Annotated in this window: 97 protein-coding genes, 1 tRNA gene and 1 pseudogene (1 of these 99 only partly in view); 58 read left to right on the top strand and 41 right to left on the bottom strand. The window is 68.2% G+C overall.

Features of this window, described 5'->3' with window-relative positions; translation table 11 throughout:
• Window positions 1-344 precede the first annotated feature (344 nt).
• Window positions 345-1604 carry a DUF6986 family protein gene (locus J2S53_RS12490; protein ID WP_456241112.1) on the top strand — a complete coding sequence of 420 codons (1260 nt, stop codon included), beginning with the start codon at window positions 345-347 and terminating at the stop codon, window positions 1602-1604.
• Window positions 1605-1896: 292 nt separating this feature from the next.
• On the opposite strand, the gene J2S53_RS12485 is transcribed toward J2S53_RS12490, so the two are convergent.
• The 9 genes from J2S53_RS12485 to J2S53_RS12445 all read right to left on the bottom strand — a co-directional run bounded on the left by J2S53_RS12485 (window position 1897) and on the right by J2S53_RS12445 (window position 9451).
• A complete protein-coding gene (locus J2S53_RS12485; RefSeq protein WP_456241111.1) occupies window positions 1897-2394 on the bottom strand; it encodes a DUF3995 domain-containing protein in 498 nt (165 codons plus the stop codon).
• Between the two features lie 154 nt (window positions 2395-2548).
• Complete coding sequence (locus J2S53_RS12480; RefSeq protein WP_456241110.1) at window positions 2549-3292, bottom strand: D-Ala-D-Ala carboxypeptidase family metallohydrolase; 744 nt, start codon at window positions 3290-3292, stop codon at window positions 2549-2551.
• A gap of 81 nt (window positions 3293-3373) precedes the next feature.
• On the bottom strand, window positions 3374-4450 hold the full coding sequence (locus J2S53_RS12475; protein WP_456241109.1) for a peptidoglycan recognition protein family protein: 1077 nt from the start codon (window positions 4448-4450) through the stop codon (window positions 3374-3376).
• Between the two features lie 502 nt (window positions 4451-4952).
• On the bottom strand, window positions 4953-6476 hold the full coding sequence (locus tag J2S53_RS12470; RefSeq protein WP_456241108.1) for a nucleobase:cation symporter-2 family protein: 1524 nt from the start codon (window positions 6474-6476) through the stop codon (window positions 4953-4955).
• 165 nt (window positions 6477-6641) lie between these two features.
• Window positions 6642-7532 carry a factor-independent urate hydroxylase gene (pucL, locus tag J2S53_RS12465; RefSeq protein WP_092979452.1) on the bottom strand — a complete coding sequence of 297 codons (891 nt, stop codon included), beginning with the start codon at window positions 7530-7532 and terminating at the stop codon, window positions 6642-6644.
• A 7-nt stretch (window positions 7533-7539) separates the two neighbouring features.
• Window positions 7540-7890: a hydroxyisourate hydrolase gene (gene uraH / locus J2S53_RS12460; protein ID WP_092979453.1), complete on the bottom strand. Its 351-nt coding sequence runs from the start codon at window positions 7888-7890 to the stop codon at window positions 7540-7542.
• A complete protein-coding gene (gene uraD, locus J2S53_RS12455) occupies window positions 7887-8414 on the bottom strand; it encodes a 2-oxo-4-hydroxy-4-carboxy-5-ureidoimidazoline decarboxylase (RefSeq protein WP_456241107.1) in 528 nt (175 codons plus the stop codon). Before uraD ends, uraH begins: the two co-directional genes overlap by 4 nt.
• Before the next feature lie 417 nt (window positions 8415-8831).
• Window positions 8832-9188: a helix-turn-helix domain-containing protein gene (locus tag J2S53_RS12450; protein ID WP_130468297.1), complete on the bottom strand. Its 357-nt coding sequence runs from the start codon at window positions 9186-9188 to the stop codon at window positions 8832-8834.
• Window positions 9189-9196: 8 nt separating this feature from the next.
• Window positions 9197-9451: a thiamine-binding protein gene (locus J2S53_RS12445; protein ID WP_456241106.1), complete on the bottom strand. Its 255-nt coding sequence runs from the start codon at window positions 9449-9451 to the stop codon at window positions 9197-9199.
• Window positions 9452-9609: 158 nt separating this feature from the next.
• Between J2S53_RS12445 and J2S53_RS12440 the strand changes: the two genes are divergently transcribed.
• The 10 genes from J2S53_RS12440 to tsaD all read left to right on the top strand — a co-directional run bounded on the left by J2S53_RS12440 (window position 9610) and on the right by tsaD (window position 24681).
• The gene (locus J2S53_RS12440; protein WP_456241105.1) at window positions 9610-10407 is read left to right on the top strand and encodes a hydroxypyruvate isomerase family protein; all 798 of its coding nucleotides are present in this window, start codon (window positions 9610-9612) and stop codon (window positions 10405-10407) included.
• A 552-nt stretch (window positions 10408-10959) separates the two neighbouring features.
• Entirely contained in the window at window positions 10960-11838 is an 879-nt protein-coding gene (locus J2S53_RS12435; protein WP_456241104.1) for a 2-hydroxy-3-oxopropionate reductase, read from the top strand.
• Between the two features lie 316 nt (window positions 11839-12154).
• Window positions 12155-13831, top strand: coding sequence for a glyoxylate carboligase (gene gcl, locus J2S53_RS12430; RefSeq protein ID WP_456241103.1), 1677 nt, complete (start codon window positions 12155-12157; stop codon window positions 13829-13831).
• A gap of 211 nt (window positions 13832-14042) precedes the next feature.
• Complete coding sequence (locus tag J2S53_RS12425) at window positions 14043-15167, top strand: glycerate kinase (protein ID WP_456241102.1); 1125 nt, start codon at window positions 14043-14045, stop codon at window positions 15165-15167.
• 434 nt (window positions 15168-15601) lie between these two features.
• Window positions 15602-16975: an allantoinase AllB gene (gene allB, locus J2S53_RS12420; RefSeq protein WP_456241101.1), complete on the top strand. Its 1374-nt coding sequence runs from the start codon at window positions 15602-15604 to the stop codon at window positions 16973-16975.
• Window positions 16972-18141, top strand: coding sequence for an allantoicase (gene alc / locus J2S53_RS12415; protein WP_456241100.1), 1170 nt, complete (start codon window positions 16972-16974; stop codon window positions 18139-18141). The genes allB and alc overlap by 4 nt, the downstream gene beginning before the upstream one ends.
• A 250-nt stretch (window positions 18142-18391) precedes the next feature.
• Window positions 18392-22225, top strand: a complete 3834-nt coding sequence (locus J2S53_RS12410; RefSeq protein WP_456241099.1) for a glycoside hydrolase family 2 TIM barrel-domain containing protein — start codon at window positions 18392-18394, stop codon at window positions 22223-22225.
• A 142-nt stretch (window positions 22226-22367) separates the two neighbouring features.
• Entirely contained in the window at window positions 22368-23072 is a 705-nt protein-coding gene (gene tsaB / locus J2S53_RS12405) for a tRNA (adenosine(37)-N6)-threonylcarbamoyltransferase complex dimerization subunit type 1 TsaB (protein ID WP_456241098.1), read from the top strand.
• Window positions 23069-23617, top strand: coding sequence for a ribosomal protein S18-alanine N-acetyltransferase (gene rimI / locus J2S53_RS12400; RefSeq protein WP_456241097.1), 549 nt, complete (start codon window positions 23069-23071; stop codon window positions 23615-23617). The genes tsaB and rimI overlap by 4 nt, the downstream gene beginning before the upstream one ends.
• Window positions 23614-24681: a tRNA (adenosine(37)-N6)-threonylcarbamoyltransferase complex transferase subunit TsaD gene (gene tsaD, locus J2S53_RS12395; protein ID WP_456241096.1), complete on the top strand. Its 1068-nt coding sequence runs from the start codon at window positions 23614-23616 to the stop codon at window positions 24679-24681. The genes rimI and tsaD overlap by 4 nt, the downstream gene beginning before the upstream one ends.
• Before the next feature lie 153 nt (window positions 24682-24834).
• Here the strand turns inward: tsaD and J2S53_RS12390 are convergent, their stop codons facing one another.
• A complete protein-coding gene (locus J2S53_RS12390; protein WP_456241095.1) occupies window positions 24835-26427 on the bottom strand; it encodes an alkaline phosphatase D family protein in 1593 nt (530 codons plus the stop codon).
• A gap of 699 nt (window positions 26428-27126) precedes the next feature.
• Window positions 27127-28704, bottom strand: coding sequence for an alkaline phosphatase D family protein (locus J2S53_RS12385; protein WP_456241094.1), 1578 nt, complete (start codon window positions 28702-28704; stop codon window positions 27127-27129).
• A 316-nt stretch (window positions 28705-29020) separates the two neighbouring features.
• Here J2S53_RS12385 and groES point away from each other — a divergent pair, with 316 nt between their 5' ends.
• A complete protein-coding gene (gene groES, locus J2S53_RS12380; protein ID WP_092625188.1) occupies window positions 29021-29311 on the top strand; it encodes a co-chaperone GroES in 291 nt (96 codons plus the stop codon).
• 240 nt (window positions 29312-29551) lie between these two features.
• Complete coding sequence (groL, locus tag J2S53_RS12375; RefSeq protein WP_092979468.1) at window positions 29552-31159, top strand: chaperonin GroEL; 1608 nt, start codon at window positions 29552-29554, stop codon at window positions 31157-31159.
• Between the two features lie 567 nt (window positions 31160-31726).
• Here groL and J2S53_RS12370 read toward each other — a convergent pair.
• Window positions 31727-32029 carry a WhiB family transcriptional regulator gene (locus J2S53_RS12370; protein WP_092625944.1) on the bottom strand — a complete coding sequence of 101 codons (303 nt, stop codon included), beginning with the start codon at window positions 32027-32029 and terminating at the stop codon, window positions 31727-31729.
• A 341-nt stretch (window positions 32030-32370) separates the two neighbouring features.
• On the opposite strand from J2S53_RS12370, the gene J2S53_RS12365 reads away from it, so the two are divergent.
• The 4 genes from J2S53_RS12365 (at window position 32371) to J2S53_RS12350 (ending at window position 36930) form a co-directional block, all read left to right on the top strand.
• Entirely contained in the window at window positions 32371-33441 is a 1071-nt protein-coding gene (locus J2S53_RS12365) for a MerR family transcriptional regulator (RefSeq protein ID WP_456242782.1), read from the top strand.
• 291 nt (window positions 33442-33732) lie between these two features.
• On the top strand, window positions 33733-34329 hold the full coding sequence (locus tag J2S53_RS12360) for a response regulator transcription factor (protein WP_026152733.1): 597 nt from the start codon (window positions 33733-33735) through the stop codon (window positions 34327-34329).
• Between the two features lie 720 nt (window positions 34330-35049).
• Window positions 35050-35622 (top strand): sigma-70 family RNA polymerase sigma factor, encoded by a 573-nt coding sequence (locus J2S53_RS12355; protein ID WP_043570589.1) that lies wholly within the window; start codon window positions 35050-35052, stop codon window positions 35620-35622.
• On the top strand, window positions 35623-36930 hold the full coding sequence (locus tag J2S53_RS12350; RefSeq protein ID WP_456241093.1) for an anti-sigma-D factor RsdA: 1308 nt from the start codon (window positions 35623-35625) through the stop codon (window positions 36928-36930).
• Between the two features lie 107 nt (window positions 36931-37037).
• Here J2S53_RS12350 and J2S53_RS12345 read toward each other — a convergent pair whose 3' ends face one another.
• Window positions 37038-37439, bottom strand: a complete 402-nt coding sequence (locus tag J2S53_RS12345; RefSeq protein WP_092625948.1) for a DUF5319 family protein — start codon at window positions 37437-37439, stop codon at window positions 37038-37040.
• 362 nt (window positions 37440-37801) lie between these two features.
• Here J2S53_RS12345 and guaB point away from each other — a divergent pair, with 362 nt between their 5' ends.
• Together guaB and J2S53_RS12335 are read left to right on the top strand one after the other, a co-directional pair.
• Window positions 37802-39313, top strand: coding sequence for an IMP dehydrogenase (guaB, locus tag J2S53_RS12340; RefSeq protein ID WP_456241092.1), 1512 nt, complete (start codon window positions 37802-37804; stop codon window positions 39311-39313).
• A 75-nt stretch (window positions 39314-39388) separates the two neighbouring features.
• Window positions 39389-40519 carry a GuaB3 family IMP dehydrogenase-related protein gene (locus J2S53_RS12335; RefSeq protein WP_092922962.1) on the top strand — a complete coding sequence of 377 codons (1131 nt, stop codon included), beginning with the start codon at window positions 39389-39391 and terminating at the stop codon, window positions 40517-40519.
• Between the two features lie 254 nt (window positions 40520-40773).
• On the opposite strand, the gene J2S53_RS12330 is transcribed toward J2S53_RS12335, so the two are convergent.
• Window positions 40774-41184: an SgcJ/EcaC family oxidoreductase gene (locus J2S53_RS12330; protein WP_456241091.1), complete on the bottom strand. Its 411-nt coding sequence runs from the start codon at window positions 41182-41184 to the stop codon at window positions 40774-40776.
• 429 nt (window positions 41185-41613) lie between these two features.
• Here J2S53_RS12330 and J2S53_RS12325 point away from each other — a divergent pair, with 429 nt between their 5' ends.
• Together J2S53_RS12325 and guaA are read left to right on the top strand one after the other, a co-directional pair.
• Window positions 41614-43329, top strand: coding sequence for an FAD-dependent oxidoreductase (locus J2S53_RS12325; protein ID WP_456241090.1), 1716 nt, complete (start codon window positions 41614-41616; stop codon window positions 43327-43329).
• Window positions 43330-43488: 159 nt separating this feature from the next.
• On the top strand, window positions 43489-45090 hold the full coding sequence (guaA, locus tag J2S53_RS12320; protein ID WP_456242781.1) for a glutamine-hydrolyzing GMP synthase: 1602 nt from the start codon (window positions 43489-43491) through the stop codon (window positions 45088-45090).
• A gap of 123 nt (window positions 45091-45213) precedes the next feature.
• Here the strand turns inward: guaA and J2S53_RS12315 are convergent, their stop codons facing one another.
• Window positions 45214-45441, bottom strand: a complete 228-nt coding sequence (locus tag J2S53_RS12315; RefSeq protein ID WP_456241089.1) for a hypothetical protein — start codon at window positions 45439-45441, stop codon at window positions 45214-45216.
• Window positions 45431-47041: a PspC domain-containing protein gene (locus J2S53_RS12310; protein WP_456241088.1), complete on the bottom strand. Its 1611-nt coding sequence runs from the start codon at window positions 47039-47041 to the stop codon at window positions 45431-45433. Before J2S53_RS12310 ends, J2S53_RS12315 begins: the two co-directional genes overlap by 11 nt.
• A 180-nt stretch (window positions 47042-47221) precedes the next feature.
• On the opposite strand from J2S53_RS12310, the gene J2S53_RS12305 reads away from it, so the two are divergent.
• The 4 genes from J2S53_RS12305 (at window position 47222) to J2S53_RS12290 (ending at window position 50747) form a co-directional block, all read left to right on the top strand.
• Window positions 47222-48538, top strand: coding sequence for an ATP-binding protein (locus J2S53_RS12305; RefSeq protein WP_456241087.1), 1317 nt, complete (start codon window positions 47222-47224; stop codon window positions 48536-48538).
• A 21-nt stretch (window positions 48539-48559) separates the two neighbouring features.
• Window positions 48560-49372 carry a response regulator gene (locus J2S53_RS12300; protein ID WP_456241086.1) on the top strand — a complete coding sequence of 271 codons (813 nt, stop codon included), beginning with the start codon at window positions 48560-48562 and terminating at the stop codon, window positions 49370-49372.
• A gap of 156 nt (window positions 49373-49528) precedes the next feature.
• Complete coding sequence (locus J2S53_RS12295; RefSeq protein ID WP_456241085.1) at window positions 49529-49918, top strand: DUF2267 domain-containing protein; 390 nt, start codon at window positions 49529-49531, stop codon at window positions 49916-49918.
• Window positions 49919-49994: 76 nt separating this feature from the next.
• Window positions 49995-50747: a DUF2267 domain-containing protein gene (locus tag J2S53_RS12290; RefSeq protein ID WP_456241084.1), complete on the top strand. Its 753-nt coding sequence runs from the start codon at window positions 49995-49997 to the stop codon at window positions 50745-50747.
• An 84-nt stretch (window positions 50748-50831) separates the two neighbouring features.
• Here J2S53_RS12290 and J2S53_RS12285 read toward each other — a convergent pair whose 3' ends face one another.
• Window positions 50832-51794 (bottom strand): DMT family transporter, encoded by a 963-nt coding sequence (locus J2S53_RS12285; RefSeq protein ID WP_456242780.1) that lies wholly within the window; start codon window positions 51792-51794, stop codon window positions 50832-50834.
• Between the two features lie 128 nt (window positions 51795-51922).
• Between J2S53_RS12285 and J2S53_RS12280 the strand changes: the two genes are divergently transcribed.
• Complete coding sequence (locus tag J2S53_RS12280; protein WP_456241083.1) at window positions 51923-52816, top strand: LysR family transcriptional regulator; 894 nt, start codon at window positions 51923-51925, stop codon at window positions 52814-52816.
• A 25-nt stretch (window positions 52817-52841) separates the two neighbouring features.
• Here the strand turns inward: J2S53_RS12280 and J2S53_RS12275 are convergent, their stop codons facing one another.
• From J2S53_RS12275 to J2S53_RS12250, 6 genes are all read right to left on the bottom strand, one after another.
• Window positions 52842-54515 carry a serine/threonine-protein kinase gene (locus J2S53_RS12275; protein WP_456241082.1) on the bottom strand — a complete coding sequence of 558 codons (1674 nt, stop codon included), beginning with the start codon at window positions 54513-54515 and terminating at the stop codon, window positions 52842-52844.
• 221 nt (window positions 54516-54736) lie between these two features.
• Window positions 54737-56284 (bottom strand): protein kinase domain-containing protein, encoded by a 1548-nt coding sequence (locus J2S53_RS12270; protein WP_456241081.1) that lies wholly within the window; start codon window positions 56282-56284, stop codon window positions 54737-54739.
• 411 nt (window positions 56285-56695) lie between these two features.
• Complete coding sequence (locus J2S53_RS12265) at window positions 56696-57475, bottom strand: hypothetical protein (protein WP_456241080.1); 780 nt, start codon at window positions 57473-57475, stop codon at window positions 56696-56698.
• Window positions 57476-57493: 18 nt separating this feature from the next.
• Window positions 57494-58660: a hypothetical protein gene (locus J2S53_RS12260; RefSeq protein WP_456241079.1), complete on the bottom strand. Its 1167-nt coding sequence runs from the start codon at window positions 58658-58660 to the stop codon at window positions 57494-57496.
• Window positions 58661-58706: 46 nt separating this feature from the next.
• Complete coding sequence (locus J2S53_RS12255) at window positions 58707-59444, bottom strand: PIG-L deacetylase family protein (RefSeq protein WP_456241078.1); 738 nt, start codon at window positions 59442-59444, stop codon at window positions 58707-58709.
• A 171-nt stretch (window positions 59445-59615) separates the two neighbouring features.
• Complete coding sequence (locus J2S53_RS12250) at window positions 59616-59933, bottom strand: hypothetical protein (RefSeq protein WP_092979484.1); 318 nt, start codon at window positions 59931-59933, stop codon at window positions 59616-59618.
• 168 nt (window positions 59934-60101) lie between these two features.
• Between J2S53_RS12250 and J2S53_RS12245 the strand changes: the two genes are divergently transcribed.
• A complete protein-coding gene (locus J2S53_RS12245; protein WP_092979485.1) occupies window positions 60102-60893 on the top strand; it encodes a 3-hydroxybutyrate dehydrogenase in 792 nt (263 codons plus the stop codon).
• Between the two features lie 76 nt (window positions 60894-60969).
• Here the strand turns inward: J2S53_RS12245 and J2S53_RS12240 are convergent, their stop codons facing one another.
• Window positions 60970-61278, bottom strand: a complete 309-nt coding sequence (locus J2S53_RS12240; protein WP_092625234.1) for a chorismate mutase — start codon at window positions 61276-61278, stop codon at window positions 60970-60972.
• 288 nt (window positions 61279-61566) lie between these two features.
• Here J2S53_RS12240 and J2S53_RS12235 point away from each other — a divergent pair, with 288 nt between their 5' ends.
• Entirely contained in the window at window positions 61567-64068 is a 2502-nt protein-coding gene (locus J2S53_RS12235; RefSeq protein WP_456241077.1) for a UvrD-helicase domain-containing protein, read from the top strand.
• 48 nt (window positions 64069-64116) lie between these two features.
• On the opposite strand, the gene J2S53_RS12230 is transcribed toward J2S53_RS12235, so the two are convergent.
• Together J2S53_RS12230 and J2S53_RS12225 are read right to left on the bottom strand one after the other, a co-directional pair.
• Window positions 64117-65712 carry an ABC transporter permease gene (locus tag J2S53_RS12230; RefSeq protein ID WP_456241076.1) on the bottom strand — a complete coding sequence of 532 codons (1596 nt, stop codon included), beginning with the start codon at window positions 65710-65712 and terminating at the stop codon, window positions 64117-64119.
• Window positions 65709-66635, bottom strand: a complete 927-nt coding sequence (locus J2S53_RS12225; RefSeq protein ID WP_456241075.1) for an ABC transporter ATP-binding protein — start codon at window positions 66633-66635, stop codon at window positions 65709-65711. The genes J2S53_RS12230 and J2S53_RS12225 overlap by 4 nt, the downstream gene beginning before the upstream one ends.
• Before the next feature lie 459 nt (window positions 66636-67094).
• Here J2S53_RS12225 and J2S53_RS12220 point away from each other — a divergent pair, with 459 nt between their 5' ends.
• Window positions 67095-67616 carry a GbsR/MarR family transcriptional regulator gene (locus tag J2S53_RS12220; RefSeq protein WP_456241074.1) on the top strand — a complete coding sequence of 174 codons (522 nt, stop codon included), beginning with the start codon at window positions 67095-67097 and terminating at the stop codon, window positions 67614-67616.
• 154 nt (window positions 67617-67770) lie between these two features.
• Here the strand turns inward: J2S53_RS12220 and J2S53_RS12215 are convergent, their stop codons facing one another.
• Window positions 67771-68637 carry a M23 family metallopeptidase gene (locus tag J2S53_RS12215; RefSeq protein ID WP_456241073.1) on the bottom strand — a complete coding sequence of 289 codons (867 nt, stop codon included), beginning with the start codon at window positions 68635-68637 and terminating at the stop codon, window positions 67771-67773.
• A gap of 569 nt (window positions 68638-69206) precedes the next feature.
• On the opposite strand from J2S53_RS12215, the gene J2S53_RS12210 reads away from it, so the two are divergent.
• The 7 genes and pseudogenes from J2S53_RS12210 (at window position 69207) to purH (ending at window position 78620) form a co-directional block, all read left to right on the top strand.
• Window positions 69207-70982: a hypothetical protein gene (locus tag J2S53_RS12210; protein WP_456241072.1), complete on the top strand. Its 1776-nt coding sequence runs from the start codon at window positions 69207-69209 to the stop codon at window positions 70980-70982.
• Window positions 70983-71146: 164 nt separating this feature from the next.
• Window positions 71147-72313 carry an ADP-forming succinate--CoA ligase subunit beta gene (sucC, locus tag J2S53_RS12205; protein ID WP_456241071.1) on the top strand — a complete coding sequence of 389 codons (1167 nt, stop codon included), beginning with the start codon at window positions 71147-71149 and terminating at the stop codon, window positions 72311-72313.
• A 13-nt stretch (window positions 72314-72326) separates the two neighbouring features.
• Entirely contained in the window at window positions 72327-73211 is an 885-nt protein-coding gene (sucD, locus tag J2S53_RS12200) for a succinate--CoA ligase subunit alpha (RefSeq protein ID WP_456241070.1), read from the top strand.
• Between the two features lie 221 nt (window positions 73212-73432).
• Entirely contained in the window at window positions 73433-74413 is a 981-nt protein-coding gene (locus J2S53_RS12195; protein WP_456241069.1) for a DUF5336 domain-containing protein, read from the top strand.
• A gap of 147 nt (window positions 74414-74560) precedes the next feature.
• Entirely contained in the window at window positions 74561-76120 is a 1560-nt protein-coding gene (locus J2S53_RS12190) for a cell division protein PerM (RefSeq protein ID WP_456241068.1), read from the top strand.
• A gap of 328 nt (window positions 76121-76448) precedes the next feature.
• Window positions 76449-76997: pseudogene (gene purN / locus J2S53_RS12185) on the top strand (phosphoribosylglycinamide formyltransferase); the annotation flags it as partial.
• Between the two features lie 48 nt (window positions 76998-77045).
• Window positions 77046-78620, top strand: a complete 1575-nt coding sequence (gene purH / locus J2S53_RS12180) for a bifunctional phosphoribosylaminoimidazolecarboxamide formyltransferase/IMP cyclohydrolase (RefSeq protein WP_456242779.1) — start codon at window positions 77046-77048, stop codon at window positions 78618-78620.
• Between the two features lie 198 nt (window positions 78621-78818).
• On the opposite strand, the gene J2S53_RS12175 is transcribed toward purH, so the two are convergent.
• Complete coding sequence (locus tag J2S53_RS12175) at window positions 78819-79736, bottom strand: SDR family oxidoreductase (protein ID WP_456241067.1); 918 nt, start codon at window positions 79734-79736, stop codon at window positions 78819-78821.
• A 940-nt stretch (window positions 79737-80676) separates the two neighbouring features.
• On the opposite strand from J2S53_RS12175, the gene J2S53_RS12170 reads away from it, so the two are divergent.
• A complete protein-coding gene (locus J2S53_RS12170) occupies window positions 80677-81147 on the top strand; it encodes a universal stress protein (protein ID WP_245755197.1) in 471 nt (156 codons plus the stop codon).
• Window positions 81148-81308: 161 nt separating this feature from the next.
• Here J2S53_RS12170 and J2S53_RS12165 read toward each other — a convergent pair whose 3' ends face one another.
• The gene (locus J2S53_RS12165) at window positions 81309-84227 is read right to left on the bottom strand and encodes a glycohydrolase toxin TNT-related protein (protein WP_456241066.1); all 2919 of its coding nucleotides are present in this window, start codon (window positions 84225-84227) and stop codon (window positions 81309-81311) included.
• Window positions 84228-84604: 377 nt separating this feature from the next.
• Between J2S53_RS12165 and J2S53_RS12160 the strand changes: the two genes are divergently transcribed.
• Genes J2S53_RS12160 through J2S53_RS12150 form a run of 3 tightly spaced genes read left to right on the top strand, consistent with a single transcriptional unit; the run spans window position 84605 to window position 86779 of the window.
• Window positions 84605-85624 (top strand): DMT family transporter, encoded by a 1020-nt coding sequence (locus J2S53_RS12160; RefSeq protein ID WP_456241065.1) that lies wholly within the window; start codon window positions 84605-84607, stop codon window positions 85622-85624.
• Window positions 85621-86472 (top strand): bifunctional methylenetetrahydrofolate dehydrogenase/methenyltetrahydrofolate cyclohydrolase, encoded by an 852-nt coding sequence (locus tag J2S53_RS12155; protein WP_456241064.1) that lies wholly within the window; start codon window positions 85621-85623, stop codon window positions 86470-86472. The genes J2S53_RS12160 and J2S53_RS12155 overlap by 4 nt, the downstream gene beginning before the upstream one ends.
• Window positions 86473-86485: 13 nt before the next feature.
• Entirely contained in the window at window positions 86486-86779 is a 294-nt protein-coding gene (locus J2S53_RS12150; RefSeq protein ID WP_456242778.1) for a DUF3017 domain-containing protein, read from the top strand.
• A 141-nt stretch (window positions 86780-86920) separates the two neighbouring features.
• On the opposite strand, the gene J2S53_RS12145 is transcribed toward J2S53_RS12150, so the two are convergent.
• The 4 genes from J2S53_RS12145 to J2S53_RS12130 all read right to left on the bottom strand — a co-directional run bounded on the left by J2S53_RS12145 (window position 86921) and on the right by J2S53_RS12130 (window position 89594).
• Window positions 86921-87766 carry a DUF4253 domain-containing protein gene (locus J2S53_RS12145; RefSeq protein ID WP_456241063.1) on the bottom strand — a complete coding sequence of 282 codons (846 nt, stop codon included), beginning with the start codon at window positions 87764-87766 and terminating at the stop codon, window positions 86921-86923.
• Window positions 87767-87933: 167 nt separating this feature from the next.
• On the bottom strand, window positions 87934-88128 hold the full coding sequence (locus tag J2S53_RS12140) for a DUF1918 domain-containing protein (protein WP_456241062.1): 195 nt from the start codon (window positions 88126-88128) through the stop codon (window positions 87934-87936).
• A 99-nt stretch (window positions 88129-88227) separates the two neighbouring features.
• Window positions 88228-88656, bottom strand: a complete 429-nt coding sequence (locus tag J2S53_RS12135; RefSeq protein WP_456241061.1) for a hypothetical protein — start codon at window positions 88654-88656, stop codon at window positions 88228-88230.
• A gap of 107 nt (window positions 88657-88763) precedes the next feature.
• On the bottom strand, window positions 88764-89594 hold the full coding sequence (locus J2S53_RS12130; RefSeq protein ID WP_092979502.1) for a metal-dependent hydrolase: 831 nt from the start codon (window positions 89592-89594) through the stop codon (window positions 88764-88766).
• A 290-nt stretch (window positions 89595-89884) separates the two neighbouring features.
• On the opposite strand from J2S53_RS12130, the gene J2S53_RS12125 reads away from it, so the two are divergent.
• From J2S53_RS12125 to J2S53_RS12110, 4 genes are all read left to right on the top strand, one after another.
• Window positions 89885-91105, top strand: a complete 1221-nt coding sequence (locus J2S53_RS12125; protein ID WP_092979503.1) for an NADP-dependent isocitrate dehydrogenase — start codon at window positions 89885-89887, stop codon at window positions 91103-91105.
• 591 nt (window positions 91106-91696) lie between these two features.
• A complete protein-coding gene (locus tag J2S53_RS12120) occupies window positions 91697-92290 on the top strand; it encodes a TetR/AcrR family transcriptional regulator (protein WP_456241060.1) in 594 nt (197 codons plus the stop codon).
• Between the two features lie 7 nt (window positions 92291-92297).
• A complete protein-coding gene (locus tag J2S53_RS12115; protein ID WP_456241059.1) occupies window positions 92298-94487 on the top strand; it encodes an MMPL family transporter in 2190 nt (729 codons plus the stop codon).
• A gap of 357 nt (window positions 94488-94844) precedes the next feature.
• Entirely contained in the window at window positions 94845-95621 is a 777-nt protein-coding gene (locus tag J2S53_RS12110; RefSeq protein WP_456241058.1) for a hypothetical protein, read from the top strand.
• Window positions 95622-95936: 315 nt separating this feature from the next.
• Here the strand turns inward: J2S53_RS12110 and J2S53_RS12105 are convergent, their stop codons facing one another.
• Both J2S53_RS12105 and J2S53_RS12100 read right to left on the bottom strand, forming a co-directional pair.
• A complete protein-coding gene (locus J2S53_RS12105) occupies window positions 95937-96140 on the bottom strand; it encodes a DUF397 domain-containing protein (protein WP_456241057.1) in 204 nt (67 codons plus the stop codon).
• 9 nt (window positions 96141-96149) lie between these two features.
• Window positions 96150-96989 carry a helix-turn-helix domain-containing protein gene (locus J2S53_RS12100; protein WP_456241056.1) on the bottom strand — a complete coding sequence of 280 codons (840 nt, stop codon included), beginning with the start codon at window positions 96987-96989 and terminating at the stop codon, window positions 96150-96152.
• Between the two features lie 145 nt (window positions 96990-97134).
• Between J2S53_RS12100 and J2S53_RS12095 the strand changes: the two genes are divergently transcribed.
• Window positions 97135-97554 carry a hypothetical protein gene (locus J2S53_RS12095; RefSeq protein ID WP_456241055.1) on the top strand — a complete coding sequence of 140 codons (420 nt, stop codon included), beginning with the start codon at window positions 97135-97137 and terminating at the stop codon, window positions 97552-97554.
• Window positions 97555-97590: 36 nt separating this feature from the next.
• On the opposite strand, the gene J2S53_RS12090 is transcribed toward J2S53_RS12095, so the two are convergent.
• Window positions 97591-98025: an acyl-CoA thioesterase gene (locus J2S53_RS12090; RefSeq protein ID WP_043570668.1), complete on the bottom strand. Its 435-nt coding sequence runs from the start codon at window positions 98023-98025 to the stop codon at window positions 97591-97593.
• 132 nt (window positions 98026-98157) lie between these two features.
• Between J2S53_RS12090 and J2S53_RS12085 the strand changes: the two genes are divergently transcribed.
• Window positions 98158-98232: transfer RNA gene (locus J2S53_RS12085), tRNA-Val, on the top strand.
• 53 nt (window positions 98233-98285) lie between these two features.
• Here the strand turns inward: J2S53_RS12085 and J2S53_RS12080 are convergent.
• The gene (locus tag J2S53_RS12080; RefSeq protein ID WP_456241054.1) at window positions 98286-98765 is read right to left on the bottom strand and encodes a CGNR zinc finger domain-containing protein; all 480 of its coding nucleotides are present in this window, start codon (window positions 98763-98765) and stop codon (window positions 98286-98288) included.
• A gap of 102 nt (window positions 98766-98867) precedes the next feature.
• On the opposite strand from J2S53_RS12080, the gene J2S53_RS12075 reads away from it, so the two are divergent.
• Window positions 98868-99734, top strand: coding sequence for an alpha/beta fold hydrolase (locus J2S53_RS12075; protein ID WP_456241053.1), 867 nt, complete (start codon window positions 98868-98870; stop codon window positions 99732-99734).
• A gap of 425 nt (window positions 99735-100159) precedes the next feature.
• Here J2S53_RS12075 and J2S53_RS12070 read toward each other — a convergent pair whose 3' ends face one another.
• On the bottom strand, window positions 100160-100348 hold the full coding sequence (locus tag J2S53_RS12070; RefSeq protein ID WP_207227427.1) for a hypothetical protein: 189 nt from the start codon (window positions 100346-100348) through the stop codon (window positions 100160-100162).
• A complete protein-coding gene (locus J2S53_RS12065) occupies window positions 100345-100680 on the bottom strand; it encodes a hypothetical protein (RefSeq protein ID WP_456241052.1) in 336 nt (111 codons plus the stop codon). Before J2S53_RS12065 ends, J2S53_RS12070 begins: the two co-directional genes overlap by 4 nt.
• Before the next feature lie 1369 nt (window positions 100681-102049).
• Here J2S53_RS12065 and J2S53_RS12060 point away from each other — a divergent pair.
• The 10 genes from J2S53_RS12060 (at window position 102050) to J2S53_RS12015 (ending at window position 113516) form a co-directional block, all read left to right on the top strand.
• Window positions 102050-102583, top strand: a complete 534-nt coding sequence (locus tag J2S53_RS12060) for a cupin domain-containing protein (protein WP_456241051.1) — start codon at window positions 102050-102052, stop codon at window positions 102581-102583.
• A 35-nt stretch (window positions 102584-102618) separates the two neighbouring features.
• A complete protein-coding gene (locus J2S53_RS12055) occupies window positions 102619-103773 on the top strand; it encodes a DegT/DnrJ/EryC1/StrS family aminotransferase (protein ID WP_456241050.1) in 1155 nt (384 codons plus the stop codon).
• Window positions 103774-103929: 156 nt separating this feature from the next.
• On the top strand, window positions 103930-104829 hold the full coding sequence (locus J2S53_RS12050; protein WP_456241049.1) for an aromatic prenyltransferase: 900 nt from the start codon (window positions 103930-103932) through the stop codon (window positions 104827-104829).
• A 205-nt stretch (window positions 104830-105034) separates the two neighbouring features.
• Entirely contained in the window at window positions 105035-105583 is a 549-nt protein-coding gene (gene idi / locus J2S53_RS12045; protein ID WP_456241048.1) for an isopentenyl-diphosphate Delta-isomerase, read from the top strand.
• Between the two features lie 75 nt (window positions 105584-105658).
• Window positions 105659-107248, top strand: coding sequence for a class I adenylate-forming enzyme family protein (locus tag J2S53_RS12040; RefSeq protein ID WP_456241047.1), 1590 nt, complete (start codon window positions 105659-105661; stop codon window positions 107246-107248).
• Window positions 107249-107293: 45 nt separating this feature from the next.
• Window positions 107294-108364 carry a methyltransferase gene (locus J2S53_RS12035; protein WP_456241046.1) on the top strand — a complete coding sequence of 357 codons (1071 nt, stop codon included), beginning with the start codon at window positions 107294-107296 and terminating at the stop codon, window positions 108362-108364.
• Window positions 108365-108510: 146 nt separating this feature from the next.
• The gene (locus J2S53_RS12030) at window positions 108511-109437 is read left to right on the top strand and encodes an aromatic prenyltransferase (RefSeq protein WP_456241045.1); all 927 of its coding nucleotides are present in this window, start codon (window positions 108511-108513) and stop codon (window positions 109435-109437) included.
• Between the two features lie 246 nt (window positions 109438-109683).
• Complete coding sequence (locus J2S53_RS12025) at window positions 109684-110067, top strand: DoxX family protein (RefSeq protein WP_130468243.1); 384 nt, start codon at window positions 109684-109686, stop codon at window positions 110065-110067.
• Between the two features lie 651 nt (window positions 110068-110718).
• Window positions 110719-111786 (top strand): type III polyketide synthase, encoded by a 1068-nt coding sequence (locus tag J2S53_RS12020; protein WP_456241044.1) that lies wholly within the window; start codon window positions 110719-110721, stop codon window positions 111784-111786.
• Between the two features lie 182 nt (window positions 111787-111968).
• Window positions 111969-113516, top strand: a complete 1548-nt coding sequence (locus J2S53_RS12015; RefSeq protein WP_456241043.1) for a DUF6851 domain-containing protein — start codon at window positions 111969-111971, stop codon at window positions 113514-113516.
• Window positions 113517-113675: 159 nt separating this feature from the next.
• Here J2S53_RS12015 and J2S53_RS12010 read toward each other — a convergent pair whose 3' ends face one another.
• Together J2S53_RS12010 and J2S53_RS12005 are read right to left on the bottom strand one after the other, a co-directional pair.
• A complete protein-coding gene (locus tag J2S53_RS12010; protein ID WP_456241042.1) occupies window positions 113676-114680 on the bottom strand; it encodes a DMT family transporter in 1005 nt (334 codons plus the stop codon).
• Between the two features lie 76 nt (window positions 114681-114756).
• Entirely contained in the window at window positions 114757-115239 is a 483-nt protein-coding gene (locus J2S53_RS12005; RefSeq protein WP_456241041.1) for a DUF2000 family protein, read from the bottom strand.
• Between J2S53_RS12005 and J2S53_RS12000 the strand changes: the two genes are divergently transcribed.
• Window positions 115238-115343, top strand: partial view of a helix-turn-helix domain-containing protein gene (locus tag J2S53_RS12000; RefSeq protein ID WP_456241040.1) — the 5' portion only. Its footprint extends 698 nt past the window's final position; the window shows 106 of its 804 coding nt (coding positions 1-106); its start codon is at window positions 115238-115240; the stop codon falls past the right edge of the window. The two genes, J2S53_RS12005 and J2S53_RS12000, sit on opposite strands and share 2 nt — an antisense overlap.

The following is a 115343-nucleotide window of genomic DNA, read 5'->3' as shown; positions in this document are numbered from 1 at the left end:
GTGCCTGTTCGAGGCCGGGCCGCCGCGAACGGGAGTCGGAGGGAGTGCCGACCGATCACCTGCGAACAGCCCGAACAGAGAACACAGTGCCCGCATGGATTGGGGTGAGTGCTCGTTCAGCTGGGCCGATTATCGGGTAAGCGGCGCCAGCCGCTTGTCACCTCCCGAGTAGTCGGCACCGCCGCGGGTTCTCTCGTGGTGCTCTCGCGAGGACGGTCCCGACGTTGTGTAGAACCGCTACCCGATGTCGGGGCACCCGCAGCGAGAGCCCGCGAGAGGTTCCGCCAAGCAACCGCCCACGCGAACCGAGTCGCGGACGCTCCAAAAAATTCGGAGGAGGACAAGTGCCCAGAACCTCGTTGAACCGGGCCGATGTGGACGTTCGGCTGGCACCGCTGGCCGATGTCGACGCGCGGATCGCCGCCAGGTTCCGCAGGACCGCGACCGCGCGTCAGCCGGTGCACACCTGCTACGTCCCGGCGGGCAGGGTGGACGCCGGGACCGTTCGGAACTGGGGAGACGAGGCCCTGGCGGCGCTCGACGAGCACGCCCCGAGCGCGGCGGATCTCGCCGGGATCGTCGATGTTTCCGAACGCCGCGCCACCGAGATCCTGCCGCGAGTGCGGGCCAAGCTCCAGCGGTCACCCGTGGAGGACCTGCGCATCGACTTCGAGGACGGTTACGGCGCGCCCGGCGACGAGGTGGAGGACGCCGACGCCGAGCGTACCGCGGGTGTGGTGGCCGAGTGGCTGCGACAGGGGACGGCCCCCGGCAACTTCGGGCTGCGCGTGAAGTCCTTCGACGATCCCGAGCTGCGTGCCCGTTCGGTGCGCACGCTGGACGTCTTCCTCACCGAGCTGCTCGCCAGGCACGGTGAGCTGCCCGAAGGGTTCCTGCTGACCTTCCCGAAGGTCGTCGACGTGCGGCAGGTCGAGGCGTTCGTCGAGGTGCTGGAGCTGGTGGAACGCACCCTGGGGCTCGCCTCCGGTTCGCTGCGGTTCGAGATCCAGGTGGAAACCACCCAGTCCATCGTGGACGCCGAGGGCAGGTTGGCGCTGCCGAGGTTCATCGGAGCCGGGCGCGACCGGATCAGCGGGCTGCACTTCGGCACCTACGACTACACGGCCGGCTGCGGACTCACCGCCGCGCACCAGCACCTGGCGCACCGGGCCTGCGACTTCGCCAGGCACGTCATGCAGGTGTCGGCGGCGGGGACCGGGATCTTCCTGTCCGACGGCTCGACCAACGTCCTGCCGGTGGGCGAGGCCGAGCAGGTGCGGCGCGGTTGGCGGACCCACTACGGGCTGGTGCGGCGTTCGCTGGAGCACGGTTTCTACCAGGGGTGGGACCTGCACCCCGCACAGCTGGTCACGCGCTACGCGGCGGTGTTCGCCGAGTTCCGCGAGTCCGCCGAGCCCGAGGCGGCACGACTGGCCGCCTACGTCTCCGCCACCGGCGGAGCGGTACTGGACGAGCCCGCCACAGCCAGGGCGCTTGCGGCGTCGTTCGTGCGGGCGCTGGACAACGGCGCCACCGACGCCGAGGAGGTCGCCCGGATGACCGGGATCTCCGAGTCCGAGCTCCGCGAGCTCGGGCGGGTGTAGTTTTCTCCGGAACCGTCGCATCAGGGCGGGAGCGGCGATTCCGCGAGAAATCGACGGCCCTTCCGGAGTTTTCGTGGTTCTCCGGAAGGGCCGTCGTCGATCCGAGGTTTCGTCGTACGGGCATCAGGATGTTTCGGGAGCGGCGCGGGCGGTATCCAGTTGCCCGGTTTCCACGGTGCTCCGGGCCGGCGTCGATTTCTCGCGAAATCGCCGGGCGGGTGATGCGACGTCGAAGCGGCGAGGCACCGCTCCGGGCGCGGATCGCTCGGGGCGGCCCTCGGGACATCCGTCCTCAGAACATTCGTCCCCCGGTATCCGAAGTCCGGGGATCGCGGGGATCGCCGGAGCGCAGCGCCGTGGCCAGCAGCAGCACTCCGCCCAGCAGCCAGTAGGGATCCCAGAGCAGCACGTAGTACCAGTACCAGTGGCTGACGCCGCCCTCGACCGGTACGACTCCGGCCAGCACCAGGCTGTTGCCCACCACTCCGAACAGGCCGTAGACCGCGCAGACCACCCCGGAGGTCCAGAGCACCAGCGCGAGCAGGCCGCGCACCGCCCGGCGTCGCCACTGCCGCGTGGCCAGCCAGGCGGCGAGGCCGATACCGGCCTTGAGCAGGGCCGCCCCGAGGTTCAGCAGCGTGAACAGCGGCGTCGGATCGTCGGTTTCCAGCGGATGCGCGCCGGTGCGGCCGCCGAACGCCCAGAACACGCTCAGAGCGGCGAACAGCAGCGCCCACACGACGCTCGCGTAGTGCGGCAGGTACCGGCCGTGCCGTTCGGTGCGCGTCACGTCCCGGACACTATCGGTGCTCGGCCGAAGCGACGACCGTGCCGTACCGGTCGCCCGGTACGGCACTGCCTACCCGATGTCGGGCACCCGGAGCGAGAGCCCGCGAGAGGTTCCGCCACGCGATCACCTGATCAACCTGAACGGGAACCCTCAGTCAGAAGCAGTTCGGAGCGTTCCAGTACCTGCCCGAGCGGGTGTCGAGGTGGGTGTGGTCGTTGTGCCCGGCCGCTCCCGGGCCGATGATGCCGTTGAAGCCGGAGCTCCTGGCCGCGCGGGCGAGGTCGCACAGCGAGTGAGCACCGGTCAGGTCCGCCGCCTGGCCGTAGGTGTGCTTGCTGTTCGGGGCTCCGCCCACGGCGTCGTTGTGCGAGACGCTGCGGAACCCGGAGCTGACGTAGAGCGGGCTGTCGCCCAGCTTGTGCCGCATCGCCTCCAGCTTCCACATGTTGCGCAGCACGTTGGTGCGCACGTTCGAGGTGCTGGTGTTCCCTCCGGAGAAGCCGCTGCCGTCACCGGAGGTGAACTCGGAGTACGCGAAGTGCGCCGGGGTGCAGTCGGCGTCCTGCAGGTCGTAGATCTGTCCGTAGGTCTCCGGCCCGGCGATCCCGTCCACGGTCAGCCCGTAGCCGCTCTGGAACCGCTCCACCGCGTTGGCGGTCTCCGGGCCGTAGACACCGTCGATGTTGACCGGGTCGCCGTAGGCCGCCCAGCCCGCCACGCGAACCTGCAGCTTGCGGACATCGCTCCCGCTGTCACCCTGGGACAGCGTTTCTCCCCAGGTGTAGCAGGAGTCCGCGGCGGCGGGCGCCGGATCGAGCACGCTCGCCCCGCCCAGCAGGCCGAGACTCAGCGTGAACGCGCCGAGCAGACCCAGCATCGAACGGCCTGTTCGTTTCATTTCCTACCTCCCTTGTAGGGGTTCGGACGGCGCGCTCGGGTTGTGCGCACCGCCGTGGGGAAAACCGGTGTGCTCGAAGGATCAGCCGACCAGCTCGTCCCAGGTGCGGGCGTCGACCACGCCGTCGACACGCAGTCCCCGCGCTTGCTGGAAGTTCCGCACCGCCGACTCGGTGACCGGGCCGAAGATGCCGTCCACCGTCGTGCCGAGCCGCTGCTGCACCGCCCGCACCGCCGGTCCGCTGTCGCCGTTCGCGCGGTCGCGGACCGCCTGGTTCCAGGTCTGGTTGCCCGCCAGACCGTCCACTATGGCGCCGGTGGAGCGCTGGAAGTCGCCCACCGCACTCTCGGTGGCGGGGCCGTAGATCCCGTCGGTGGTCAACGCCGCGCCGTGCTCGTTGAGCAGGTGCTGCAGCATCCGCACCCGCTCGCCCTCGTCCCCGGGGCGCAGCAGCGGCCAGCTCACCCCGGTGGGGTCACCGCCGACCGAGGCGGCCACGTCCGCGCGCAGCTGCCCCAGCAGGGCGTAGAGCCGGTCGCCGGGGCAGTCGGTGGCGTTGAAGTCGCGGTGCCCGTAGATCTCGTAGGGCTCGATGCCGTAGGACGAGCACAGCGCCACGCAGAGTTCCACCAGCTTGTCGTACTGGGTGCTCGGGAACGCCACGCTGTTGTAGGTGCCCTCGTTCTCGATCCCCACGGCCAACCTGTTCTGGCCACGGGTGTGCGCGCTGACCACGTGGCTGCCACCACCGTCGAAGGCGGTGAGGCTGTGGTGCCTGCCCTCGGTGACGTGGCCGCCCCGGCTGAGGGTGAAGTGCTGGCCGGTGTCGATCCAGCCGTTGTGGTCCATGTGGTAGTCCTGGATGGACCGTGCCAGCTCGAAGGCGTGCGCACGGGAGTAATCCGTGCTGTTGGGGGTGGCGGTGTGGTGCACGATGATCTTGCGGGCCGGGCGTGCCAGTACCACCGGCTCGCTCCGGGGTGGGCGCGCTCCCCATGCGTCGGTACCCGCGATGGTCAGCGCGCGTGTGCTCGGGGGTGAGGTCGCGGCCGCCGCGGTGCCGCCCAACAACAGGCCGGTGGTTCCCAGCAGCGTGCCACCGAGCAGCGCTCGCCGGGTGGTCTCGTTCGGTTTCGCGTCCCGCCGTCTGTAGGGCATCTGCTCGCTCCCGCCGTGGGAATCGGTGGACGATGATTTTCGGTTCGCGAACGGGCGGAGCGAATTTTTCCCACCGACGGGGGAGGTGACAAGAAGCTGTTCGGAGTTTCGGCCGGATTGCCGCCGTCCGGTCGAGTTTCCTGCTCCGGACGGGTGAAAATGATTCGCCGAAACGGCCGTATTCCGCGTGTCTTCCTTTTTTGGCAGCATTCACGCGACATTCACATTTTTCCCCGCTCGTTCACTCGGTTCGGCGTCGGGAAAACCTGATCAGCGCGCGGGTAGAAAACAGAAACGAGAAGAGCGGTTATTCCATGGACTGCTCTGGGCGTCACGATGAGTTCCGCGGCTGAGACACGCGAAGCGGGGATCCGGTCGTGCGGACCGGATCCCCGCTTTTCGGGAGAGTCGTTCTTCGGAGGCCCTCGGGGCGGCGGTGCTTCGCAGCGGCACCGATCATCCGGCCGTCGGGGTCATCTCGTCGAGCGCTCGCGAACCGCTGTCAGCCGCCGCGTTCGGAGTCCTGCGCGACGCTGTTCGGTCTGGGGGTCGGAACCGGCCCCGCCTGCGTTCCACCCGCACCCACCTCCTCGGGCTCCGCGGTGTCGGCCGAGACCACCGCTGCCGCGCCTTCCGGGGCCTCGTCCGCTCCGGAAGCCGGGTGCTCGTCCTGTTCGGAGCCTCGCGTCCCGTTGAACAGCAGGTTCAGCGCCAGCGCGGCCAGGCAGCCGGTGCTGATGCCGGAGTCCAGCACGGTACGCAGCGCGGCGGGGAAGTGCTCGTAGAAGTCCGGCGACACGATCGGGATCATGCCGACCCCCACCGCCCCCGCGACCACCAGCGAGTTCAGCGGGTTACCGAGATCAGCCTTGCCCAGCGTGCGCATCCCGCTGGAGGCGACCGAGCCGAACAGCACCAGCGCCGCACCGCCCAGCACTGGCTGCGGTACCAGCGAGACCACGGCGCCGACGATCGGGAACAACCCGAGCATGATCAGCACGCCACCCGCGGCCGCCACGACGAACCTGCTCTTGACCCTGGTCAGCGCGACCAGCCCGACGTTCTGCGCGAACGCGCTGCAGGTGAATCCGCCGAACACCGCGCTCAGCGCGCTGCCCGCGCCGTCGGCACGCAGCCCGGCCGCGATCGTCTGCTCGTCGGCGGGGCGGTCCACGATCTCGCCCAGCGCGATCATGTCCGCGGTGCTCTCCATCATCGCGACGAGCATCACGATGCAGATGGAGATCGTCGCCGTGAGGCTGAACGCCGGAGCGGCGAGTTCGAACGGCATGGGGATGTCGAAGATCGGGGCCTGCGCGAAGGTCGAGCTGTCCACCGCGCCCAGCGGCCACGCCACGAGGGTTCCGATGACCAGGCCGATCAGCAGTGCGATCCGGTTCCAGAAGCCCTTGAGGAACCTGTTGAGCAGCAGGACCAGTACGAATGTCCCAGCCCCGAGGCCGACCCGCAGCGGGGAGGCGAAGTCGGCGGCCTCGCTGTCGTTACCGGCTATCCAACCGATCGCGACGGGGAACAGCGACAGTCCGATCAGCGTGATCACGGTGCCGTTGACCAGCGGCGGGAAGAAGCGCACCAACCGGGAGAAGTATGGTGCGGCGATGAAGGCGAGGATCCCGGCGATCAACACCGAGCCATAGACTATGGACAGTGCTTGTTGCTGGTCGTGCTGCGCGACGATGGCCAGGATGGGGGCCACGGAGCCGAAGGTGACGCCGTTGACGAACGGCATGCGCGCACCGACCCGCCAGACACCGACCGCCTGCAGCAGGGTCGCGATTCCCGCCGTCAGCAGGCTCGCGCCGATCAGCAGCGTCATCCGGAGCGGGTCCAGCCCCAGTGCCTGGCCGATGATCAGCGGGGGCGCCACCACACCCGCGTACATCGCGGCGATGTGCTGCACACCGTAGGCCAGCAGTTTGCCCGGCGGAAGTACCTCGTCCACCGGATGGGAGTCCTGTCTTCCGTTTCTCGTGCCGCGATTGCGCCTACTGATGAACAGGGGCATTGGGTACTCCTGGGCCACGGAGGAAATATGGGTTAGCTAAATCAATTCTCTGCGAAATCTCGAATCAGGCGTTGCCGTCGAGTAACGGTGTGGTTTCCGAAGAAAAAGACGAAAGGTGAAACAACGGGGTCGCCGGTTCTGCTTCCGGCGACCCCGGCGGCGGAATCAGAATTCCGGCAGGCTGTACCAGGCTCGCGGTGCCTCGTCGACGTCGTCGCGGGTCACGGTGCCCTCGATGAGTCCGTAGGGGCGGTCGGCGGCGAAGAAAACCTCGTTCTCGTTCTGCATGCCGAACGGTTCCATGTCCACCAGGAAATGGTGCTTGTTGGGCAGCGACATCCGTACTTCGGCGACCTCGGGATGCTTTTCCAGCACTGCCTTGCCCATTTCGTGCAGGCTCTGCTGCAACGCGTAGCTGTGGGTGGTGGCGAATGTTTCGAGCATGGTTTCCCGGATCGAGCCGAAGCTCTTCGCCCAGTCCACATCGTTGCGCAGGTAACGCCACCGGGCCGTGACCGCCGTGGCGAGAATCCGGTCCTCGGTCTCGCCCAGCGTGGTGAACCGGTCCTTGGGATAGCCCCAGAACTCCGAACCCGTGGACTTCAGCACGACCAGGTCCTTGAGCCCGGAGACCACGTGCGTCTCCGAACCGTCGATGGTCACCGCGGTGGTGCGCTTCTCGTCGCTGGACCTGGCGAACGAGTGGTCGTGGCCGGTGCCCGCCACCGGGATGCGCTCCCAGGCGTACTCCTCGACGAGGATGCGCGCGCCCTTGACCGGCTCCTGGGTGTCGATGAAGTGCCGTCCGAGCCGTACCGCGAAGTCCTCGATCTCCCCGACCGGCTGCTCCTTCGCCAGGCCGTAGACCGTGTTCTTCTGGGTGTCGGTCGGCAGCACCTTGGCGTTGTCACCGGTGTAGTGCGTGTCGTCGAAGTCACCGCGCAGCGCGGTGCTGACGTTGAGGTCCTTGATGGTGTGCCTGCTGCTGCCCCGGTTGATCGTGACGATGCGGCACTCGGACTTGCCGTACTGGTTGGGGCCCATGACGATGCCCATGAGCTGATCAGCTCCCTCGGTATGTGGAATATGCGAACGGGCTCAACAACAGCGGAACGTGGTAGTGCTGCTCCGCGTCCGCGAGGCGGAAGGTGATCTGCACCTGCGGATAGAAGGAGTCGACGCCCAGGCGTTGGAAGTACGTCCCTGTTTCGAAGGTCAGCCGGTAGGTGCCTTCGGTCAGCCGGCTCGGTCCGAGCTGTTTGGCCCTGCCGTCGTCGTTGGTCACGGCTTCGCCGAGTGAGGTCCACCCGTCCCGCGTGGCCTGCTCCAGCGCGACCTCGATCCCCGCGGCGGGCAGCCCCCGGGAGGAGTCCAGGACGTGTGTGGTGACGGCACTCGTGGTTGTCTCGCTCACGCTTCGATCACTCTCGCCAGCCGTAGTCTCGCGATCTTGCGCAGTTCGTCGGCGACGACGCGCAGCTCGGTCTCGGGGTCGTTGTCCAGTCGGGAACGCAGGATCTCCAGCAGCTCCGGTCCGCCGCGTCCGCTCGCGCACACCAGGTAGACGTGCCCGAAGCGGCGTTCGTACTCCTCGTTGGCCTCCGCCAGCTCCACGGCCAGCTTGGTGTCGTCCGCGTCGACGCCGGACTGCTCCCGGCGGGACCACGAGGCCGAGGTGTCGTTGCCGCTGGATCGCTGGCCGATCCTCGGATGGGCGGCCAGCGCGGAGTGGATCTCCGACTCGGTGAGCTCGTTCGCCGCGCGGTCGGCCGTTTCGTAGAGCTGGTTGTCGGACTCGTAAGGCCGGTTGTCGGCCAGCTCGTTCGCCCAGCGCTGCACATCGAGGCAGGCCAGCAGTTTCTTGACGAGCTCGGGCCGGGGCAGGCTGTTGAGCCTGGCCAGTCCCGGGCCGGTACCGGTGGAAGACGGTGCTGACATCGGTGTTCCCCACGGATTCGCGTGGTTGTTCTCCTCGGGTTCACCCGCGTGTTCCTTCGGAGCGGTTGGTGGCAAAAGTTAAGACCGCCCAACCGAGGGTGTCAACACTTTGTTGAAAGTTGCTGGTCCGCGCTGTGCGTTCGCACAATGATCGCAGTTCCGGTGCGTGGCGTTCGGCCGAATCGCCCGGTTCGGGGCGGCTGCGCGTGTCGGTGTCGTGCTACTGCGTTCGGAGCAGTGCCGCGATCGGGGCTGTGCGGCGTGTGCCCGTTCGGCGTGGCGGCGATTTCTCGCGAAATCGCCGCGCCCGGTCGAGAGGGAAACCGCGGCCCGGCGGGGGAGTGCGGCGCGGCCGGGGCCGCTGGGAGGCGTCGGCGGGGCGATGTCTAGGGGCGTCGAGGGGCGGACGCCGGTTGTTCAGGAGCGTTCGCGGTTGAGGTAGTTGTACACGGTGAAGCGGCTGACCCCGAGTTTCTTGGCCACGGATTCCACCGACTTGCGCAGCGTGAAGGCGCCGCGTTCCTCGAGCAGGCGCACGGCACGCTGCTTGTCGGCCCGTGAGAGGTCGGCCAGGCCCGCGCCCAGCTCGGTCTCGACCTGCGCGATCAATCGATCCAGTGCGCTGGTGAGCTCCTCGTTCGGCATCCGGACCGCGACGGCGGGCACACCGTCCCAGTAGAGCAGCACGTCGTCGGATTTCCGTTCCTCGACCGGCACCGTTCTGGCGCCGATCCGGCTGAGCAGCGGCTGGATCGCGGAAGTCAACGGATGCACGTGAAACCTCAACCGTCCTGGGGTGTGTCGTCGATGCTGACCTGCAGGGTGATTCGGTCCGCCCCCGCGTCCAGGGTCCGTTCCAGCACCGCCGACAGCGCCGGAAGTAACACTGTCCGGTCCCCGCTGATGGCCGTGCCGAGCGGACCGAACTCCGGTTCCAGGCCGGACTCGCGCAGCGCGTCCCGAGCCACGGCCGCGTGTGCGGGGGGATCGCCCTCGCCCTCGAACGGTTCCGTCGTGAACTCTGCTCTGAGTCGCATCGAGCACCTCCGCTTCCGTCCGGCCCCGTCGTACGCCTCATCACGGTAGCCCGCCGGTGCGAGGGGTGTTGACCCTGTCGTGGACACTCAGTATTCTATCGCTGTACGAAATAATAATTTCACTTCGTGAAATAAAGGTGAATCAAGGGGGCACACGGATGCATCGCTTCCCGTACGCAGTCAACACGTCGATCCTGTTCACCGAGCTCGACGTGTTGTCCCGACCGGCGGCGGCCAAGGCAGCCGGTTTCGACGCCATCGAGTTCTGGTGGCCGTTCTCCGAGGCCGTTCCGGGCGACGGAGAGGTCGACAAGTTCGTCCGCGCCGTCGAGGACGCCGGTGTCTCCCTGGTCGGGTTGAACTTCTTCGCCGGGAACATGCCCGCCGGGGACCGTGGCGTGCTCTCGCACCCCGCCAGGTCCGCCGAGTTCCGCGACAACGTCGACGTGGCGGTGGGAATCGGCGCACGGCTGGGTTGCACCGCCTTCAACGCCCTCTACGGCAACCGGATCGAGGGCGTACAGCCCGCCGAGCAGGACGCCGCGGCCGTGGAGAACCTCACCGTCGCGGCGAAGGGAGCCGCGCGCGTCGACGGCACCGTGCTGATCGAGCCGGTCAGCGGCACCCCCAGCTATCCGCTCAAGAAGGCCGACGACGCGGTCGCCGTCATCGACCGGGTACGTGAATCGGGCGGTGTGGACAATCTGCGACTGCTGTTCGACCTGTACCACCTGATCGCCAACGGTGACGACCCGGCAGCGGCCATCGACAACCACGCCGCTCGGATCGGGCACGTCCAGATCGCCGACGCCCCCGGCCGCAACGAGCCCGGCACCGGCCAGGTGGACTTCGACCACTACTTCGCCAAGCTGCAGCGGGCGGGCTATCGCGGGCACGTGGCGCTGGAGTACAAGCCCAGCGGTACCAGTGCCGACAGTTTCGGCTGGATCTATTGAGTGTCAGCGAGGCGGCTTGTCGGGTGGTCGGTTAGCCGTCACGTGAGTCGGCGCCTTGCTGTGTTGGGCCGGCTCTTGAGTAGCGACCTACGCGGCGAGCGGCCCGGCCTCGCAATGCATCCGACTCACGCACCGGGGACACCCGCGCTGCGACACTCACGGTCGTTTCTCAACGGACGGTTCCGGTGCAGCGGCCTCAATTTCTCGCGAAATTGACGCCGCACGGGAGAACCCGCTGCGGTGCCGACCGCTGGGTGGTGGGAGCTCGGCTCCGCACCGCCGAGGGCGCGGCGATTTCGTGGGAAATTGACACCGCACGGGGCCGTGTCGCCCTGGCGGGACGACGATTTCGCGAGAAATCGACGGCCCCCGGGCGCGTCGCGGGGGTGCACCAGGCCCCGGTGACGGTCAGAGCGGCGATGGCCAGAGCCGGACGTGGCTCGCCGGGAAGACACGAAGCCCGTTGTGCACCCCGTCGAATCGTGTTGCCCGGCCGAGCGACCGGCCGGCGAGAGTGAACTCGAATACTTCAGTGACGAGAGGAGAAACGCGATGACCAAGGTAGGGTTCGTCGGACTCGGCATCATGGGTGGCCCGATGGCCGCCAACCTCGTCGACGCCGGGTACGAGGTAACCGGTTACAACCGCAGCAACGCCAAGGTGGAGAAGCTGGTCGCCGCGGGCGGCAAGGGGGCGAGCACCATCGCCGAGGCCGTCTCCGACGCCGAGGTGATCATGACCATGCTGCCCGACTCACCGGACGTCGAGACGGCGGTGCTCGGTGACGACGGCGTGCTGGCGCACGCCCCGGACGGCGCGCTGCTGATCGACTGCAGCACCATCCGCCCCGAGGTCTCGCGCAAGGTCGCCGAACAGGCGGACAAGCAGGGCGTCCGTGCGCTGGACGCCCCCGTCAGCGGTGGGGAGCAGGGCGCCATCGACGGTGCGCTGTCCATCATGGTCGGTGGTGGGACCGAGGCGTTCGAGGCGGCGTCCGGAGTGTTCGACGTGGTGGGCAAAACCGTGGTGCACGTCGGCCCGGCCGGGTCCGGTCAGACGGTCAAGGCCGCCAACCAGCTCATCGTGGCGGGCAACATCGCGCTCGTCGGTGAGGCCCTGACCTTCCTGGAGGCGCAGGGAGTCGACACCGAGTCGGCGTTCCAGGTGCTCGGCGGCGGACTGGCGGGCAGCAAGGTGCTCGACGCCAAGAACAAGGGAATGCGCGAGCGCAGCTTCAAGCCGGGATTCCGCATCGAACTGCACCACAAGGACCTGGGCATCCTGCAGAGCGCGGCCCGCGAGTCCGGCGTCGCCACCCCGGTGGGCAGCCTCGTCGCGCAGCTCATGGCCGCGGCCGTGGCCCAGGGGGACGGCTCGCTGGATCACTCCGGGTTGTTCCGGCAGATCGCCCGCCTCAGCGGCAGGGAATGACCGGCGAGCTAACCCCGGTGGGCGAACCCCCGCCGCACGATTTCCGAGGGAGGGTGGCACCAACGCCGCCAAGCATCCGGGCCACCCACCCGTCGGAACAACCCCGGTGCGTGCGGACGGACTCCGGACCGTCGTCGCGTACCGCGCGGAGCGGAGAACTCCGCACCCCACACGGCTCGGACGGCCGCTGTCGTCCCGGCCCCCACACCGAGTGTCACCACGGCAGGTTCGCACTCCGCGGCACCGTCGGGCAACAGTGCCGCCGCGAACCCGCCGCATCGGAGAGGTCGTGCATACCATGCCGAAGGTTCCCGTCATGCAGGCTGTCGTCGACGTCCTCGAATCCGAGGGAGTCGACGTCGCGTTCGGCTGCCCCGGGGCGGCCATCCTGCCGCTGTACGCGGCGATGGAACACCGCGACATCGAGCACCTGACCGTTCGCCACGAGGAGGGCGCCACCCACATGGCCGACGGGTGGTCCCGCACCAACGGCAACGTGGGTGTCGCCATCGGGACCTCCGGTCCCGCGGGCACCAACATGATCACCGGTCTCTACACCGCCCAGGCCGATTCCGTGCCGATCCTGTGCATCACCGGTCAGGCCGTTTCCGACAAGCTGCACCAGGAAGCGTTCCAGGCGGTCGACATCGTCGACATAGCCAAACCCGTCACCAAGTGGGCGGTGCAGGTCAAGGAAGCCGCCCAGGCGCCGTGGATCTTCCGGGAGGCTTTCCGGGTCGCGCGCTCCGGCAGGCAGGGGCCGGTGCTGATCGACCTGCCGCTCGACGTGCAGCGGCAGGAGATCGAGTGGGACCCGAGCATCGACGCGCCGTTGCCGATTCACCGGGTTGAGCCGCATCAGCCCCGGGTGGAACGCGCGCTGGACATGCTGCAGCGGGCCGAACGTCCGCTGATCCTCTCCGGCGGTGGTGTCGTGCTGGGCGAGGCGCACGAGCGGCTGCGCGAACTCGCCGAGCTGCTGGGCATCCCGGTGCAGGTCACCCTGATGGGCAAGGGTTCCTTCCCCGAGGACCACGAGCTCTGGGCGGGTATGACCGGTATCCAGACCAGCCAGCGCTACGGGAACCAGTCCTTCATGGAGTCCGACCTGGTGCTGGCGCTGGGTGCGCGCTTCGGTGACCGGCACACCGGAGCGTTGGACGTCTACCGTGGTGAGCGCCGGTTCATCCACGTCGACATCGAGCCCACTCAGCTGGGCAAGGTGTTCGGCCCCGATCTGGGCGTCGTCTCCGACACCGGTCCGTTCCTGGACGCGCTGCTGGAAACCGCCCGGCGTCGCTCGGCCGGACCCCGGTTCCACTCCTGGGTGGACCGGGTCAACGAACTCAAGAAGACCCACACCAGGCCGGACGACTACGACAGTGTGCCGATCAAGGCCCCCAGGGTGTTCCGGGAGATCAACGAGATCTTCGGCCCGGATACCTACTTCACCACCGCGATCGGGCTGTACCAGATCTGGTCCGGGCAGTTCCAACGCACCCACAAGCCCAGGCACTACCAGGTGTGTGGGCAGGCGGGCCCGCTCGGCTGGGAGATTCCGGCCGCGATCGGGGTCAAGTCGGCCGAGCCCTCGGCCGAGGTCGTCTCGGTGGTGGGGGACTACTCCTTCCAGTTCCTCGTGGAGGAGCTGGCCGTGGCCGCGCAGTACGACGTCGGTTTCGTGATCATCATGCTCAACAACGAGTACCTCGGGCTGATCCGGATGGCCGAACAGGGCTACGGCATGAACACCGAGGTCGACCTGCACTACGACGAGCACGGCACGGACAACGTGAAGGTGATGGAGGCCTACGGTTGTTCCGGGCGCCGCGTGCTCGATCCCGCCGAACTCGGCGAGACCATCGAGTGGGCGCGCAAGGAGGCCGTGGCCACCAGCAGGCCGGTGCTGGTCGAGGTGATGATCGAGCGTGAGGCCAACACCGCCAACGGTATCCGTATCGACGCGATGAACGAGCCGGAACCGGTCGGCTGATCGGGTTTCCCCGCGTCGGGCCGGGCCACTCCGTCCGGCCGTGTCCACCCGTGCCGCCCGCCGCCCCGGACTCCTCACCCGAACGGGCGGCGGGGCGGTACGGGTTCCGAGACCGGGGTCGACCGAACGGTCGACGCCAGGGGTGCCCTCTGCCTCGGTGCCGGGCTTAACTGGCAGGGGGCACCCTCTTTTCGAAGATGCGGAGCGTGTTGTGACTGGTCATGTTCTCGTCGCACCGGACAAGTTCAAGGGATCGCTGTCCGCGGCCGAGGTCGCCGAGGCGGTCGTCGCCGGTCTGCGCGGCAGAATGCCCTCGGTAGCGGTCCGCGCCAGCCCGGTCGCCGACGGCGGCGACGGCACCGTGCGGGCCGCGCTGGCCACCGGGCGGTTCGAACACTCGCCCGTGCGGGTGACCGGGCCGACCGGCAGGAGAGTGAGCGCGGAGATCGCGGTCAGCGATACGACCGCGGTCGTCGAACTCGCCTCGGCCTCCGGGCTCGCGTTGCTCGCACCAGGCGAGTTCGATCCGCTGCGGGCCTCCAGCCACGGGACCGGGGAGCTGATCGCCGCCGCCCTGGACGCCGGGGTGAGCGAGATCGTGCTCGGTGTCGGCGGCAGTGCCTGCACCGATGGTGGGGCGGGCATGCTCACCGCGTTGGGGGCCCGGTTCACCGATGCCGCCGGGAATCCGCTCGCACCCGGCGGTGGGGGTCTCGAACGGATCACCGGTGCCGATCTGTCCGGTTTGGACCCGCGCTTGGCGGGTGTGGACCTGGTATTGGCATCCGATGTGGACAACCCGCTGTGCGGTTCCTCCGGCGCCGCGCACGTCTACGGGCCCCAGAAAGGCGCGAGTTCGGAGCAGGTGCGGCGGCTCGATGGTGCGCTGGAGCGGTTCGCCGAGGTCATAGGCCGTGTCACCGGGGATTCGTCCGCCGATCGTCCCGGCGCCGGTGCCGCGGGCGGCGTGGGGTACGGCGCCATGACGGCGCTGTCGGCGAGATTCCGCTCCGGTAGTGACGTGGTGCTCGAACTCGTCGACTTCGACCGCGATCTGGCGGGCGCCGCGCTGGTGGTCACCGGGGAGGGCGCGTTGGACGAACAGACCCTGCACGGCAAGGTTCCCGCGGCCGTGGCCGCGCGCGCCGCCAAGGCGGGCGTGCCCACGGTGGCCGTGGCGGGCAAGTGCTCGCTGTCCCGGCAGCGCCTGCGGGACGGCGGTTTCGCGGCGGTCTACGCCCTGGCGCATCTGCAGCCCGACCCGGCGCGTTCCATCGAAGGTGCCGCCGCACTCCTCCACCGAGTAGGCGAGCACATCGCCGACGACTTTCTGTGATGTCCCCGGCTCGGGCAGCGTGGTTGCGTAGCCGGTACGTGAGTCGGCGCCTTGCTGTGTCGGGCCGCTCTTGAGTAGCGACCTACGCGGCGAGGCGGCCCGGCCTCGCGATGCATCCGACTCACGCACCGGGGTTCCCTGCGCTGCGATCCGCACGGCTGCTTCCCGACGGCGGTCTCAGGGGTGTCGATTTCGCGAGAAATCGACGCCCCAGCACGGCGGTATGGCCTCGGCTCCGTCAATTTCTCGCGAAATCGCCGGGCGGTGGGACGTCGTTACCCGAGGTCGGGGCACCCGCAGCGAGAGCCGTGCGAGAGGTTCCGCCACCTACACCGCTACGCAGATCGAGCGGCTCACGGTTATCCGACAGGGGTTGACCGAACGGGGGACAGGCTTCAACATTCTGTTGAAAATTTAGTTGGGAGGTAGTCGCGGTGGTCGAACCCGTCAACTCCTCGGCTCCGGAATTCGACGTCGTGTTCCGTGCGCGGAGGTTGATCGGTCCTAACGGTGAGGTATCCGGCAGTGTGGGCGTCCGGGAGGGACGCATCGCGGCCGTCGAAGCCCTCGACGCCCCGATGCGGGGTGCCCGCACCGTCGAACTCGCCGAGGACGAGGTGCTGCTGCCCGGGATGGTCGACAGCCACGTGCACGTCAACGATCCCGGCCGCTCCGAGTGGGAGGGGTTCCCCACCGCGACCCGCGCGGCGGCCGAGGGCGGTATCACCACGATCGTCGACATGCCGCTGAACTGCCTGCCCCCGACCATCGACGCGGGGTCGTTGGAGGTCAAGCGCGAGGTCGCCCGGAACAACGTGCACGTCGACGTCGGTTTCTGGGGCGGCGCCGTGCACGGCAACCTCGACGAGCTGCGCGGGCTGCACGAGAGCGGTGTCTACGGGTTCAAGTGCTTCCTGCTGCACTCGGGGGTGGACGAGTTCCCGCCGCTGGACTCCGCGGAACTGGAGCGGGCGCTGCGCATCGTCGCCGAGCTGGAAGCGACGATGATCGTGCACGCGGAGGACTCCGACGCCATCGAGCACGCACCGAGCGCGCACGGTGAGAACTACCGCGACTTCCTGCACTCCCGCCCGCGCGGGGCCGAGAACATGGCCATCGCCCAGGTGCTCGAACTCGCCCGGCGTACCGGCGCCCGCGTGCACATCCTGCACCTGTCCTCGTCCGACGCGCTCCCGATGATCGCCTCGGCACGTGCCGACGGGGTTCGGGCGACCGTGGAGACCTGCCCGCACTACCTCTCCTTCACCTCCGAGGAGATCCCGGACGGCGCCACCCAGTTCAAGTGCTGCCCGCCGGTGCGCGAGGCCGCCAACCGCGAGTTGCTGTGGCAAGGACTGGCCGACGGGATCATCGACTGCGTGGTCAGCGATCACTCGCCGTGCACCCCGGAGCTCAAGCGGCTGGACATCGGCGACTTCGGCGTCGCCTGGGGAGGTGTCTCCAGCCTGCAACTCGGCCTGTCGGCGGTGTGGAGTCAGGCCAGGTTGCGCGGTTTCGAGCTGGCCGACGTCGTTTCCTGGATGTCCGCGGGCCCCGCGAGGGTCTCGGGGCTGCGTGCCAAGGGGGCCCTCGCGGTCGGTTCCGACGCCGATCTGTGCGTGTTCGCGCCGGACGACGCCTATGTGGTCGACGCGGAGAAGCTCCACCACCGCAACGCGGTGAGCGCCTACCACGGTCGGGCCCTGGCCGGGGTGGTGCGTTCGACCTGGCTGCGCGGCACACCGATCGCCGGTCCGGAAGCCGGGACCGCCCCCGCGGGCAAGTTGCTCAACCGAGGAGAAGCATGAGCCGGAACCAGGACACCACGAGCGAGGATTCGTACCGTTCCTCGTTGCCCGATCTCGCCTCCCGGGTTTACGGCGGATCGGCCGGTTACGCCAACGACGAGCTGTTCGCCGAGCGGGAGAACCTCCTCAAGCCCGAGGAACCCACCTACCAGCCCTACAGCTTCGGCCACAAGGGACAGATCTACGACGGCTGGGAGACCCGCAGGCGTCGCGAGCCCGGTTTCGACTACGCGATCGTCCGGCTCGGCCTGCCCGGCCTGATCCGCAGGCTCGTCGTCGACACCTCGTTCTTCAAGGGAAACTATCCGCCGGAGGTCTCGGTGCAGGCCTGCGCGGTCGAGGGGTATCCCGATCCGGGAGAGCTCGAACACGCGGAGTGGGAGGAGATCCTGCCGCCCAGTCCGGTCGAGGGCCATACCCGCAACGTCTTCGACGTTGATCCGCCGCACCGCTACACCCACGTCCGGCTGTGCATGCACCCGGACGGTGGTATCGCCCGGTTGCGGGTGCACGGTGAGCCGGTGGCGGATCCGCGCTGGGTCTCCGACCGCTTCGACTTGGGCGCGTTGGAGAACGGCGGCCGGGTCACCGGTTGCAGCAACATGTTCTTCTCCTCGCCGTCGAACCTGTTCGCTCCCGGGCTGGCACGCGTGATGGGTGAGGGCTGGGAGACAGCGCGTCGCAGGGACGACGGCAACGACTGGGTCTCGGTGCGGCTGGCCGCGGCCGGGACCGTGGAGCGCGCCGAGGTGGACACCAGCCACTTCAAGGGCAACGCGCCCGGCTGGGCCGCGCTGTCCGGCTGCGACGCCCGCGAGCACGATCCGGACGATCCCGCGTCCTGGACGGAGCTGCTGCCGCGCACCAGGCTGCGACCGGACACCTGCCACCGGTTCCGGCTGCCGGTACGTGCCGAGGTCACCCACGTGCGACTGGACGTGTTCCCGGACGGCGGGATGGCCCGGTTGCGGCTGCACGGCCGGGCGGCCGAGGACGGGATGCGGCACCTGGTGGCTCGGTGGTTCAACCATTTGCCGCCGGTGCAGGCCCGAGAGGTGTTGACCGGAGCGGCCGGGCCGGGCGAGGGCGCCGCCGAGACGCTGCTCGCGCGGAGGCCGATCTCCGAGGACGCGGCGCTTCCTCCCGAGCTCACGGCCCTGCTCTGAGTTCGGCGCGCCGCGCCCGATCGTGCGGCTCCCCCGCGGAAGCCGCGGGCACCGGGTACGGATGTCAATTTCTCGCGAAATCGCTGTGCCGCCGGTGTCCGTGTCCCACCGGTACTGCCCTGTTCGGGCGGTACCGGTGGGATGAATCTTGACCTCGTCCGGCGAATCGGACAAGATCCCTCAGCAACAACACAGTGACAAACACGAAAAAACAAGATTACACACTGTGTTGTTGCTGAGGGAGGTGCTCATGAGCGCGAGGCGTCGATTACGTCCCGCGGGCTGGTTGGCCTCGGCGACGGCGATGGCCGTCATGGTCGTGCTGGCGCCCGCCACGGCGCAGGCACGGCAACCGGACGGCCCCACCGATCCCGCCACGGTCGAGTCCTACTTGGAGGACCCGAGCAGGGTCGGGGAGAACCAGCAACCACATCACGCTTACCTACGCCCCTACGACAACGCGGAACAGGCGTTGCGCGCCGCACGCCAGGACACCGCGGCGAAACAGGACCGCCCCACCCGTTGGACCAAGTCGTTGGACGGGCAGTGGCGGTTCCGCTACACCGATCACTACCGCGAACTCCCAGAAGGCTGGCAGCGCGGAAGCCGCACCAAGCGGTGGGACGACATCTCGGTGCCGGGAGTCTGGCAACAGCAGGGCCACGGTCACCCCATCTACCGCAACGTCTCCTCCGAGGTGTCGCCGTACGATCCGCCGAAGGTTCCCGACGACGTGAACCCGACCGGTGCCTACGTCCGGGAGTTCCACCTCCCGAAGGACTGGGACGGCAGGCGCCAGCTGCTTCGGTTCGAGGGCGCCACCAGCGGCAACTTCGTGTGGATCAACGGCAACTACGTCGGCTACGACCAGGGTGGCTACACCCCGGCGGAGTACGACATCAGCCAGTACCTGCACCCGGGTAAGAACACCATCGCCGTGCGGGTCCACCGCTGGAGCGCGGGCAGCTACCTGGAGAACATGGACTTCTGGCACTTCTCCGGGATCTTCCGCAGCGTCCGGCTCTACAGCGTGCCGCGCACCCACATGTCCGACGTCACCGTCCGTACCGAGCTGGACGACTCCTACACCGACGCGACACTCGGCATCGGGGTGGACCTGAGCTCGGTCCGGGGTGGCACCACCGGACGGCACCGCGTGCGGGCCGCGCTACACGGGCCCGAGGGCGATCGAGTGGCCGGGCTCGACGGGACCACGAAGGTCGACGGTGGCAGTGCCCGGATCGATCTCAGCCGTGAGATCGAGTCCCCCGAGTTGTGGAGCGACGAGAACCCCGCGCTCTACACCGTGGTGCTGCGGCTGCTCGGTCCGGACGGCGAGGTCAAGCAGACCACCCAGCAGCCGGTCGGTTTCCGCGAGGTCACCACGAAGGACCGGCAGATCCTGCTCAACGGCAAACCGGTGAACCTGCGTGGCGTCAACCGGCACGAGCACGATCCCGAGACCGGACGCACGGTCAGTCGCGCACGGCAGCGGGAGGACGTCGCCCTGATGCGGCGCAACAACATCAACGCGGTACGGACCTCGCACTACCCGAACGATCCGTACTGGTACCGGTTGGCCGACCGCAACGGTCTGCTGCTGGCCGACGAGGTCGACACCGAGACCCACTACCGGGAGAACTGCTCGGCCGAGCCCGAACGGGACTGCCTCGCCGATCGCCCGGAATGGCAGGCCGCCTTCGCGGATCGGTTCGACGCGATGATGCAACGCGACAAGAACCACCCGAGCGTGATCATCTGGGACACCGGGAACGAGGCGGGACTCGGCGAGGCCCACTACGACATGGCCGAGCACGCCCGCGCGGTCGATCCGACCAGGCTGCTCTACCACCAGGCCAACAACCACGGCGGTGACGCGCCCTTCGCCGACGTGGCCGGACCGCGTTATCCCTCGCCCGGTGCGCTGAAGGAGATCGCCCGCACCGGGACCAAACCGGTCGTGATGGGCGAGTGGTTGCACGCCATGGGCAACAGCCTCGGGCACTACGAGGACATGTGGCAGACCATCCGCGACGAGCCCGCACTGCAGGGCGGATTCGTGTGGGACTGGGTCGATCAGGGCCTGTCGCGACAACGCCGGATGCTGCCCGACTCCTCGGGCAACGACATCCCGGTACACGTCAACGGCAACCCCTCACTGGTGAAGGGCGTGGAGGGCAAGGCGCTGAAACTGTCCGGAATGGACGACTGGGCGCAGGCGTACCGCGACCCGAAGCTCGGCATAACGGGCGAGGAGGTCACGCTCGACGTCCGCGTCAAGCCGTTGTCCTGGGACGGTTCCAACACCTTCCTGGCCAAGGGCGACAAGCAGTGGGCACTGCAGATGTCGGATCGGAACCACGTCGAGTTCTTCGTCTACGGCGAGGGCGGCTGGCACACCGCCAGGGTGGAGATCCCCGACGACTGGTGGGGCGAGTGGCACCGCGTCACCGGCACCTACGACGGTTCGCAGGTGCGGCTCTTCCTCGACGGTGAGCAGGTGGCGGCCGAGTCCTACGACGGCGAGATCGCGCACAACACCATGTACACCGTCACCGTCGGCCGGAACCAGGAGAAGCACCGGGACAGCTTCGCCGGGCGGACCGCGCACGCCGTGGTCGACAACGCCCGCGTCTACGACAGTGCGCTGTCACCGGGCGACATCTCCTCCGGCGCCGATCCGGCGCAGCGGGCGGCTCTCGCGCTGAACTTCGACGAGCAGCGACGCGCGGGAGAGTACGACACCTACGGGTCCTCGCAGTTCGTGGTGAACGGTCTGGTCAACGCCGACCGCACTCCGCAGCCGGAGCTCAAGCAACTGGCCTACAGCCACGCGCCGATCCGGTTCGACACGCTCGACGGGGCCACCGATGCCGCCGACGGCCGGTTCGTGGTGCGCAACCTCAACCACACCCTGAGCACTGACGCCTACGATCTGCGGTGGAAGCTGATGTCCGACGGTCGCGAGGTGGCAGCCGGTCCGGTGAACGCGACCGTGGGGCCGGGCGAGAGCCGACAGGTCGACCTGGACCTGCCGAGCGCGGGTGAAACGGAGCGCTTCCTGGTGCTCACCGCCAAGTCGCGGGAAGCTTCCCGCGGCATCCCGGCGGGGCACACCATCGCCTCCGAACAGCTCGCGGCGGGCGGTGAACAGGCACCCGCCGCTCCCGGTAGTGCCGACCGGGAGCGGAACCGGAGCGCGGAGTCGCTCTCGGTGCGACGTGCCGCCGACGACGTCCGGGTGCGGGGTGACGATTTCCGGTACACCTTCGACCGCGACCAGGGGACGTTGAGTTCGCTGTCCACCGACGGAACCGAACGGCTGCTCGGCGGTCCCGAGCTCGACGTGTTCCGGCCGCCGACCGGTAACGAGTGGAGCAACTGGAGCGGGGTCAACCCCGAGGCGCAGTTCCGGGAGCTGGGACTGGACCGGCTGGAGACCGAGGTTCGCTCGGTTCGGCTGAGCCGCTCCGAGTCCGGGAAGGCGAAGGTGGTCGTGCGCACCCGTTCCTCGGCCCCCGACGTTTCCGGTAACGGTTTCGACAGCCGCTGGACGTATCGGATCGACTCCTCCGGAGGCATCGAGCTCCAGCACCGGGTCGAGGCCTACGGCGAACGGATGCGTTCGTTGCCGTGGCTGCCCAAGGTCGGGATGTCGCTGCGGGTGCCCGAGTCGTTCGGCGACATGACCTGGTACGGCCGCGGGCCCGGCGAGTCCTATCCCGATCGCAAGGATTCGCAGCACATCGGGCGCTGGTCCTCCACGGTCGACGAACAGTGGTTCGACTTCCTGCCGCCACAGGACAACGGCGTCAAGGTCGACACCGAGTGGGTGAAGCTCTCCGGCGAGCACACGGGGCTGTCGGTCTCCGGGGATTCCCTGGCGGTCTCCGCCGACCGGTACTCCAACGCCGAGCGCACTGATTTCTCCTACCAGCTGCGTGAGGATCCGTTCATCACGCTGCACGTCGCCGATGCCGTCACCGGCCTCGGTGACACGCCGAACCCGGTGCGGGACAAGTACCGGGTGCGTGCCGACCGCCCGCACACCTACTCGGTGGTGCTGCGTCCCACCGGAAGGTGAGGCGCGTGGGCGTTGATTTCCCGACGGGGCCGTCGAGCCGGAATCCCACCGGCCCGGCGGCCCCGCCGCACGTCGGGGGCGGTGCCCGCGATCCCCGACCCGTTGAGGGCGATGACCTGCGGTTGAAGTATTCTGAACCACTGTGCTCGTCATCGCGTTGGATACCTCGACTCCCGCGGTAACCGCGGGGCTGGTCGAGCTCGCGGACACTCGGCCGCACTCGCTGGCCGAGCGCGTAACGGTCAATCCTCGCGCCCACGGTGAACTACTCACGCCGCAGTTGCTCGATGTCCTCGCGGAAGGCGGTCATCAGCTGGGTGAGGTGGACGCGATCGTCGTCGGCGCCGGTCCGGGGCCGTTCACCGGACTGCGGGTCGGGATGGTCACGGCCGCGGCGCTCGGTCACGCCTCCGGGACCCGGGTGTATCCCGTAAGCAGTCTGGACGCCATAGCGGCGCGGACCGAGGGGAACTCGCCGTTGTTGGTGCTCACCGACGCCCGCCGCAGCGAAGTGTACTGGGCCGCCTACGGCTCCAGGAAACCGTACGGCGTGCGCGAGCGGCTGACCGAGCCCGCCGTGGACCGGCCCGAGGAACTTCCCGCGCGCCTGGAGGGGCTGCACGTCCGGGCCGCCGCGGGCGAGTCGGCCGCGCTGCACGCCCCCGACCTGGGGCTCGAGGTGGTCGAGCCCGCCTATCCGAGCCCCGAGGGCATCGTGGCGGTGGCCGGAGCGGAGGTGGTGGCCGGAGCGGACCCCCGGCCCCTGGTGCCGATGTACCTGCGCAGGCCGGACGCTGCCGCGCCGGGACCGCCGAAGTCCGTGACGGCCGAGCGGGGGAGGACGTGACCGAGAGCCAGTACCCCGGGAACGAGCGCCCCGGTGAGGCCGGTACGACGGCGGAGACGTCCGAACCGTTCGTCGCGAAGCTTCGCCGCCGCGATCTCCCGCGCTGCGCCGAACTGGAAGAACTGCTGTTCCCCGACGACGATCCGTGGTCGGAGCACGCTTTCGCCGCCGCGCTGGACGGTGGGGACTACTACGTGGGCGCCTACGACGCCGCGGACCGGTTGATCGGATACGCCGGACTGGCCCTCGTGGCTCGGCCGCCGCGTGCCGAGGCGGAGGTGCACACCATCGCCGTGGACCCGGATTACCAGCGGAAAGGAGTCGGCAGGACACTGTTGCGCAAGCTGCTGGTTCGCGCGGACGAGCAGCGGGCGCAGGTGTTCCTGGAAGTGCGGACCGACAACGATTCCGCGATCGCGCTTTACCGGGAGCACGGTTTCGAGGTGGTCGGCAAGCGCGAGCGCTACTACCGGCCGTCCGGCGCCGACGCCTACACCATGTGGCGCCGGGAGCGTACGGCCGAGCAGGAAGGTGGAGCGGTATGAGTACCGATGGTGGCCCCGGCCGGATCGTGCTCGGTATCGAGACCTCGTGTGACGAGACCGGTGTCGGGTTGGTCCGACTCGAACCGGACGGCTCGGTGCGATTGCTTGCCGACGCGGTGGCTTCCAGCGTGGAGCAGCACGCGCGGTTCGGCGGTGTGGTGCCCGAGATCGCGAGCAGGGCCCATCTGGAGGCGATGGAGCCCACGGCGCGGCGGGCGCTGGACGAAGCGGGTATCAAGTTGTCCGATGTGGACGCGATCGCGGTGACGGCGGGGCCGGGACTGGCCGGTGCGCTGATGGTCGGGGTGTCCGCGGCGAAGGCGTACGCGGCGGCGCTGGGGGTTCCGCTCTACGGCGTCAACCACCTGCTCGGCCACGTCGCGGTGGACACCCTGGAGCACGGGCCGCTGCCGTCCCGCTGCCTGGCCATGCTCGTCTCCGGCGGGCACACCCAGTTGTTGTCGGTGGCCGGGGTCGCCGACGAGGTGACCGAGATCGGCTCGACCATCGACGACGCTGCGGGAGAGGCGTACGACAAGGTGGCACGCATCCTGGACCTGCCGTATCCCGGCGGCCCGCCGATCGACCGGATGGCCCGGGAGGGCGACCCGAACGCGATCGCCTTCCCGCGCGGCCTGACCGGGCCGCGGGACGCGAAGTTCGACTTCTCGTTCTCCGGGCTGAAAACCGCTGTCGCGCGTTGGGTGGAGCAGGCGCGCGAAGCGGGCAAGCAGTTGCCGATCGCGGACATCGCCGCGTCGTTCCAGGAGGCGGTGGCCGACGTGCTCACCGAGAAAGCGGTGCGAGCCGCGGTGGAGCTGGGACTGGACACCATTGTGCTCTCCGGCGGGGTGGCGGCGAACTCACGACTCTCCGGGCTGGCACGGGAACGCTGCGCCGAGGCCGGGATCACGCTGCGGGTGCCGCGTCCCAGGTTGTGCACCGACAACGGCGCGATGATCGCCGCCGTGGGCGCGCACGTGCTGGCCAACCGCGTCGAACCCTCACCGCTGGGACTGTCGGCCAACCCCGGGATGTCGGTGGACACCGTGGTGCTGCGCTGACCTGGTTCCGCGCTGACCTGGTGTTGCGCCGAACTGGCACTGCGCCGAATCGTTGCCGCTTGGTTGGGACGCGGCTCCCGTCGTGGAGCACACGTCCCAACCGCGCTCACGGACCAGGAGTCCGCACCGGACCGCGAGCACGCGGTCGCGGAATCAATTCCGCTGGTGCAACTTCGGCTCCCCGTCGTCGACCACGAAGGTGGCCGCGGTCCGCGCGGGCGCCCCGGGTTCGGTGACGTAGTCCAGCGTGCGGTAGTCCACCCGCAGCTCGTCCGCGCTGAACCTGGTGCGGACGTAGCCACGCCGGTCCTTGTAGAACTTCACGTGCGGGTTGTCGTCGAGCACGCCCCGCTGGGCGTCCTCGCTGCCGTCACCGCCGCTGGTGACCGAGGTGGTGATGAACTCGGTGCCCGCGGGCGGCGAGTCCGGGTGGTCGTGCGAGTCACGGATCTCGGCGGCCCAGTGCCGGTGCACGTCACCGGTGAACACCACACCGTTGCGCACGTTGCTGTTGGCCATCCCGTGCGCGATCCGGTCCCGATTGGCGACGTAGCCGTCCCAGGCGTCCATGTTGTATCCCTCGCCGGGCCCGCTGTCGAGGTCCAACTTGGAGAAGAACACCTGTTGTCCCAGCACGTCCCAGCGCGCACGGGTGTTCCGGAAACCGTTCATGATCCAGCGTTCCTGCTGCTCGCCGGTGATGCTCCGGTTCGGGTCGAAGCGGTCTTCGCAACTGATGCCGTACCCGTCACCACAGGCCTGGTCGTCACGGTACTGCCTGGTGTCGAGCATGTGGAAGTTGGCGAGCCCGCCCCACCGGATGCGCCGGTAGAGCCGCATGTCGATCCCCCTCGGCCGGGAGCTCCGCCGCAGCGGCATGTTCTCGTAGTAGGCCCGGAACGCCGCCGCGCGCCGATCGAGGAAATCGGGGTCCGGTTGTTCCGGCACCTCGTCGGCCCAGTTGTTCTCGGTCTCGTGGTCGTCCCAGACCACCAGCCAGGGTGCCACCGAGTGGGCCAGTTGCAGATCCTCGTCGGTCTTGTACTGCGCGTGCCGCTGCCGGTAGTTGGCCAGCGTGCGGGTCTCCGGGCCGAGCACCTTCCGCACGTCGTGATCCGAAGCGGGGTACTCGTACTGGTAGTCGCCCAGGTGCAGGATCAATCCCGGCTCGTCCTCGGCCATCCTCCGGTAGGCGGTGAAGTAGCCGTCACCGAAGTGCGAACAGGACGCGAAGCACAGCGTCAGGTCGCCCATGTGCCCCGGTGGGGGTGCGGTGCGAGTACGCCCGGCCGGTGAGACGTCGTTGCCCACCCGGAAGCGGTAGAAGTACTCGGTACCGGGACGCAGCCCGTCGACCTCCACGTGGACGCTGTGCGCCTCCTCCGGCCTGGCCCATTCCCAGCCGCGGCGCACCGGTCGAGCGAACCGCTCGTCCTCGGAGATCTCCCACCGCACGGGGTAGGGACGGTTCGGCATCCCGCCCTTGCCGTCCGCCGCGGTCGGCTCCGGAGCCAGCCGGGTCCACAGCACGACACCGGTCGGCAGTGGATCCCCGGAAGCCACTCCGAGGCTGAAGGGGTCGCGCAGCCTGCCGACACCGGCACCGGGCAGACCCCGGACGTCGGCGTAGGCGGATCCCGCGATCGTGCTCGTCAGCGCGGCACCGCCGACCGCGGCTGCCCCTCCCAGCAGTACCGAACGGCGGCCCACCGAGTTGTCGGGGCCGGACGTAGTGGAGTCGGACATCCCGCTCCTCCAGACAGTTGTTCGAGGACTATCCGGGAACCACCATCGCCCGTGATCGTCGTCCGAGCCACCCGCGTTCGGTTGGAATCGGGTGAACTCTCGGTCACGAGATACCTACACTCCGGTTTTCGCGCTTCAGCCGGGTTTCCGTCGGATGGGGGCGCTGTGACCGCTCGGGGTGGAACGGGGAATCCGGTCGGCCGGGCGTGGAGCTCGCCGTCGGGGGCCGGGGGCGTCGGGCGCGGAGTTTTCGCTCCGGAACTCCGCTGTGGAGCGTGGAAGCTGTGGAGCGTGGAAATCTTTCGAGAAAGCTTTTTCGGGGAACTGTCGTCCGTGCTCTTCGGTGGGAATCGTCGAAGTGTCGCCCGGTCGCGGAGCGGCCGGGGAGATCGCTTCAGTTACGTCGGTTCGTGGGGCGTCGGGGTGGGGCGAGTGGTCCGGGGGGCCGGGACGGGCGGGGACGACGTTTCCAGGGTTGGTTCGTCGGCCTGCTCGGTGCTGGCATACCCGGCAACCTAGAGCACACAGTCGATCACGGTGTACGCACCCACCCCTTCGATGGCATCTCTCTCATGTCGATCTGGTTGACCGGGATCCACTTCGTACCTCGCAACCGCCGGGCGGGTGACCGGATGCCTACTATGTGTACAGTCGATCGAGCGACGCTCCGTGCGGCGCCACCCCGACAGCGGATTTCGCTCAACTCGGTGTGATCTCGCGCGGTCCTGCCACACCGTCGGTTATCTCGAAGGACGCCTTGGTCGAGGCATCGGCGCCGCGCCGCGAGACGTAGGGCAGCACCCGGAAGTCCGCCCGCAGCCGTTCGGCGTCGATCCTGGTACGCAGGTAGCCGCGCATCCCGCTGTGGAACCGGATGTGCGGGTTGTCCGGATCATCGGTGAACTCGTCGTCCTCGGCGTCGCCGCCCGAGGCGACCGAGGTGGTGACCAGTTCCGAACCGACCACCGGCGAATCGGGATCCGAGTAGTCGCGTTTCAGGTCGGCCGCGTAGTGCTCGTGGATGTCGCCGGTCAGCACCACCGGATTGCGTACGCCTGCCGCCAGCCAGCCCTCGGTGATCCGGCGGCGTGAGGCGGTGTAGCCGTCCCAGCTGTCCATGTTGGTCATGGTCAGCGGGCCGTCCAGCGTGTCGTGGTGGGCGAACATCACCTGCTGTCCCAGCAGGTCCCACCTGGCTCGGGAGTGGCGCAGTCCGTCGAGCAGCCACCTCTCCTGCCGCTCACCGGTGATGCTGCGTTCCGGGTCGGACTCGGTGCCGCAGGGTCCGACCAGTCCGCCGCACGCCTGGTCGTCGCGGTACTGCCTGGTGTCGAGCATGTGGAAGTTGGCCAGGCCGCCCCACCGGATGCGCCGGTAGAGTCGCATGTCCGTGCCCTGGGGGCGGTTGCTCGCGCGCAGCGGCATGTTCTCGTAGTAGGCCCGGAAGGACTCGGCCCGACGTCGCTCGAAATCCGGTTGGGGCAGTTCCGGGTCGTCGCCCGCCCAGTTGTTGTCCAGTTCGTGGTCGTCCCAGACCACCACCCACGGCGCCGTCCGGTGCGCCAGTCGCAGGTCCGGATCGGTCTTGTACTCCGCGTAGCGCCTGCGGTACTCGGCCAGGTTGTCGGCCTGGAATCCGGTGACCGAGCGGGCTATTCCGGAAAGCAGCGGATACTGCAGGTGTCCCAGTTCGTAGATGTAGTCGCCCAGGTGCAGCACCAGGTCCGGTTCGTCCTCGGCGATCCTGCGGTAGGCGGTGAAGTAGCCGTGTTCCCAAGCGGCGCAGGAGGCGGTGCACACGGTCAGCGGTCGGCTCAGCGAGCCGGCGGCCGGTGTGGTGCGGGTGCGGCCGGTGGGAGTCAGGTGCCCGCCGGTGCGGAACCGGTAGAAGTACTCCCGCCCCGGGCGCAGTCCGTCGAGTTCAACGTGGACCGAGTGCCCCCACTCCGGCATGGCACGCGCGGTACCGCGTCGCACGATGCGGTGAAATCGTTCGTCCTCGGCGAGCTCCCAGTCCACATCGATCGTCCGGTCGGGCATCCCGCCGCGTCCGTCGTCGGCGAGGGGGTCGTAGGCGAGTCGGGTCCACAGTACGAAGCCCTGCGGGTCGGGGTCCCCGGAGGCGATGCCGAGGGTGAAGGGGTCGCCGCGGTTCCGGGCGGCGCTCGTGCGGGCCGTTGCCGCGCCGCTTCCCAGCCCCAGCGTCGTGGCCGCGGTGGCCGACGCGAGCAGCAGTTTCCGCCGATTCCAGTTCGGGGGTCCGGCCGGTGAGTTCATGTGGTCCTCTCGTCGAACGGATTCGTGCCGGGAGAGCGTGCCGCACAAAAATGAGCTTTATTCGTATATTTCGACAGCAAAGCCTGAACGGCGCGTGAGTCGATGTCGACCGGTATCCGGGTGAGATGCTCGTTCGGGGGGCGTCGAGCGGGGGTGCGGGGTTTTCGGCAGGGCCGTGTTGAAGGTTGGCACTCGTCCCGGTAGAGTGCTAGACGAACGGCGCCGGAGCGCCCCGGCACCCGCGACGGCGGGGAGTCACGGAGCCGTCAGGAATCCAGCCAACGCTTCGAAGACCCCAGAAGGCGGAGGTCACACCGTGGCGAGCATCAAGCCGCTTGAGGACAAGCTTGTTGTCCAGGCAAGTGAGGCCGAGACGACGACGGCGTCCGGCATCGTGATCCCGGACACGGCCAAGGAAAAGCCGCAGGAGGGCAAGGTCCTCGCTGTCGGTCCCGGTCGTGTGGACGACAAGGGCAACCGCATCCCGCTCGACGTCAACGAAGGCGACGTCGTCATCTACTCCAAGTACGGCGGAACCGAGGTCAAGTACAACGGCGAGGAGTACCTGGTGCTCTCCGCCCGCGACGTGCTGGCCGTCGTCAACTGACGACTGGCTCGTCCCGCTGGCGAGTGAATCTCGTCAACCGACTGGGGACAAGAACGTCCCCGTGGGCGATAAACCGCCCCGGCGGTCCCCTACGCGGGCTTCCGGGGCGGTTCGCCTGCGAGCGCTGTCTCGCCGGACGCAGGCAGGCGGCCGCGGGAACGGCCGCGCGCTCGTACACGACTGCGCGCCCGTTCGGCGAACAAAGACATCCCGGCACGCACGCTGAAGGGCTGTTGAAACATGGCTAAGCAAATCAGCTTCGAGGAGGAGGCGCGCCGCTCGCTTGAACGCGGCGTGAACCAACTCGCCGACTCCGTGAAGGTCACCCTCGGGCCGCGCGGTCGGCACGTCGTACTGGACAAGCAGTTCGGCGGGCCGCAGATCACCAACGACGGTGTGACGATCGCCCGTGAGATCGATCTGGAGGACCCGTACGAGAACCTGGGTGCCCAGCTCGTCAAGAGCGTCGCCACCAAGACCAACGACGTCGCCGGCGACGGCACCACCACCGCGACCGTGCTGGCGCAGGCGCTGGTCAGCGGCGGTCTGCGCAACCTCGCCGCGGGTGCCAACCCCTCCTCGCTGGGCAACGGCATCCAGCAGGCGGCCGAAGCGGTGATCGAGTCCCTCAAGGAGCAGTCCACTCCGGTCAAGGGGCGCGACAACATCGCCCAGATCGCGACCGTCTCCTCGCGCGACGAGAACATCGGTTCGCTGGTCGGCGAGGCGATGGAGCGGGTCGGCGACGACGGTGTGATCACCGTCGAGGAGTCCTCGACACTGGCCACCGAGCTGGAGGTCACCGAGGGTGTCCAGTTCGACAAGGGCTACGTCTCGCCGTACTTCGTCACCGACTCCGAGCGGCAGGAAGCCGTGCTGGAGGACGCCCAGGTCCTGCTGCACCAGGACAAGATCTCCAACATGCAGGAGCTGCTGCCCCTGCTGGAGCGGGTGGCCAACGACGGCAAACCGCTGCTGATCGTCGCCGAGGACGTCGAGGGCGAGGCGCTGTCCACGCTGGTGGTCAACGCCGTGCGCAAGACGTTCAAGGTCGTCGCGGTCAAGGCCCCCTACTTCGGTGACCGCCGCAAGGCGTTCCTGCAGGACCTGGCCGCCGTGACCGGTGCGCAGCTGATCTCGCCGGACGTCGGACTCAAGCTCTCCGAGGTCGGCCCCGAGGTGCTGGGCTCCGTGCGCCGCGTGACCGTCACCAAGGACAACACCACGGTTGTCGACGGTGGCGGCAGCAAGGACGACGTGCAGGCCCGGGTCAAGCAGATCCGCAACGAGATCGAGGCCAGCGACTCGGACTGGGACCGCGAGAAGCTGCAGGAGCGGCTGGCCAAGCTCGCGGGCGGTGTGGCCGTCCTCAAGGTCGGTGCGGCCACCGAGACCGAGATGAAGGAACGCAAGTCCCGTATCGAGGACGCCGTGGCCGCGGCCAAGGCCGCCGCCGAGGAAGGCAGCATCCCGGGCGGTGGGTCCAGCCTGGTGCACGCCACCAAGTCGCTGGGGAACAACCTCGGCCTGTCGGGTGACGAGGCCACCGGTGTCCAGCTGGTGCGCAGTGCCCTCGAGGCCCCGCTGTTCTGGATCGCCAACAACGCGGGCGAGGAAGGCGCGGTCGTGGTCTCCAAGGTTCGCGAGATGAAGTGGGGCGAGGGCTTCAACGCCGCCGACCTCACCTTCGGCGACCTCACCGGCCCCGGCGTGGTCGACCCGCTGAAGGTGACCCGCTCCGCGGTCTTCAACGCGGCGTCCATCGCGCGCATGGTCCTCACGACCGAGAGCGCCGTGGTCGACAAGCCCGAGGAGGAGGAAGACTCCTCCGGCGGGCACAGCCACTGACGCTCACCGGCACGGCCTCACCGGTGGGTGAGGCCACCGCCGTTGGAATCGGGGCGGCACCGGACGGTGCCGCCCCGATTTCGTGTCGCGGCCCCGCGAGCCGTCGCCGTGCTCCCCCCGTTGACTCCGACACGTCGGCGGTCTCCCCACTCACCGCGACACGGGCTCGACGGCCTCGGACGAGCCGATGCCGCTGTGCTCCGGTTCCGGTCCCGTGCGAACCGGAGCCCCGCTCCGTACCCGGTTCGTCGGCCGAGTACCACATCGGTGTGCGGTCGCCGTGCGATACGACCGGTCCACCTCGCCGTTCGGGGCAGCCCGGCAGCTCGGGGTCGCCCAACACCTCGGGGTTGTCCAACGCCTCGGGGCTGCCGATCCACGTGGTGCCCGGATACCCGTCCGCACGAGCGAGTTCTGTCGTGGTTTCCGAGGTCGGTCACTCCTGGCCCTCGGAGCCGGGTGCCCGGCCGGTCTCGTGATGTCCTTCCCCGCTCCTCCCGGGACCTGTCGGTTCGTTCGAATCGTTTCCCGGTGTACCGCTTTCCGGGCGCTCCCCCTGCCGGTGCGTCACACCGCCAGCGGTTCGTCCGTCTTTCGACTGTTCTTGATCATTACCTCACGCTCCGACTCCGAGAGCCCGCCCCAGATGCCGTAGGGCTCCTGCACGGTCAGTGCGTGTTTCCGGCACTGCTCCAGAACCGGACAGCGATGGCACACTTCCTTGGCCTTGGCCTCCCGCCTGGCTCTGGCCGGGCCACGTTCTCCGTCCGGGTGAAAGAAGTACGCGCTGTCCATCCCCCGGCACAGGCCCTGTATCTGCCAATCCCAGATATCGGCGTTCGGCCCGGGAAGACGTCGTGTGTCCGCCATTGCGACGACCACCTCCAATTCGGTGGGTCCCCTCCCTGCCACGGTGTGTTACCGCAGCCTCGCACGGATCACAGTAAAACCGAGTCAAAGCTTGTTCAACCCTTTTGGCTGGTAAAGGTGGTTCACGTTGGAGTGACATTGCGATGACCATGCCGGGTTGCCTCGACACGTGCGCTACCACGAACATGTCCGATGATGATGTGGTCGAGGTGACGAGGTGGTCGGCTGTGAACGCCGAATCGGCCGGATGTGGAGCTCTGTCCGCCACCACGAACGGCTCAGCGGGTGACGAGTGCGAGTCCGACGAGGGGGAGACGCCCGATGTTCCCGTCACCCCGAAGCTGTCGGTCGCGGCCGTCGCGCGCAGGCTGGGAATCGCTCCCGCTACGTTGCGTACCTGGGACCGTCGGTACGGGCTCGGACCCACCGAGCACTCCTCCGGACGGCACCGCCGTTACGGGCCGGAGGACATCGCTCGGCTGGAGTTGATGCAGCACGCCCTGCTCCGGGGGGCTTCCCCCGCGGAGGCGGCCCGCTACGCGCACGCGTCCGCCGTCCGGCACGGTGGTGCCACGGCGGCGATGGGCGCCGGCGGTGAGGCCCGGTCCCCGGTGGCCGATTCCTCCCGTGACGACTCGAGGCCGGAGTCCGAGTCACGTGCCGTGGCCGAGGTGAACGAGGACGGCTCTGTGCTGCTGAGCGGTGTGCTCGGCGACGACGGGACCTCGAACGCCGAGCGGATCGACACGGCCAACACCGGTGGGCGGGGGCTGCGGCTCGGCGGGGCGAGCCCGAACGCCCGTGGGCTCGGTCGGGCCGTGCTGGCGCTGGACGCGTTCGCCGCGCAGCGCATCCTGCGCCGCAGCGCGGAGCGGGACGGGGTCCGAGCGACGCTGTGCGAGGTGCTGTGGCCGGTGCTGAGTGCTCTCTCCGAACTGCGTGAGCGCACCGGCAGTGGTTCGGAGATGCCGAAGCTGCTGGAGGACTCGGCGGTAACCGCGTTGCGGTCGGTGATCGCCGATGCCCCCGAGCCGCACACTCCGCGTCCGGTGTTGCTCGCGCCGGCGGTCGGTGAGCAGCAGTCCGTGGAACTGTTGGCGCTCGCGGCCGCGTTGGCCAGTGCGGGCATCGGACACCGGCTGTTCGCCGCCGCGCTGCCCAGGGAGGGGCTGGAGTCCGCTATTCGGCGGACGGCGCCCGCCGCGGTGCTCGTCTGGTCCGAGTACTCGGCTTTCGCCGATCCCCGGCTGGTCACGGGGTTGCCCAAACCGCGCCAGCGGGTTCGCGTCTTCGTGGCGGGTGGCGGTTGGTCGCCCGAGGCGTTGCCCGAACAGGTGGAGCACCTGGGTTCCTGGGAAGGGGCGTTGCGACGGCTCGACGAACTGGTGCGGGATTTCGGGGAGAGTCAATAGTGATATAGATCACGTAATGATCCTCGTGTCGCGACCAGGTGGACCCGACCGTCCAAATGGGACTTTCTGTTGAGTACGTTCGAGTGAATATCGCAGGTAGTGGGCGCGTCGCGGAATATACCCCGGAATGGGTGAAACTCTTACGGTTTGAATGCTCCGTTCCGGTGAGACGTGCCCGGCGTGTTTATCACTCGAAAGTGGTTGATCGGCGCGACGCGCGGGTCAAGCTCTGTCCGAATGTTTCCGATGAAGGAGGTGGAACGTTCACTCGCCTGTAGGAAGGGAGTTCCCGTGACGACGGTCTTGATTTGTGATGACCGGCGGAGCGTCCGGGAGGGGCTCACCCGTGTGATGTCGGCTGTACCGGGTGTGAGCCGAATCGACTGTGTAGCACACGGTGACGAGCTGCTCTCCCGATTCGCCCGACAGGCGGTCGACGTTGTTCTGGTGGGTACCCAGCGTGCGGTGCCCAACGGTGTTGAGGCCACTCGCAGGTTGGTCTCCGCGCATCCGCAGGCCAACGTGATCGTCTTCGGCGCACCGGACGACGCCGGAAGTATCGCGGCCGCCATCGCGGGTGGCGCGCGTGGTTACCTCCGTTGGGATGCCTCCAGGCCGGAACTCGTGGCCGCGTTGGCGCACACCCTGGCGAGTACTTCGGTTCCCGCCCCTCGGCAACCGTCCGATCCGGGTGTGCAGCTCACCGATCGCGAACTGCAAGTGCTGCGTGGCATGGCGCAGGGCAAGAGCAACGGTCAGATCGGCCGTGAACTCTACCTCTCCGAGGACACGGTCAAGACCCACGCGCGGCGCCTGTTCCGCAAGCTCGGAGTCCGGGACAGGGCGCAGGCGGTCGCCCACGGTTTTCGACGCGGCCTCGTCGCTTGAAACGGCGTCCGATCGGTACTTCCGAGCGTTCGACCGCCTCCCGGTGATTCCGGTGTTCCGTCGGTGAACCGTGCTCGTTACAGGTCCGTTCGGCTCCGTTCGGCGCGGTTCTCGTCCACCCGTCCCGGCGGGTGCCCGAACTCGCCGAGCCGGCCCCCGAGACGGTCGTGCGGTCACGTCGGAGGGGTTCGTTCGGGTGCGGCGGAGTCCGGCCGGGTTGCCGGTCGTGGTCGACTGAGGCGGTGATGCGAACCGCCTCGGCCGCCGTGGTCGGCGAGCGATGTCTCGTCGCCCGTTCCCGGGCACTCCTACGCCGGTGCGCGGCATCCGGAGTCCACCGTTGTGTCAGTCGCGGTAGCCGTGTCCGATATCACGGTCTCCTGTCCGGGGTGTGACTTGTCCGGGACGTTTCACGACGAAGCGTCCCGCTGGGGTGTTCCACAGTGCTGTTCCCGGTTTCATCCCTACGGTTCCTCCGTGGTGGTATGCCAGTTGACCAGGAGAAACTGTTCGATGTTGCTCTCGTGGTGCCGGGGCGTTCCCATGTCGGACTCGGTTCGCCGGGTTCACCTCGCCGTCGTGACTCGCTGCTCACCCGGTCCACTCGGTGTACGGAGCGCTACACCGAAACGGTAGTGTGACCACGGGATCAGCGCGCTTGGCGCGTATCCGGGCAACTTCGATTCAAGTCAACGCGTAACACCGAGGCTGGCGTCTGCGATGAGCAACGTGGGGGACGGGCTGGACGCTCTTGTCAGCGCCTCCATCGACGGCGACCGCCAGTCGATCGAGCGCTTACTGGCCGAAATCCGTCCTTTGGTGGTGCGGTACTGCCGCGCCAGGGTTGGCCGAAACGAACGTACGTTCGCTTCGGCGGACGATGTCGCCCAGGAGGTGTGTCTCGCTGTGCTGACAGCGTTACCCACTTACCGGGACCAGGGACGGCCTTTCCTGGCGTTCGTGTACGGCATCGCCGCGCACAAGGTGGCCGATGCGCACCGTGCATCGGCTCGCAATCGGTCCGAACCGGTCGCGGATCCTCCGGAAACACCGGAAGACCAGGCCGGACCCGAGCAGCGGGCCATACAGGGTGAGCTTTCGGGCAGGATGGCGCAGTTGCTGCGCGTGCTGCCCGCCAAGCAGCGGGAGATCCTGCTGCTTCGGGTGGTCGTCGGGTTGTCCGCGGAGGAAACCGCCGAAGCGGTCGGTTCGACGCCGGGAGCGGTGCGTGTGGCGCAGCACCGTGCGCTCGCCCGGCTGCGAAAGACGCTGTCCGCGGAGGAGGTGGTCTGATTGGCGGAACGAAGAGGCTCCGGAAGTGACGACGACGGGCGTGACTCCGCCGAGCCCGGCCGGCAGGACGACCGGTTCAGTGCCGAAGAGGAGACCGAGTCCGGCCCCGATTCGTCCGGTGACGATTCCGGAACGAGTGTCGAATCTCGATCCGACGAACACCCCTCGAATGATCAAGACGTCGGTGTGCCTGATGAGCCGGAGCATCCCGGCGAGACCGATAACACCGATGCCGAGATCGTGGATTTCCCGCGGGGCGGGCAGCGCTCCGTCCCGGAGTCCGACGACGTCACGTTTTCGGACGACACGCTGCTCTCCGAGGACACGCTGCTCTCCGAGGACATGCTGTTGTCCGAGCAGGAACTGGCCTCCGAGGAGGATATCGCCCTGGCGGACGAGCTCACCGGGGCCGTTGTCGGGGAGGACGCGGAGCCCGTCGACCTCGCGCGCCTGCGGGACGACGACGAGTTGTTGGACATGCTCGGCCAGTCGGGAGGTCACAGCGGCTCCGCCGATGCCGAGACCGACGTCGAGGATATGTTGCTCGCTTGGCGGCGGGATGTCGACGCGACACCGATAGGGGAACTCGTCGACGTCGAGCGTGCCGCCGCCGCGGTGGCGGCGGGCAGGCCCAGGCGCCGTTCCCGCGTTCCCAGGCTGCGTCACCTGGTGCCCGTGGCCAGCGCCGCGGCTGTGCTGATGATCGGCTTCACCGGAGTCGGTCTCGCCGCTCGTGACGCCGCGCCGGGAGACGCGTTGTGGGGCGTCACGCAGGTTCTCTACAGCGACCGTGCCGCTTCGGCCGCCGCCGCTTCCCGTGCGCAGACCCAGTTGAATATGGCCAGCCAAGCCTGGCAGGACGGCCGCGAGGAGGCGGCCGACACCGCTCTGCACCGTGCGGAAGAGCAGCTCAGCACCATCGATCCGGGAGAACGGCGTTCCGACCTGCGTGCCGCGCACGCCTCGTTGAGCGCGAAGTTCGACCGTCCGCCGGCTTCGTCGGTCGGCTCCTCCACCACGGGGAGCGGTTCCGAACAGTCGGGGAGCTCCGCGCCGGACGAGAGCGGTTCCGAACAGCCCGGTAGCTCCGCCACCGATGCCCCGGGGACTTCCGGTGACAGCAACCCGCCCTCCTCGGAGACCACGCCCAGTCCGACGGACGGGTCCGAGCCGAGTACCACCTCGGATCAGGAGCGACCGCCGTCGCCGAGCGAAACCGATCCCAGCGAGACAGGTTCGTCCAGCAGCGGTGACGACACCGTTTCGGGGTCGGGAAGCGGTCGGGCGCGCGATTCCCAGTCCGACTGAGCGGGCGAACCGGCCGGGCGGGTTCGCCGCCCGGCCGGGTACGGGAGTTCCCAGCGGCCGCACCGGTCCGCGATGCCTACGTTGATCCGCAGTGCCTACGCTGATCCTCAGCGGCTGCGCTGGTCCTCGGTCTCGATCACACCGTCGGCGAACCCACGGCAGTACTCCCAGCTCACGTAGTGGCCCGGATTCGGTTCGTACGCCGGTTCGTGCGGGCGCATCCGGCCGTCGTTGAGCAGCTGCTCCAGGCTCGACCGCAACAGTTCCCAGTCGTGGTAGTGCGGTTCGCCGCAGTCCGAGCAGTCCACGACGATCCCGCGGATACCGCGCGGCTCCAGCAACGCCTGGTACACGGCGAGGTCGGCCAGGTCGGACAGCAGTTCGGCACGTTCCTCGTCGCCGAGCTGTTGGTCCTGCTCGAATTCCTGGTCGCCGAGGGCCATGCTCGGGTCTTCCGGATCGCCCGCGAACGGGTCTGGTGGCAATGGGTCATGCGGCACGACCCGCACGGTACCGGTAGCGTCCAACCCCGCCGAGCCGTGGCCGGGGAACCGCTGGTAATCGGCTCTGGATACCATGTGGGGACACCGCCCGTGAGTCGTGTCGAAGGCGTTTTTCGGTGGTGGGTACCTCGTGCCTTCCGGCCGTCTCCGCCGGAACGGCTCGCCGGGTCCGCTTCGCCGCGAGGCACCGGCTCGATCGTCGATTCGAGCGGCCCCGTCCGAGTCGCGAAACAGGCCCCGTTCGAGTCGTGGAACGGGCTCCGGGAGTGTCTCGCGGGTCCGGATACTCACCGAGTGAGACAACCGTTCCCGGACGGGATCCACACGACGCACTTCAAACAGACACCAGGAAGGCACTCCTTCGCGCTATGACCAGCGAGCTGACCGCCCCGGGGTTCCCGACCAAGTTCGCGACGCTCGGGCTGACCTTCGACGACGTGCTGTTGCTGCCCGGCGAGTCCGACATCGTTCCCAGTGCCGTGGACACCAGCACCCGGTTCTCCCGCAACATCCAGCTGCGTGCCCCGCTGAGTTCGGCGGCCATGGACACGGTCACCGAGGCGAGGATGGCCATCGCCATGGCCCGACTCGGCGGCGTGGGAATCCTGCAGCGCAACCTTCCGGCCGACGAGCAGGCCGCCCAGGTCGAGGTGGTCAAGCGCTCCGAGGCGGGAATGGTCACCGACCCGGTGACCTGCTCTCCCGAGGACTCGTTGTCGGATGTGGACGCGCTGTGCGCGCGCTACCGCATCTCCGGCGTTCCGGTAGCCGATCCGGACGGCACGCTGGTGGGCATCATCACCAACCGTGACATGCGGTTCGAGACCGACCACACCAAGCGGGTGCGCGAGATCATGACCTCGGCGCCCCTGATCACCGCCCTGGTCGGGGTCACCGCCGACGACGCGCTCGACCTGCTGCGCAGGAACAAGGTCGAGAAGCTCCCGATCGTGGACAACGCGGGCAAGCTGCGTGGGCTGATCACGGTCAAGGACTTCGTCAAGACCGAGCAGTACCCGGACGCCACCAAGGACGCCGACGGCAGGCTGTTGTGCGGTGCGGCCGTCGGGGTCGGGGCCGACTCGCATGAGCGGGCGATGGCGCTGGTCGACGCGGGGGTGGACGTGCTGGTGGTCGACACCGCCCACGGCCACTCCAAGGCCGTCGCCGAGACCGTGGCCACGCTCAAGAGCGAACTGGGCGACTCCGTCGACGTGGTCGGGGGCAACGTCGCGACCAGGAACGGGGCGCAGTCCCTCGTCGACGCCGGGGCCGACGGCGTCAAGGTCGGCGTCGGGCCGGGCTCCATCTGCACCACCAGGGTGGTGGCGGGCGTCGGCGTACCGCAGATCACCGCCATCTACGAGGCGGACCAGGCCTGCCGTCCCGCCGGGGTTCCGCTGGTGGCCGACGGCGGCATCCAGTACTCCGGCGACATCGCCAAGGCGATCGCCAGCGGTGCCAGCAGCGTGATGCTCGGCAGCCTGTTCGCGGGCACGGCGGAGGCCCCCGGGGAGCTCGTGCTGGTCAACGGCAAGCAGTTCAAGGTCTACCGGGGCATGGGGTCGCTGGGCGCGATGTCCTCGCGGGAGAACGGCAAGTCCTACTCCAAGGACCGCTACTTCCAGGACGACGTGCTCTCCGAGGACAAGTTGGTCCCGGAGGGCATCGAGGGCCGGGTGCCGTATCGCGGCCCGCTCGGGCAGGTGGTGCACCAGCTGATCGGCGGAGTTCGCTCGGGGATGGGCTTCACCGGTTCCGGAACCATCCCGGAACTGCAGCAGGCCCACCTGGTCCGGGTCACGGCGTCGGGGCTCAAGGAGAGCCACCCGCACGACATCACCATGACCGCCGAGGCACCCAACTACACCACGCGGTAGCCTGCCCCGCCGGGCGAACCCGGTGGGAACTCGACCCCCTCTTCGACTCACAGCGGCACCGCGGGAAGGAAACACGTGCGGGATCTTGTGGAAATCGGGATGGGCCGGACGGCCATGCGCGGCTACGACCTGGACGATGTCGAGATCGTTCCGTCGCGCCGTACGCGCTCCTCCAAGGACGTATCCCTGTCCTGGCAGATCGACGCCTATCGCCTCGACATTCCGCTGGTGACGCATCCCACCGACGCGGTGGTGTCACCGGCCACGGCGATCCGGATCGGTGAGCTGGGCGGTCTGGGAGTGCTCAACGCCGAGGGTCTCTGGGCCCGGCACGAGAACGTCGAGGGAGAGCTCGCGCAGGTCGTGCGTACCGCCGAAGAGGGTGAGGGGCCGGACGCCGCGATCGCGATGCTGCAGCAGCTGCACGCCGCGCCCATCCGTACCGACCTGCTGACCGAGGCCATCAAGCAGATCAAGGACTCCGGCGTCACGGTCGCCGCCCGCGTCAGCCCGCAGCACGCGGAGGAACTCACCCCCACGCTGCTCGCCGCCGGTGTCGAGGTGCTGATGGTGCAGGGCACCATCGTCTCCGCCGAGCACGTCTCCCAGGAGGGGGAACCGCTGAACCTCAAGCGGTTCATCGGCGAGCTCGACGTGCCGGTGATCGCGGGCGGGGTCGGCGACTACCGCACCGCGATGCACCTGATGCGCACCGGAGCCGCCGGGGTGATCGTCGGTTTCGGGCAGTCCCGTTCCGCGACCACCACCCAGACGCTGGGCATCGGGGTGCCGATGGCCACCGCCGTGGCCGACGCCGCTGCCGCCCGGCGGGACTACCTGGACGAGACCGGCGGGCGCTACGTGCACGTGATCGCCGACGGCGGGCTGTCCTACTCCGGTGACATCGCCAAGTCGATCGCCTGCGGCGCCGACGCGGTGATGCTGGGGGAGGCCCTCACCGAGACCTCGGAGGCACCCGCGCAGGGTTACTACTGGACGGCCGCGGCGGCGCACCCCAACCTGCCGCGCAGCGAGATCGTCGGTTTCAACAGCGCCGGGGTGGACCTGAACACGCTGCTGTTCGGGCCGAGCAGCGATCCCTACGGGACGCTGAACCTGTTCGGGGCGCTGCGTCGTGCCATGGCCAAGACCGGGTACTCCGAACTGAAGGAGTTCCAGAAGGTCGGTCTGATGTTGTGCCGTTGATTCCGGTTGCCCGGGTGGTCGGTTAGCCGATCGCTGAGTCGGTGCCTCGCCGAGTTGGGCCTGCTCTCGAGTGGGCCCAACGCGGCGAGCGGCTGCCGATTCAGGCGGTACGCGGGGCGTCCCACCGTGCACGACCGCTCCGACGACTCCTCGTCGACCTCCGGCGTTCGCGGTCGAGACGCCGGAGACCTCGCGACGCCGCCTTGGCCGTCGATTCTCGCGATGCCGCGCACACCGTCCGCAGCGCAGGCCGTTCAGGCAACACCGGTGTTCTGCGCAGCGCAGATCCACCACTGGCCATCCAGCTTGGAAAGTATCCAGGTGCCCACGTTGGCGCGTCGGCCCGCTTGGCCGATCGCGGGTTGCCGAAGGCACACGATCGCCACATCCGACCGCGGAAAGATCACCTGCTCGATCTCGTACCAGGTTCGGATGCCTTCGGCGTGGTTTTCCAATCGTTCCTTGTGGTATTCGTGCAGTTCCTGCCAGTTCTGGAACCGGACACCGTTGACGGCGGTGAACACCGTGTCGGCGGTAAACCTGTCGTCGAACTTCGCCGCATCGTGTTCGACGAAGGCGGTTTCGAGTTCGTCGAATACCTTCCTGATCGCGTGCAGATCCTCTTCGTGATCGTCGTCGTGGTGTGCTTTGGGACGGTTCGACATGTTCGTTCCTCTGCCGGGTACGCGGGCGAGTCCGGGGTTCCTAGAGCTTGCCCTCGGGGCTGCTACCGGGAACTCATCGCGGAACGGCCCGATCGCCTGCTCTGGTACCGGCACGTGGAGCGACCTCGTACTGCTCGATGTGAGCCACCACGCCGCGACGTCCGAGGGGCGCGTCGGCGTAGGGGCGCGGGTATGAGCTCCACTGGAAACCTACGGTGACCCACCCGGGGTCGCGGCTTCGGGGGATGCGGGACCGCCGTCGGAACCGGGCTGTGTTCTTGACCGGTTGAGCGGCGGGCCGATGCGTCCGCCGGTTCATGCCGTTGCCCTGCCGCGTTGTCGCTTCGGGTCGGTTCCGGTCGAAAAATGTGCTCTCGGGAGCCGCTCAGCTATGGCTACTGGCGAGTAATTTGTTCTACTCTCACATCCATGAGTGATCGGGGACACCTTCGGCGCGAGAACTCCGGCGAGCACGACTACGACGTGGTCGTGATCGGCTCCGGCTTCGGCGGCAGCGTGGCCGCACTGCGGTTGACCGAGAAGGGATACCGCGTGGCCGTGCTGGAAGCGGGCAGAAGGTTCGCCGACGACGAGTTCCCCAAGACCTCCTGGGACCTGCGCCGCTTCCTGTGGGCACCCCGGCTCGGCTGCTTCGGAATCCAGCGCATCCACATGCTGCAGAACGTGCTGATCCTCGCCGGTGCGGGAGTGGGCGGTGGCTCCCTGGTCTACGCCAACACGCTCTACCGCCCGATGAAGCCGTTCTTCCAGGACTCGCAGTGGGCGCACATCACCGACTGGGAGGACGAGCTCGACCCGCACTACGAGCAGGCGAGCCGGATGCTCGGCGTGGTAACCAATCCCACCGAGACCCCCTCCGACCGCGTCATCCGGCGAGTAGCCGACCGGATGGGAGTGGGCGAGAGCTATCACCCCACCCCGGTGGGGGTGTACTTCGGTAAGCCGGGGGAGAACAACGCCGACCCCTACTTCGGTGGTGCGGGGCCGGAACGCACCGGCTGCACCGAGTGCGGTGCCTGCATGACCGGCTGCCGGGTCGGCGCGAAGAACACCCTGATGAAGAACTACCTCTACCTGGCCGAGTCCAAGGGCGCCGAGGTGTGGCCGCTGACCACGGTCGGCGGGATGCGAAAGGACGCGGACGGCCGCTGGCGGATCCGTACCGAGCGAACCGGTGCCGTGCTGGGTGGGCAGGGTCGAACCTTCACCGCCGACCAGGTGGTGGTCGCCGCCGGGACCTGGGGAACCCAGAACCTGCTGCACCGCTGCGGGCAGCGCGGCGAACTGCCCGGGATCTCCCACAAGCTCGGTGAGCTGACCAGGACCAACTCCGAGGCGATCATCGGCGCGCAGCGCGGTTCGGTCGACGCGGAACGCGACTTCTCCACCGGCACCGCGATCACGTCCTCGTTCCACCCGGACAACGACACCCACATCGAGCCGGTGCGCTACGGCAGGGGAAGCAACGCCATGGGGTTGTTGCAGACCCTGCCCACCAGCGGCAGCATCGACAAGCCGCGCTGGCGGCAGTGGTTGCGAAACGTGCTGACGCGCCCGCTGACCACGCTGCGGCTGCTCTCGGTGCGGCGCTGGAGCGAGCGCACGGTGATCCTGCTGGTGATGCAGAGCCTGGACAACTCGCTGCGCACCAAGCTCGGCAAGGGGCTGTTCGGCCGCCGCAAGCTCGTTTCGCAGCAGGGGCACGGCGCCCCCAACCCGACCTGGATCCCCGCGGGCGAACGGGCCAACGAACTGGCCGCCGAGGAGATCGACGGCATCGCGGGCGGCACCTGGGGCGAACTGTTCGACATCCCGATGACGGCGCACTTCATCGGTGGTTGCCCGATCGGCTCGGACCCGGAGCACGGCGTGATCGATCCCTACCACCGAGCCTGGGGATACCCGGACATGTCCATCGTGGATGGTTCGGCGATAACGGCCAACCTCGGGGTCAACCCCTCGCTTACGATCACCGCGCAGGCGGAGCGAGCCTTCTCGATGTGGCCGAACAAGGGTGAGCCCGACCAGCGCCCCGCCCAGTCGGAGGAGTACCGGCGGGTGGAACCCGTGGCACCCGCCGACCCGGCGGTGCCCTCGCACGCGCCGGGGGCCCTGCGGCGCTGAGCGGACGGATCACAGCCGCCACGATGCTCCCCCGAGATCGTGGCGGGATCGGTCAAAGGTGTGCGACGCCCTCGTCGGGCCTCGGGCCGGGGACGATACGCTGACCGGCGTAGTGTTCTCACCTGGAGGTTCGACGTCGTGTCCGACACCACAGGCGGTATCGACCCCGCCGGGCAGACTGCTGAGCGAGGACGACCCGGTAACGGTCCCGTCCTGGTGGTCGACTTCGGCGCGCAGTACGCGCAGCTGATCGCCCGCCGGGTACGCGAGGCGCAGGTCTATTCCGAGGTGGTCCCGCACGACACGCCCGTCGAGGAGATGCTGCGCCGCGACCCCGCCGCCATCGTGCTCTCCGGCGGCCCCGCCAGCGTCTACGCGGCCGACGCGCCGCAGGTGGACGCGGAACTGTTCCGCTCCGGAGTGCCCGTGCTGGGGATCTGCTACGGCTTCCAGGCCATGACCAGGGCACTCGGCGGCACCGTCGAGCACACCGGCACCAGGGAGTTCGGGCGTACCGAGCTGTCGGTGTGTTCCGCGGGCGGGACGTTGCACCAGGAGCTCCCGGATCACCACCCGGTCTGGATGAGTCACGGTGACTCGGTGAGCAAGGCTCCCGAGGGATTCCGGGTGATCGCCGAGACCGCCGACACGCCGGTCGCCGCCTTCGAGAACCCGGAGAGCGGCCTGGCCGGGGTGCAGTACCATCCCGAGGTGGCGCACTCGCCGCACGGCCAGGAAGTGCTGCGCCGCTTCCTGCACGACATCGCCGGTATCCGACCGAAGTGGACCACCACCTCGATCGTGGACGAGACCGTCACGGCCATCCGCGAGCGGATCGGGGACGCCCGCGCCATCTGCGCACTCTCCGGCGGTGTGGACTCGGCCGTGGCCGGTGCGCTGGTCAACAAGGCGGTCGGTGATCAGCTGACCTGCGTGTTCGTCGACCACGGGCTGCTGCGTTCCGGGGAGCGCACCCAGGTCGAGCGTGACTTCGTCGCCGCCACCGGAGCTCGGCTGGTCGTGATCGACGCCGTGGAGCAGTTCACCCACGCGCTGGCGGGTGTCACCGACCCCGAGGAGAAGCGCAAGATCATCGGGCGCGAGTTCATCCGCACCTTCGAGCGCGCCGCGCGCGAGCTGCAGGAGGAAGCCGGTCAGGCCGGTGAGCGGGTCGAGTACCTGGTGCAGGGCACGCTCTACCCGGATGTCGTCGAGTCCGGGGGAGGCAGCGGCACGGCCAACATCAAGAGCCACCACAACGTCGGCGGGCTGCCCGAGGACCTGCAGTTCGACCTGGTCGAACCGTTGCGCGCGCTGTTCAAGGACGAGGTGCGCCGGGTCGGGCTGGAGATGGGGTTGCCCGAGACCATCGTGCACCGGCAGCCGTTCCCCGGTCCGGGGCTGGCCATCCGCATCATCGGCGAGGTCACGCCGCAGCGGTTGGCGACGCTGCGTGCGGCGGACGCGATCGCCCGCGAGGAGCTGACCGCCTCCGGCGTCGACCGCGACATCTGGCAGTGCCCGGTGGTGCTGCTCGCCGACGTGCAGTCGGTCGGTGTGCAGGGCGACGGGCGCACCTACGGTCACCCGGTGGTGCTGCGTCCGGTGTCCAGCGAGGACGCCATGACGGCGGACTGGACCAGGCTGCCCTACGAGGCGCTGGAGCGGATCTCGACCCGGATCACCAACGAGGTCGCCGACGTCAACCGGGTGACGCTGGACGTGACGTCCAAGCCCCCGGGCACCATCGAGTGGGAGTGACCACGGGCAGTTCACCAGCCTGAACCGCTTTCCTCGGTGGAGACACGTTTCTCGGCGGGCACGCGCGTGCCCGCCGAGTTCGCCCTCCCGCTGCTCGGCTCAGCGCCTGCGCGGCTACCCGGATCAGCTCCTGCGCAGCGAGGCCACCAGCATGATCACTCCGATGGCCGCCGCCGCGAAGGCCAGTACGCGCTGCGTGGACCAGCCCCCGCCGACGAGGAAGTAGATCGACGCCGCCACGGTCATGATTCCCGCGGTCAGGGTGACCGGATCCGGGCTGAACCGGCGTGCTCCGCCGTTCTTGTTCTCGGTCACGGGCTCCGGCCTTGGTTGGTGCTGCTCAGTAGCCACGGATCACCTCCACGCTTCCCGTCTCCGTCATCAGGTTCAGCCGGACGGAACCGCCGCCGGGACCGTCGGTGCCGAGGTCGTTCTCGGTGACCCGGATGTCCCTGCCCGAGTGCTCGTTGCCGAGGCAGTCCACCCGCCCCAGATCACTGGCACAGGTGACCCGCGCGTCGGTCTCCGGCGGGAGGTGGACGGTCACCGTGCCCATGCCCAGGGCCACATCGGTGGCGACCTCCCTGTCCGCGGGAAACCGCATGTTCTCCAGACGCAGGGTGACGTTTCCCAGCGAGCCGGAGTACTCCGAGGCCAGTTCCGTGGCGTTCTCCGGGGCCTCGATCGCGTTGGTGTAGCCCTCCCACGGTCGCTCCGGAAGCACCGTGGACAGCATCGCCGCCAGCACCACGGGGACCGCGAACAGGATGAGCCAGCGCCCCCGGCGCAGGAAGGAGCCCACCAGCATTCCGCAGCCGATCACTCCGAGCATCAGCGCCCAGATCTTCACCGCCGCCAGCCCGAGGGCTATCCCGAAGCCGCCCACCAGCAGCGCGATTCCCAACGTCGCCAGTGTGATCGAGTAACGCGGCCCGCGGCTTCCGGCGGATCCCCGCTCCGGAGGCCGCGGTTCGTTGGCAGGGTGCGTCCAACCGGTGGGTGGTGGTTGGTTCGGCGGCTGAGCGAACCGCTCGGTCGGGTAGCGGGGTGGCTCCGGGGCGGGTGGTCCCGACACGGGTGGCCCGTACGGGGGCGCCTCGGATCGGGTGGTCGTCTCGGTTGGCCCTGGGCTCTCGGGTGGCCCTGGGCTCTCGGGTGGCCCTGGGCTCTCGGGTGACGCTGGGCTCTCGGGTGGCCCTGGGCTCTCGGGTGACGCTGGGCTCTCGGGTGGCCCTGGGCTCTCGGGTGACGCTGTGGTCCCGGAGGAGCCGATCGCGTACCGTTCCGTTTCCGCGCCCGTCGGCCCGGACACCGTCGTTTCGTACGTCCCGGATTCTCCCGTCGCGGACATCCCCGGCTGCGGTGCCATGTCGGTCGTCGCCGTCCCCCCGGTCCCGTACTGCCCCCCGGGGCCGTACGACTGCCCAGGGGGGACGCGATCGCCGAAATGCCGGTGCAGCAGGTACAGCGCCAGCACCCCCAGCGCCAGCCCGAACACGCCCGGCATGTCGAACGCGGCGAGCGAGACCGGGACGAACACCACCGTTATCAGGGCGAGTACCGCCAGTCGAACGGCGGTGTTGCCCGGTGCGTCGCTCGACTTCGGCAACGTCGCCCAGCCGAGCAGGTAGAACAGCAGTCCGGCACCGCCGTAGAAGGTGCCGATCACGAACACCACCCGCAGCAGCACCGGATCCACGCCGTAGCGATTGCCGAGCGCGGCGGCCACACCCGCGATCTTGCGCCCCTCGGAGGGGCGCGTGGGCCTGGTCTCCCAGAAATCGCGGAAGGTTCCCTTGATCTCCGCCCACGTTCCCCGCGCACCGTTGGAGCCGCCGGGCCGAGCGGTACCCCCCGAACCGGTACCGCTCGGACCGCTGTGTGCGCGGGCGTCGGCGTACTGCCCGCCACCCTCGTACTGCCCGCCGCCGTCGGTCGTTCCGCCGTTCATGTCGCTCACTCTGCCGGTATTACGAGTCCCGGTCGTCAGGGTGTTCCCCTGAGCGCACCCGGACAATCCGGTGCCGTTCCCCGATGCCGCCGTCGGTGCGCGCGTGTGATTATCGATGCCGTGCAGGTCCGTTCCAGGCAGTTTTCCAGTGAGAGCGTTACGGGGGAGGACTCCCGCGCGATGTCCGAGCGACGGACCCGGCCGATGTACGTCAGCGGGACCGACATCCCACGGCTCTACCGGCGCCGCTCCGGCCGGGTGGTGGCCGGTGTGGCGATCGGGATCTCGGATCACCTGGGGTTCCCGGTGGTGTGGGTTCGTGCCGTGTTCGCGATGCTGGCCGCGCTCGGCGGTGCGGGCATCCTCGGTTACGGGCTGCTGTGGATCTTCGTGCGGCAGCGTTCCGACATCGTCGGTACCGAGTCGGAACGCGAGCGCAGGCAGGGGGTGGGGCTGCTGCTGCTCGGCGTCGGACTGGCCGCGGTCGTGGCCTCGGTCAGTGCCGTACCGCCGTGGCTGGTCGGTGCGCTGGGGGCGACGCTGGTCGGCGGTGCGGTCATCTGGCGGGAGGCCGACGAGTCGCAGCGCGGTCAGTGGCGCGAGGGGGCCCGTTCCAGCATCGTGGGGCTGTTCGGCGACGGTGGGCGTGCCGGGGTGCTGCGGCTGTTGGCGGGAGTGGCGCTGGTCTTCCTCGGGTTGTGCGCGTTCGTGCTCGCCACCATCGGTAGCGAGGTGCCCGTGGTGCTCGCCGCCGTGGTGGCGACGCTGATCGGCGTGGCACTGCTGACCGTGCCGTGGTGGATGCGGTTGAGCGGGGACCTCGATGTGGAGCGCTCCACCCGGATTCGTTCGCAGGAGCGCGCCGAACTCGCGGCGCATCTGCACGACTCGGTGCTGCAGACCCTGGCGCTGATCCAGAAGCAGGCCGGGGCCGAGCGGGAGGTGCGCCGGCTGGCGCGGAGTCAGGAGCGCGAGCTGCGCCGCTGGTTGTACGGCCCCGGTGGTTACAGTGGTTCCTCGCGGCCGATGAGCCACGCCCCCACGGCCTCGCCGGGAACTCCGGGCGAGGAAGCGGCGACGACCGGTGAGTTCGAACGGCTCCCGGAGGAGACGCTGGCCGCCGAACTGGCGCGGATCTGCGGTGAGGTCGAGGACGCCTTCGCGATCACGGTGCAGCACGTCGTCGTGGGCGACGGTCCGCTGGACGAGCCGCTGCGCGCGGTACTGGCCGCCGCGCGGGAGGCCATCGTCAACGCCGCCAAGCACGCGGGGGTCGACGAGGTCAGCGTCTACGCCGAGTCACAGCCCGACCGGGTGGAGTTGTTCGTCCGGGACAGGGGGGTGGGATTCGACCCCGACGAGGTGGATCCCGATCGGCACGGACTGACCGAGTCGATCCGGGGCAGGATGGAACGCAACGGCGGACGGGTGCGGTTGCGCACTTCGCCCGGGGCGGGGACCGAGATACATCTGGACCTGCCGCGAGAAGAGCAGTGAACACCGGTTGAGGAGCCCGTTATGGCAGAGCGAGCGGACGAGTGGCGGGACCCGGCAGCGCGTGCCGACGGCCCGCCGGGTGGCAGTCCAGTGGATGGCAGCCCAGTGGATGGCAGCCCAGTGGACGACAGCCCAGCGGACGACAGCCCAGCGGACGACAGCGGTGCGGCGACCGGCGAGCAGGGGCCGGTCGGGGTCTACCTCGTCGACGATCACGCGCTGTTCCGAGCCGGCGTTCGCGCCGAGCTCGCCGCGTTCGAGGACCGGGTTCGGGTGCTGGGTGAGGCGGGATCGGTGGCCGAGGCCGTGGCGGGCATCGAGCACCTGCGTCCCGCCGTGGTGCTGCTCGACGTGCACATGCCCGACGGCGGGGGTGCCGAGGTGCTGCGCCGGGTGCGCGAGCGGGGGGTCGGCGTCGTCTTTCTCGCCCTCTCGGTTTCCGACGCCGCGGAGGACGTCATCACGGTGATTCGCGGTGGGGCGCGCGGCTACGTCACAAAGACGATCTCGGGCCGCGAACTCGCCGACGCCGTTCGCCGTGTCGCGGCGGGCGACGCGGTCTTCTCACCACGGCTGGCGGGATTCGTGCTGGACGCCTTCTCGCAGGGCGCCAGCTCGGCGGAGGTGAGTGACCCGGAGCTGGACCAGCTCACCCGCAGGGAGCGGGACGTGCTGCGGTTGCTGGCGAGGGGTTATTCCTACCGCGAGATCGGTTCCGAGCTGTTCATCTCGGTCAAGACCGTCGAGACCCACGTTTCCAGCGTGCTGCGCAAGACCCAGCTGTCCAACCGCTACGAGCTGTCCAAGTGGGCCTCCGATCGGCGGCTGGTCTGAGGTGGAGCGAACGGGGCTATGTTTGGCCACGTCCGATACCGGCAATCCAGGTGACCCGGGCGATTCAACGCTCACCGCGAGAGCGGTGAGCACGCCGCTCATGTGAAAGCAGCGTCACCTCGCAGGTGTCGCCTGGAAAGGACGGTCAGCGCAACGATGCAGTATCACGAGTTTCTCGCCGCCGTGGAAAAGCACGGCGGGCCGACCGAACGGGACCACGCCGATCAGGCGAGCAAGATCGTACTCGCCACCATCGGTCAGCGCTTGGCCGGACAGGAGCCCAGGGATCTGGCCAGTCAGTTGCCTCCCGAACTGCAGGAGCCCCTGCTGCAGCACACGGGGGAGGACGAGATCGGAGACGACCTGGACGACTTCCTGCGGCGGGTCGCCGATCGTGAGGGTCGCGGCTGTGACCCCGAGACGGCGTTGACCCACTCCCAGGCGGTGCTGGGCACGATCGCCGAGTTCGTCTCCGCCGGTGAGATCGACGACCTGCGGTCCCAACTGCCCGCGGGTTACGCTCCGCTGTTCCAGCAGCCGCGGTAGAACGTTGGCACCCGCCGGCCAGGCGGGACGATGACTCGTGTTCCGCGGCGGGCGAGCCGATTCCGGGAGGCAGAGGATGGACTACGAGGAGATGGTCACCGCGCTGCGGCGACACTTGGAGCCCGGCGTCCCGAACCCCGAAACGGTGCTGGCCGCCACGGTTCAGGCCCTCGGTGAAAGTGCCTGGAACGTGGCCGCCGAGCTGCGGGCGCATCTTCCCCGGCAGTTGGGGGAGGTTCAGCCCGCCGGGCCCGGCGAGCCGCTCTCGGTGGACGCCTTCCTCGACCGCATCGGCCAGTTGAGTGGTGCCCAGGACTCCGAGCAGGCCCAGGAGTACGGCCGGGCGGGGGTGGCCGTGGTCAGCCAAGCGCTTCCAGCGGTACAGCTGCGCCGACTGCTGCACGAGCTGCCCGAGGACTACGCGACGCTGCTTCCCAGCGACAGCGGCCTGAGCGCCACGGCGGACACGTTGTTGGCCGAGGTGCGTCGTCGCGTCGCCTTCGACGATACGGAGCAGGCTCGGCAGCTGACCCAGGCGGTGCTGGGGGTGACGGCGCAGGCCGTCAGCCAGGGTGAGGTCGACCGGCTCACCGGTGCTCTTCCGCCGGAGATCGGGGCTCTCCTCGACACGCGGGAATTCGCCCAGCACACCGACACCGATCGCTTCCTGGCGGAGATCGCCCGACGCAGTGACGTGACCGAGCCGGACCTCGTTCGGGACCACACCGCGGCCGTGTTCAACGTGCTGGGCGAGTGGGCTCCCGAGGAGACGGCTGACACCCTCGATCAGCTTCCCAAGCCGGTGGCCGCACTCGCGAGGGGCCGGTGACCCCGCCACACGGCGGTGACCCCGCCCGGTGAGCCTCGTGGCCGTGCGTCGATTTCTCGCGAAATGTACGAAACAGTGGGGAACTCAGTCGCGCGCCGGTTCCGGGGTTTTCCGCTCGGCGCCGTTACGGGACTTCCGGTCGCCGCGCACGTTCGTGCGGCTCAGGGCCACTCCCACCAGCACGATCAGCATCCCGAGCAGCACGCGCGGGCCGAAGCTCTCGTCGAGCACCATCCAGCCCAGCAGCACCGAGACGATGGGCATCAGGTACGTGACGGTGGAGGCGGTGGTCGCTCCCTCGTCGGAGACGATCCGCAGTTGCAGCGCGAACGCGAATCCGGTGCCGAACACTCCCAGCACACCCACCGCCAGCAGCGGAACCGGCGCGAGCTCGACCGGCCCCAGACCGCCCAGCGGCAGGGTCAGCACCGCGATCCCGGTCGCCGCCGACATCTGCATCGCGCCGACCGTCAGCGGTGACAGCCGCTGCCCGTCGGGACCGGACCCGCTCAGGCCGCGCCCAATGTAGACGAAACCGAGCCCGTAGCTCATCGCGGCGCCCAGGCAGGCGAGCGCACCCCATCCCAGGAGGCCGCTCGAACCGTTCCAGGGCGCCAGGATCACCACCACCCCCGAGAAACCCAGCAGCAGCCCCAACAATCGCGGTGGGGGCAGGGAACGCTGCGTTCCGAACGCGAGTCCGAACACCACGGTCCACAACGGTGTGGTCGCGTTGAGCACCCCCGCGATGCCGGAGTCGACGGTGCGCTCGCCCAGGCCGAACAGCACCCACGGCAGCACGTTGCTGAACACCGCGGCGCCCGCGATGCTGCCCCACAGCCGTCGCCCCTCGGGCGATGCGGGGTTGACGAGAGGAAGACCGTTCAGCAGGCACAGACCCACCAGCACGACCGCGCCGAGCGTGATCCGGGAGAACGCCACCTGGGTGGGCGACATCGCCTCCAGCCCCAGTTTGATGAACAGGAAGCTCGCTCCCCACAGCAGCGCGAGCGTAAGCAGCCGCACGTAGTTGGCGCGGTTGTACACGGAAGTCCTCCACAGCAGGCCGGTCGTCGTGGTGAACCAGTCACCACCAACACGATGGGTGCCGAGTCGGATAAGCACAAGTAGATTTTTCTACACAAACCTTTCAGTTCTGCTGTACTATTCGTGACATGTTGGATGTCCGGCGGATGCAGGTGCTGCGAGCCGTGGTCAACAGCGGTTCGGTGAGTGCTGCCGCGAACAACCTGGGTTACACCCCTTCGGCCATCAGCCAGCAACTCAGCACGCTGGAACGAGAGGCCGGGCTGTCGTTGTTGGAGAAGGTGGGCCGGGGAGTCCGGCCCACCGCGGCCGGGACGATGCTGGCCGAACGGGCCGGGGACCTCTCCGAACTGTTGTCCAAAACGGAGAGTGAGCTCGCGGGAATGCGTGCCGGGGATTCCGGCGTGCTGCGCCTGCGGTTCTTCCAGAGCGCCAGCGTCGCGCTGATCCCGCCCGCCGTGGCCGCCTTCCGGGACAGGTATCCGCGGGTTCGGCTGGACCTGGGAATGCAGGAGGAGGGAATGCTGGATCGGGTCGCCGAGGGCGACGCGGATCTGGCCGTGATCGTGGTGGGACGTGATGTCCCCTCGGTCTCCGGCGTTCGACTGCTGCACCTGGTCGACGAGCCCTACCGCGTGGTGCTGCCCGTGGGGCACCCGCTCTGCTCGGAGGAGTACATCGACCTGGCCCGGCTCTCCGAGGAGTCCTGGATCCAGGACTCCGTGGGGTCTGGACCGTGCGCGGAGTCGCTCTACGACGCGTTCGCCGCCGCCGGATTCACGCCGCACCTGGCGCTCGAATCGGACAGTCCACAGTCGTCACAAGGGTTCGTCGCGGCGGGGATGGGGATATCGCTCGTCCCACGACTGGGACTGGATCCGGTGCATCCGGGTGTGGAGGTACGGCCGTTGCGCAATCCCGAACCGGTCCGTCGGATCTACGTGGCCGTACGGGAGTCGGTGGTGCACGCCCCCAACACGGCGGCCTTGCTGCAGGTCCTCCGCGAGACCGCGCAGGCATAGGTCCCGCGGCGGGCGAACGGCGGGATCAGGTGGCGCCGCTGTCGGTGTTGACCAGCGGCTCTCCGCCTCTGACGATCATGCCGAAGACATGCCGCTCGGTGCTGCTGTCACCGTCCTCCTTCTGGTAGCGCAGCACTGCCTCCACCTGGTTGTCGCCGATCACCTTCGGGCCGCTGACGATCTCCACGCTCTCTATCGAGTCCCAGAAATCCTCGTAGGTTTCCTTCCCGACCGATTTCAGCTCCGGTCCCAGCATCCGCCACGCGTCGTCGGTGTCGTCGGTGACCGTGTCGAAATAGGTCCGAACCGTGCCGACCAGTTCGTCGTCACCGACCGAGTTCGGAGCGGGATCCTCCTCCGAGGAATCGGCGGAGGACGGTGGTGTCGTGGAGCTCGTGGTTGTCGCCGCCTCGTTAGAGCGCCCGGAACTCGGCGAGTCGGCCGAGCTACCCCGTGAACGGGGAAGTTCGCCCGCCGAGGTGCTCGTGGCAGCCGCGGCCGCGTCCGAGGCGCCGGAGCCGCCGCCGTTGCCTCCGGTGAAGGCGTTCGCCGCCAGTATCCCCAGCAGGATCGCCGCGATCACCGCCACTGTCCAGCCCGCCACTCGCTTGGCCGTGCCGGTGCTGACCGCCCCGCTCTCGGCACCGACCCTGGTGGGCGGATTGGCCGCCGCCGGAGGCGCTCCCACTCGCGTGGGGTTCGACTGATTGCCCGCGGCAGCGGTGGCTGCCGGTGTCCCGCCCGGCGGTAAGCCCGGATTCGGCGGTCGCGCGGGCATGCTCGGCGCTGCCGCGGCCGGAGCCGCCTGGTTCAGCGGCCCGACCGGGGTGGCGGGACCATGCCCCTGCTGCTGGCTGCCCCCGAGCCCCGGAAGGGGTCTGCCGTCCCGCACCGCCTGCAGAATGTCCCTGGCCTGGGCCATGGTCGGCCGTTCCACCGGATCGGCCCGCAGCAGTTCCAGCAGGGCGGGCGTCATCGGTCCGGCGTTGCGCGGGTGGTCGACCTGTCCGCGTGAAACGCGGTGCAGCAGACTGATCGCGTTGTCGTCCACCCCGAACGGTGGATGGCCCTCGATGGCGGCGTAGAGGGTCGAGCCCAGCGAGAACACGTCCGAGGCCGGGGCCGGATCCCTGCCGAGAGCCACCTCGGGGGAGAGGTAGGCGGGTGTGCCAGCGAGAATGCCGCTCTTGGTGACCGCGACGTCGCCGACCGCCCGGGAGATACCGAAGTCGGTGATCTTGGCGGTGCCGTCGCCGCCGAGCAGGATGTTGCCCGGCTTCAGATCACGGTGCACGATCCCGGCCAGGTGGGCCGCCGCCAGCGCCGCCGCGACCTGCGCCCCGATCCCCGCTACCTCGATCGGCGACAGCAGGCCCCGTTCGGAGATCCGCGAGGCGAGGCTCTCGGAGGGCAGGTACTCCATCACCAGCACCGGTTGGCCGTCCTCCTCGGCCACGTCGAACACCGCGATGGCGTTCTGGTGCTGCAACCGAGCCGCGATCCGCCCCTCGCGCATCGAGCGCTCGCGGGCCTCCCTGGTCTCGGCCTCGGTGTGGCCCTGCTGCAGCAGCAACTGCTTGACGGCCACGGTGCGCTGCAGCCGTTCGTCGACCGCGCGCCAAACGACTCCCATCGCACCGCTGCCGATGCTCTCGTGCAGCCGGTAGCGTCCGGCGATCAGACGACCTTCGGCGCTCACAGTTCTCCCAGATCCTGGCGATGTCGGTGACCGGACGTGCCGACCGAACTCCTGCCGGAACGGCATCACGCGACGGGCACAACAGTACTGCGTCCCGACCGCCGCGCTGCGGGCCGGTCGGGATCACCGGGGCCGAGCGGACGGGTATCGAGCCACTCGGCGGAACCACCTGTTACCCCTCGCTGTTCGCATCGCCACCGGACGCTTCGTTGTTACTCGGCCTACTCGCCGCCGCTGTCGGAACCGCCACCGCTGGCGCTGCCGCCCTCGGACCCACTACCGCTGTCGCTGTCGGACCCATCGCCGTCGCCGGTCCCGTCCTCCGAGCCGCTGCCGGTCCCGTCCTCGTTGTCGCCCGAGTTGTTGGAGTCGCTTTCCTCGGGGTTCCCGTCCGGATCGGAACTCGGGTCGGACGGCTCGCTCGCCGAAGTCTCGGGAGGTTCCGAACTCTCCGATGCCGAGGTCTCCGTCGCGGACTCGTCCTGCTCGGGGGGACGATCCCAGTCCGGATCCTGGTTCTGGTACCCGTCGTCCTCCGGGTAGTCCGGCACGGTGGTCTCGGTGGTGCTCGATTCGCCCGCCGCGGGCGGCACCATCGGTTGTGTGGTCTCCCCACCGCTCGGGTTCCCACCGTCGGAGTCGTTGCTCAACAGCGAGGTCGCCAGCAGGATCCCCGCGACCGCGGCCACCACGAGCAGCACCCCGGACACCGCCAGCGGCACCCTGCTCCGCCGGCCGCGCGCGGCCGTTTCGGACGGCGGACCCGAGCCGGCGTAGCCGGTGGTCTCCGCCCGTGCGGTGCCACCGAAACGGCCTTCCGGCTCCTGGGGTCCCCCGACCATCGTTCCGCCGTTACGCGGGTTGGAGGGCGGATCGGTCGCGGCGGCCGTGCCCGGAGCCATCGCGGACGGAATGGGGGCGGCCTTGGTGGGAACCGAGGTCACCGCCTGGCCGTTGGCGACGTCCTGCAACATCTCGTGGACCTGCGCCATGTCCGGCCGCTCGTCCTCGCCGGGCTGCAGCATCGCCAGCAGCGGATCGGTCATGGGCCCCGCGTTCTGCGGTGGTTGCACCTTGCCCGCCGCCACGGAGTGCAGCAGTGCCAGCGTGTTCTCACTCTGCCCGAACGGGGGTCTGCCCTCCACGGCCGCGTAGAGCGTCGCTCCCAGCGAGAACACGTCGGACGCGGGGCTGGGCTCCTTGCCGCAGGCCACGTCCGGTGACAGGTAGGCGGGGGTTCCCGCGAGCATCCCGGTCTTGGTGACGGCGACGTCGCCCTGTGCCCGGGAGATGCCGAAGTCGGTGATCTTGACCGTGCCGTTGTCGCCGAGCAGCACGTTGCCCGGTTTGATGTCGCGATGCACCACTCCGGCGGAATGCGCCGCCCCGAGCGCAGCCGCCACCTGCGCCCCTATCCGTGCCACCTCGCGCGGCGGCAGGGGGCCGTGCTCGGACATCATCGCCGCGAGGCTGGTGGACGGCAGGTACTCCATCACCAGCACCGGGTCGCCGTTCTCCTCCACCACGTCGTAGACCGAGACAGCGTGCGGATGTTGCAGCCGTGCCGCGATACGTCCCTCACGCATCGCCCGTTGTCGCGCTTCCTCCGCCTCGGTCGGGTCCAGACCGGGCTGGGTCAGCAATTGTTTGACCGCGACCGTGCGGTGCAGGCGCTCGTCGACGCATTCCCACACCACGCCCATTGCGCCGCTTCCGATGCGCCGCTGCACTCGGTAGCGTCCGGCGACCAGGCGACCTTCGTCGCTCACCGACGTCTCCCCGTACTGCTCTCGATCCCGGTCGACCTCGTCGCCGGGGACACCGGTTCACCGGGTCGTCGGGATCGGTGGATTGTTGCGGGCCCCGCGTGGCCCTCCGACATGTAAACGTTCACTGTGCGACCGCGTTCGGTCACGGAAACCGAACGACCGTGACACGGCAGCCTAGCCCACCGAGGAACCGGCGGAGCGGGGAAGTCTTCGACCGCTCCGAGGCCGCGTGACCGGCCCTGCGCTCGTGCCGTCGACGAAGCGGTTCGCCCCGAACCGTCCCCGGGATTCCGGCGACGTGGCAGTTCGTTGCCGCATCGTTGTGAGAATACCGGCCGGGGAGAGCCGTCGGTACGGCCGTCCCGCGGTTACCGGTGTTCTTCGTCACGGAAGTGGTGTCGTCCAGGCGTCCTACCGTTCCGGCTCCCGGAACCGCGCCGCGTCCAACCGGACACGCGGGATGCGCGGATCCGAGCCGTCGTCGACCGCGAAGGAGTAGCGGAGTGCGATTCTGGTTCCCGTGGCGTCGCGCGCCGCGACCGTCGACACCACTCGTCCGCTCGTGGTCACGCTGATCTCGTCCGAGCGAATCGATCGCAGCGCGCGCCAGCTCCGCACGATGTCCGCCCGTTGCGCCTCGGTCATGCTCATCGAGAGCAGCCGTACGGCGCTCGCCGGCTCCGCTCCCAACAGCCTGTGGAACTCGCGCACCACTCGCACCGACGGAACCGACGTCTCCCCGGGCGGACCGAGCCGCGAACTGCCGGTGCGACCGTCGGCCGAGCTCGTCACGGCTGACTCGTCCGTGAGCTCCGCCCGTGCGGCGGAGCTTCCCGGTAGGGCCCTCGACCGGCCCGCTCGTTCCAGCAGCAGGTCCACCCGCAGCGCCGCGGCACCCGTTATCGGCAACCCCGTGCGGTTCGGCGTCTTCCGCTCCGAACGCGGCGGCGTCGAGTCCGACAACACCACGCCGAGAGCCGCCGTAGCGCCCATCGCCAACAGCGTCCCCAATGCTCCTACCGTCCACAACACCGAACGTCCACCGAGCTGGACCGGTCCTGTCCCGGTACCGGCGATTCGGTGTTCGGAGCTCGTCGCGCCGGCGACGGACCGTGGTTCCGCCGTCTCGCCGTGGTGGTCCACCGGCCGCACCTCTTCGAAGGGGGCCCCGCTTCGTGCCGATTCCGACATGTCGTTCCTCCCGACCCGTCAGCGGTTCCCGGGCGGATCGTCCACGGGCTCGTCGGCGACCACTCGCCGCGGGTGCTCGTCGAATTCCAGCCGCCGGTAGCGCGTGGTCGACTCACCGACCCCGGGATCCACGCGCAGTTCGTTCACCGTGCCGTCACCACGTACGGTGCTGCTGACGAGTTCGACCGAGCCGAACTCCGCGTACCGTCGTCGCAGACCGGTGAAACCGGTGCGATGCGGCGATCCGGCCGTCAGTTCGTGCGCCAGGTACGGCTCCCCGGCATCGAGGGAGCGGAAGTAGCTTTTCGTGAGGCCGAGCATCACGGACGGCGGCATCGTCGTGTCCTGCTGTGTCTGGTGCTGCTGTGCCGGGCGCTCCGTGGGGGCGGACGTGGTCGTGTGCCAGAGGGTCGCGCTCTGCTGCAGGGTCCCGGCGGAAGCGATGCCCGGCGGATCGTCGCTGGCGGGGGTGTCACTGGCGGGGGTGTCGCTGGTTGGGGTGGTGCCCTGCGAAGTGCTCTCCTCCGCTGGATCGTCCGCCGCGAGGTCGTTCCCCGCTGTGTCGCCGGAGGGGAGCTCGCGCGTGGGAGCCGTGCTCTGCCGTGACGCCGACGGCGCGGCTGTCGAACTCCGCTGTCGTGTGCCGGTCGGGGGGCCGTGCACGGGCGGAACACCGTCGCCGGTTCGCCCGGTCGCCGTCGGCTGTCGCGACCTCCCGGAGGAACTCGGTTCCGGTGCACCGTTGTCGTCGGCGGTGGATTCGATTCCCGAACCGGCGGGGCTCTCGTCCGATCGGTACAGCGGTGGGTACTCCCCGGCTCGTGGCAGGTGCCGGGGGTCCGTGGCCAACCGAGCGGGTTCGTTGCTCATCACCACCGCTGTGACCAGCACGATTCCCCCCAACGCCGCTGCCGCCGACACCACCACGAACCATGCCGCCCGCCGCCAGGTGCGCGGCGGGGTGATCGAAGCGGGGATCATGCCGAGTCCGAACTCGCACAGCCCGCCCTCCGGTTCCTCCGGGCAACGGGATCGTGGCGGTGCGTCCGACGCGGCCGTGTCGTTCGTCCCGGTGACACGGCTCGTCCCGGTTACGCAGCGGCGTTCCGGACCACCGTGGTTCACTCGTGTACCCGCGGCCTCGCCGTCCTCGCCCGGATAGCGGTTCGGCCCGCCACCGTCCATCGCGACTCGCCCTTCTGCAGTGCCGTCCGGTGCTCCCCGCGCCGGCTCACTCGGTGTTGACCACTTGGAACACTTCGGCCAGCCGGCCCTCCACCAGTCCGTGTCGTCGCGCGTTGTCGCCTAAGTGCTCGCGCAGCATCGCGGCGAGATCCCGTGAATCCGCCACTTGCGAGGCGTGCTCCGACAGTGCCGCGATCTTGTCCGTGAACCGGTCGGTCACGTCGACCGCGTGATTGGCGCGCTCTTCCGGCGATTCTGTGATCCAGAGCTGCCGTACCGTCCACGGCCGCAGTCCTTCCCGGTCGAGCAACTCCGGGTGTGCGAAGGGGCTCCGCGCGTCCGGATACACCGCCGCCAGGGTGGCCTCACCAACGGCACGGTGGTCCGGATGGGCCAGCGCGATGCGGGACCAGTTGATCTCGGGGGAGTGCGTGACGACGATCTCCGGGCGCACGGAACGGATCACCCGGGTGATACGGCGGCGCAACGTCAGGTCCGGAGACAGCCTGCCGTCCTCGTGGTCGAGGAAACGTACGTCGTCGACCCCGACCCGTGCGGCGGCACGTCGCTGCTCCGCGATACGCAGCTGTCGCACCCGTTCCCGAGTGGCGTCCTCCGGCGCTCCGGCCTCGCCCGCGGTGCAGACGCAGTAGGTGACCGAGGTGCCGCCCGCCGTCCAGCCCGCGACGGTTCCCGCACCGCCGAAGTCGACGTCATCGGGATGGGCCGTCACCACGAGAACGCGTTCCGGGACGCCGGTGGGCGGGTTCGGTGAATCGATCACGGGGACAGCCTAGGCAGCCCCACCGACATCTCGGAAACGGGTCGGAAAGACACGATCAGTGATCATAGCGGTTCATTCGATGTCCACTTCCGGGCGAGAGCGGGCAGCCGCGGGAGGGTGGTTCCGGCCCGGACGCGGGCACGCCCTCATGCGGGAAGCGGAGAGCTCCGATCAGTACCTGCCACCACGAAAGTCCTGCTGGGTGCTCCGCAACGCGTGCGTAGAACCGAGTCCCACGCCACCACCGAGCAGGATCGCGAACACGTCCGGGACCACGCCACCCGTGGACAGCAGCACGGCCAGCAGTCCCAGGCCGAGCGCGGTACCCGCCACGGGAGCCCGTTTCCGGGCGAACTTGATGGCCGGTTGTCCGCCGGGCCGTTTCCGTGCCGCGGTCGACAACAACGTCAGATACCCAGCGTGGCCCAGCGCCGCCAACAACGCGAGCAGAGTGACCACGAACGCGATCACGTCGATAATCGTGCCCATATGTCCATCTTCCCCCAATCGTGGCCGGTTCGGCCACATCCGATCGACAGCGTAATACCCGACAAGCCCGGCCACCGTCGAAAAGAGCCCGGCCACCGTCGGATTCCGCAGCGAATTGCCCCTGTACGGATGTTGGATAGCGGCCGAGACCACCTTTAAGTTGCCGGTATGGCTGACAGTTCGGCTGCCGCGGCGGGGCCATCCGCCGAAGTCGCGGTGGATCTGACGGGCAAACGGGCGCTCGTCACCGGAGCGGGGAGCGGGATCGGGGCGGCGGTCGCGCGGAAACTGGCGGTCTCCGGGGCCCGGTTGCTGCTCGTCGACCGCCTCGCGGAATCGGTGGAGAGGGTGGCCGAGGAGACAGGGGCGCGGTACACCGTCGCGGACCTGTCCGAACCGGATGCCGTCGCCGAGCTGGGCGAGGACACCGACATAGTGGTCAACAACGCGGGGCTGCAGTACGTGGCTCCGGTGCACCAGTATCCGCCGGACATGTTCCAACTGCTGTTGGCGGTCATGGTGCAGGCTCCGTTCCGGATCATCCGTTCGGCGCTGCCCGGGATGTACCACAACGGATGGGGCAGGATCGTCAACATCTCCTCGGTCCACGGCATTCGTGCCGCACCCCTGAAGAGCGCGTACGTCACCGCCAAACACGGTCTGGAAGGGCTGTCCAAGACCGTGGCCGTCGAAGCGGCGGGGTACGGGGTGACCTCGAACTGCATCTGTCCGGGGTACGTGCGTACTCCGCTTCTCGAACGCCGGATCGCCGAACACTCCGTGCGGCACCGTGTTCCCCGGGAGCAGGTGATCGAGGACGTGCTGCTCGCGCGCACACCGGTCAAGCGGTTGGTGGACCCGGTGGAGGTGGCGGAGCTGACCGCGTGGTTGTGCGGTGTTTCCGCCGTCTCGGTCACCGGGTCCTCGTTCTCGATGGACGGTGGTTGGTCGGCCCATTGAGGTCCGGCCGGACCGCTCGGTCGCCCGCCGGCTCCCACCGGGCGATCGTTCGGCCGAACCCGTTCGGAAGCTCCGGTCAGTGCCCCAGTTTGCCGCGGCCGAGCCTGAGCAGGATCATCGCCAGTTCCCGTCCCTCGGATCCCAGCTCACGGTAGCGCGCCAACACGTCCATTTCCCGGTTGTAGACGATGCGCGTGCCACCTTCGGCCATTCGCGCCGCGCCCACTTGGCGGGATACCTCGGCCCGACGTTTGATCAGACGCAGGATTTCCTCGTCGAGGTAGTCGATCTCGTCCCTGAGTTCCTCGACCGAACCGTTCTCGGCGGGCCACTCGGGGTCGGGGCTTTCGGCACCGGTTTGATCGCTGTCCACGGTCGCGCTCAACTCTTCCTCCGGGTCGTCGGTCCCGGAATCCGCCCCGGATGCGCCACCGCCCCGGTTCGGAACTCCGGGGCATCGTTCTTGGAGCTTACACAGCTACGGACGCCGGAGTCCCGGGCCCGTAGAAAAACTGGCGGCTGCGTGTAAGCACGCGGTCAGTCTGCCACAACGAACCGGGTCGCACCACCACTCCTTCTCTTCCTCCCCTGGTTCGAACGAGTGATGTCGGTGCGGTGTCCGGCCTCGGCTGCCCGTGGTAAGCCGGTCCCGGAACGGTACTCTGAATTACCGATGAGCACCCTGTTCGACGCCGCAGCCGACGGTCCCGTCCGATCCGACGGGATGCCCCCTCCCGATGGCCGGGACGGCCCGGCGAGGGCCGCGCCGCTGCCTTCCAGCGAACAGCTGGTCTCGGAGCTGAATCCGCAGCAGTGCCGCGCGGTACTGCACAGCGGTACGCCACTGCTGGTGGTGGCCGGGGCCGGATCGGGCAAGACCAAGGTGCTCACCCACCGCATCGCGCACCTGTTGGACCAGCGTGGTGTGCATCCGGGCCAGATCATGGCGATCACGTTCACCAACAAGGCCGCCACCGAGATGAAGGAACGGGTGGCCGAGCTCGTGGGCAGGCGCGCCAACGCGATGTGGGTATCCACCTTCCACTCGATGTGCGTGCGTATCCTCCGCCGTGAAGCGAGAACACTGGGGCTCTCGACCAATTTCTCGATCTACGACGCCGACGACTCCAGGCGGCTCGTCACGCTGGTGGCCAGGGACCTGGAACTGGACTCCAAGCGGTATCCGGTGCGCACGCTCGCGGCACAGATCTCGAACCTGAAGAACGAGCTCGTCGATCCGGAGACGGCCGCCGAACGCGTCGGCAGCGACCTGGAGCGCAAGGTCGCCGATGTCTACGCCGCCTACCAGCGTCGGCTGGCGGACTCCAACGCGATGGACTTCGACGACCTGATCATGCGTACGGTCTCGCTGCTGCGTGATCACCCGGCCGTGGCGGAGCACTACCGCCGCAGGTTCCGGCACATCATGGTCGACGAGTACCAGGACACCAACCACGCGCAGTACGCGCTGGTGCGTGAGCTGGTCGGTACCGAGTCGGACGCGAGCGAGGTCCCGCCCGCCGAGCTGTGCGTGGTCGGTGACGCCGATCAGTCGATCTACGCCTTCCGCGGCGCCACGATCCGCAACATCGAGGAGTTCGAGCGGGACTACCCCGAGGCGGACACGATCGTGCTGGAGCAGAACTACCGCTCCACCCAGACGATCCTGTCGGCGGCCAACTCCGTGATCCGTTCCAACACCGGCCGCAGGGAGAAGCGGCTGTGGAGCGAGTCGGGCGAGGGGGAACCGCTCGTCGGTTACGTGGGCGACAACGAACACGACGAGGCCGCGTTCGTGGCCGCCGAGATCGACCGGCTCGTGGACTCGGGAGAGGCCACCTTCAACGACATCGCCGTTTTCTACCGCACCAACAACCAGTCCCGGGTGTTCGAGGAAGTGTTCATCAGGCTGGGACTGCCCTACCGGGTCATCGGCGGGGTGCGGTTCTACGAGCGCCGCGAGGTCCGTGACGCGTTGGCCTACCTGCGGGTTCTGGACAATCCCGACGACACCGTCAGCCTGCGCCGGATCCTCAACGTCCCCAAGCGCGGGATCGGACAGCGTGCCGAGACGGTGCTCGCCGAGTACGCCGAGCAGGAGCGCATCTCGTTCGGTGCCGCGCTACGGCATGCGGCACGGGGCGAGATCGGGCAGCTCAACTCGCGTGCGGCCCGCGCCGTCGCCGGTTTCACCGAACTGCTCGACGAGCTGCGCGAGGTGGCCGCGAACAACGATGTGGCCGAGGTGCTGCGCACGTTGCTCGAACGCACCGGTTACCGGGGTGAGCTGGAGAGCAGCGAGGACCCGCAGGACGCCTCCCGGGTGGAGAACCTCGACGAGCTGATCAGCGTGGCCCGGGAGTTCGGCGACACGCGCCCGGCCGGGGAGTCGGAGTCCACATCGGATGGCGCTTCCGGCGGCGGTGATTCGGACGGCGGTGATTCGGACGGCGAGGTTTCCGGCGAAGGTGACTCCGCGAACGCGGAACAGGACGACAACCCACTGCCCGACGACTCGATCGGTGCCTTTCTGGAGCGCGTCTCGCTGGTGGCCGACGCCGACGCGTTGCCGGAGAACAGCGACGGCCTGGTCACGCTCATGACGCTGCACACCGCGAAGGGACTGGAGTTCCCGGTCGTGTTCGCCACCGGCTGGGAGGACGGCGTCTTCCCCCACATGCGGGCGTTGGGGGACTCGCAGGAGCTGTCCGAGGAACGCAGGCTGGCTTACGTCGGTATCACCCGCGCCCGGCGACGGTTGTACCTCTCCCGCGCGTTGATGCGCTCCGCCTGGGGGCAGCCGGTCACCAATCCGGCCTCGCGGTTCATCACCGAGATTCCGCAACATCTCGTGGAGTGGCGCAAGCTGGAGCCGGAGCGTTCCGCGCCACGCGAGCGTGGCGGCTGGGGCGGTCGCGGTGGTTCGGAGGCCGGGCCGGGAGGTCCCTCCGGGTCGGGTGATCGCGGTTCCCGCGGTGGTGGTGCGTCGAGCTGGAAGAACTCCGTTCCGATCAAGCTCGAGGCGGGCGACCGGGTCAACCACGACAAGTACGGGCTCGGCACGGTGCTCTCCACCGACGGTGAGGGGGCGCGCGCCACGGCCAACATCGATTTCGGCGACTCGGGCACCATCCGGCTCATGCTCATCGGCAGCGTGCCGCTGGTGAAGCTGTAGAACGTCCCGGACCTCGCGGTTCGGCCGCGAGGTCCGGGGTGAGGCGGTTCAAGCCGTGTCACGACGCCGGTATCCGGCGACTCCGATCGCAGTCAGCAGTACCGCCGTGGCGGCCAGCACGAGCAGCGGTACCGGGGTGAACTCCTCGGTGGGCAGCGTCGGCACGTGGGCGAACGGCGAGAGGTCCGAGATCCGGTCCGGCACTCGCAGCAGCGGCCCGAACATCCCCACGAAGACGATCCCGGTCAGGACGAGCCAACTCAGGCCGGTGGCTTTGGGCAGCACCCCGAACAGCAGGGTCGAGAGCCCGGCCAGTACCCAGACCGCGGGCAGGTAGGCCAGCGCCGCCCCCAGTATTCGGACGACGTTGCTCGGATCTCCGCTGGTTCCCGCGTAGACCAGCCCCGCGCCGAGCCCGGCCCCGCCCATCACCAGCACGCTGCCGCACAGCGTGGCCGCCAGACCGGACAGCGCCCAGCGCGACCGGCTCAGCGGGGTGCCACCCAGCAGGGGTTCCACCCGTCCGGCCGACTCCTCGGCACGCGGCAGCCCGGCGGACTGCAGCGCGAACCCACCGGCCACCATGCCCATCAGCGAGAGGTAGGTGGCGATCATCGTCTCGGCCGAGTCGGCTCCGCCCGCCTGCTCGAAGTAGCGCCGGGCCATCTCGTTCTCCCGCGCGAACACCGCTGCCTGCTCACCTATCGCGCCCACGAACGCGCCGAACAGCACGAAACCGACCGTCCAGCCCGTCAGCACGCCGCGCTGCAGCCGCAGCGCCAGCGTGAACGGGCCGGACAGCAGTGCCGAGGCGGTCGCCGGACCGGAGCGACCCCGCACCAGCCCCGCTCCCTCGTCGCGCCGGGAACGCAGCAGAAACGCCCCGAGGAGCAGCAGCACCGTCAGCGCCACCCCGAGCAGCAGTGGCCAGCCGGTGCCGTCGACGTAGGCACGGGTGCGCTGTGACCAACCGACCGGGGAGAGCCAGGAGAGCGTGCCGTCGCCCAGGTCGCCCGCGCCGCGCAGCGCGTAGCTCAGCGCGAGGAGCGAGGCCGCGGCCCCCACCGCCGCCCGGCCGTGCTCCATGAGCTGTGCGGTCACCGCCGCCACCGCGGTGAAGACCGTGCCCACCATGGCCAGCCCCGCCGCGAACAGCAGCGAACCCGCCGTGCTCAGCTCCGGCAGCACCACGGGCAGTGCGAAACCGAGCAGGGCGCCCAGCACCAGGTTCACACCGATGACGGTGACCAGCGCCGCCGTGAGCGGGGCGTGCCTGCCGACCACTCCCGCGCGCAGCAGCTCGGCACGGCCGCTCTCCTCCTCGTGGCGGCTGTGCCGCACCAGCAGCAGGATGCTCATCAGTGCGATGAGCACCGCCGTCATCCCGCCCATCTCGTTGGCGACCATCGCGCCGAAGGTGTAGTCCCGCTGGCCGAAACCGGGGCCGGTCAGCACCACCGTGGCCGGGTTGTCCATCAGGGCGGCCCGTGCCTGCCGGTCGGCGGCGGAGTCGAGTGCCACCGGGAAGGTGGCCACGCTGCCCAGCAGGAACACCGCCACTCCGAGGATCCATGCCGGGATGCGTATCCGGTCCCTGCGGAGTATCAGCCGGATGAGCGCTCCCGTTCCGCGCAACGTGCTCATCGGTTCGCTCCTTCGGGGGTGGAGGTCTCCGACCGCTGCTCGTAGTGCCGCAGGAACAGCTCTTCCAGGGTGGGGGGCTGACTCGTCAGACTTCGGACCCCGACCGCGGTGAGTTCGCGCAGCACCCCGTCCAGGTGCGGGGTGTCCACCTCACAGCGCACGTGGGTGCCGGTGATCTCCAGGTCGTGCACGCCGGACAGCTCGGCGAGTCCCTCCGGGGCCGCCGAGAGTTCCGCGGTGACCGAGGTGCGGGTCAGGTGCCGCAGTTCGGCCAGGGTGCCGGACTCCACGGTGCGCCCGGAGCGGACGATGGTCACCCGGTCGCAAAGCGCCTCGACCTCGGAGAGGATGTGGCTGGACAGCAGCACGGTCCGTCCCTCGCGCTGCTGCTGCCGAACGCACTCCCGGAAGGTCTCCTCCATCAGCGGGTCCAGCCCCGAGGTCGGTTCGTCCAGCACGAGCAGCTCTGGTTCGGAGGCGAGCGCGGCCACCAGACCGACCTTCTGCCGGTTCCCCTTGGAGTAGGTACGTGCCTTCTTGCGCGGATCGAGGTCGAACCGGCGCAGCAGGTCCTCCTTGCGGCGCTGGTCGATGCCGCCGCGCAACCGGCCGAGCAGGTCGATGACCTCGCCGCCGGAGAGGTTCGGCCACAGCGTCACGTCGCCCGGAACGTAGGCGATGCGGCGGTGCAGCTCGGTGGCGTCGTGCCACGGGTCGCCGTCGAGCAGTCTCGTCTCGCCGGAGTCGGCGCGCAGCAGCCCGAGCAGGATCCGGATCGTGGTGGTCTTCCCCGCGCCGTTCGGGCCGAGGAAGCCGTGCACCTCGCCGGTTCGCACGCTCAGGTCCAGCCCGTCCAGCGCACGGGTCGGACCGAAGTTCTTGGTCAGGCCGGAGATCGTCACGGCCGTGGGGTCGGAGTTCAACGTGACTCCTTCGGAACGGATTCGGGCGGTTCGGCTGCCTTTCACAGCCGTGGCGGATCGGAGTCCGCCGTGCGTTCCCCCGCGCGGGAGGAGTACAGCCGCTTCACGCGGCGGTCCGCCCTGTCGGATCCGGTGCTGGCGATCGTGCGTACCACGTTTTACACAGTACACAACGTTCATAAATCTGTGAACAGAATGAATCGTGCTGCCGGCTCCGTCCGATTTCGCGTCCTGCCCGCCGGTGCGGAGCCGAATCGCGGAGTGGATGCCCGGCCGCGCCAGCGAGGCGGCCGCGCCAGCGAGGCGGCCGGGTTCGCGAGGCGGCCGGGTTCGCGAGGCGGCCGGGATTCCCGGGGTTCGGAGTCGTTGCGATAGACTGTTTTCACGGAGCTGTGAAATTTAGCAAATGTATGAATCAGTCGCGCGACTGATGCGTGGTACGAGTGCGGGAGGTCCCGGATGTCCGAGACAGCACCCGATCCCGCGCCGGAACCGGTGGACGCGACAGGCCGTGACGAGCAGGAGGTGGCTCGGTTCGTCGAGCGGTTCGCGCTCAACCTGACCGAGGCGGGGTTTCCCCGCATGCCCGCCCGTGTGTTCGCGCGGATGCTCGTCGATGACGACGGCTCGTGCACCGCGGCCGAACTGGCAAGCTCGTTGCGGGTGAGCGCCGCCGCCGTTTCCGGCGCGGTGCGTTACCTGATCCGCGTGGGGCTGCTGTCGCGCGAGCGTGAGCCCGGCAAGCGCCACGATCACTACCAGGTGCGCGACGACATGTGGTATGAGGCGTTCGCGCAGCGCGACGACCAGTTCCTGCAGTGGGAGGACACGCTCCGGGCGGGCACCGACACGCTCGGGCCGGACACCAGGGCGGGCGAGCGTCTCGACGAGACCCGCAGGTTCTTCGAGTTCCTGCGTGCCGAGCTACCCCGAATCATGACGAAGTGGCGACAGCAGAAGTACGGTGACAACGCCGAGTAACGTTTCGTCATAGTCCCGCCCCGACGAGCCGCGCGGCGATTTCGCGAGAAATCGACGCCGGTACCGGCGAGAAGGCCACGCGTGTTCGCGAGGAGCGGCGTCGCCCCTCGCGAACGGATCGTCGTGTTCCGTCCACAACGGACGGAAGTTTTGGTCAGCTGATGTAGACACCACGCTCGTTGAGCCAGGGCAACGGATTGATCTTCGTTCCGCTGGCGTTCCAGATCTCGAAGTGCAGATGGTCTCCGGTGGAGAAGCCGCGGTTGCCCATCGTGGCGATCTGTTCACCGGCCTCGACGTGCTCGCCCACGTTCGCGGTGATGCTGTTGATGTGGCCGTACACGCTGATCGTGCCGTCGTTGTGCTGCACGCGCACCCACAGGCCGAAACCGCTGGCGGGACCCGCCTCGATCACGGTTCCCTCCGCGACGGAGACGATCTTTGTGCCCTTGTCGTTGGCGATGTCGATCCCGTAGTGGGTGGTGCCCCAGCGGCCACCGAAACCGGAGCTGAACCTGCCGAGCGCGGGTGCGACGTAATCGGGTTGGCGAGCCTCGCGCAGCGCCTCCTCGCGTGCCTGCTCCACCCGCTGGCTCTTGGCGAGCTTGCGTACCTCGTCACTTGTGTCGGTGGTCCGTGCCACCGGCAGGATCTCGGGCGCCGGTACGGCACCGCCGACGCTGGCACCGTCGGAGCCCTTGTTCGTTCCACCGACTTCGGTCGTTCCGGTCTTGGAGCCGTCCGTGACCGAGCCCAACGACGCCGCCGCGTTCTGCCCGGAGGCCAGCGGGGTCTGGTCCTCCTGCGGGGTGTCGGACTGGTCCTGGTCGGCTGCCATGGCCTGGCCCGCGGCGGCGAAGGCGCCCGCCGCGACGGCGGCGACCACGATCCGGCCCCGCAGTACCGACGGTGGAGTCGGGGCGCGTTGTCGGCGCGGTTTATCCGATGTGGACTCTTCGTCCGAGGCGTGCTGTTGAACCGGGGTGTTGTGCTGACCGCCGGGGGAGCGGTGTCGAGTCAATGCTTGACCTTCCGTCTCGGGGAGCCGGATCACTGGGCCGGGCGGGGGACCCGGACCGGTCGGGGTTAACCGGGAAGTGTCCCTGTTCGTGATCTGACTGTGACAACGGACGTCGGGACATTAACCAAGGAATGCCCCTAGGGGCAAATCCCGATCTTGATATCGATTCCGTCCCGTTTTCCGATGCCGTGGAGCGGGTCGCCGCGGAAATTCCGGGACGCCGGGCTCGCTCCTTGGCGTGCGTGTCGCCGTTGCCTGCGGTTTCGACGCCCGCCTCGGTGTCCGCCACGTGGCTCGCTTCTGGACACAGTGGACCTTCGGGGGTTGCCTTTCCGAAGCCTTCGGTGTCATAAGTCACATCGAATCATGTCCGTGTTGGGCTCTTGAAACCAGGTCTTACGGGTGACGGCTTCGCGAAAATGACACTTTCAGTGGTTGTTCAACCTCGTTACGTCGCTTGTTCAGGTGAGTTGTCGTGTTCTTGAGCTAGCCTCTTCGATTTGTCCGTGTCCGCAGCGTTATTCGGGGTATGCCCCGGCCCCACGGCGGCGAGTTGCTAGCGTCGCGACGTGAACGCCCGTCCCGGCAGTGAAACCGGAGTCGAGTCCGGCGCCACCCCCGATCCCGAACGTGCGGACCGGCCGTCCCCGGCGGCCACATCGGACGATTTCGCCCTCGGCGCGAACCCCCTTCCCGGGCTGCGGTTCGCCTGTCTGCTCGTTCTTCTCGGCGCGATCGCCTCCGGCACGGCACCGCTGTTCGGTGTCGTGAACCCCGCCGCGCCACCCGCCTATCCCTCCGTTGCCCCGCTGCTCGTGCTCGGCGTCCTGCCCGCTCTTACCGCGTTCGGCTTCCTGCGCGCGCGTAGGCCGGGCGCCGCGCGTGCGGTGCTGCTCGTCACGGCCGCCGTGGCCGTCGCCAGGGGAATCGGATCGGCGCAGCTTCTCGTCGAACCGGGGCTGCTGTCCCGGCCCGAACTGCTGCTACGGGAGAGCCTGCGACCGCTGGATCCGGCCCCCGGAACCTGGCTGCTGCTCTCCGGCTACGCCGTGGTGTTCCTCGCCGGGATACTGGCCCTTCGCACATCCACCGGTGAGACCACTCGCGCCGCGAGTGGCGCGAGTGGTGGCAGACAGCCGCTGTTCGTGCTCGTGCTGTGCTTCGCCGCGCTCGGAGCGGCGGGGGCACTGCCGGCCGCGTTCCGTTCGCTCGATCCGTTCGTGGTCTCCCACGGGCTGTTGAGCGCTCCACCACTGGTGTTCGCGGGTGATCTGCTGCTCGCCGTCGTGATCCCCGTCGCCGCCGGACTCGCGGTGAGCTCGGCGGAACCCGAGGTCGGCCGGGGCGGCCTCGTCGGCCTGGCGGTGAACCTGGCGGGAACCACGGTTCCGGTGCTGTTGGCAGTGCTGTCGGGCCCCGAGCTGCTGATCGGGTGGGGGCTCGGCTTCGGCCTGGTGGCACTGGTCGGACTCGGCGCGTTGTCGGTTCCGGTGGGGCGAACCGTCGCACGATCGGAGGCGAACCCCTCCGAGATCTCGTTACCCGCCCACACCCGCCTCGCCGTGCTGACCGGAGTCCTGGGCGCGCTCGGTGGGGCGTTCGCGGTCGTCGCGGCGCTGGTGCCGCAGTTACGTGCCCCGGAACACGTGATCGGCTTCGGGGACAACTACAACCTGCTGCCGTTGCTGCTGGCCGGGATCGTGCAGTTATCGCTCAGCCTGCCGCTGCTGCGCCCCGGCCTGGTCTCCCCGCGCCCCGTGCTCGGTACCGCCTGGGCGATCCTCCCGTTGACCGCTGCCGCGGACCTGGACACCGTGCTGCGGTTCGCCGGTGGCACCCGGCTGGAACTCGTGCCCTACGGCGTGTGGTGCACCGTCGTCGCCGTGGTGCTCACCTGTTGCGCGGCGGTGTCCGCCGCCGTCGCGGGCGCCATCGAGCGCGACGAGGTGGATCTCAGCGAGATCACCCCCAGCCGTTCGCTGCTGCCGCCCGCAGCGCTCACCGGTCTGCTGGTGGTGGCGGCCTTCGGCTTCCCGGTGTTCCGCACGCCCGACCACGTCTCACCGGGGTTGTTCAACGGATTCGGCATCGCTTCGTGGGGATTGCTCACCGCGCTGCTCGTGGTGCTGGTCGCCCTCGTGCTGGTGCCGGTCTCCCGAGGGAAGCGGGCCGCGGCACTGCTGGCGGGATGCGCGGTGGTGCTGTCCTTCCGCGCGTTGCTGGCGCCGCTCGCGGCACCCGCCATGACCGAGGGCTTCTCGCTCGGTTTCGGCTTCTGGAGCGCGCTGGGGGCCGTGGTGGCCGCTGCCGCCACGGCGGTGCTGGCCGCCCGCCCCACCGGATGATGTGAGTTTGACCGCTCCGACGACGGTGTCGGGGGTGAACACGGCGGAAATCGCCGGTTTCGGGACCGTTCCGCGTGAGCGAGTTCACCGGGTGCGCCGCCCCGATCGTTCTCGCAGGTCGATATGGTTACCGGAGTCCGACACCGACGTCGCAGGAGAGTCGCGTGGACCTGTACGAGTACCAGGCGAAGGAGATCTTCGCCTCCCACGGAATACCGACACTGCCCGGTTCCGTGGCCACCGATCCCAACGGGGCCAAGGCAGTGGCGGAAGAACTCGGCGGACCTGTCGTCGTCAAGGCGCAGGTCAAGGCCGGGGGGCGGGGTAAGGCCGGCGGTGTCAAGCTGGCCGAGAACCCCGACGAGGCCCGAACCAAGGCGGAAGCGATTCTCGGGCTCGACATCAAGGGCCACACCACCCGCCGAGTGCTGGTCACCGAGGCCTCCGACATAGCCGACGAGTACTACCTCTCGTTCCTGCTGGACCGTGCCAATCGCAACTTCCTGGCGATGGCTTCGGTCGAAGGCGGTATGGAGATCGAGGAAGTAGCGGCTACCAAGCCCGAGGCACTGGCCAGGATCCCCATCGACCCGATCGAGGGTGTGGACCAGGCCAAGGCGCGGGAGATCGTCGAAGCCGCGAAGTTCCCGGCCGAGATCGCCGACCAGGTCAGCGACATCGTGGTCCAGCTCTGGGAGGCGTTCGTCGCCGAGGACGCCACGCTGTTCGAGATCAACCCGCTGGTCAAGGATCCGCAGGGTAAGGTCATCGCGCTCGACGGCAAGGTCGCGGTCGACGACAACGCCTCGTTCCGGCAGTCCAAGCAGGCGGAGTACGTCGACGAGGGCGCCGAGGACCCGCTGGAGGCCAAGGCCAAGGCCAAGGACCTCAACTACGTCAAGCTCGACGGGCAGGTCGGCATCATCGGTAACGGTGCCGGTCTCGTGATGTCCACCTTGGACGTGGTTGCCTACGCGGGCGCCGATCACGACAACGTCAAGCCCGCCAACTTCCTCGACATCGGCGGTGGAGCCTCCGCCGAGGTCATGGCGGCCGGGCTGGACGTCATCCTGGGCGACCCGGACGTGAAGTCCGTCTTCGTCAACGTCTTCGGCGGTATCACCGCCTGTGACGCGGTCGCCAACGGAATCGTCCAGGCGCTGAAGATGCTCGGCGACGAGGCCGCCAAACCGTTGGTGGTCCGCCTCGACGGCAACAACGTCGAGGAGGGCAGGCGAATTCTCGCCGAGGCAGACCACCCGCTGGTCACGTTGGTCGACACCATGGACGGCGCGGCCGACAAGGCCGCCGAGCTGGCTGCGGGCAAATAAGGGGCGATCCGCTGTGTCAATTTTCCTCAACGAGAACAGTAAGGTCATCGTCCAGGGCATCACCGGTTCGGAGGGCACCAAGCACACCGCTCGGATGCTGCGTTCCGGTACGAACATCGTCGGCGGCGTCAACGCCCGCAAGGCCGGGCAGTCCGTCGAGATCGAGGGCAACCAGCTGCCGGTGTTCGGAAGCGTCGAAGAGGCGATGAAGGAGACCGGCGCCGACGTGTCGGTGGTGTTCGTACCGCCGAAGTTCGCCAAGGACGCCGTGATCGAGGCGATCGACGCCGAGATCGGGCTCGCGGTGGTCATCACCGAGGGAATCCCGGTGCACGACTCCGCCTACTTCTGGGCGCACGCCAATGCCACCGGCAACCGGACCCGCATCGTCGGGCCGAACTGCCCGGGCGTGATCTCTCCGGGCAAGTCCAACTCGGGAATCATCCCCGCGGACATCACCGCCGGCGGCAAGATCGGTCTGGTGTCGAAGTCCGGCACGCTGACCTACCAGATGATGTACGAGCTGCGTGACATCGGTTTCTCCACCTGCGTCGGCATCGGCGGCGACCCCGTCATCGGGACCACCCACATCGACGCGCTGCGCGCGTTCGAGGAGGATCCCGAGACCGAGGCCGTGGTGATGATCGGCGAGATCGGTGGTGACGCCGAGGAGCGCGCGGCCGAGTACATCAAGGCCAACATCAGCAAGCCGGTCGTCGGCTACGTCGCGGGCTTCACCGCCCCCGAGGGCAAGACGATGGGTCACGCCGGTGCGATCGTGTCCGGTTCCTCCGGTACGGCCCAGGCCAAGAAGGAGGCCCTCGAGGCCGCCGGGGTCAAGGTCGGCAAGACACCGAGCGAGACCGCCAAGCTCATGCGCTCGATCATCAACGGCTGATCGACCCGCGCTACGGCAGGCCGCTTCCGCCCGGTTCCCGTTCCAGGGGGCCGGGCGGAAGTCTTTCCGCACCGGGCCGCTCCCCGGTGGTGTGCCGCGCTCGTGACGGTCAGGACGCGATTCGGTAACGTCGAACTCCCGCGCTCCGCCGCCACTTCTTCGCATCGGGCGATTCGCAAGCGGAGCCGGTTCGCACGATTCCCGGTCAGGATGGAGTTCCCATGTCCGCGCCCTATCCGCCGCCCCAGCAACCGGCGCAGCCGGGTGGAGCCGGTGGCTCCCAGCTGGACGCGAAGTCGATTCTCGCCCTCGCCGCGGCAGGTATCGGAGCGCTCGGCTGGATCCTCGGTTTCTTCGCACCCGCGATGAACTCGCTGCTCGGCGGTCTTCCCGGTCTGGGGTTCGTCATGGTGGCGCTGCTCGCGGCCATGCGGTTCTTACCCAAGGGGCCGAACGTGCTGTTCGTCGCGGCCCCGCTGGCCGGTTACACGGCGCTGTCGATGCTGCAGAACGTCATAGTCGCCGGGGTGTCGGGTTCGAACGGTTCCATCGCCGGCTGGGGCATCGTGTTCATGCTGCTGTCGCTGCTGCAGGCGGCGGCGGTGATCGCGTTGCTGCTGCTGGAGCAGGAGATCGTCACCGCACCCTCGTTCGGCAGGGGAGCGACGCAGGTCGCCACGCAGCAGGTGCAGCCGCCGTATCCGGGGCAGCAACCCGGACCCTACGGTGCCGCACATCCCCAACCCGGCCAGCCACAAGCGGGCCAGCCCCAGCCCGGTCAACCCCAGGCGGGTGGTTGGAACCCGCAGAGCGGTCCGCAACCGGGTTACCCGGCGCAGCCGTACACCGGTCCGCAGCCGCAGCAGGGCCAGCCGCCACAACCGGGCCAGCCCCAGCCCGGTCAACCGCAATCCGGCCAACCCCAGCCCGGCTGGAACTCACAGCAGGCGGGTGGTTTCGTCCCGGGGCAGCCGCCCCAGCAGCCCGCACAACCCTATTCCCAGTCGCCGCAGGGGGGTCCCGCTTCGCAGGAGAACCCGGCTCAGCCCGGTTCGTTCGCGCAGGTGAATCCCCACGAGCAGCCCTCCCAGCCTGTTCAGGAGCACTCGGGGCAGGCTCAGCAGGAACAGTGGGGTGACACCAACGGTGGGCCGCAGGGGACGCAGCAGATGCCGCATCCCAATCAGAACCCACCTTCGTGAGCAGCTGTTGGTTTCTCGCCGCCCGCCGGTAGGGTCTCGGCGGGCGGTGAACCGCGAGTGCTCGTGACTCGCGGCAGTCGCCCGAAAGAGTGAGCAAGCGGCGCGTCGTGACTTCGAGAGGCCCGGCACGCTGTCACATTCGACCGCGTGACGGCACTCGAGTCCCCCACGGTCGAAACCGCCGAGTCCTCGACTCGGCAGTGGTGCCGCGTGATCAGCGGGGCACTCCTCTCCGCGCTTTCGGTGATACTGACCTGCTACCTGCTCGTCGCCGCGTTGCTGGCGTTCGTGGTTTCCACGGCCGCGGACGCCGAGTTCGTCCCGGCCGGTGTGCTGCTGGCGGCGATTCCCGGATGGTTGACCGCGTTCCAGGTGCCACTGCTGATCACCGGAGCTCCGCTCAGCGCGTTACCGCTGTTACCGACCCTGCTCTGCGTTCTGCTCGTCTCCCGCGCGTCGCGTCGGGTGGCGCGGCGCAACCGGCTGCGCAAACCGGAGCAGGCGCTGCCGGTGGTGCTGGTCATGTCGCTGAGCCACGCGGTGTTCGGCATGGTGCTGGCGATCACGCTGACCGGAACGCAGGTTCCGGTGCAGGCCCGCCCCTGGCAGGCATTCTGCTGCTGCGGCCTGGTCGCCGCCTGCGCCGCCACCGTGGGACTCGCCGACCGTTGTGGAATGCTCTACCAACTCTGGCAGTACGTCCCGTCCGACGCCTGGCGTGCCGTGCGCAAGGGACTGCTGGGTACCGCCGCTGTGATCGGCAGCGGAGCGGCGGTGTGCGGGGCGGCCGTGCTGCTCGCACTGCCGCGGTTGTACGAGCGGTCGGTCGAGCTGGCCGGCCTCGGGGACGCCGCGGGTGCCGTGCTGCTCGCGTTGCTGTACCTGCCGAACGCCATCCTGGGGTGCTGGGCGTTCGTTACCGGAGCCGGTGTTTCGTTCGGTGCCTCGGTGAGCACGCCGTTCCGAACGGCGACGGACACGTTGCCACCCGAACTGCCGGTGTTCGCCGTCGTTCCGCCGTCCGGGCTGCCGAGCTGGACGCCCGTGGTCTTCCTCCTACCAGTGGCGCTGGGTGTGCTGCTGGGGCACAGCTGCAGGAACCTGGCCGAGCGGAGCCGGGACAGGCAACACCTGGTGCTGCTGGCCGTACTGGTCACCACACTGGTGGTCTCGGTGCCCGCTGTGCTCTCCGGAGGCCGCTTCGGCGGCGAGTACGGCCCGCTCTCACTGCGTCCGTTGTTGTTGGCCGCCACCACCTTCGCCTGGCTGGCGGTCCCTGCCCTGGTGACCTCCCGGCTGGTCGGACGACGTGACACCGACCTCGTCGACGACGCCGATCTTTCGTCCGGCTCCGGGACCGACGCGTGGCTCGTCGAGGCGGATTCGAAGACCGGCGGGGATCCGGCCGCTGAGGACTCGAGCGCTGAGGACTTGACCGGCGGGGATCCGACAGCCGAGGACGAACGGTTCCCGGACGACGAACAAGCGGAGGACGGCGGGCAAGCGGAGGACGGCGGGCAAGCGGAGGACGGCGGGGAGATCGCCGAATCCGCCGCTGATGATCTCGGAACTTCGTCCGAACCGTGGGTACCGGAGCAGCGGGAGGACCAGTGGCAGGACTTCCCACGACAGGAGGGGGAGCTGCTCGAAGCCGAGGGACAGCGGGAGCGGGAGTTTTCCGCGCTGTCCTCCCAGCAGTCGGGATGACCGGAACTCCGGCTCGCTTCCGGACGGCCTGCGACGAAACCCCAGTTCAAGGCAGAACGGAACGCGTTCCGGGGTACCGGTGGTGTCGCTGTTCGCACGGCTTTGCACAACTCGTGCTCGAATCCTGAGTGCTGAGCCACTCGTATCGGGACCTGCCGGTCGTGATCGTGGACGGTGCGCCTAGTCTGCGGGTGACATTTCGTCAGCGCGACATCCATCAGGCCGTCATCAGGAGTGCACACTGAGCGCCCCACTCCCAACCGCCGCGGAACACGACAGTTCGACGGAAACACAGTCCCCGGTCAGAAGTTTCCGACCGTCGAGGCCAGTGCGCGTGGTCGTGCTGGTCTCCGGATCCGGCAGTCTGCTGCAGGCGCTGCTGGACGCCACCGCCGATCCGGACTATCCCGTTCGGATCGTGGCTGTGGGGGCGGATCGCCCCGGTATCACGGGATCGCAGCGTGCCGAGAGCGCCGGAATCCCCACCTTCACCTGCCGACTCCCGGAGTTTTCGAGTCGCCAGGACTGGGATCGGGCACTGGCCGAGGAGTGCGCCGCTCACGAGCCGGATCTCGTGGTCTCCGCGGGGTTCATGAAACTCGTCGGCCCCGAGTTCCTGGCTCGGTTCGGCGGACGCTACCTCAACAGCCATCCGGCGCTGTTGCCGTCGTTCCCGGGAATGCACGGGGTGCGGGACGCACTGGACTACGGCGTCCGGGTGACCGGCTGTACCCTCTTCGTCGTCGACGAGGGGGTGGATACCGGTCCGATCCTGGCGCAGCAGGCGGTCGAGGTGTTGCCCGATGACGATGAGGAGAGCCTGCACGAGCGGATCAAGGCCGTGGAGCGGCGAACGCTGGTGCGAACGCTGGAACGGCTGGCAGTGCACGGTTGGACCGTGCGGGGACGAAAGGTGAGTATCGGGGTGACCGCTAACTCGGGGCAACAACGGCGAGCCGTGCATCGCGCGTTGATCGGTGTTTCGGACAAGGCCGGCCTGCTTGAGCTGGCCACGGGGCTGCACGCGGCCGGTGTGGAGATCGTCTCCACCGGGGGCACCGCGCGGACCATCTCGGCCGCCGGGGTTCCGGTTACGCCGGTGGAGGAGCTCACCGGTTTTCCGGAGGCCCTGGACGGCCGGGTGAAAACCCTGCACCCCAGGGTGCATGCCGGGCTGCTGGCCGATCAGCGCAAGCAGGAGCACGTCGAACAGCTCGCCGAGCTCGACATCGCCGCCTTCGATCTGCTGGTGGTCAACCTCTATCCGTTCAACCGCACGGTCGCCTCCGGCGCGGAGCCGGAGGAGGTAGTGGAGAACATCGACATCGGTGGCCCGGCGATGGTGCGGGCAGCGGCCAAGAACCACGCGAACACGACCGTGGTGGTCGATCCGAACAACTACGAGTGGGTGGTCGAGCGGGTTCGCGCGGGCGGTTTCGACGAGACGGAGCGCGCCGAGCTCGCGGCGGCCGCGTTCCGGCACACCGCCTCCTACGACGTAGCCGTCGCCGGCTGGATGACCGGCCGCACCGCCCCCGAGGGCGAGACCTTCCCCGGCTGGGCTGGTGAGACGTGGGAACGCCGCAGCGCGTTGCGTTACGGCGAGAACCCGCACCAGCCCGCGGCACTGTACGTCTCCGGTGGCGAGGCCGTCGGGCTCGCCGCCGCGGCGCAGTTGCACGGCAAGGAGATGTCCTACAACAACTACGTGGACGCCGACGCGGCGTGGCGCGCCGCCCACGATCACCGGCGGACCTGCGTGGCGGTGGTCAAGCACGCCAATCCGTGCGGTATCGCGGTTTCCGACGCGGGTGATGTGGCCGAGGCGCACCGCAAGGCGCACCAGTGCGACCCCGTCAGCGCCTTCGGTGGTGTGATCGCCAGCAACCGGGAGGTCTCGGTGGGCATGGCCGAGCAGATCGCCGAGGTCTTCACCGAGGTGGTGGTCGCTCCCGGCTACGCCGAGGGCGCCCTCGAAGTGCTGCAGCGCAAGAAGAACGTGCGCATCCTGACCGCGCAGCCGCCGCAGTCGGGGCGTGTCGAGATGCGGGCCATCTCGGGCGGACTGCTGATGCAGGGAGCCGACGAGATCGACGCCGACGGCGACGACCCGTCGAACTGGACACTCGCCTGCGGTGACCCCGTCGACGAGGCCACGCTGCGGGATCTGGAGTTCGCCTGGCGCACCTGTCGAGCGGTCAAGTCGAACGCCATCCTGCTGGCCGACGACGAGGCCACGGTCGGTGTCGGGATGGGACAGGTCAACCGGGTGGACTCGGCTCGGCTGGCGGTTTCCCGCTCCGGGGAACGCGCCGCCGGTTCGGTGGCGGCCTCGGACGCGTTCTTCCCGTTCCCCGATGGCCTCCAAGTGCTGCTGGACGCCGGGGTGCGTGCGGTCGTGCAGCCGGGTGGTTCGGTGCGGGACGAGGAGGTCACCGAGGCGGCCCGGGCCGCGGGTGTTCCGCTGTACCTGACCGGGACCAGGCACTTCGCGCACTGACGCGTCCTTTCCTCCGCCGCTGTCGGGGCCTGGTCAGCACCGGGGTCGAGCCGGTCCCGACAGCGCCGAGGGGCGAGAACTCGGAGGTCGTCGAACTCGTCCGGAGCGGAACCCGCTCCTCGGCCCGAACTCGCTCTCGCCCACTCTCGCGGCCGTTCCCGACGGAATCGGGATTTTCCGAAGTCGAAACCCCCGCTGTCAGGATGTGCCGGCCCCCTGGAGCCAGACGTGCCAGGGCTGGGCGGCGACCCACCGGGCGATCGGTGTCGTGGTGATCCCGAGCTCGCGTCGCACGGTGTCGTGATCGGCGACGAACAGCTCCGTATCCGGTTCCTCGGCCAGCCAGTGGTAGATACCGCCGACACCGGAAGCGGCCTCCGGGCCGATCACCCGGCCGAGCCTGCTCTCGAACTCGCCGACCTCCTGCGGCCGGAAGGCGATCGGTCGGCCCATTCCCCTGGAGAACTCCTCGGCGAGCTCGGCACCGGTGACCGCTTCCGGTCCGCCGATGCGCAGCGTGGCCCGCTCCAGGCCCTCGCGGTGCAGCGCGGCGACCGTGGCCGCGGCGAGGTCGTCGTGTGACAGCCAGGAGACCCGCAGGTCGGCGGGCAGCGGATAGGACAGTACGCCCTCCCCGGCCAGTTCGGGACCGTTCCAGGGGCTGAACGTGTTGTCCAGGTACACCGGCGGGCGCAGGGTGACCACGGGTAGTCCGCTGTCGCGGAGAATCGCCTCCGCGATCCGCCTGGTGTCGTAGGCCGCGTACGAGGTGTCGGTGTCCGGAACCGGGGTGTTGGTGTTGTAGACGAGCCGACGGACGTTCGCCTCGCGGGCCGCTGTCACGACGTTGTGCGCGTAGGTCGCGATCAGTCGTGCGTCGAAGTGCAGCGGGAGTTGCACCGCGGCGTGGGTGACGTCGCGGAAGGCCTCGCGGACACTGTCCGGATCGGCCAGATCGCCGTGGACGGTTGCCGGCTCGGGAGCTCGCGGAGCCGGCGTGCCCGTGCCCCGTGCGAAACCGCGAACCCGGTGGCCCGCCGTCAGCAGCGCCCGCGCCACGGCGGCTCCCTGGAAGCCGCTGGAACCGATCACCAGGTAGTTGTCCGATTCGGGCATGTTCCTCCCGCCTTCCGGTGCCGCTCTCGTCGCTCGTGCGGTGCGATGCACGTCTGCCGTACTCCATACCTTCTTCCGGCGCGGAAAACCAGGCTCCCCGGGCCGCACACCCGACGGCTCCACTCTCGACCGCCGCGCGCTCGACGGCCGCACGATCGAACAGGCTGTTCGATCACCTGTTCGAATGAATGTATTGACGTGGTGCTTCGGGCGCGATTTACTGGAGTCGTTCGAACAGAGGTTCGATCGCGGGGTGGTTCCAACGTGGTCGGTTCGAACGCGGTGACGGGTGGCCGGCGTCGGGGGTCGGCCACCGCCACGACGCGGTGTCGTGTTTCGACACGAGGCGAGCGGAACGCCTCCCTCGCGTGACCGCGGTGCCGGGCAGCGGGAGCCCGGTGCGTGCACGCGAGAGCTCGTCTCCGTCGGGGTGTCGCCGTTCCGCGGGGCGGATCGTCACGACTGCCGGGGTGTTCGTGGCGATCCGTCCACAGTGGACATTTTTCTCTCTTCGTGTCTCCGCGCGGGGCCCGTGCCGAACTCGTCTCGGCCGCGGGGAGTACATCGGGGTGGCCACACCGCACCAGATCGGGTGTGTTTTTCCCCACTTCCTCGGTAGTCCTGTCGCCGTTCCGGGCGCCGTGGGTGGTCGCCCACACCGTGGTTCCGGGTGTTTCGCGCGAGCCGTCGATGCCGTTCCCGCCGTCGAGCGATCGCTGAACTCTCCTTCGCGGCTCGTGCGACAGCGCCACGATCGCGCTTCCCACGCGGCACGACAGTATCCTGCGCTGCGGATATCGCGTGATTCCGCATGATCGTCCGGTCTGTCGGAGTTGTGACCGTTTCGATCGATCGGTGTCGCTCCCAGCGGTGGCCGGTCCGCCGCGCGAGTGTGTCGCACCGCGCCGAACCGGGCGCGTCCGGCAATTACCATCCAAGCGTGGCCGAAGGCGACTCCAAGGAACATCCGGAGCCGAGTTTCGAGATCGGCAAGGACGGGCTGGGCGGCATAGTCGTGGGACTCGACGGCAGCCCGGCGAGTTTTCACGCCGCCGCCTGGGCGGCCGGGCTGGCACGGCGGGAACGAGCTCGTCTGGTGCTCGTCTACGTCGAGGCGGTCGGCGGAGTCGCCTACTGGTCACCTATGGGGGTGGCGGTGGCCAGCGAAGCCGCCGAAGGGCTAGTGGAGGATCTCAAGCAGGAGATCGTCAACCACCTGAAGTGGGTCGACATCGACTGGGACTTCGTGCACCACCGCGGCGATCCCGCCGTCGGCCTGGAGCAGGTGGCCGAGCAGTACCGGGCCGACCTCATCGTGGTGGGCCGTTCCCGCAGACGCGGTGGTCTGCTGGGCACCGTGCCGGCCACGCTGGTCGTGGAGGCCGTGCGGCCGGTGGTCGTCGTTCCCTGAGCGGAGTTCTCCGGTCGGGTTCTCGTGTTACGCGCTTGGCGGAACCTCCCGCCGGCTCTCGCTCCGGGAGGCCCGACCTCGGGTAGCGATCCGGTCGCCCGACCCACGGGCTCCGTGGATCGGGCGACCGGAAGCGCTGTCACACCGCGTGAACCGCGGCGTCAGCCTTCCATCGGAGGAAGTGCGGCCTCGTTGCCCTGCAGTGCTACCAGCGTTCCGTCGCCGAGCAGCTCGTTGACCGAGACGGGCAGCACGTAGGCCGTTCCACCGCCGGGCTGTTCGAACCACGGCACAGCGGTTCCGGACAGCACCTGCACGGGCCGCTGCACCCGGTAGGCGAAGTAGTTCCGGGTAGCCCACTGCGGTGGCAGCGAACGCTGGTTGTAGGGCGTGCGGATCGCGTACGTGACGTTGCCGTCCGGATCACCGAACCGGTCCAGCTCGGTCCCCGGCTGCAGCACCGTGTTCTGCCTGCTCCGGTAAAGGGTCAGCGGTGGCTCGCCGCGCAACGGCTGGATCGGCTGATCCGTTCCGGGACGCCCCTGCTGTGCGGCGCCCGCCTGGGACTGTCCACCGGGGACCTGTCCGTTCGGCGGTGCCTGTGGTTGCCCACCGGGCGGTTGTCCACCGGGGATCTGGCCGTTGGGCGGTTGGCCGTGCCCACCGGGGGCGGGCTGGCCCATCGCTCCACCGGGGACACCGGGTTGTTGCGGTCGCGGGGGGTTCGGAGCTCCCGGTGGTGGCGGAGCCCCTCCCGGCGGCATCGGACTCGGACGCTGTCCCTCCTGGCCGGGTGCGCCCTGGTTCGGCTGCGGTGCCGACGGCGGTCCCGCCGGGTACTGCGGAGGCTCGACCTGGCCGGAGTGGCCGGCCTGTCCCGGAGCGCCGGCCTGTCCCGGAGCGCCGGGCTGTGGGGCGGGGCCGGGCTGGTCGGAGCGAGGAGGACGCTTCGGCAACGGCGGGGGCATCTGCCCCGGCGGTGGGGTCGCGCCGGGATCCCCTTCGCCGATGGGTGTCTCCCCGACGGGGGGTTCCGTCGCCGGGTGCGAGGGCTCCTCCTCCGACGGTGGTGCCGGTGCCTCCGCTGCCGAATCCGCCGCGGGTTCGTGCGGTTCGTCCTGCCACTGCTCGGTGGCGGTGAACAGGAAGTTGCCCTCCTGAGCCGTCGCGCTCCCACTCTCCGTACCGGAAGCGCGCCTGGGGAGATCGCCGAGCGGCCCGGGCTCCGCCTGTCGCGGCTCGTCCGCCACCGCGTGATCGGTCACGGCTGGTTCGGCGGAGATTCCATCGGTGGCAAGCGGCGTGTCGGAGTCGAGTGGCGTCGCCGGGGACAGTGGCTGGTCGGCAGTACCCGCCGCTGTCCCCTCCGGCGCGGTCTCTTCCGGCGCGATCTCCTCGGACGCCGTCTCCGCCCCCGCTGTCTTCTCCGGCGCGGCCGGCGCCCCGGTTTCCGGCGCCGAACCCGTCAGCTCGTCGGTCTCGTTGAGCAGCAGGCTTCCCAGCAGGTAGGCGCAGGCCTGCTCCGGTCGCGCGAACCGCATCGGCTCGTCGTTCGTCCCGGGCGGTGTCACCACCCAGTCAGCGCCCTCGTCGTAGAGCGACCACACCGACTCGGAGCGCTGCCCCAGCCGGTACTCCTCCGTGTCCAGCCCGAGTTCGTCGAGTCGCTGCCGAAGCTGGCCGAAGATGATCTCTGGGTTCTCCTCGGACTCGTCGGTCATGCCGTGCCGGGAAGCGGTGACCGCCTCGCCGAACGGATCCGGCCCCGACTGTTGCTCGCTGCCGTACTCGCCGGTGAGTTCGTCGTCGGTGAGGTTTCCGCTGTCGAGATTCCCGCTGTCGAGGTCGGCCTCGTGCTCCCGTGGTTCGGGGGAGTCGTCGTGCTCGAACGACGTTCCGGTGTTCGGCTCCGGCATGGCGGGCGTGTGCGTCCCGGCGTTCGGATCCCCCAGCACCGGGTAGTCGTACAGCCCCGCACCCTCGCCGTGCACCGGGTGTTCGCCGAAGGACGACTCCGGTGGGCGTGGGTCTTCCGCAGGCATCGCCGTCACGGTCTCGGTGGAGCCGGTCGGGCGGTCGTCGGCCGCTTCGCCGAGCCGCTGTTCGTAGCCGAGGTCCTGCTCAGCGGTGTCGAACTCCGCCGCCTGTTCGGCTTCTTCGGCGGCGCGTGCGGCTTCCTCCGCCGCCTCCATCACACCGGGTGCCAGCTCCCCGAACCGGAAACCGTTGGAGCGGATGTGCTGCAGCAGCTCGGGTTGCGGCGGAACGCCGTACTGCGCCAGGTAGTAGGGAACCTCGGTGGGCCACACCCAGGAACCGTCGCTGTGCCAGCTGTCCGGGATCGCCTCCGGCCGGTTCGGGTCCAACCGGTCGGCGATGTTGTACTCGGCCGCCAGCACGATCGGGGCGTTCTCCAGGTAACGCCGCAGCGGCTCGCTCTCCTGGGGGGCGAGCGGTGGCCTGTCGTGCACCAGCGGTCGCCCCTGTTCGTCGACGTCGTCGAACACGCGGGCCACGGTCAGGCCGGGATGCTCGGCCGGTTCGTCCCCGACTCCGGCGGTTTCCGCGCCCGGTGGTGGCGGCGTGGGGGAGTCCGGCTCGTTCGGCGGTACCTGCTGCTCACCTGCCGCGGTGTCCGTGTGCGCGGGGCGCCCCAGCCTGGCGTTCATCCAGTCCGGGATGTTGTCCTCGGAGCGCGGGTAGCGGTTCAGTTCGTCGACGTAGGCCTCGGCGGGCAGCGGCTGTTGCCACTGGGGTTCCTCGTCGAAGTTGATGTCGATGCGGTAGCTCGACGGACGCTCCACTGTGTACAGTGCGCTGAGCCAGGTGCCGACGTCGGGCCGGTACATGCCCTCGCGGAGATGCCCGAAGATCCCGTTGAGTTCCTCCGGCGGCTCCCACGCTCGGCTATCGCCGTCCTGCAGGGTCACTTCCGCGAGCAGGTCGTGGTACTCACCCGTGGCGCGGTATTCCACGGTTATCTGCTGCCAGTCCTCGGGGGCCTCCTGTAGCAGCAGGACCCCGATCCTGCGTGCTATTTGTTCCTGCTCTTCCGGGCTGATCGCTGTCGGGCGCGACATGGGTGTCATCCTCCCCCTCTCAACCGGGCCCTCCGACTCCACCCCACCTCGACGTTACTCGATCGGCCCCTGACGATGTCCCCCGGTTCCGGTGTTTCGCCTGGTCGGGTCGAGCGGCTTGCCGTGCGGTCCCGGTGCGGATTTCCGTCTCCCGTGTCTGTTGCCGCGCAACGCATCCGGTCCGCTCGGGAACGGAACGACGGCCTTCCGGCCGGGGTGCGAACTCGATGAACAGCGATGCGCCCGGTCGTTGGTGGACATTCTTCCCGACGGGACCGCGGTGCGCGATTCCCGATCCTATCCGCGTTCGATGCCGCGGCGGCCGGATCAGTCACAGCGGCGGGTCCCGTGTCCGGTGGCCGGATACGGTCGTTTCCGTGCCTACCGAAACAACCGCCGGTTCCCCCGCTCGCGGGAGGCGGATGCTGCCCCGCGTGTTCGGTTTGCTCGGCGCGGCGGGCGTGGGTTTCCTGCTCGCCTCGCAGTCCCGGGTGAACGGAGTCCTCGGCACCCACTTGGAGGACGCGCTGGCGGCCTCGGTGATCTCGTTCGGCGGCGGGCTGGTGCTGTTGCTGGTGGTCACGCTCGTCAACCCGAACGCGCGACGAGGCATGGGGCGGCTGGCCCGTGCGGTGCGCGGGGACACCGGGCCGCGGCCTTGGCAGTGCCTCGGCGGTGTCTGCGGTGCGTTCCTGGTTTTCAGCCAGAGCGTGGCCGCGAACCTGCTCGGCGTCGCGCTGTTCACCGTCGGAGCCGTCGGTGGGCAGATCGCCAGCGGGCTTATCGTGGACCGTCTCGGGCTCGGAGCCGGAGTGGTGCGTTACTTCACGGCCCATCGGGTCGCCGGTGCCGTGCTGGCGCTGGCCGCCGTGGTCATGGCCGTCTCGGCGCGGCTCGGGGCCGCGCACGCCAGCTGGCTGGTGCTGTTGCCCGCCGTCGCCGGGGTCGGAGTGGCCTGGCAGCAGGCCATGAACGGTCTGGTGAAGCAGACCGCCGGCTCGGCCGTCTCGGCCGCCACCCTGAATTTCGGCACCGGCACCACCGTGCTGCTCCTCGCCTTCGCGGTGGACAGCGTGCCGCACGGGCTGCCGTCGGAATGGCCCGCCGCGCCCTGGATGTACATCGGCGGGCCGATCGGGATCTTCGTGGTGGCGGGCTCGGCGGTACTCGTGCACTACACGGGCGTGCTGCTGCTGAGCATGGGCATCGTCTTCGGGCAGCTGTCCGGTGCGCTGCTGCTCGATCTGCTGTTGCCGGTGGCGGGATCCCGGGTCGACCTCGCCACCGTTCTCGGGATCTGCCTGGCACTGCTCGCGGTCGTGGTCGCCTCCATGCAGGGGCCCAGGCAGGGGCGGAGTGTCTCCCCGCGCGCGGTCTGCGACGATAGCCAATCGTGAGCGCCACGATTCTCGACGGTAAGGCCACCAAGGACGCCATCTACGAGGAGCTGCGGCCACGGGTGGCCGCGCTCGCGGAGCAGGGTCGTACACCGGGCCTGGCTACGGTCCTGGTGGGCGACGATCCGGCCTCGCACTCCTACGTGCGCGGCAAGCACAACGACTGTGCCCGTGTCGGGATCAATTCCATCCGCAAGGAGCTGTCCGCCGACATCGGGCAGGCCGAGCTCGAAGGCGTCGTCGACGAGCTCAACGCCGACCCGGCCTGCACCGGCTACATCGTGCAGCTGCCGGTTCCCGATCACCTGGACACCGGATCGTTGCTGCAACGTGTCGACGTCCGCAAGGACGCCGACGGGCTGAACCCGGTCAGCCTCGGCAGGCTGGTGCTCGGCGAACCCGCACCGCTTCCCTGCACCCCCAGGGGAATCGTCGAGCTGTTGCGCCGCTACGGGGTCGAACTCAACGGTGCGCACGTGGCGATCCTCGGTCGGGGGATCACCGTGGGAAGGCCGTTGGGGTTGCTGCTGACCCGGCGCAGCGAGAACGCCACCGTGACGCTGTGCCACACCGGGACCAAGGACATCGGCGCCGAGCTGTCCAGGGCCGACGTCGTGGTCGCCGCGGCGGGCAAGCCCGGGCTGGTGACACCGGACATGGTCAAGCCCGGTGCGGCGGTGCTCGACGTGGGGGTCACTCGCGGGGACTCCGGTCCGCTGGGGGACGTGCACCCGGACGTGGCGGAAGTGGCCGGTTTCCTGTCGCCCAACCCCGGCGGTGTGGGGCCGATGACGCGCGCCATGTTGTTGACGAACGTCGTCGAGGCCGCCGAGCGCGCCGCGAACTGAAGTGCCAGTGGCGATGATCGACCGGTTCGGCGGTAAGCGCGTTTCGGCGCAGCTGTGCTTCGCGCTCGTGATCCTGATCGTCCTGTTCGGCGGGCTGCGGGTGGCGATGTCGCACTGGCGCGAGGGCGCCACGCTGCTCGGGGGAGCCCTGCTGCTCGCCGCCGTGCTGCGCGGTTCGCTTCCCGCCGAGCGGGTCGGTCTGCTGGCCATCCGCGGCCGGGTGGTGGACGTGCTGCTCTACGGCGCGCTGGGGCTGGTGATCGTGTTCGTGGCCATAACGATCACCGGTGGTCCGCTCTCCGGGTGAGCCGGGCTGCCGTCCTCTCGCGGCGGTGCCCGGTTTGGCCGCCCACCCCGTGTACATTTCTCGCGAAATCGACGCCGCCCGGAAGTCGAGTACGCGGAACCTCCCGTGGGCCTCGTCCCGGAACCACGGCACCACTGCCGGTCAGTCCCACCAGAACGACCACTGGCGTCCGCCCCGGATCTCCTCGGCGTAGGACGCGATGCTGCCGCTGTCCTGCATGACCCGGTCGGGGGCGAACGTCCAGTGCTCGGCGGCCACCGCGGCCGCGTGCTCCCGTCGGGTGGGTGGCGCGGCGACGCTGAGATCCAGCCGATCCGGCCCCAGGCGCAGCACCCGCGCCCCGAAACGTTCCTCCCAGCTGCGCAACATCGCCGACAGCCCGGCACAGCGAGACACGTGATTCGTGGCCCCGGACCAGCCGAGCACCGTGAGAACGTCCGATCCGCGAGGCGCCGGTACCAGGCCGAGCCGCGTCTGCTCGTTCAGCAGGCGCTGGGTGAGCTGGTTGGCCAGCACGTTCGCGTCCGCCAGCAGGTCGCCCGCGGGTGCGGGGCCGGGGCAGGTGTGGTCGAACGGGGCCAGGCTCTCCAGGTCGTAGGCGGGCCCCAGATCGGAGTCGACCTGGCACAGCCCGTCCCAGATCCGGGACATCACCTGCTCGACGTGCCACTTGTCGATGTGCGCGCGCGGTTCCGGGGCGACCACTCCCACGGTGCAGCGCTCCCCGTAGATCTCGGTGTCGTCGACCAGCAGCAGCGGCCAGAGACCGTTGTTGCCGCTCTCCGCGCGGAGCGTGGCCAGTAGCTGCGCCGAGGGGGGTTCCTTGCTTATCCAGCACAACGGCCCGGCGTCCTGCCCGTCGCCGATCCTGGTTGACTGCTCGGTCAGCAGCTCCCCGGCAGGCAACTCCCGGTTGCCCGCGAACCCGATCCGAAGCATCGCCATTGGGTCGGCAGTGGCCTCACCCTGCCGCTCTTCCCATAGCACCGCACTGCCTCCTCACCAAGCGGTCCCACGCCGCTAGCGGCGAGTCGGGACTGTCGCTGTGGCGATCAGTGTGCCATTCCGGCTCGCCCCGTGGGTCGCGCAGTTCGGTGCGATGTCTCGGGGCGCCCTCGAACTCCCGCGGAATCCGAGGGTGCCCGGTGTGCGCCTCACGCGCCGGCGGGGTGTCCCTCCACCTCGCAGTCCGTTCCGGGATAGACGAGCCGCTCGTGCCCGTCGTCGAACCGTACGAGGTACGGCGGGTTCCCGTCCTCACCGCGTACCTCCAGGATGACTCCCACCCGGTCCGGTTGTTCGACGGTCCTGCTGTGCATGTGGAGTCGTTCTCCCGTGGTCGCCTTCATCGTCGTCACCTCCTGTGGAACGCGTTCCCAGGATAGGTGACCGAGGACACGGCGCGCAGCGCTTCGGGCCGTTGACCACCGCATATTCGAGACGAAGGGTCACCCGGTGGTGCCGGAGCAGATTCGCAGCACGGTTTCGGTCTGCTGCAGTTTGTGCTGGGTCCACTCGGCGCTGTTCTCGATCGTGACCTCGCCGGACGAGACCTGCCGCATCGACCGCTCCACGTCCCGCAGCGCGTCGCTCAGTGCCTGGTCCGAGGTCTGCTCGGCGAGTTTGCCGACCTCCTCGGCCTTGGAGCGTGCCTGTTCCCGGAGCTGTTGCTGGTCGGAGAAGTTCGGTGCGAAATTGACCAGTCCGGTGGCTTTCGCGCAGTTCTGAGCGGTTTCGACGCCCCGCTGGGCGCTCTCGATGCCCTGCTGGGCGTTCTCGACTCCCTGTTGGGCCTCCTGCAGCTCGCCGCATGCCGCCACACCGGCGAACAGGGGGAGGGAGATTGCCAGTACGGCCAGTTTGCCGCGAATACGCATGGTTCCTCCGTCGTCGGCGCGGACTGCCGAGCGGTCCGCCGCACCCGCAGCCTACCGGCGTGTGAGCGGTTTCCGGCGCTGTCGTCGTCGGATTATTCCGGATCGGCTCAGCGCGGGGTGATCCACGCCATGACGCTCGGAGGCAGCCCGAGCTGTTCGAGCCACGGAACCGCGCCCACCCGGTAGAGCACCACGGTGGACAGCAGTACCGCCGCGATCGTCAGGCCGGGGCCGATCAGCGCCAGCTCCACCTTGCCGCCGGTCCGCATCCGCAGCGCCTTCGGCGGTGCGACGGGATACCAGGTCTGTCCACCGAAGGGGAGCGGCCACAGCATGGGGCAGCCCTGTTCGGTGATGGCGTCGCCGATGAAGTGCGCCACGCAGCCGATCATCACCGCCGTTCCGAAGGCGGCGGCGTCGTGGGGCTGGTCGCCCGCCCACGCCCAGCACACGATCGTCAGCACCAGTGACACGGCGGCGATCAGCAGCGCGTCGCTCTGCGGCGACCAGTTGTTCAGCAGTCCCCGCACCGTCAGACCCGCGAAGACGAACATCACGATGCCCACGGCGGTGCCGTTGCTGCTCTGCACGATCGCCGTGGTGGTCAGGCCGGCCAGGATCGCGAAGACCACCGTGTGCGTGAAGCCGCGGTGAGTACCCGCCCGGTCGCTGTCATGCTGGGTGCGGGTCAGCCTGTACAGGAACCCGCTCAGCCCGCTCATGGCGGAGGAGACACCGCGCGAGACCGCGCCGAACGTGCGCGCGACCGTGGAGGACGGGTGATCGATGTCCGGCAGCAGAGCGGAGCCGGTGGCCAGCGTCGCTCCCACGACCCATGTCTTGGGGGAGAGTTGGCCGATGGTGTGCGCGCCCGCCAGCGCGGTCACGGCGGCCCAGGCCGCGAGTCCGCTCATCGCGTGGGTGGGTCCGGTCGCCAAGAAGTCCCTCCAAGGTCACGGCTCGCGGGTGAGCTTAGCCGGTGTGATCGCCGGACTGTGCGTGACTCGCGCCCTTCCGGCTCGATGGACGGGGTGACGCCGATTCGAGTGTGTTGTTGCTCACTCTTTCGTGGAGTTGTATCACCTGTGCGAGGGAGTAGCGCTGCGACGCACGCCTGCGGGGGGCGTTTTGTGAATCCTGTTCGCAAAGGGTGGGGCTCACAGCCGGCCCGTTTAGCAGTACGCTTGTACCGTTTGCGTTTCTCGCGTGAGAGGAGCACCCCGCCACCATGAGCAAGATCAAAGTACAGGGCACCGTCGCCGAACTGGACGGCGACGAGATGACCCGGATCATCTGGTCCTTCATCAAGGACAAGCTGATCCACCCCTACCTGGACATCAACCTCGACTACTACGACCTCGGGGTCGAGCACCGGGACGCCACCGACGACCAGGTCACCGTCGACGCGGCCAACGCGATCTCCAAGCACGGCGTCGGCGTCAAGTGCGCCACCATCACTCCCGACGAGGCACGTGTCGAGGAGTTCGGGCTCAAGAAGATGTGGCGCAGTCCCAACGGGACCATCCGCAACATCCTCGGCGGTGTGATCTTCCGCGAGCCGATCGTCATCTCCAACATCCCGCGCTACGTGCCGACCTGGACCAAGCCGATCGTCATCGGCAGGCACGCTCACGCCGACCAGTACAAGGCCACGGACTTCAAGGTCCCCGGCGCGGGCACCGTGACCGTCACCTACACCCCGGCCGACGGTTCCGAGCCGATGGAGCTCGAGGTCGCGAACTTCCCGGAGCAGGGTGGCGTGGCGATGGCCATGTACAACTACCGCCGCTCCATCGAGGAGTTCGCCAGGGCGTCCTTCCGCTACGGCCTGGAGCGGGGCTACCCGGTCTACATGTCCACCAAGAACACGATCCTGAAGGCCTACGACGGCGTGTTCAAGGACGTGTTCGAGGAGGTCTACGAGAACGAGTTCAAGGCCGACTTCGAGGCCAACGGACTCACCTACGAGCACCGGCTGATCGACGACATGGTCGCCACCGCCCTGAAGTGGGAGGGCGGCTACGTCTGGGCCTGCAAGAACTACGACGGTGACGTGCAGTCCGACACGGTCGCGCAGGGCTTTGGCTCGCTCGGCCTGATGACCTCGGTGCTGATGACCGAGAACGGCACGGTCGAGGCGGAGGCCGCCCACGGCACGGTCACCCGGCACTACCGCAGGCACCAGCAGGGCCAGGAGACCTCCACCAACCCGATCGCCTCCATCTTCGCCTGGACGCGCGGGTTGCAGCAGCGCGGCAAGCTGGACTCGACCCCCGAGGTCGTCGAGTTCGCCAAGGCGCTGGAACAGGTCGTCATCGAGACCGTCGAGAGCGGCAGGATGACCAAGGACCTCGCGCTGTTGGTCGGCGACAACCAGCCGCACCAGAACACGCAGGACTTCCTGAACACGCTGGACGAGAACCTGCAGAAGAAGATGGCCCAGCGCTGAGGTTCACCTCGCTCACCCGGGCTCGTGCTCTCCGGGCGCGCGGCGATTTCGCGAGAAATTGACGCCGCCCGGCCACGCCCGAGGGTAGTGGTGGCCGTAAAGCCAGGAGACCGGAAGGCTGCGGGGCCGGAAGCTCGTGGGCCCAACGGGTAGTGCGGCCGGAAGGCAACGGGGCGCCGCCCCGCCGCGCGGACAACCGCGCGGCGGGGCGGCGCCCTTTTTCGTGGCTCCCGTAGCTCTGCCGGCTCCGGTGCTGATTCCCACAGCCCCCGCGCCCCGTTGGCCCCGGCATCCGGTCCCCGATCCCGGCGCTCTCCCCGATCGCCGACGCGGCGATTTCGCGAGAAATCGACGGTCCCTCGAGGACGAACACCCCGCCGGGTGAAGCGATCGTCCCGCTTTCGGGTAAGAACCGGGGCTTCTTCGGGGTAAGAACCGGGTCTTCGGTGATTTCGCCACGATGCTCGGCAGCGTTCCGCTGCGCCGTTCGGCGATATATCGCTGCGCCGTTCGGCGGTGCGAGCAGTATCACAGACCGATCCGGTAGTTTTACCGACCGAACCGGTCGGTAGTTCAGGTACGGTCGGTGGCGTGACAAGACCGTTCCGGGAACAAGTGGACGAGGAGATCCTCGACCGCGCCGCCGAGTTGTTCGCGCAGCACGGATTCGCGCAGACGTCCCTCAAGGCGCTGGCCGAGGCGGTCGGCCTGTCCAAGGCCGGTCTGCTGCACCACTATCCGAGCAAGGAAGCGATCCACGAGGCCGCGCTGGAGACGGGACGGGCGCAGGCCCGGTTGGTCCTCGCCGACGTCGCCCGGCTCGCGCCCGGGCCGGAACGCGATCGGCGGGCGCTGGAGCTGCTCACCGACGTCGCCCTGGAACGAGCGGGGCTGGTGAGCCTGGCCCTGCGGCCGATCACCGCTCCCGATGATCACGCCGACGCACTCGACGCCGAGGACGTGCTCATCCACGAGATATTCGCCCTCGATCCGGCGGACCACGGTTCGGAACGGCTCGTCCGAGTCATCGGCGCGCTGAGCGCGCTGGCCGTGCTCAGCCTCATGGCCAACCACAAGGGGGACAAGACCACCTGGCGTCCCCGGATCATCGCTACCTGTTTCGACACCCTCGGCCACTCCCGACCCGGCGATTCTTCGACCGGTTCCGACCAGCTGGAGGACTGACTGCTACATGGCACGCCTGTTATACCGACTGGGGCTCGGTGCCCAACGGCACCGACTGCTCGTCGTCGTGATCTGGTTGATAGCGCTCGCGGGTGGTGGCGTGGGCGCGGCGACGCTTTCCGGGCCAACCTCGGACAGCTTCTCCATCCCCGGGCAGGAGTCCACCATCGCCCAGGACAAGCTCCAGGAGGAGTTCGACACCGGCGGTGGCGCCACCGCCCGCGTGGTGATGCGGGCCCCGGACGGGCAGCAGCTGACCGCTCCCGCCAACGCCGCCGAGATCAAGGGCCTAGTCGCCGAACTGTCCGAACAGCCCGGCGTGGTCTCGGCCAGCGACCCGCTGAACCCGAACTCTCCCACGGTCAGCCCCGACCGGACCACCGCCTACAGCACGGTCACCTACGACGGCGGCATCGGTGAGATCACCGAGCAACAGCGCGAGGCGATGCTGGACACCGTCGAGCAGGCCGATCAGGGCGCGTTCACCGTCGAGGTGAGCGGCCAGGCCGTCACCGCCACTCCGTCCGTCGGTGGTCCGGGAGAGGCGATCGGCGTCATCGCCGCGCTGGTGGTCCTGAGCCTCACCTACGGCTCGCTGGTCGCCGCCGGGATGAACCTGATCACCGCCGGTGTCGGCGTGGGGATCGGCGCGCTCGGCGTCAGCATCGCCACCGGCTTCATGGAGCTGCAGTCCACCACCTCCATCCTGGCGACGATGTTGGGGCTGGCCGTCGGAATCGACTACGCCCTGTTCATCATCAACCGCCACCGGCAGGAACTGCGGCAGGGCAACGACATCAGGACCTCCATCGCCACCGCCGTTGGCACGGCCGGTTCCGCGGTGGTGACGGCCGGACTCACCGTGTTCATCGCGCTGGTCGGGCTCTCGGTCGTAGGCATTCCCTTCCTCACCCAGATGGGTGTGGCGGCGGCGGCGACCATCGTGGTGGCCGTCCTCGTGGCCATCACCCTGGTGCCCGCCGTGCTCAGCTACCTGGGACGGCTCGTGCTGCCGCGCAAGCAGCGCACCGCACCGGCCGAGACCGACGCCAAGACCGAACGGGCCGTCTACCCCGGCTGGATCCGTGCGGTCACCCGCGGTCGGATCCCGGCACTGCTGATCTCGCTCGTCGCGCTCGGCGCGGTGGCCATCCCGGCCGCCTCCATGCAGACCACGCTGGTGCAGACCCCCTCCGAGGGCACCACGCAGGCCCGAGCGCAGCAGATGCTGGCCGACAGCTTCGGAGAGGGCGTAAACGGCCCGCTGGTCGCCTACTTCGAGGGCGACGACGCGCCGCGTACCGCGCAGCAAGCCACTAAGGCGATCGCCGGACTCGACGACGTCGCCACCGTCACACCGCCCACGCCCAACGCCGAGGGCAACGCCGCGATGGTCACCGTCATCCCGAAGTCCGGTCCCGCCAGCGCGGAGACCGAGCAACTGGTCGGTGACCTGCGTGACCAGCTGGACGGCATCAACGGTGCCGAGAGCTACGTGACCGGAACCACCGCCGTCAGCGTCGACGTCGCGCACTCGCTGGACCAGGCGCTGCCGATCTACCTCGTGCTGGTCGTGGGGTTGGCTCTGATCCTGCTGGTGCTGGTGTTCCGTTCGATCCTGGTGCCGCTGGTCGGCGTGCTCGGCTTCCTGCTGACGCTGGGAGCCGCGCTCGGCGCGACCGTGGCGGTGTTCCAGTGGGGCTGGCTGAGCAACGTGGTCAACCTCGACGACACCGGGCCGCTGATCAGCCTCACCCCGATCCTGATGATCGGCATCCTGTTCGGACTGGCGATGGACTACCAGATCTTCCTGGTGTCCCGGATGCACGAGGCGTACCACAAGGGACACGCGGCCCGCGACGCGATCGTGAGCGGCTTCCGGCAGGCGGCACCTGTCGTGGTCGCGGCGGCGCTGATCATGTTCTCGGTGTTCGCCGGGTTCGTTCCGGCGGGCAACGCCACCATCAAGTCCATCGCCTTCGCCCTGGCGATCGGCATCCTGGTGGACGCCTTCGTGGTCCGCATGGTCCTGATGCCCGCGGCGTTGGCGCTGCTCGGCAGGGCCGCGTGGTGGCTGCCCCGCTGGCTGGGGTGGCTGCCCGCCCTCGACGTCGAGGGCAACGCGATCACCGACAGCGGCGAGTCCGACGACGGGAGCGGCTCCGACGAGAAGCAGCGGGCCGGGGTCGGTTCGTGAGCCGGACACCGGCCGTGTCGTTCGGCCGGTGAGGCGGAGTCCGGCCGGTGAGTGATCGGGTGGTCCGGCGCCGTGGGATTCGGCGCGGGGCCACCCTCTTCTTGCCGGGAGTCGGAGGACGTGGGGTTTTCCCCAGTCGCCCGTCGAGTTCTCGCGGGGCCTGCCGCCCAGGTGTGGTGGGCGGCGGTGTCGCTGCGGGTGCAGTGGTCCGTAGTGGTGCCGCCGTGCCCGTGCCGCCGTGGTGCCGGAAGCCCCGAGAGAGGGTCGGCCGGAAGAGCACTCCGCGAAAGCGGACAGGGGTTCGGTGAGTAGTTTCGCTCTGTTCGGTACGGAGCGGACTCTGTTCCGGTGGCGGTCATGAGTACTGACGACATCGCCGACGATCTCGAGAGACCAGGACGACCCCCACCGGGCCCGGTGATCACCGCCGCGCTGCTGGGGGGCATGTTCGTGATGCTCGTCCGCTCGCTGCACCTGCTCTGGCTGCAGGGCACGTTGCTCGACGTGACCACCACGTCCTCGCAGCCCGGGGTGGGTGGCGTGCTCTTGCGGGCGTTCCTCTCCTGCTTCATCGCCGCGGTGGCGCTGGGGTACCTGTGGTTCACGACCCGTGCGATGTGGCTGTGCGGGGTCGCCCGGCCGGTCGCCACCGCGTTGGTGAGCCTCGGAGTGGCCGCGCTGTTCGTGCTGCCGACGGGGGCGCTGCTGCGGTACGCGCTGGATTCGAACGCGGGCTGGTTGACGGAGCTCCTGTTGCTTCCGCTGCTGAGCGCGCTCGGCTACGCCTCGGTGGTGCGCTTCGAGCTCGGCCGTCACGGTCGTTCTAGGGCACCTCGACCCACTTCCAGGACAGCGACCTTCGGGGCGGAGGTGCTGGGGATCTGCTTCGTGCTGGTCTTCTGGTGGGTGTGGATGCACTACTGGGGCGCCTGGCTCGGAATCGGCATGTCTGTACAGCAGGAACCCGCGAGCCTCATCGTCGCCATCCACTGCGTGCTCGCCGTGCTCCTGCTGGTGCAGGGGTGGTTCCTGGTCCGCATGATGCGGGTGATCTACCCAGTCGGACCGGTTTCGGTGCTGTTGCCGGCTCTCAGTGCCTCGGTGGTGCTGGCCGTGCTCGTCGTTCTGGCGTAGTGGGGGCTGTGGGAACTGTGGCGAGCGCGTTCCGGTTACGAGGTCCACATCCCGTTGTTCGCGCTGCTGGCCGCCGCGAGCTTCGGTCTGGTGGTGCGCGGGGCGCGCCGAATGAGGGCAGTTTCAGAAGGGCGAGCGTGAAACCGGGTTCGTCCCTGCGGCGGTAGCCGATCGCGGTGCACCACCAGTCGGCGAGTGCCTGGTGGTCCACCGCGTCCAGCGCGATCGCCTTGAACCTCGCTGCCATGCGGGCACTCCACCACGCGGCACCGACAGTCCCGGTCCGTGAGGCGGTCCGGGAGGTTCGGCCCGGAGTCAGCCGAGTCGGTTGTGGTGGAGGTGGTGGAGGAAGTTGGTCCACTGGGTGTGGGTGAAGTGGTGGTGGGGTCCGTCGGGGTTCTTGGAGTCGCGCAGCCGCCAGCCCGTCGCGTCGTGCGCGACCTCGACGCAGTTCTCCGCGCCCCCGCTGAAGCTGGACTTGTGCCAGTTCGGCTCGTCGTGATTCCGCGTTTCGAGCATGTGCTGCTCCTAGCTCAGTTCCTCGATGCGCCGATTGATGGCTTCGAGCGTCTTCTGTGGGCTCAGTGCGGCCGCGCGCAGGTTGTCATAGGCGAGGTTGTAGACCCGAACGTGCTCGCGTCCGAGGTAGTCGCTACCGGTCAAGCCTTCGCTGTAAACGATACCGGGCCGCCCCTCCAGCAACGTGATGATCGTGAAAGCCGTGCCGTGACATGCGTGTGCGCCGCCGTCGAACGGGATGATTTGCACGGTGGTGTTGGGCGTCTCAGCGAGACTTCTCATTTGTTCGAGCTGACCGCGCAACACGGCCTTTCCACCGATCTCGCGGTGTAGAGCCTCTTCACCGATTACCAGCCAGAGTCGCGTCGCCTCGCTGTTCATCAGACGTTCCGCGCGCTTGGAACGCTCTTCGGCCATGCGGTCCACATCCGCCGGGGCGACTATGACCGCGCTGCTCAGTATGGCGTGGGCGTACTCGAACGTCTGCACGGTTCCCGGGAACGAGTCGGGGAAGAACAGTTTGAGCTCGGTCGCGGCGGCGATCAGGTTGACGTACTTGGTCGCCCACTCGGGGACACGTGCGGGTGGCAGTTTGCGTCGCGCTTCCGTGGCCAGTTCCTTGAGGGCCTCCGCGCGCTCCCGCGTGATGCCGAAGACGTCGATCGCCTTCGACAGTTCCCTGTCGGTGACGCTCTTGTCGCCCTGCTCGACCTTCGAGAGCTTGCCCGCGTACCAACCGAGCCGCTTGGTCGCATCCGCTGTGGACAAACCGCTGTTCTCGCGGGCCTCGCGCAGTTCGGCGCCCAGTAGGATCCGCTGCACGACCGGCCCTGGATCTTCCTCAGTCACGTCAGCAGTCTGTCCCATCGCTCGTGTCGTCCGTAGCTGTCCCTCGTGCGGAGTAATTCCGCCGCAAAGGACTTTTCTATCGGAATTTCCAGTGTAAATTGCTGAGCAACGAGTTGCACAATATGTGACCGAAGGGATGCGCAACATGACGGGGACGTCCACCGGCCAGGAGTTCGAGGAACCAGCCACGGGAGACTCGCCGGACGCGGGGCGAAACGGCAGAAACGGATCACTCGCGCATCCGTTGGACGCCCACGTGGTCGATCCGACGGACATGCCGCCGCTGTGCGGGGAGTCCGAGTTCGCGGAGTTGATGAGCGGCATGGTCACCGATACCGCGCCCAGGGTGTTCGCGGTGGTGCGCGAGTACGGCGAGCGGGTGGACGCCCGCGTCGCGGCGTGGGGCATGGCCTTCGAGGATCACGCCGAGGTCGTGGCCGTCGACGGCACCGTGCGGATGCGGGTCGCCGAGCCGGAGCAGGCCGCGCGCCGGTTCCGCTTCGGCAGTCACATCGGCGCCCGCGTGGTGTGGCCGAGGGCGGGCGGTGCGCCCGAGCCCTGTTGAACGCGGCTTCCGGTCACCGCCACGACGAGCGGGCGATCACAGCGAGCGCAGCGCGGCGCGGATCTCCTCCGGCACTGGAAGGGTGGTGTGGGTCTCGCGGTCCACGTAGACGTGCACGAACCGTCCCAGCGAGGCGGGTTGCTCGCTGCCGTTGCCGAACACCGCCAGCCCGTAGGTGACGCTGGAGTTGCCCAGCCGCCGCAGCCCGATCCCCACCTCGACATCGTCGGGAAAGCTCAGCTCGGAGAGGTACCGGCAGCCGGTCTCGGCGACCATGCCGATCGCGGGCAGCTCGCGGATGTCGGTTCCGGTGGCCCGCATCAGCCAGCCGTTCACGGCGGTGTCGAACCAGGAGTAGTGCACCACGTTGTTCACGTGGCCGTAGGAGTCGTTATCGCTCCAACGGGTCGTGATCGGCCACAACACGTTGAAGTCGGCGCGTTTCGGGGGTGGATCGGGAAAGTCGGACACGCCGGGCAGCCTAACCCGTCGGTGAAGGGTGGACCCCGTGTCAAGGACGACCGTCACGACCGGTACGATGTTTCGTGTTCGGCGATGAGCTGGCAATGCTCCGAACGGAGCATCCACCGTCCGAATACCCGAGCGCGATTAGCTCAGCGGGAGAGCGCTACCTTGACACGGTAGAGGTCGCTGGTTCAAACCCAGCATCGCGCACCATCCAAATCCCTTCCAGAAGGGCCGCTTCAGTAGTGCGCCCGGAACCGGTACGACTAGCGGGTGCGCTCGTAGTGACGCCGTGCTTTCGCGCGGTTGCCGCAAACAGCCATCGAGCACCAGCGGGCGCGGTTGGCGCGGCTGCGGTCGAGCAGGAACAGTCGGCACTCGTCGTTGGCGCAGGGGCGTAGTCGGCCCGGAAGCTCTTCCTCGGTCTCGGCCCAAGCCAGGACCACCTCGGCTGGCAACCGGGCGTGCGGGGGAGTGCTGAGAGTCCACCGCAGACCGTCCGAAGTGAACTCCGGCGTTCGGTGGACCCCTTCGAGCAGCGGGCTCAACGCCTCGGGCGAGCTCTCCCCCAGCACCACGTCCCGCAGGGCGTCCCGCGTCCGGCGCAGCAGCGCCAGTTCTTCGAGGCTGCCTTCGCCGCCGTGCTCCCGCGCCCAGCGCTTGCCTTCGGCGGGGTCGCCGAGCGCGTCCTGCTCCTCGCCGTTCACCAGTGGCCTGCTGTTGAGCAGGTCCAGCAGCGCGTCCATCGGGTATCGCTCTCTCTAACTGGTTCGAGTTCTTTGACAGGTTAGCCCAACCGTGCTTCCATAGCCAAAGTTAACCACATAAAAACCTTGAAGGGGTTAGAAATGAGCTCGGTGCACCACCGGACCACCACCGTCGACGGCCACGAGATCTTCTACCGCGAGGCAGGGCCGGCCGAGGCCCCCACGATCGTGCTGCTGCACGGCTACCCGACCAGCTCTTTCATGTTCCGTGAGCTCATCCCGCTGCTGGCAGGGGATTACCACGTCATCGCGCCGGACCACCTCGGCTTCGGCCGCTCGGCCGCCCCCGGAGTGGAGGAGTTCGAGTACACTTTCGACGCCCTCGCCGAACTCACCGACGGACTCCTCGACCAGCTGGGCCTGAGCCGCTACACCCTCTACGTCCAGGACTACGGCGCTCCCATCGGATGGCGTCTCGCACTCAAGCACCCCGAACGGATCTCCGCCGTGGTCACCCAGAACGGCAACGGCTACGAGGACGGTTTCGTCGAGTCCTTCTGGGCCGATGTCTGGGCGTACGCGGCGAATCCCGGCCCCGAGACCGAACCGGCGCTCCGCGCCGCGCTGAGTCACGACGCCATCCGCTGGCAGTACGTGCACGGCGTGCCCGATCCGAGCGTGGTCAGTCCGGACACCTGGGAGCACGACTTCGCCCTCGTCTCCCGTGAGGGCAACGACGAGGTCCAGCTGGCGCTGTTCCGCGACTATCCGAACAACCGCCCGCTCTACCCGTTGCTGCACGAGTTCCTGCGCACCAGCGGAGTGCCGGTGCTCGCCGTGTGGGGACGCAACGACGAGATCTTCGGCCCGGATGGTGCGCGGGCCTTCACCCGTGACGCCGAGGACGCGGAGGTACACCTGATCGACGGTGGTCACTTCCTCCTGGAGAGCCATCTGGACGTCGTCGCGGGCTACCTGCGCGGCTTCCTCGGGCGAGTGCTGGGCTGAGTTCGCGGGCCGAATTTTCGATCGCGGCGGCCGGTTGTTCGGAGCGAATCATGACCCCGAAGTGCGTAGGGAGGCATCCGGAGAATCGAACGAAGTCGTCTGAAATCCGGAAGTCGATTCCCCGAACACGAGCGCCACCGGGTCGATGGAGTTTCGGAAGTGTTCGGGGCGATACCGGTCTTCCGGAACCGGCCGCGGCGGCATCATCGGTCACAGGCGCGCGAGAACGATTGGCTCGACGCAGTGGATTCCGTTGCGACCTTCGCGGCCGGAACGCGTTCGATCGTTCGGATCCGGCGATCGTTTGACGAGTTCGGGCGAGCCGTGACCCATTGGGTCAGCCCGCATTGGAATGCGAGCGAAGTACTCGTGTTCGTCCCACGGCGGAATCGGAAAGACTGTTGGTCCCGCTGCCTCCGGTGAGGCTACTGAGCCAGGTCGTCCAGGACGGTGGTGACGTCGTTGGGATGATAATAAGTACGGCCGGAATCGGTGTAGCGACGCCAGCCGTGCTTGTGCGCATAACGATAGATGGTGCCCTTGGGAATACGCCATATGGTGGCTATGTCATCGGCTGTCAAACCGGCTACCGGAACTTCACGATCCAAATTCATTCTCCTTCGCTGCTTCGTATCCGACGGGCGAGTTTCGACCACCAAGTGACCGGCCACGAATGTGTGGGAGAAGTCGTGCAGACGATTTCGGAGGGGGGGATTTCACCATGAGGGCGAATGAGGGCGAACAGCTCGCCCGCGCAGTCGGAATCGGGGCAGTAACCGATACGTACGCGTCTGCCGTCGTCCGGGTAGGCGATGCCACGTGCGGTGCGCTCGAGCTGTCGGATCTCGTCCACCAGATCACCCGCGGCGGGATGACGGGCCAACCAGTCGGTGTGACGAACCAGGAAGCACGCGAGTGCGGAAATGTCTCGCTCGGGTGGCGTCAACCGCCGTTCCTCGGTGACGAGCCCCGCCCAGGAGGCGAGGACCGTGAGAATGGAAGAGCGTATCTCGGCGGTGGTCGCGTTGATCGAAGAGTCGATGTTGGTGGCTCGCCGCGGACGTTTCCGTACTACCCTTACTTCTTTCGAACCCCCACCCCTGTTGCAGTCGGAATGCAACGTGGGTAATACCCGCAGATTACTTACGAGATGATTCCGGCATCCCTCGCACAGAAACCCCTGGTCGGCTCTGTGCGGCCCTTTCCTCCCACTTTCGCATGAGGAAGCCCGGCATAACTCGCTTCCCACTGTACGGCCTCCAGACGTAGATTCGCTCAGCTGCTCGGAAAGAAGTCGTACTCGTGCCGTGCGCTCCCGTGAACTATGTGTAACCCCGCTGCTAAGCAGGGAGCAGATCGCACAACAGCTGTAGTTGTCAACCGGGAACTCGACACGGTGTGCGGAGTAGGCGACCCAGCGGCCGATCGGAGCAACGCCTCTCCTGTGGACGGTGTAGCCGGCTGCTGTGACCGGTGCTCGTGGATATTCGAACATCGATCGGAATAGAGGTGGTGTGCCGGAGAACTGTTAGTGAACCCTCTTTCTGTCTCGCGGTCCCGTGTTTCGCGTGGCTCCCTGGTTCGACTGTCGGGCCATGAGCTGTTTCCGAGGGCGGAGCTCTGGCTGCTCCTATCGGCCGACCAGGAATTTCTCGGTCCCGGCGCGTGCCCGGTCGTCACCACCGGGCTCCGAACTCGTGGCGGACCGCGCCGACGCGGTGCGCGAAGGTAGGGACCGAGGAACGGACGAGTACCGAGAAGGGTGTCTTGACAACCGGCTCGCGAAGAACGTATCAATATACTTGTTGTCCTGATTATGCCCTTGTGGGATGAATGGGTTTCATCCGCGCGAATGGGTTTGTCCGTCGGAAATCGATCCCGTGGACTGATGCCGCTACACGGGGGCAACCAGGTGTAACGGACACACCGGTCGGCTCGTGAAACGCCCGACCGCATCGGATGTGTGCCGGAGCCGAGACGATTCCCGATCGTCCCGGCCGAGTTGTGCTATCAGCCCGATGACTGATATCGGCTCTCCGCGATCCGAGGTTTTCGGGCGATACCGGTCAGCTTCTCGACGTCGATCGGAAGATGCTTCGCCCTGGTCGGACAACTCTTGTCGAGCACGGTGGTATCGCGAGTGTGCTCGATACTCCTCGAACGCTGTTCGAGGGTGAGTGCCAACCGCGGGGAACTTCCGGCGTGCTCGCCGGTTCCGGTCCCGTACTGCCGCGCGGGGCGTGTGGTGCTGGACCGTCGAGGTGTTCGGGCCGAGTTCAGCGGGTCTTGTTCGGACGGATGACGAGGAAACCAGTATGAGCGGTCTCATTGTCCCTTCGGGGCAGGGACGAAAACTGATCACCAAGATGCAGGAGATCACTTTCAAGGCCACCGCGGCGGACGGCTCCGCGATATCGTGCTTCGAGGTGGTGGTGCCGCCCGGTTTCGACGTGGGAGCTCACACCCACCAGAACTCGCAGGAGTTCTTCTACGTCCTGGAGGGGGAGCTGGACCTCCTGGCGTTCGAGCCGGTCAAACGTACCGATACGGACTGGCAGGACTGGGAGTCCGCCGCGGGCGACCGCGTCGTCCGTGCCGGACCGGGTGGCTGCATGTTCGTCCCCTCTGGATGCCCACACGCGTTCCGCAACGCCACCACGGAGCCCGCGCGCATGCTGTTCCAGAGCTACCCGTCGCCCGATCACGAGCACTACTTCGAGGAGATCTACGAGATCTTCTCCGGGCGTTCCTCGGAGCCGGACGCCGTGCGGAAGCTGCGCGAACGCTATGACATCGACCAGATCACGCCGCTTCGTTTCGAACCACCCTCGACGCCGCACTCCTCATGAGCGGCGGAACACGATGTACAGCACGAGGTGCAGCGATGGAGACGATTCCCCTCGTTCAGGCGAGCTTGGGTGAACAGGAGTTGGCAGCGGTCGCGGAGGTGTTCTCCTCGGGGTGGCCCGCTGGGCAGGGGCCTTGGGGGAAGGCGCTGGAGGCGGAGTTGGCCGAGCGTTACGGCGTGGGCGACGCGGTCGCGCTGAGCAATTGTGGCGCCGCGCTCCACCTGTCCCTGCTCGCACTCGGTGTCGCCCCCGGTGACGAGGTGATCGTGGCCGATTACACCTTCCCGGCTCCCGCGCACGCGGTGCGGTACGTCGGTGCGGAACCGGTATTCGCTGACGTGCGCGCGGATACCGGCACCATCGATCCGAGGGCGGTGTCGGATCTGGTCGGTCCGCGAACCGCGGGCGTGATCGCGGTGGACACGGTCGGGCTGCCCGCCGACTACACCGAGCTGCGGGAGATCACGGACCGAAACGGGCTGTTCCTCGTCGAGGACGCAGCGTGCGCCGTCGGCGCGACGTACCAAGGACGTCAGGCCGGTGAGCTGGCGCCGCTGGCCTGCCTGTCGTTCCACGGCCGCAAGGGCGCCACCAGTGGTGAGGGTGGAGCGCTGCTCGCGGCCGATCCGGCGCACGGAGCCGCCGCGCGGTTCCGAGCTTCCTTCGGCATCGGGAGTATCTTCGACCAGAGCCGGGTCGTGGGCCTGCCGGTTCCGGTGTTCGAGGAGATCGGTTACAACTACAAGCTGTCCGATATCGCGGCCGCGATCCTGCGGGTGCAACTCGGCCGGATCGATGAGCTGCTGGAGCGCCGCAGAGCCGTGGCGGCGCGCTACGAGGAGCTTCTCGCCGACGAAGAACTCCTCACGTTGCCGCGGGTGCCGGAGGACCGCACGCACGCTTGGCAGTCCTACATGGTCAAGCTCGATCCGGGCGTGGATCGGGAGGGAGTCGCCGCCGACCTGCGTGCGCAGGGGATCGGCTGCGGTCACGGGACGTGGGCGTGTCACCTGCAGCCCGTGTACGAGTCGAAGCGGTCCTGCCCGGTCTCGGCCGATCTCTTCCACCGCAACCTCGCCGTTCCGATGCACGCCGAACTCACCTCGGATCAGGTCGAGCGGACGGTCGAGGTGCTGCGCGGTGCGCTCCGTGCGCACGCGCGTCCGCGAGGTCGTCGGCTGGTCGGTTAGCGCGAAGTGGTGGCCGGTCCGTGCCGGGCCGCGGCATCGCTGTGAACCACTCGCCGGTCGGTTTCCACGCGAGGCCGGATCGTTCGCCAGTTCGTTGTGCGCTGTCGGTAGTTGTACTCATCCAACCGAGAAGTCGATCGATGCTTGGAGGAAGAAGTGTCGGAAACCGATGAGCTGACGAGGCTCTACTCGGCCCTCGAAGAATCCGCCGGACTGCTGGACATTCCCTGTTCCGAGGAGAGGGTTCGGCCCGTACTCGCCGCGTACGAGGACATGCTGTCGCAGGCCATGATCGCCTTCAGGGTGACCAGCTCCGAGAGCGACGAGGGGGAGCTCGACTGCCGCGTCCTGTTCCGGAGAGACGTCGATCCGTACGGCATGGCTTCCTCGAAAGGGTTCATCGCGGAGGACGACCACCCCGTCTGTGAGCTGCTCTCGGACATTCAGCAGCGGTGCCCGGTCGACAGCTACGGTATCGATTTCGGGGTCGTGGACGGGTTCAAGAAGATCTGGGCGTTCTTTCCCGACGGTGACTTCCAGCCGCTCTCGCGGCTCGCCGAGATGCCTTCCATGCCCCCCGCGCTGACCGAGAACGCCGGTTTCTTCTTCCGTTACGGCCTGGAGGACCGCGTGGGGCTGATCGGCATCGATTACCACGGCAGAACGGTGAATGTGTACTTCGGCAAGCTGCCGGACGAGTGTCTCGAGCCGGAGGCCATCCGTTCGATGCACCGGGAGATCGGGGTGCCGGAACCGAGCGAGCAGATGCTGAAGCTCTGCGCGCAGTCCTTCGGTCTCTATTTCACTCTCAGCTGGGACTCCTGGAGCATACAGCGAATTTCCTTCAGCTCCATAACGCAGGATCCGATGTCCTTTCCCGTGCGATTCGGGTCGAGGATCGATCACTTCGTGAAGAACTTCCGGTACGGTCTCGACGACCCGAAGATGGTCCATGCCGCCGTGAAGTCGACCGGCGAGGAGTACTACAAGATCCAGGCCTACTACCGGTGGCGGCCGGCCACGGTGAATCTGACCTCCGCCGACGCCGGTGAGTAAGCCTCCTGGCGCGATTCCGCCGACCACTCGCACAGCGACGATCGCGGCGTCGACGGCAACCGGTCGGCTCACGCGCCCGGTGGGGCTGTCCGAGTGCTCGTTCCGGGGCCGGAACCCGGTCCTCGCCGGACGTTTTTCGTATCGGGCACGGGGTTCGATGCCGCGGTGCCCGGTGTCATTCGTTGAAGGAAGCAGGTGATCCGCCGTGGTTACTCGGGAATCACAGCTGGTGGAACTCGTGGACGAGGAGGGTACCGCCACCGGTTCCTGCACGGTCGCCGAGGCGCACACCGCGCCCGGCCGGCTGCATCGGGCGTTCTCGGTGATGCTGCTGGACGACCTCGACCGCATCATGCTCCAGCAACGGGCCGCGGTGAAGAGCCGATTCGCACTGCGGTGGGCGAACGCCTGCTGCAGTCATCCGGCCCCGGGGCAGAGCGTGTTCGACGCCGCCGACCAGCGGATGCGCGAGGAGATCGGGATAGGCGAGGTGACGCTGTACCAGGCCGGTGTGCACCTCTACCGCGCCGCGGATCCGCGTACCGAGCGGATCGAGCACGAGTACGACCACGTCCTGGTCGGCCGGGTACCGGTGGATCCGCACCTGCGGCCGGATTCCACCGAAGTGGCCGACGTTCGCTGGGTGCGTCCGGACCGGCTGCGTGCGGACCTGGCCGACAATCCGGACCACTACGCCCCCTGGCTGGATGGTGTGCTCACGGTGGCCACCGAGGGTTCCGAACCCCTGTCGTGAGTCGCCGTGCTCCTTCCCGGCGTCGGTCGGTGACGATCCGCGTGTTTACCGAGCACCGTAAAGGAGACGGTCGCGATGAAGGACTCCGTAATCCACAAGTCGATTCGCAAGCACGGGCTTCATCTCGGCATGGTGCCGCAGTGGGCCGTGGCCAGGAACAGCTCGACGAAACTCGACATCGACCACGATCTCGACGCCCTGCCGGAAGTGGGGCGGCGCCTGACCGTTTCCGAGCTCGCCGAGCACGTGGACGAGCTCGCGGGGCGGTTGTGGACCGCCGGGGTGCGCCCCGACGAGTACGTGGCGATCCACAAGACCGCCAACTTCGACATCTGGCTGCTCGCCACGGCGGCTTCCCGGATCGGAGCGGTTCCCGTGCTGTTGTCACCGGCGCTGGACGGTGCGACCGTGGGTGCCCTGCTCGCCCGGCTGGACCGGCCACACCTGCTTAGCGACGCGCCCAGGCTCGACGCGCTGGCGGAAGTCCCCCTGCGGGAGCTGGCCGACCAGGTGATCACGGTGGCCGGGCACGCCGCGGGCGCGGTGTCGCTCGGCGAACTCACCGGATCCTCGCGAGTCCGACCGGTACTCAAGGAACCGGACGAGCCCGCGATGATCACCCACACTTCCGGAACCACCGGGATTCCCAAACTCATAGTGCACACGCCCCGGAGCATGGGAACCAGGCTTCGGCCACAGTGGTGGCTGCTCTCGTTGCTGCGGAAGCGGGAGACGGTCGCGATCAACGTTCCCTACGTGCACTCCCGAACGTTCGCGGCCATGTCCTTGGTGCTGCTGAAGGCGATGCCGGCGCTGCTGATGAACGAGCCCGACCCCGAGGACGCCGCCGAGCTGTTCGTCGAGCACCGACCGGGGCTGATCGAAGCTCTGCCCAACACCCTCATGGCGTGGGAAAAACTCACCGACGATCCGCGCGGGCCGTTCGCGTCGATAAGGTACTTCAGCAGCACGTTCGACGCGATACATCCCAGAACGATCAGCCACATACTCAAGTCGTCCAAGCGGTTCGCGCCGCTGTTCTTCCAGATCTACGGGCAGAGCGAGGTGGGTCCCGCCGTCGGTCGGCCGTACTTCCGCGGCCACGCCCATCGAGCGAACGGACGCTGCGTCGGCTGGACGATGCCGGGCTGCGCGAGGGTCCGCGTGGTGAGCAGGGACGGCGAACGGCCGTCGCGGAACAACCCCGGCTACATCGAGGTCGCTTGGCAGGGACTGGCGAAGACGTACCTCGGTGAACGGGAGAGGTACGACACCAATCGACACGGGGACTGGTGGCGTACCGGCGACATCGGTTACCGAACCAAGTTCGGCTGCCTGCACATGTTCGACCGGGAGATCGACATGATCCACGGTGTGCGCAGCACCCTGGAGGTCGAGGACCTCGTGCTGAACCGGATGGACGAGCTGGGCGAACTCGTCGTGGTTCGGGGGCCGAGTTCCGAGCCGATCCCCGTCCTCTGCACGAACGACGACCAACCGCTGGACCGGGACCGCTGGTACGCGGCCGTCGCGGATCTGCCGCGATTGGCCGAACCGGTCCAGATTCCGGAAGCCGAGCTACCCCGGACCGCCACGTTGAAGGTGCAACGTGTCGAACTGTCCCGCCGACTCCAGGACCGAACACAAGGCGCGCCGGATGTGTGATCGAACCAGCCAGCCGGGGCGAGCGACGCGAAACGGAGCGATCCAATGACACCGGAAGCCACGCTCGCGCGGTTGCGCGAGTACATGGTGGGGCCCACGCGGCTCATGACCCTGCTCTCCTGCTTCGAGCTCGGCATCATCGACGCGCTTCGGGAGAGGCCGGGTACGACCTCGACCGAACTCGGTGAGGTGGCCGGTACCAAACCGGACGCCGTCGAACAGCTCTTGCACCTGATGGTCAAGGAGGGCTTCGTCGCGTACGACGAGGAATCCGGTGGTTACGCTCTCGACGCGCTGGCAGGAGTGGCGGAGGGCGACCTCCGGCGGGCGCTGTCCTACATGAACATGATCAAGGTGGTGGCGCTCAGGCAGCTGTTCCACCTCCCCGAGAGCGCCCGGAACGGGATGCCCGTCGGGCTCAAGGAGCTCTACGGGCACGAGGGGACGCTTTACGACGCGGTGGCGGAGCACGGGGACCTGCGGGAGGCGTGGGCGCCGTTGATGGACACCGTCACCGCCAACATCGACCCCTGGTACTTCGACAACGTCGACATACCTCCCGGCTCACAGGTGCTGGACCTCGCGGGAAACACCGGTATCGGGGCGATCCACACCCACGAGATGAAGGCATCTCCCGGGATTCGTGTGACGACCTTCGACCTGCCGGAGAAGGAGAAGGAGTGCCTGGAGAACTTCAGGACGCACGGCCTCGAGGAGCACTGCTCGTTCATCGGCGGTGACGTTTTCGAGAAGGTCCCCGAAGGCTTCGACGTCGTCCTGATCAAGCACTTCCTGGACATGTTCGACAAGGAGGACGTGTTCAAGATCCTCGAAGGGGTAAACAGTTCGCTCGGCCCCGGTGGTCAGGTCAATATCCTGGTGCCGGTGTACCCGGAGAACATGACCGAACCCGACAACTACAACGTCGACTTCTTCCCGGCGTTCTTCATCGGGTGCACCATGGGCCAAGGCGGTCCGCAGAAGATGTCCACCTACCGGAAATGGCTGGAAGAATGCGGTTTCGAGGTGACGAGGACGATCACGAAGGATCCCGCTGACATACCCCCGGACGTCATCCCCAGGCAGGGAATCCTGTGCGCCACGAAGACCGCGTGATCCCGTCGGTCTCGGCCCTTCGAGGAACCACCATCGCTCGCTCCGGCGGAGCTCGGAAGGATCGCGAGCGGATGGCGCGATCGTAATGAACATCGGGAGAAGGACCGCCGGTCCCGGCCCGGTCCGGTCCGGCGATTGGAGGACGAGTGTCCGGAGACGCTGATCTCAAGGAAGACGTGTACTCGGCGATCGAGAAATCGGCGGGGCTGATGGAAGCTCCCTGCGCGCGGCACGAAGTCTGGCCGATCCTGACCGCTTTCGGTGACGACCTCGGTGAGGCCGGGATCGTTTTCAGCGTGCAGACGGGCGAGCGGCACGCGGGTGAGCTCGACTACACCATCACGGTTCCGGCCGGGGGAGACGATCCTTATACGCTGGCGCTGTCGAACGGTCTGCTGGAGGAGACCGATCACCCAGTGGGTAACCTGCTCTCGGACGTTCGCGCGCGGTGCCGGATCAGCGAGTACTTCATCGACTGCGGAGTCGTCGGTGGGTTCAACAAGGCGTACGCGCATTTCCCGCACGACCCGCAGAGCGTGGCACGGCTCGCCGAAGTCCCTTCGATGCCGCGTGGTCTGGCCGACAACGCGGACTTCTTCGCGCGCCACGGGTTGGATCAGGTGGCGATGATGGGGGTGGACTACGGCAAGAAATCGGTAAACTTGTACTTTGCCCAGCTCTCCGAGGACTGTCTCGAACGGAGCAACATCCTGTCGATGTTTCGTGCGAGCGGTCTGCCGGAGCCCGGTGAGCGGTCGCTGAACTTCGCCCGGGGCGCCTTCCGGATTTATGTCACCCTGAGCTGGGACTCCTCGGAGGTGAAGCGGATAGCCTTCGCATCCCTGACGGGGCAGGAATGGTTGGACTCGGCGTTGTCGGAGTTCCCGGTTCGAGTGAGTCCGGAGATCGAGCGGTTCGTGCGGAACGCTCCGTACACCTATTCCGGCGATCCGCTGCGAATTCTGGCCGTCAAGTTCGCTCCCGAGGGCGAGTACCTCAACTTCGGTTCCTACTACCAGATCTCTCCGCTGGTGCGGAATTTGCTGGCCGCGTCCGCTGACGAACGGAGTTGACCTCTTCCGGACCTGGAGCGGGAACGTGGGAGGAGAGCGGGATCTCCGGCGGTCGGCTCCGATCGAGTGGGTGACTCCCTTCACCGGGGATATCGACTCACGGGCTCGTCCCGGACAGTCGCGGAATCACGGGTCCGTCGAGTTGTGGCAAGATCGGAGAGTGGCACCTATTACGCGACCGCGCTGTGACGAGCACCGCTTCGTCGGAAACTCGTGGTCGCCTGCGAATTTAGGGAGAGAAACCTTATGAATCTGGCTCTATGGATCGTTGCCGGATTGCTTGCCGCCGTCATGCTGGTCGGTGGTACCACCAAGATGTTCGTACCCAAGGAGAAGCTGGGTGCGACCGCCCACGGTGGATGGACCAACGACTACGGCGACGGCTTCGTCAAGACCCTCGGAGCCCTGGAGTTCCTCGCGGCGATCGGTATCATTCTGCCGGCGGTGGTCGACATCGCACCGATCATGGTGCCCGTGACCGCTGTTTGCTGGGTACTGCTGATGATCGGCGCGATGATCACGCATCTCCGTCGTCACGAGAAGTTGCCCGTGGCCGCGAACCTGATCTACCTGGCTATGGCCGTCTTCGTGGCGTGGGGTCGGTTCGGGCCCGAGTCCTTCACCGGTTGATCCAGCCGGTTCTGGTTATCGTAGAGGACCGGTCGATGGGTATTGGAGAGATTCGTGCGCACCGGATCGATCGCCACGGGATCTCCGATTGCCGCGCGTGGGGTTCGACAACCGGTACCACGGTTGTGGCGACCCAGACTCGGATGGCTGGTCCTCGTCCCGGCACCGGGGCCGAACGCCGCTGAACAGGCTTGTCGGGACGCTTTGGGGAGAGGGTTTCCATCGCGAACCGCGTGTGCCTCGTGGCGATGACCGATCGCGGTGTCGAACCGCGATCGTGGACTGCTTTCGACTCCGATCTCGTGTGGCGTGCCATGCGGTCTCGATCCTCGTCGATCGGGCTTGTGACCGCATCGTTCGCGCCGTACAATTAATCCCGCGAAAGGCGAAGTCCTCCCCGCTTGACTATTTTCGCAGTATTGTTGTCACCCTTGTTCCTCGTGTTCGAACCATGAATGATCGCTCGATGTCGTATCGGGCGAGAATCGCTCGCCCCCGAGAATAATTCCGACGTCGGGGTGGTTAGGCGTTCCCGCTGCCGCGGCCACGCGGAAATGCGTTCGGCTCATCCTCTCCCGGTCGGCCTGAGCGAGATCACAGCGAAGGACATCACTAATCACGGGCAGGATCACCAGAAAGTAAGTTCCATAAATGCCAATATTATGCAGGCCATCGGTGAGCGTTCCGGAACACGTCATATCGATGGACGAGACGCTGGAGCTGGCCGAACGAGCACACGCGGGAAAGCCACAGCTTTCCCTGGCGTATCGATTGATCCAGAATACCGGGGTTCAGAAGAGACACATAGTACAGCCCGTCGAGGAAACACTTCGGCACCCGGGGTTCGAGGAACGCAACCGCGTCTACGAGCTGGAGTCCAAGAAGCGAACCCCCGAGGTGATCGAACAAGCTCTGGCGAACGCCAACCTGGCGACACGTGACATCGACGCGATCATATACGTTTCCTGCACCGGATTTCTGATGCCTTCGCTGACCGCGTGGTTGATCAACACCATGGGGTTTCGCACCGACACCCGACAGATCCCCATAGCGCAACTGGGCTGCGCGGCGGGTGGCGCGGCCATCAATCGCGCACATGACTTCTGCGTGGCACATCCCGAGAGCAATGTTCTGATCGTTTCGTGCGAGCTGTGTTCACTGTGCTACCAGCCCGATGACGATGACGTCGGCTCACTGCTGTCCGACGGGTTGTTCGGCGACGCTGTCGCGGCCGCCGTCGTTCGAGGGAGCGGAGGTGTGGGGGTGGCGTTGGAGCGCAATTCCTCGTACCTCATCCCGGACACCGAGGACTGGATCTCCTACGACGTGCGTGACACCGGATTCCACTTCCGGTTGGACCGCCGGGTGCCGGGAACGATGGAACCGCTCGCCCCGGTGCTGAACGAGTTCGCGGCGGGTCACGGTTGGGACGTCCGCGACCTCGATTTCTACATCATCCACGCCGGTGGTCCGAGAATCCTGGATGACCTCGGCGAGTTCCTCGACGTCGACCGGAAGATGTTCCGTCACAGCTGGGCAACTCTCGTCGATTACGGCAATATCGCGAGTGCGGTCGTTCTCGACGCGCTGCGCAGGCTGTTCGAAGAGGACATGCCGTCCGAGGGGGCTTCCGGCATGATCGCCGGTTTCGGTCCCGGAATCACCGCCGAGATGGCGGTGGGGCGTTGGAGCGTTGATCCGTCGGGAAGCTCCGACTGATTTTCTCGGATCCGTTCGAACGGATTATCGTGAATTGACGACTACGAGCGGTTTCTTGCCATGCCGGGGCGGAACGAAAACCGGTCACCACTATGCGGGAAATCATCCGCGGTGCCACAGCGGCGGTTGATAACCGCGCCAGCGAAATCGACAAACCATCGAACGCAGAAAGGTAGTACCTCATGTCGTCCTCCGGGAATTCTTCAGCCGCCTCATACTCGCTGCAGCGCAGATCGGTGCTCGCCGGTGCGGCGACCGCGGCTCTGCTCCCGTTCGGAAGTATCGGCGTCTCCAACGCGCGCCAGTCCGGCCCTTCGACATCACAGGAGAAATCCGATTTCGATCTCGACGACGACAACTTCATCCGATACTTGTCCGATAACTCCGATACTTCGGCGGTATCGGACTTCATCGCTCCGATGGACGTGACCATCCTGATTCGCTACACCTGCATGGCGCACAACGCGTGGTTCGACGCGCTCGCGCCGTACCACCCTACGGCGGTCGGGGTCTACTCGAAGCTCGGACGTCGTCCCCGAAGCGAGGCCCGTACCAACAGGAACAAGAACATCGCGGCCCTCTACGCCTGGCGCCATGTCATGAAGAGCGTGGTACCCGCCGGGATGCCGACCTACCGGGCGTTGGTCACCTCGTTCGGCCTGGATCCCGACGACGATTCGGAGGATCCGAGCACTCCGGTCGGCATCGGGAACCTGGCCGGTAAGGCCGTGGTCGAGGCACGCCTGCGGGACGGCATAAACCAGCTCGGTGACGAGGGAGTCCGGTACAACGGGAAGCCCTACCAGGACTACACCGGCTACCGGCCCGAGAACAGTGCCTACGAGTTGCGCAATCCTTCCCGCTGGCAGCCGGAACTGCTGGAACACGGCCGTCGCCTGGGCAGTGCCGATGGCGACAAGGGCATGTTCATGATCCAGGTCTTCACCACCCCGCAGCTGCGGCTGACCACGCCTTACACCTACGAGGACCCGAGTCGCTTCCACCTGACCCCGCCGCACCACAGCGATCACACCAATCGGGGCGCCTACAAGCGTTCGGTGGATGAGGTCCTGCGGGCCTCGGCCGGGCTCACCGAAGAGCAGAAGGTGAAGTCGGAGTTCTTCGACAACAAGTTCCTGGGCGTCGGGATGTCGGTCCTGGCCGCGGCCAGGAACCACGAACTCGACCTGGACGGTTGGGTGCAGTTGCTGATGGTGACCGGGGTGGCGATGCTGGACGGCCTGATCGCCTGCTGGCACCACAAGACCGGTTTCGACGCCGTGCGCCCGTTCAGCGCGGTCCAGCACGTTTACGGCGACACCGAACTGACGGCTTGGGGCGGGCCGGGGAAGGGAACCGTCAACGACCTTCCCGCCAACGAGTGGGCCAGCTATCTGAACGTGGGCAACCATCCCGAGTACCCGTCCGCCTCCACGACGGTTCTCTCCGCCGAGGCGCAGGCCGCGCGCCGTTACCTCAACTCCGACTCGCTGAACTGGTCGTACACCTATCCGGCGGGCTCGTCACTGGTGGAGCCCGGAACCACCCCCACCAACGACCTCCGGTTCGGTTGGCGCACCTGGACCGACTTCGTTCAGGACGGCAGCGACAGCAGAGTGTGGGGCGGGGTGCACTTCTCGAAATCGGCGGACAACTCCATCGGTTTCGGCACGCAGTTCGGTGACTTGGCCTACCGGTACGTGCAGCGTCACATCGACGGCAACGTCTAAGCCGCTCCTCCCCGCGGCCGAAGTCCAAAACGGGCACACCGGCCGAGCGGTCCGGGCCGCGGTGGGGGTTCCGCGCTCCCGATGAGACCGGAGGACGGTGCCGGGGAGGGAAGATCCCGGCACCGTCATGGTCGCTCTCGCGCCGCCCGCCGAACTCGTTCAGCCCGGTTCGCTCTCCGCGTGCTCGGTGCTGCTCGACGGCCGGGAAACAGTCGTGGTGTCCCGTTCGGGGCTCGCTCGGAACCAATCCTGCGTCACCGCCAGCAGCGCTCCGACGAGCATGATCAGCGCTCCCACGAGTTGCGGTGTCGTGAAGGTCTCGTCGAGGAAGAGCGTCGAGCAGGTCGTGCCGAACACCGGAACGGTGAACATCATGACCGTCGAGGTCGAGGGACTGACCGTTCGGAGCGCACGGTAGTAGCAGAGGTAGGCCACGGCCGTCGGCCCCAGCGCCAGATAGCAGAGATTCACCCAGGTGCTCGCGGAAACCTCGGCCCACGCGGCCTCGGGCATCGCGGGCAGGGCGACCACCAGAAGTCCCAGTGATCCCACCAACATCCCGCTGGTGGTGGCGCGCAGCGGCTCCAGCCCCACTAGGACCTTCTTGGAAACGATGCTGTAGCTCGCCCAGCAAGCCGCCCCCAGCAGAAAAACCAGATCACCGCGCAGTCTCGTTCCGTCCAGCGGGGAAGTCCCGCCACTCGCGCCGAGGAAGAAGACCACCGCGCCGCCCGCACCGAGCGCGAGTCCCGCGAACCTGAGCATCGAGGCCGTTTCCCGACTGAACACGAGCAGCACCAGCGTCGTCAGCACCGGACTCAGCACGGGGACGATGATGCTGCCGTCGATCGACGGAGCCAGCGACAGCCCCCGGAAGAGGAGAACGTTGTAAGTGAGGACTCCCAGCAGTCCCACCGCTCCCGCCCGGAGGAACCGGCCCCACGACATCGCGGGGGCGGAGCGGGAATTCCCACGAGTCACGCCCAGCAGGACCAACAGCACGAGCGTCCCGCCTCCGAACCGCAACGCCGCCGCCACTTCGTGCGGCAGCTCGCTCACGACGACTTTCGAGCTGGTGAACGCGCTACCGAAGAAAATCATCGTGACCAGCAGATAGAGGTGTGCGTCGACGGAGTCGTGCCGCTGCCGGATTCGTCGCGTCATGTCTCGCTCTCACCGGGTGGGCGCAATTCGGTGCACCGGTTGTGGGCAGTCGTAGTCGGTAGTCACGGCCGGGCAGTCACGGGTGCATCCGTGCGCCCTTGACGATCTTGTCCACGGCGTTGCGCGGTCCGTACACGCCCACTCCCACCAGATCGAGTTCTTCCCGTGGAACCGCCCGAACCGCGGCGCGGTTGTCCCGGTCGTTGCCGGTGCCGAACAGCTCGGAGGTGAACACCGACACGGCCGTGTTCCGCTCGACGGCGCGGTAGTGCGCTCGGGCCACCACCTCCCCGCTGCTCTCGAAGATCAGCACCGGCTGCCGGAACATAGACAGGTACTCGGTTTCGTCGGCGTCGCGGTACGGCTCGCCGATCACCTCGGGAATCCCGGTTCCGATGCCACTCACCAGGAACGCGGTCACGTTCAGCCGCTGCCAGTCGGCCAGGTCCTCGCGCAGCAGCACGGCGATCCTCGTGTCGAACCGTATCGGGGAAATCTCCGCTGTCACGGGGAGATCATGGCTCCCGAAGCGCGACCGGGTCTTGTACATTCTTTGCATGGTCACCAGCTCGGGAGCGGCGGCGTGGCGTCCACCGGTGCCCGGGATCGTGGAGGCCTACCACGCTCACCTCGTCGAGCACTCCTATCCCATGCACGCCCACG

This window comes from Actinopolyspora lacussalsi, from assembly GCA_030803735.1.
GTDB lineage: Bacteria > Actinomycetota > Actinomycetes > Mycobacteriales > Pseudonocardiaceae > Actinopolyspora > Actinopolyspora lacussalsi.
Note: the sequence above shows the minus strand (reverse complement) of the source record. Positions and strands in the feature narration are given on the sequence as shown.

Coding starts and splice junctions, on each gene's coding strand:
- J2S53_RS12480 (WP_456241110.1), bottom strand. CDS start 3,292: ATGAAACGAACAGGCCGTTCGATGCTGGGTCTGCTCGGCGCGTTCACG.
- J2S53_RS12475 (WP_456241109.1), bottom strand. CDS start 4,450: ATGCCCTACAGACGGCGGGACGCGAAACCGAACGAGACCACCCGGCGA.
- J2S53_RS12470 (WP_456241108.1), bottom strand. CDS start 6,476: ATGCCCCTGTTCATCAGTAGGCGCAATCGCGGCACGAGAAACGGAAGA.
- pucL (WP_092979452.1), bottom strand. CDS start 7,532: ATGGGCATCGTCATGGGCCCCAACCAGTACGGCAAGTCCGAGTGCCGC.
- uraD (WP_456241107.1), bottom strand. CDS start 8,414: ATGTCAGCACCGTCTTCCACCGGTACCGGCCCGGGACTGGCCAGGCTC.
- J2S53_RS12445 (WP_456241106.1), bottom strand. CDS start 9,451: ATGCGACTCAGAGCAGAGTTCACGACGGAACCGTTCGAGGGCGAGGGC.
- J2S53_RS12440 (WP_456241105.1), top strand. CDS start 9,610: ATGCATCGCTTCCCGTACGCAGTCAACACGTCGATCCTGTTCACCGAG.
- J2S53_RS12435 (WP_456241104.1), top strand. CDS start 10,960: ATGACCAAGGTAGGGTTCGTCGGACTCGGCATCATGGGTGGCCCGATG.
- gcl (WP_456241103.1), top strand. CDS start 12,155: ATGCAGGCTGTCGTCGACGTCCTCGAATCCGAGGGAGTCGACGTCGCG.
- alc (WP_456241100.1), top strand. CDS start 16,972: ATGAGCCGGAACCAGGACACCACGAGCGAGGATTCGTACCGTTCCTCG.
- J2S53_RS12410 (WP_456241099.1), top strand. CDS start 18,392: ATGAGCGCGAGGCGTCGATTACGTCCCGCGGGCTGGTTGGCCTCGGCG.
- tsaD (WP_456241096.1), top strand. CDS start 23,614: ATGAGTACCGATGGTGGCCCCGGCCGGATCGTGCTCGGTATCGAGACC.
- J2S53_RS12390 (WP_456241095.1), bottom strand. CDS start 26,427: ATGTCCGACTCCACTACGTCCGGCCCCGACAACTCGGTGGGCCGCCGT.
- J2S53_RS12385 (WP_456241094.1), bottom strand. CDS start 28,704: ATGAACTCACCGGCCGGACCCCCGAACTGGAATCGGCGGAAACTGCTG.
- groL (WP_092979468.1), top strand. CDS start 29,552: ATGGCTAAGCAAATCAGCTTCGAGGAGGAGGCGCGCCGCTCGCTTGAA.
- J2S53_RS12370 (WP_092625944.1), bottom strand. CDS start 32,029: ATGGCGGACACACGACGTCTTCCCGGGCCGAACGCCGATATCTGGGAT.
- J2S53_RS12355 (WP_043570589.1), top strand. CDS start 35,050: ATGAGCAACGTGGGGGACGGGCTGGACGCTCTTGTCAGCGCCTCCATC.
- guaB (WP_456241092.1), top strand. CDS start 37,802: ATGACCAGCGAGCTGACCGCCCCGGGGTTCCCGACCAAGTTCGCGACG.
- J2S53_RS12330 (WP_456241091.1), bottom strand. CDS start 41,184: ATGTCGAACCGTCCCAAAGCACACCACGACGACGATCACGAAGAGGAT.
- J2S53_RS12325 (WP_456241090.1), top strand. CDS start 41,614: ATGAGTGATCGGGGACACCTTCGGCGCGAGAACTCCGGCGAGCACGAC.
- J2S53_RS12310 (WP_456241088.1), bottom strand. CDS start 47,041: ATGAACGGCGGAACGACCGACGGCGGCGGGCAGTACGAGGGTGGCGGG.
- J2S53_RS12305 (WP_456241087.1), top strand. CDS start 47,222: ATGTCCGAGCGACGGACCCGGCCGATGTACGTCAGCGGGACCGACATC.
- J2S53_RS12300 (WP_456241086.1), top strand. CDS start 48,560: ATGGCAGAGCGAGCGGACGAGTGGCGGGACCCGGCAGCGCGTGCCGAC.
- J2S53_RS12295 (WP_456241085.1), top strand. CDS start 49,529: ATGCAGTATCACGAGTTTCTCGCCGCCGTGGAAAAGCACGGCGGGCCG.
- J2S53_RS12290 (WP_456241084.1), top strand. CDS start 49,995: ATGGACTACGAGGAGATGGTCACCGCGCTGCGGCGACACTTGGAGCCC.
- J2S53_RS12280 (WP_456241083.1), top strand. CDS start 51,923: ATGTTGGATGTCCGGCGGATGCAGGTGCTGCGAGCCGTGGTCAACAGC.
- J2S53_RS12265 (WP_456241080.1), bottom strand. CDS start 57,475: ATGTCGGAATCGGCACGAAGCGGGGCCCCCTTCGAAGAGGTGCGGCCG.
- J2S53_RS12260 (WP_456241079.1), bottom strand. CDS start 58,660: ATGGACGGTGGCGGGCCGAACCGCTATCCGGGCGAGGACGGCGAGGCC.
- J2S53_RS12250 (WP_092979484.1), bottom strand. CDS start 59,933: ATGGGCACGATTATCGACGTGATCGCGTTCGTGGTCACTCTGCTCGCG.
- J2S53_RS12245 (WP_092979485.1), top strand. CDS start 60,102: ATGGCTGACAGTTCGGCTGCCGCGGCGGGGCCATCCGCCGAAGTCGCG.
- J2S53_RS12235 (WP_456241077.1), top strand. CDS start 61,567: ATGAGCACCCTGTTCGACGCCGCAGCCGACGGTCCCGTCCGATCCGAC.
- J2S53_RS12230 (WP_456241076.1), bottom strand. CDS start 65,712: ATGAGCACGTTGCGCGGAACGGGAGCGCTCATCCGGCTGATACTCCGC.
- J2S53_RS12220 (WP_456241074.1), top strand. CDS start 67,095: ATGTCCGAGACAGCACCCGATCCCGCGCCGGAACCGGTGGACGCGACA.
- J2S53_RS12195 (WP_456241069.1), top strand. CDS start 73,433: ATGTCCGCGCCCTATCCGCCGCCCCAGCAACCGGCGCAGCCGGGTGGA.
- J2S53_RS12175 (WP_456241067.1), bottom strand. CDS start 79,736: ATGCCCGAATCGGACAACTACCTGGTGATCGGTTCCAGCGGCTTCCAG.
- J2S53_RS12165 (WP_456241066.1), bottom strand. CDS start 84,227: ATGTCGCGCCCGACAGCGATCAGCCCGGAAGAGCAGGAACAAATAGCA.
- J2S53_RS12150 (WP_456242778.1), top strand. CDS start 86,486: ATGATCGACCGGTTCGGCGGTAAGCGCGTTTCGGCGCAGCTGTGCTTC.
- J2S53_RS12140 (WP_456241062.1), bottom strand. CDS start 88,128: ATGAAGGCGACCACGGGAGAACGACTCCACATGCACAGCAGGACCGTC.
- J2S53_RS12135 (WP_456241061.1), bottom strand. CDS start 88,656: ATGCGTATTCGCGGCAAACTGGCCGTACTGGCAATCTCCCTCCCCCTG.
- J2S53_RS12125 (WP_092979503.1), top strand. CDS start 89,885: ATGAGCAAGATCAAAGTACAGGGCACCGTCGCCGAACTGGACGGCGAC.
- J2S53_RS12115 (WP_456241059.1), top strand. CDS start 92,298: ATGGCACGCCTGTTATACCGACTGGGGCTCGGTGCCCAACGGCACCGA.
- J2S53_RS12110 (WP_456241058.1), top strand. CDS start 94,845: ATGAGTACTGACGACATCGCCGACGATCTCGAGAGACCAGGACGACCC.
- J2S53_RS12105 (WP_456241057.1), bottom strand. CDS start 96,140: ATGCTCGAAACGCGGAATCACGACGAGCCGAACTGGCACAAGTCCAGC.
- J2S53_RS12095 (WP_456241055.1), top strand. CDS start 97,135: ATGACGGGGACGTCCACCGGCCAGGAGTTCGAGGAACCAGCCACGGGA.
- J2S53_RS12080 (WP_456241054.1), bottom strand. CDS start 98,765: ATGGACGCGCTGCTGGACCTGCTCAACAGCAGGCCACTGGTGAACGGC.
- J2S53_RS12075 (WP_456241053.1), top strand. CDS start 98,868: ATGAGCTCGGTGCACCACCGGACCACCACCGTCGACGGCCACGAGATC.
- J2S53_RS12070 (WP_207227427.1), bottom strand. CDS start 100,348: ATGAATTTGGATCGTGAAGTTCCGGTAGCCGGTTTGACAGCCGATGAC.
- J2S53_RS12060 (WP_456241051.1), top strand. CDS start 102,050: ATGAGCGGTCTCATTGTCCCTTCGGGGCAGGGACGAAAACTGATCACC.
- J2S53_RS12055 (WP_456241050.1), top strand. CDS start 102,619: ATGGAGACGATTCCCCTCGTTCAGGCGAGCTTGGGTGAACAGGAGTTG.
- J2S53_RS12040 (WP_456241047.1), top strand. CDS start 105,659: ATGAAGGACTCCGTAATCCACAAGTCGATTCGCAAGCACGGGCTTCAT.
- J2S53_RS12035 (WP_456241046.1), top strand. CDS start 107,294: ATGACACCGGAAGCCACGCTCGCGCGGTTGCGCGAGTACATGGTGGGG.
- J2S53_RS12025 (WP_130468243.1), top strand. CDS start 109,684: ATGAATCTGGCTCTATGGATCGTTGCCGGATTGCTTGCCGCCGTCATG.
- J2S53_RS12020 (WP_456241044.1), top strand. CDS start 110,719: ATGCCAATATTATGCAGGCCATCGGTGAGCGTTCCGGAACACGTCATA.
- J2S53_RS12015 (WP_456241043.1), top strand. CDS start 111,969: ATGTCGTCCTCCGGGAATTCTTCAGCCGCCTCATACTCGCTGCAGCGC.
- J2S53_RS12010 (WP_456241042.1), bottom strand. CDS start 114,680: ATGACGCGACGAATCCGGCAGCGGCACGACTCCGTCGACGCACACCTC.
- J2S53_RS12005 (WP_456241041.1), bottom strand. CDS start 115,239: ATGCAAAGAATGTACAAGACCCGGTCGCGCTTCGGGAGCCATGATCTC.